General features: G+C 57.5%; 104 protein-coding genes. 52 read left to right on the top strand and 52 right to left on the bottom strand.

Translation table 11 applies throughout. From position 1 onward, the window contains the following. The 8 genes from CL546_RS03085 to CL546_RS03050 form a co-directional block, all read left to right on the top strand. The coding region (locus CL546_RS03085) for an MBL fold metallo-hydrolase (RefSeq protein WP_290492968.1) at nucleotides 1-980 on the top strand (980 nt) is incomplete at its 5' end. Beyond that, the gene (locus CL546_RS03080) at nucleotides 973-1,965 is read left to right on the top strand and encodes a lysophospholipid acyltransferase family protein (RefSeq protein WP_290492967.1); all 993 of its coding nucleotides are present in this window, start codon (nucleotides 973-975) and stop codon (nucleotides 1,963-1,965) included. The genes CL546_RS03085 and CL546_RS03080, both read left to right, overlap by 8 nt. A 179-nt stretch (nucleotides 1,966-2,144) precedes the next feature. Continuing rightward, nucleotides 2,145-3,665, top strand: a complete 1,521-nt coding sequence (locus CL546_RS03075) for a BCCT family transporter (RefSeq protein ID WP_290492966.1) — start codon at nucleotides 2,145-2,147, stop codon at nucleotides 3,663-3,665. Between the two features lie 87 nt (nucleotides 3,666-3,752). Beyond that, a complete protein-coding gene (locus CL546_RS03070; RefSeq protein ID WP_290492965.1) occupies nucleotides 3,753-4,241 on the top strand; it encodes an FKBP-type peptidyl-prolyl cis-trans isomerase in 489 nt (162 codons plus the stop codon). A gap of 337 nt (nucleotides 4,242-4,578) precedes the next feature. Beyond that, nucleotides 4,579-5,052, top strand: coding sequence for an NfeD family protein (locus CL546_RS03065; RefSeq protein ID WP_290492964.1), 474 nt, complete (start codon nucleotides 4,579-4,581; stop codon nucleotides 5,050-5,052). A 66-nt stretch (nucleotides 5,053-5,118) separates the two neighbouring features. After that, nucleotides 5,119-6,078, top strand: a complete 960-nt coding sequence (locus CL546_RS03060) for an SPFH domain-containing protein (RefSeq protein WP_290492963.1) — start codon at nucleotides 5,119-5,121, stop codon at nucleotides 6,076-6,078. A 298-nt stretch (nucleotides 6,079-6,376) separates the two neighbouring features. Then, a complete protein-coding gene (gene gloA, locus CL546_RS03055) occupies nucleotides 6,377-6,919 on the top strand; it encodes a lactoylglutathione lyase (RefSeq protein ID WP_290492962.1) in 543 nt (180 codons plus the stop codon). A gap of 114 nt (nucleotides 6,920-7,033) precedes the next feature. Then, complete coding sequence (locus CL546_RS03050; protein WP_290492961.1) at nucleotides 7,034-7,456, top strand: helix-turn-helix domain-containing protein; 423 nt, start codon at nucleotides 7,034-7,036, stop codon at nucleotides 7,454-7,456. Between the two features lie 61 nt (nucleotides 7,457-7,517). On the opposite strand, the gene CL546_RS03045 is transcribed toward CL546_RS03050, so the two are convergent. The 5 genes from CL546_RS03045 to CL546_RS03025 form a co-directional block, all read right to left on the bottom strand. Then, nucleotides 7,518-8,108: a DJ-1/PfpI family protein gene (locus CL546_RS03045; RefSeq protein WP_366603455.1), complete on the bottom strand. Its 591-nt coding sequence runs from the start codon at nucleotides 8,106-8,108 to the stop codon at nucleotides 7,518-7,520. A gap of 15 nt (nucleotides 8,109-8,123) precedes the next feature. Further along, nucleotides 8,124-8,459 carry a TfoX/Sxy family protein gene (locus CL546_RS03040; protein WP_290492960.1) on the bottom strand — a complete coding sequence of 112 codons (336 nt, stop codon included), beginning with the start codon at nucleotides 8,457-8,459 and terminating at the stop codon, nucleotides 8,124-8,126. A gap of 22 nt (nucleotides 8,460-8,481) precedes the next feature. Further along, complete coding sequence (locus CL546_RS03035) at nucleotides 8,482-9,333, bottom strand: DMT family transporter (protein WP_290492959.1); 852 nt, start codon at nucleotides 9,331-9,333, stop codon at nucleotides 8,482-8,484. Nucleotides 9,334-9,488: 155 nt separating this feature from the next. Continuing rightward, complete coding sequence (locus CL546_RS03030) at nucleotides 9,489-10,145, bottom strand: cold shock and DUF1294 domain-containing protein (protein ID WP_290492958.1); 657 nt, start codon at nucleotides 10,143-10,145, stop codon at nucleotides 9,489-9,491. Beyond that, on the bottom strand, nucleotides 10,145-10,864 hold the full coding sequence (locus tag CL546_RS03025; RefSeq protein WP_290492957.1) for a 16S rRNA (uracil(1498)-N(3))-methyltransferase: 720 nt from the start codon (nucleotides 10,862-10,864) through the stop codon (nucleotides 10,145-10,147). The genes CL546_RS03030 and CL546_RS03025 overlap by 1 nt, the downstream gene beginning before the upstream one ends. Before the next feature lie 105 nt (nucleotides 10,865-10,969). Here CL546_RS03025 and CL546_RS03020 point away from each other — a divergent pair, with 105 nt between their 5' ends. Continuing rightward, nucleotides 10,970-11,956 carry a YheT family hydrolase gene (locus CL546_RS03020; RefSeq protein WP_290492956.1) on the top strand — a complete coding sequence of 329 codons (987 nt, stop codon included), beginning with the start codon at nucleotides 10,970-10,972 and terminating at the stop codon, nucleotides 11,954-11,956. 134 nt (nucleotides 11,957-12,090) lie between these two features. Here the strand turns inward: CL546_RS03020 and CL546_RS03015 are convergent, their stop codons facing one another. The 5 genes from CL546_RS03015 to CL546_RS02995 all read right to left on the bottom strand — a co-directional run bounded on the left by CL546_RS03015 (nucleotide 12,091) and on the right by CL546_RS02995 (nucleotide 17,190). After that, entirely contained in the window at nucleotides 12,091-13,644 is a 1,554-nt protein-coding gene (locus tag CL546_RS03015; RefSeq protein WP_290492955.1) for an SIR2 family protein, read from the bottom strand. 214 nt (nucleotides 13,645-13,858) lie between these two features. After that, nucleotides 13,859-14,398, bottom strand: a complete 540-nt coding sequence (locus CL546_RS03010) for a hypothetical protein (protein WP_290492954.1) — start codon at nucleotides 14,396-14,398, stop codon at nucleotides 13,859-13,861. 112 nt (nucleotides 14,399-14,510) lie between these two features. Beyond that, the gene (locus CL546_RS03005; protein WP_290492953.1) at nucleotides 14,511-15,275 is read right to left on the bottom strand and encodes an abortive infection family protein; all 765 of its coding nucleotides are present in this window, start codon (nucleotides 15,273-15,275) and stop codon (nucleotides 14,511-14,513) included. Nucleotides 15,276-15,447: 172 nt separating this feature from the next. Next, complete coding sequence (locus CL546_RS03000; protein ID WP_290492952.1) at nucleotides 15,448-16,086, bottom strand: hypothetical protein; 639 nt, start codon at nucleotides 16,084-16,086, stop codon at nucleotides 15,448-15,450. Nucleotides 16,087-16,488: 402 nt separating this feature from the next. Next, nucleotides 16,489-17,190, bottom strand: a complete 702-nt coding sequence (locus CL546_RS02995; RefSeq protein WP_290492951.1) for a TetR/AcrR family transcriptional regulator — start codon at nucleotides 17,188-17,190, stop codon at nucleotides 16,489-16,491. 128 nt (nucleotides 17,191-17,318) lie between these two features. Here CL546_RS02995 and CL546_RS02990 point away from each other — a divergent pair, with 128 nt between their 5' ends. The 4 genes from CL546_RS02990 (at nucleotide 17,319) to CL546_RS02975 (ending at nucleotide 22,079) form a co-directional block, all read left to right on the top strand. Further along, nucleotides 17,319-18,761, top strand: coding sequence for a coniferyl aldehyde dehydrogenase (locus tag CL546_RS02990; RefSeq protein ID WP_290492950.1), 1,443 nt, complete (start codon nucleotides 17,319-17,321; stop codon nucleotides 18,759-18,761). Between the two features lie 74 nt (nucleotides 18,762-18,835). After that, nucleotides 18,836-19,369: a twin-arginine translocation signal domain-containing protein gene (locus tag CL546_RS02985; RefSeq protein WP_290492949.1), complete on the top strand. Its 534-nt coding sequence runs from the start codon at nucleotides 18,836-18,838 to the stop codon at nucleotides 19,367-19,369. Between the two features lie 75 nt (nucleotides 19,370-19,444). Next, complete coding sequence (locus CL546_RS02980; protein WP_290492948.1) at nucleotides 19,445-21,055, top strand: GMC family oxidoreductase; 1,611 nt, start codon at nucleotides 19,445-19,447, stop codon at nucleotides 21,053-21,055. 160 nt (nucleotides 21,056-21,215) lie between these two features. Next, nucleotides 21,216-22,079: a PA4780 family RIO1-like protein kinase gene (locus CL546_RS02975; protein WP_290492947.1), complete on the top strand. Its 864-nt coding sequence runs from the start codon at nucleotides 21,216-21,218 to the stop codon at nucleotides 22,077-22,079. A gap of 56 nt (nucleotides 22,080-22,135) precedes the next feature. On the opposite strand, the gene CL546_RS02970 is transcribed toward CL546_RS02975, so the two are convergent. The 3 genes from CL546_RS02970 to CL546_RS02960 form a co-directional block, all read right to left on the bottom strand. After that, entirely contained in the window at nucleotides 22,136-22,513 is a 378-nt protein-coding gene (locus tag CL546_RS02970) for a hypothetical protein (RefSeq protein WP_290492946.1), read from the bottom strand. A gap of 95 nt (nucleotides 22,514-22,608) precedes the next feature. Next, on the bottom strand, nucleotides 22,609-23,196 hold the full coding sequence (locus CL546_RS02965; RefSeq protein ID WP_290492945.1) for a DUF4334 domain-containing protein: 588 nt from the start codon (nucleotides 23,194-23,196) through the stop codon (nucleotides 22,609-22,611). 166 nt (nucleotides 23,197-23,362) lie between these two features. Continuing rightward, entirely contained in the window at nucleotides 23,363-23,746 is a 384-nt protein-coding gene (locus tag CL546_RS02960) for a MerR family transcriptional regulator (RefSeq protein WP_290492944.1), read from the bottom strand. Between the two features lie 103 nt (nucleotides 23,747-23,849). Here CL546_RS02960 and CL546_RS02955 point away from each other — a divergent pair, with 103 nt between their 5' ends. Beyond that, nucleotides 23,850-24,908 carry an SDR family oxidoreductase gene (locus tag CL546_RS02955; protein ID WP_290492943.1) on the top strand — a complete coding sequence of 353 codons (1,059 nt, stop codon included), beginning with the start codon at nucleotides 23,850-23,852 and terminating at the stop codon, nucleotides 24,906-24,908. A gap of 97 nt (nucleotides 24,909-25,005) precedes the next feature. Here CL546_RS02955 and CL546_RS02950 read toward each other — a convergent pair whose 3' ends face one another. From CL546_RS02950 to CL546_RS02935, 4 genes are read right to left on the bottom strand one after another with little or no spacing between them, the layout of a single operon-like run. Then, entirely contained in the window at nucleotides 25,006-25,365 is a 360-nt protein-coding gene (locus CL546_RS02950; protein ID WP_290492942.1) for a hypothetical protein, read from the bottom strand. 55 nt (nucleotides 25,366-25,420) lie between these two features. Continuing rightward, on the bottom strand, nucleotides 25,421-25,825 hold the full coding sequence (locus CL546_RS02945) for a roadblock/LC7 domain-containing protein (protein ID WP_290492941.1): 405 nt from the start codon (nucleotides 25,823-25,825) through the stop codon (nucleotides 25,421-25,423). Continuing rightward, a complete protein-coding gene (locus tag CL546_RS02940) occupies nucleotides 25,822-26,373 on the bottom strand; it encodes a GTP-binding protein (protein ID WP_290492940.1) in 552 nt (183 codons plus the stop codon). The genes CL546_RS02945 and CL546_RS02940 overlap by 4 nt, the downstream gene beginning before the upstream one ends. Nucleotides 26,374-26,375: 2 nt before the next feature. Then, entirely contained in the window at nucleotides 26,376-27,374 is a 999-nt protein-coding gene (locus CL546_RS02935; protein WP_290492939.1) for a hypothetical protein, read from the bottom strand. A gap of 431 nt (nucleotides 27,375-27,805) precedes the next feature. On the opposite strand from CL546_RS02935, the gene coaD reads away from it, so the two are divergent. The 6 genes from coaD to CL546_RS02905 all read left to right on the top strand — a co-directional run bounded on the left by coaD (nucleotide 27,806) and on the right by CL546_RS02905 (nucleotide 33,193). Further along, nucleotides 27,806-28,297, top strand: a complete 492-nt coding sequence (gene coaD / locus CL546_RS02930) for a pantetheine-phosphate adenylyltransferase (protein WP_007150106.1) — start codon at nucleotides 27,806-27,808, stop codon at nucleotides 28,295-28,297. 270 nt (nucleotides 28,298-28,567) lie between these two features. Beyond that, nucleotides 28,568-30,253: a gamma-glutamyltransferase gene (ggt, locus tag CL546_RS02925; RefSeq protein ID WP_290492938.1), complete on the top strand. Its 1,686-nt coding sequence runs from the start codon at nucleotides 28,568-28,570 to the stop codon at nucleotides 30,251-30,253. Between the two features lie 308 nt (nucleotides 30,254-30,561). Continuing rightward, on the top strand, nucleotides 30,562-30,975 hold the full coding sequence (locus tag CL546_RS02920) for a PaaI family thioesterase (protein WP_290492937.1): 414 nt from the start codon (nucleotides 30,562-30,564) through the stop codon (nucleotides 30,973-30,975). A 26-nt stretch (nucleotides 30,976-31,001) separates the two neighbouring features. Then, nucleotides 31,002-31,550, top strand: a complete 549-nt coding sequence (locus CL546_RS02915) for an AAA family ATPase (RefSeq protein ID WP_290492936.1) — start codon at nucleotides 31,002-31,004, stop codon at nucleotides 31,548-31,550. 30 nt (nucleotides 31,551-31,580) lie between these two features. Then, nucleotides 31,581-32,612 (top strand): NAD(P)H-dependent flavin oxidoreductase, encoded by a 1,032-nt coding sequence (locus CL546_RS02910; RefSeq protein WP_290492935.1) that lies wholly within the window; start codon nucleotides 31,581-31,583, stop codon nucleotides 32,610-32,612. Between the two features lie 161 nt (nucleotides 32,613-32,773). Next, nucleotides 32,774-33,193 carry an SRPBCC family protein gene (locus CL546_RS02905; RefSeq protein WP_290492934.1) on the top strand — a complete coding sequence of 140 codons (420 nt, stop codon included), beginning with the start codon at nucleotides 32,774-32,776 and terminating at the stop codon, nucleotides 33,191-33,193. A 233-nt stretch (nucleotides 33,194-33,426) separates the two neighbouring features. Here the strand turns inward: CL546_RS02905 and CL546_RS02900 are convergent, their stop codons facing one another. After that, nucleotides 33,427-35,568, bottom strand: a complete 2,142-nt coding sequence (locus CL546_RS02900) for a TonB-dependent siderophore receptor (RefSeq protein ID WP_290492933.1) — start codon at nucleotides 35,566-35,568, stop codon at nucleotides 33,427-33,429. A gap of 142 nt (nucleotides 35,569-35,710) precedes the next feature. Further along, nucleotides 35,711-37,477, bottom strand: coding sequence for a monovalent cation:proton antiporter-2 (CPA2) family protein (locus CL546_RS02895; protein ID WP_290492932.1), 1,767 nt, complete (start codon nucleotides 37,475-37,477; stop codon nucleotides 35,711-35,713). A gap of 187 nt (nucleotides 37,478-37,664) precedes the next feature. Between CL546_RS02895 and CL546_RS02890 the strand changes: the two genes are divergently transcribed. Both CL546_RS02890 and CL546_RS02885 read left to right on the top strand, forming a co-directional pair. Further along, on the top strand, nucleotides 37,665-38,267 hold the full coding sequence (locus CL546_RS02890) for an HPP family protein (RefSeq protein WP_290492931.1): 603 nt from the start codon (nucleotides 37,665-37,667) through the stop codon (nucleotides 38,265-38,267). Nucleotides 38,268-38,344: 77 nt separating this feature from the next. Continuing rightward, nucleotides 38,345-39,604, top strand: coding sequence for a PepSY-associated TM helix domain-containing protein (locus CL546_RS02885; RefSeq protein ID WP_290492930.1), 1,260 nt, complete (start codon nucleotides 38,345-38,347; stop codon nucleotides 39,602-39,604). A gap of 171 nt (nucleotides 39,605-39,775) precedes the next feature. Here the strand turns inward: CL546_RS02885 and CL546_RS02880 are convergent, their stop codons facing one another. The 6 genes from CL546_RS02880 to serA form a co-directional block, all read right to left on the bottom strand. Then, nucleotides 39,776-40,219, bottom strand: a complete 444-nt coding sequence (locus tag CL546_RS02880; protein ID WP_290492929.1) for an REP-associated tyrosine transposase — start codon at nucleotides 40,217-40,219, stop codon at nucleotides 39,776-39,778. Nucleotides 40,220-40,440: 221 nt separating this feature from the next. Then, on the bottom strand, nucleotides 40,441-41,733 hold the full coding sequence (locus CL546_RS02875; protein ID WP_290492928.1) for a CsgG/HfaB family protein: 1,293 nt from the start codon (nucleotides 41,731-41,733) through the stop codon (nucleotides 40,441-40,443). Between the two features lie 198 nt (nucleotides 41,734-41,931). After that, nucleotides 41,932-42,522: a penicillin-binding protein activator LpoB gene (gene lpoB / locus CL546_RS02870; RefSeq protein ID WP_007149918.1), complete on the bottom strand. Its 591-nt coding sequence runs from the start codon at nucleotides 42,520-42,522 to the stop codon at nucleotides 41,932-41,934. Between the two features lie 43 nt (nucleotides 42,523-42,565). Further along, nucleotides 42,566-42,964, bottom strand: coding sequence for a YcfL family putative periplasmic lipoprotein (locus tag CL546_RS02865; protein WP_039926612.1), 399 nt, complete (start codon nucleotides 42,962-42,964; stop codon nucleotides 42,566-42,568). Beyond that, entirely contained in the window at nucleotides 42,961-44,328 is a 1,368-nt protein-coding gene (locus CL546_RS02860; RefSeq protein WP_290492927.1) for a COG3014 family protein, read from the bottom strand. Before CL546_RS02860 ends, CL546_RS02865 begins: the two co-directional genes overlap by 4 nt. A gap of 122 nt (nucleotides 44,329-44,450) precedes the next feature. Further along, nucleotides 44,451-45,680, bottom strand: a complete 1,230-nt coding sequence (serA, locus tag CL546_RS02855; RefSeq protein WP_290492926.1) for a phosphoglycerate dehydrogenase — start codon at nucleotides 45,678-45,680, stop codon at nucleotides 44,451-44,453. A gap of 142 nt (nucleotides 45,681-45,822) precedes the next feature. On the opposite strand from serA, the gene CL546_RS02850 reads away from it, so the two are divergent. The 5 genes from CL546_RS02850 to CL546_RS02830 all read left to right on the top strand — a co-directional run bounded on the left by CL546_RS02850 (nucleotide 45,823) and on the right by CL546_RS02830 (nucleotide 49,678). Beyond that, complete coding sequence (locus CL546_RS02850) at nucleotides 45,823-47,217, top strand: FAD-binding oxidoreductase (protein ID WP_290492925.1); 1,395 nt, start codon at nucleotides 45,823-45,825, stop codon at nucleotides 47,215-47,217. After that, complete coding sequence (locus tag CL546_RS02845) at nucleotides 47,210-47,911, top strand: fumarylacetoacetate hydrolase family protein (protein WP_290492924.1); 702 nt, start codon at nucleotides 47,210-47,212, stop codon at nucleotides 47,909-47,911. Before CL546_RS02850 ends, CL546_RS02845 begins: the two co-directional genes overlap by 8 nt. 81 nt (nucleotides 47,912-47,992) lie before the next feature. After that, nucleotides 47,993-48,907 (top strand): cation diffusion facilitator family transporter, encoded by a 915-nt coding sequence (locus CL546_RS02840; RefSeq protein ID WP_290492923.1) that lies wholly within the window; start codon nucleotides 47,993-47,995, stop codon nucleotides 48,905-48,907. Between the two features lie 115 nt (nucleotides 48,908-49,022). Next, a complete protein-coding gene (locus CL546_RS02835) occupies nucleotides 49,023-49,304 on the top strand; it encodes a putative quinol monooxygenase (RefSeq protein ID WP_290492922.1) in 282 nt (93 codons plus the stop codon). 137 nt (nucleotides 49,305-49,441) lie between these two features. Beyond that, the gene (locus CL546_RS02830; RefSeq protein ID WP_290492921.1) at nucleotides 49,442-49,678 is read left to right on the top strand and encodes a DUF5062 family protein; all 237 of its coding nucleotides are present in this window, start codon (nucleotides 49,442-49,444) and stop codon (nucleotides 49,676-49,678) included. An 18-nt stretch (nucleotides 49,679-49,696) separates the two neighbouring features. Here CL546_RS02830 and CL546_RS02825 read toward each other — a convergent pair whose 3' ends face one another. Together CL546_RS02825 and CL546_RS02820 are read right to left on the bottom strand one after the other, a co-directional pair. Next, entirely contained in the window at nucleotides 49,697-51,082 is a 1,386-nt protein-coding gene (locus tag CL546_RS02825; protein WP_290492920.1) for a PepSY-associated TM helix domain-containing protein, read from the bottom strand. A 17-nt stretch (nucleotides 51,083-51,099) separates the two neighbouring features. Next, nucleotides 51,100-53,181: a TonB-dependent receptor family protein gene (locus tag CL546_RS02820; protein WP_290492919.1), complete on the bottom strand. Its 2,082-nt coding sequence runs from the start codon at nucleotides 53,179-53,181 to the stop codon at nucleotides 51,100-51,102. A 279-nt stretch (nucleotides 53,182-53,460) separates the two neighbouring features. On the opposite strand from CL546_RS02820, the gene CL546_RS02815 reads away from it, so the two are divergent. Then, a complete protein-coding gene (locus CL546_RS02815; protein ID WP_290492918.1) occupies nucleotides 53,461-55,647 on the top strand; it encodes an OsmC domain/YcaO domain-containing protein in 2,187 nt (728 codons plus the stop codon). A gap of 53 nt (nucleotides 55,648-55,700) precedes the next feature. Here the strand turns inward: CL546_RS02815 and CL546_RS02810 are convergent, their stop codons facing one another. Continuing rightward, complete coding sequence (locus CL546_RS02810) at nucleotides 55,701-56,657, bottom strand: NAD(P)-dependent alcohol dehydrogenase (protein WP_290492917.1); 957 nt, start codon at nucleotides 56,655-56,657, stop codon at nucleotides 55,701-55,703. Between the two features lie 249 nt (nucleotides 56,658-56,906). Between CL546_RS02810 and CL546_RS02805 the strand changes: the two genes are divergently transcribed. After that, entirely contained in the window at nucleotides 56,907-57,506 is a 600-nt protein-coding gene (locus CL546_RS02805) for a hypothetical protein (protein ID WP_290492916.1), read from the top strand. A gap of 70 nt (nucleotides 57,507-57,576) precedes the next feature. On the opposite strand, the gene CL546_RS02800 is transcribed toward CL546_RS02805, so the two are convergent. The 4 genes from CL546_RS02800 to arfB are packed head-to-tail and all read right to left on the bottom strand — an operon-like array spanning nucleotide 57,577 to nucleotide 60,583. After that, a complete protein-coding gene (locus CL546_RS02800) occupies nucleotides 57,577-58,947 on the bottom strand; it encodes a hypothetical protein (protein ID WP_290492915.1) in 1,371 nt (456 codons plus the stop codon). After that, nucleotides 58,883-59,500, bottom strand: coding sequence for an START domain-containing protein (locus tag CL546_RS02795; protein ID WP_290492914.1), 618 nt, complete (start codon nucleotides 59,498-59,500; stop codon nucleotides 58,883-58,885). The genes CL546_RS02800 and CL546_RS02795 overlap by 65 nt, the downstream gene beginning before the upstream one ends. Beyond that, on the bottom strand, nucleotides 59,484-60,167 hold the full coding sequence (locus CL546_RS02790; RefSeq protein WP_290492913.1) for a lysophospholipid acyltransferase family protein: 684 nt from the start codon (nucleotides 60,165-60,167) through the stop codon (nucleotides 59,484-59,486). Before CL546_RS02790 ends, CL546_RS02795 begins: the two co-directional genes overlap by 17 nt. Further along, nucleotides 60,167-60,583, bottom strand: coding sequence for an alternative ribosome rescue aminoacyl-tRNA hydrolase ArfB (gene arfB, locus CL546_RS02785; protein ID WP_290492912.1), 417 nt, complete (start codon nucleotides 60,581-60,583; stop codon nucleotides 60,167-60,169). The genes CL546_RS02790 and arfB overlap by 1 nt, the downstream gene beginning before the upstream one ends. Before the next feature lie 49 nt (nucleotides 60,584-60,632). Between arfB and CL546_RS02780 the strand changes: the two genes are divergently transcribed. Beyond that, nucleotides 60,633-62,321 carry a molecular chaperone HscC gene (locus CL546_RS02780; RefSeq protein WP_290492911.1) on the top strand — a complete coding sequence of 563 codons (1,689 nt, stop codon included), beginning with the start codon at nucleotides 60,633-60,635 and terminating at the stop codon, nucleotides 62,319-62,321. Then, nucleotides 62,321-63,601: an RDD family protein gene (locus CL546_RS02775; protein WP_290492910.1), complete on the top strand. Its 1,281-nt coding sequence runs from the start codon at nucleotides 62,321-62,323 to the stop codon at nucleotides 63,599-63,601. Before CL546_RS02780 ends, CL546_RS02775 begins: the two co-directional genes overlap by 1 nt. A gap of 70 nt (nucleotides 63,602-63,671) precedes the next feature. Here CL546_RS02775 and CL546_RS02770 read toward each other — a convergent pair whose 3' ends face one another. The 9 genes from CL546_RS02770 to CL546_RS02730 form a co-directional block, all read right to left on the bottom strand. Then, nucleotides 63,672-65,024 (bottom strand): SPFH domain-containing protein, encoded by a 1,353-nt coding sequence (locus CL546_RS02770; protein WP_290492909.1) that lies wholly within the window; start codon nucleotides 65,022-65,024, stop codon nucleotides 63,672-63,674. Between the two features lie 103 nt (nucleotides 65,025-65,127). After that, complete coding sequence (locus CL546_RS02765; RefSeq protein WP_290492908.1) at nucleotides 65,128-65,664, bottom strand: cytochrome b; 537 nt, start codon at nucleotides 65,662-65,664, stop codon at nucleotides 65,128-65,130. A 154-nt stretch (nucleotides 65,665-65,818) separates the two neighbouring features. Continuing rightward, nucleotides 65,819-67,075: a DUF445 domain-containing protein gene (locus tag CL546_RS02760; RefSeq protein WP_290492907.1), complete on the bottom strand. Its 1,257-nt coding sequence runs from the start codon at nucleotides 67,073-67,075 to the stop codon at nucleotides 65,819-65,821. A gap of 3 nt (nucleotides 67,076-67,078) precedes the next feature. Further along, on the bottom strand, nucleotides 67,079-67,738 hold the full coding sequence (locus CL546_RS02755) for an Abi-alpha family protein (RefSeq protein WP_290492906.1): 660 nt from the start codon (nucleotides 67,736-67,738) through the stop codon (nucleotides 67,079-67,081). Nucleotides 67,739-67,904: 166 nt separating this feature from the next. After that, the gene (locus tag CL546_RS02750) at nucleotides 67,905-69,791 is read right to left on the bottom strand and encodes an MFS transporter (RefSeq protein ID WP_290492905.1); all 1,887 of its coding nucleotides are present in this window, start codon (nucleotides 69,789-69,791) and stop codon (nucleotides 67,905-67,907) included. A gap of 165 nt (nucleotides 69,792-69,956) precedes the next feature. Continuing rightward, complete coding sequence (locus CL546_RS02745) at nucleotides 69,957-70,556, bottom strand: TetR/AcrR family transcriptional regulator (RefSeq protein WP_290492904.1); 600 nt, start codon at nucleotides 70,554-70,556, stop codon at nucleotides 69,957-69,959. 124 nt (nucleotides 70,557-70,680) lie between these two features. Continuing rightward, nucleotides 70,681-71,379: a PspA/IM30 family protein gene (locus CL546_RS02740; protein WP_290492903.1), complete on the bottom strand. Its 699-nt coding sequence runs from the start codon at nucleotides 71,377-71,379 to the stop codon at nucleotides 70,681-70,683. Nucleotides 71,380-71,451: 72 nt separating this feature from the next. Then, the gene (locus tag CL546_RS02735; RefSeq protein WP_290492902.1) at nucleotides 71,452-71,724 is read right to left on the bottom strand and encodes a YiaA/YiaB family inner membrane protein; all 273 of its coding nucleotides are present in this window, start codon (nucleotides 71,722-71,724) and stop codon (nucleotides 71,452-71,454) included. A 105-nt stretch (nucleotides 71,725-71,829) separates the two neighbouring features. After that, nucleotides 71,830-72,459: an acyltransferase gene (locus tag CL546_RS02730; protein ID WP_290492901.1), complete on the bottom strand. Its 630-nt coding sequence runs from the start codon at nucleotides 72,457-72,459 to the stop codon at nucleotides 71,830-71,832. Between the two features lie 231 nt (nucleotides 72,460-72,690). Here CL546_RS02730 and CL546_RS02725 point away from each other — a divergent pair, with 231 nt between their 5' ends. Continuing rightward, nucleotides 72,691-73,401, top strand: a complete 711-nt coding sequence (locus CL546_RS02725) for a DUF4197 domain-containing protein (protein ID WP_290492900.1) — start codon at nucleotides 72,691-72,693, stop codon at nucleotides 73,399-73,401. A gap of 371 nt (nucleotides 73,402-73,772) precedes the next feature. Here the strand turns inward: CL546_RS02725 and CL546_RS02720 are convergent, their stop codons facing one another. The 3 genes from CL546_RS02720 to CL546_RS02710 all read right to left on the bottom strand — a co-directional run bounded on the left by CL546_RS02720 (nucleotide 73,773) and on the right by CL546_RS02710 (nucleotide 75,878). Further along, nucleotides 73,773-74,504, bottom strand: coding sequence for a glutamine amidotransferase (locus CL546_RS02720; protein ID WP_290492899.1), 732 nt, complete (start codon nucleotides 74,502-74,504; stop codon nucleotides 73,773-73,775). A gap of 97 nt (nucleotides 74,505-74,601) precedes the next feature. Further along, nucleotides 74,602-75,165: a DNA-3-methyladenine glycosylase I gene (locus CL546_RS02715; RefSeq protein WP_290492898.1), complete on the bottom strand. Its 564-nt coding sequence runs from the start codon at nucleotides 75,163-75,165 to the stop codon at nucleotides 74,602-74,604. Beyond that, the gene (locus tag CL546_RS02710) at nucleotides 75,162-75,878 is read right to left on the bottom strand and encodes a helix-turn-helix transcriptional regulator (RefSeq protein WP_290492897.1); all 717 of its coding nucleotides are present in this window, start codon (nucleotides 75,876-75,878) and stop codon (nucleotides 75,162-75,164) included. Before CL546_RS02710 ends, CL546_RS02715 begins: the two co-directional genes overlap by 4 nt. A 225-nt stretch (nucleotides 75,879-76,103) precedes the next feature. Between CL546_RS02710 and glyQ the strand changes: the two genes are divergently transcribed. The 5 genes from glyQ (at nucleotide 76,104) to CL546_RS02685 (ending at nucleotide 81,124) form a co-directional block, all read left to right on the top strand. Beyond that, nucleotides 76,104-77,111: a glycine--tRNA ligase subunit alpha gene (gene glyQ, locus CL546_RS02705; protein WP_290492896.1), complete on the top strand. Its 1,008-nt coding sequence runs from the start codon at nucleotides 76,104-76,106 to the stop codon at nucleotides 77,109-77,111. Beyond that, the gene (gene glyS, locus CL546_RS02700; RefSeq protein WP_290492895.1) at nucleotides 77,111-79,183 is read left to right on the top strand and encodes a glycine--tRNA ligase subunit beta; all 2,073 of its coding nucleotides are present in this window, start codon (nucleotides 77,111-77,113) and stop codon (nucleotides 79,181-79,183) included. The genes glyQ and glyS overlap by 1 nt, the downstream gene beginning before the upstream one ends. Before the next feature lie 120 nt (nucleotides 79,184-79,303). Next, nucleotides 79,304-79,846, top strand: coding sequence for a D-glycero-beta-D-manno-heptose 1,7-bisphosphate 7-phosphatase (gene gmhB, locus CL546_RS02695; RefSeq protein WP_290492894.1), 543 nt, complete (start codon nucleotides 79,304-79,306; stop codon nucleotides 79,844-79,846). A gap of 2 nt (nucleotides 79,847-79,848) precedes the next feature. Then, the gene (locus CL546_RS02690) at nucleotides 79,849-80,577 is read left to right on the top strand and encodes a lysophospholipid acyltransferase family protein (protein ID WP_290492893.1); all 729 of its coding nucleotides are present in this window, start codon (nucleotides 79,849-79,851) and stop codon (nucleotides 80,575-80,577) included. A gap of 190 nt (nucleotides 80,578-80,767) precedes the next feature. Next, nucleotides 80,768-81,124, top strand: a complete 357-nt coding sequence (locus CL546_RS02685; RefSeq protein ID WP_007150019.1) for an H-NS histone family protein — start codon at nucleotides 80,768-80,770, stop codon at nucleotides 81,122-81,124. Nucleotides 81,125-81,223: 99 nt separating this feature from the next. Here the strand turns inward: CL546_RS02685 and gyrB are convergent, their stop codons facing one another. The 4 genes from gyrB to dnaA form a co-directional block, all read right to left on the bottom strand. After that, entirely contained in the window at nucleotides 81,224-83,641 is a 2,418-nt protein-coding gene (gene gyrB, locus CL546_RS02680) for a DNA topoisomerase (ATP-hydrolyzing) subunit B (RefSeq protein ID WP_290492892.1), read from the bottom strand. Between the two features lie 9 nt (nucleotides 83,642-83,650). Then, nucleotides 83,651-84,760, bottom strand: a complete 1,110-nt coding sequence (gene recF / locus CL546_RS02675; protein WP_290492891.1) for a DNA replication/repair protein RecF — start codon at nucleotides 84,758-84,760, stop codon at nucleotides 83,651-83,653. Between the two features lie 84 nt (nucleotides 84,761-84,844). Continuing rightward, on the bottom strand, nucleotides 84,845-85,945 hold the full coding sequence (gene dnaN / locus CL546_RS02670) for a DNA polymerase III subunit beta (RefSeq protein WP_155131214.1): 1,101 nt from the start codon (nucleotides 85,943-85,945) through the stop codon (nucleotides 84,845-84,847). 51 nt (nucleotides 85,946-85,996) lie between these two features. Further along, nucleotides 85,997-87,421, bottom strand: a complete 1,425-nt coding sequence (dnaA, locus tag CL546_RS02665; RefSeq protein ID WP_290492890.1) for a chromosomal replication initiator protein DnaA — start codon at nucleotides 87,419-87,421, stop codon at nucleotides 85,997-85,999. Nucleotides 87,422-87,932: 511 nt separating this feature from the next. Between dnaA and rpmH the strand changes: the two genes are divergently transcribed. The 8 genes from rpmH to CL546_RS02625 all read left to right on the top strand — a co-directional run bounded on the left by rpmH (nucleotide 87,933) and on the right by CL546_RS02625 (nucleotide 98,038). Beyond that, nucleotides 87,933-88,067, top strand: a complete 135-nt coding sequence (rpmH, locus tag CL546_RS02660; RefSeq protein ID WP_011590025.1) for a 50S ribosomal protein L34 — start codon at nucleotides 87,933-87,935, stop codon at nucleotides 88,065-88,067. 38 nt (nucleotides 88,068-88,105) lie between these two features. After that, complete coding sequence (rnpA, locus tag CL546_RS02655) at nucleotides 88,106-88,471, top strand: ribonuclease P protein component (RefSeq protein ID WP_290492889.1); 366 nt, start codon at nucleotides 88,106-88,108, stop codon at nucleotides 88,469-88,471. A 40-nt stretch (nucleotides 88,472-88,511) separates the two neighbouring features. Next, nucleotides 88,512-90,260 carry a membrane protein insertase YidC gene (gene yidC / locus CL546_RS02650; RefSeq protein WP_290492888.1) on the top strand — a complete coding sequence of 583 codons (1,749 nt, stop codon included), beginning with the start codon at nucleotides 88,512-88,514 and terminating at the stop codon, nucleotides 90,258-90,260. A 108-nt stretch (nucleotides 90,261-90,368) separates the two neighbouring features. Next, entirely contained in the window at nucleotides 90,369-91,739 is a 1,371-nt protein-coding gene (gene mnmE / locus CL546_RS02645) for a tRNA uridine-5-carboxymethylaminomethyl(34) synthesis GTPase MnmE (RefSeq protein WP_290492887.1), read from the top strand. A gap of 485 nt (nucleotides 91,740-92,224) precedes the next feature. Beyond that, nucleotides 92,225-93,871, top strand: a complete 1,647-nt coding sequence (locus tag CL546_RS02640) for a hypothetical protein (protein WP_290492886.1) — start codon at nucleotides 92,225-92,227, stop codon at nucleotides 93,869-93,871. Between the two features lie 8 nt (nucleotides 93,872-93,879). Beyond that, nucleotides 93,880-94,551 (top strand): hypothetical protein, encoded by a 672-nt coding sequence (locus tag CL546_RS02635; RefSeq protein WP_290492885.1) that lies wholly within the window; start codon nucleotides 93,880-93,882, stop codon nucleotides 94,549-94,551. A gap of 1 nt (nucleotide 94,552) precedes the next feature. Further along, nucleotides 94,553-95,875, top strand: coding sequence for a hypothetical protein (locus CL546_RS02630; protein ID WP_290492884.1), 1,323 nt, complete (start codon nucleotides 94,553-94,555; stop codon nucleotides 95,873-95,875). A gap of 9 nt (nucleotides 95,876-95,884) precedes the next feature. After that, nucleotides 95,885-98,038, top strand: a complete 2,154-nt coding sequence (locus CL546_RS02625; RefSeq protein ID WP_290492883.1) for a hypothetical protein — start codon at nucleotides 95,885-95,887, stop codon at nucleotides 98,036-98,038. Nucleotides 98,039-98,084: 46 nt separating this feature from the next. Here the strand turns inward: CL546_RS02625 and CL546_RS02620 are convergent, their stop codons facing one another. Then, on the bottom strand, nucleotides 98,085-98,651 hold the full coding sequence (locus CL546_RS02620; protein ID WP_290492882.1) for a carboxymuconolactone decarboxylase family protein: 567 nt from the start codon (nucleotides 98,649-98,651) through the stop codon (nucleotides 98,085-98,087). A gap of 164 nt (nucleotides 98,652-98,815) precedes the next feature. Between CL546_RS02620 and CL546_RS02615 the strand changes: the two genes are divergently transcribed. The 6 genes from CL546_RS02615 (at nucleotide 98,816) to CL546_RS02590 (ending at nucleotide 108,102) form a co-directional block, all read left to right on the top strand. Further along, a complete protein-coding gene (locus CL546_RS02615) occupies nucleotides 98,816-99,421 on the top strand; it encodes a TetR/AcrR family transcriptional regulator (protein WP_290492881.1) in 606 nt (201 codons plus the stop codon). An 83-nt stretch (nucleotides 99,422-99,504) separates the two neighbouring features. After that, nucleotides 99,505-100,884 carry a class II fumarate hydratase gene (locus CL546_RS02610; RefSeq protein ID WP_290492880.1) on the top strand — a complete coding sequence of 460 codons (1,380 nt, stop codon included), beginning with the start codon at nucleotides 99,505-99,507 and terminating at the stop codon, nucleotides 100,882-100,884. A gap of 255 nt (nucleotides 100,885-101,139) precedes the next feature. Beyond that, the gene (locus tag CL546_RS02605; protein ID WP_290492879.1) at nucleotides 101,140-102,786 is read left to right on the top strand and encodes a fatty acid--CoA ligase; all 1,647 of its coding nucleotides are present in this window, start codon (nucleotides 101,140-101,142) and stop codon (nucleotides 102,784-102,786) included. 262 nt (nucleotides 102,787-103,048) lie between these two features. Beyond that, nucleotides 103,049-104,209, top strand: coding sequence for an efflux RND transporter periplasmic adaptor subunit (locus CL546_RS02600; RefSeq protein ID WP_290492878.1), 1,161 nt, complete (start codon nucleotides 103,049-103,051; stop codon nucleotides 104,207-104,209). After that, nucleotides 104,206-107,310, top strand: coding sequence for an efflux RND transporter permease subunit (locus CL546_RS02595; protein WP_290492877.1), 3,105 nt, complete (start codon nucleotides 104,206-104,208; stop codon nucleotides 107,308-107,310). Before CL546_RS02600 ends, CL546_RS02595 begins: the two co-directional genes overlap by 4 nt. A gap of 126 nt (nucleotides 107,311-107,436) precedes the next feature. Then, a complete protein-coding gene (locus tag CL546_RS02590) occupies nucleotides 107,437-108,102 on the top strand; it encodes a M48 family metallopeptidase (protein ID WP_290492876.1) in 666 nt (221 codons plus the stop codon). Nucleotides 108,103-108,234: 132 nt separating this feature from the next. On the opposite strand, the gene cspE is transcribed toward CL546_RS02590, so the two are convergent. The 3 genes from cspE to CL546_RS02575 all read right to left on the bottom strand — a co-directional run bounded on the left by cspE (nucleotide 108,235) and on the right by CL546_RS02575 (nucleotide 110,958). Then, a complete protein-coding gene (cspE, locus tag CL546_RS02585; protein ID WP_011590014.1) occupies nucleotides 108,235-108,438 on the bottom strand; it encodes a transcription antiterminator/RNA stability regulator CspE in 204 nt (67 codons plus the stop codon). A 198-nt stretch (nucleotides 108,439-108,636) separates the two neighbouring features. After that, nucleotides 108,637-109,521, bottom strand: a complete 885-nt coding sequence (locus tag CL546_RS02580; protein WP_290492875.1) for a D-hexose-6-phosphate mutarotase — start codon at nucleotides 109,519-109,521, stop codon at nucleotides 108,637-108,639. A gap of 63 nt (nucleotides 109,522-109,584) precedes the next feature. After that, nucleotides 109,585-110,958: a WS/DGAT/MGAT family O-acyltransferase gene (locus CL546_RS02575; protein WP_290492874.1), complete on the bottom strand. Its 1,374-nt coding sequence runs from the start codon at nucleotides 110,956-110,958 to the stop codon at nucleotides 109,585-109,587. A 416-nt stretch (nucleotides 110,959-111,374) separates the two neighbouring features. On the opposite strand from CL546_RS02575, the gene CL546_RS02570 reads away from it, so the two are divergent. Beyond that, a complete protein-coding gene (locus CL546_RS02570) occupies nucleotides 111,375-112,973 on the top strand; it encodes an isocitrate lyase (RefSeq protein WP_290492873.1) in 1,599 nt (532 codons plus the stop codon). Nucleotides 112,974-112,987: the final 14 nt, after the last annotated feature.

Genomic DNA, 112,987 nt, shown 5'->3' with positions numbered 1-112,987 from the left:
TGGCTGCCGAAGAACCCGCCAGCCAGCGCCGCGGGCAGGTTTTTCGCAACCGGTTTGCCACCCCACACCACGGGCTCGGCGCCTTCCTGCGCTGGCAGTGGGAATCACGCGGACGCTTCCCCGACCACCAGTCCTTTCCGTTACACACCCCGGATCCGGAGCAACTGCGCCACCCCGGCAACCGCCCGCAAATCACCTGGATCGGCCACGCCACCTATCTGTTCCAGCACCGGGGCTGGAACCTGCTCACCGATCCGGTGTTTTCCGATCGTTGCTCCCCGTTCACCTTCGCCGGCCCGAAGCGGGCGGTGCCGCCAGCACTCACCATCGAGCAACTGCCCGACATCAATGCGGTGCTGATATCCCATAACCACTACGACCACCTGGACAAGGCCTCGGTAAAGCAATTACAGGCCCGCTTCGGGCGCGACATTCTCTGGTTCGTTCCCCAGGGTATTGCCGCCTGGCTGCGCAAGTTGGGGGTAGAACGGATCATCGAGCTGGGCTGGTGGCAGAGCGACTACCATGGCCAGGTGGAGGCTTTCTGCCTGCCCGCCCAGCATTTCAGCGGACGGGGTCCTAACGATCACAACCAGACCCTGTGGTGCAGCTGGCGCCTTAATTTCCCGGATTTCAGCCTCTATTTTGCCGGCGATACCGGGTATGCACCGCTGTTTAACGAAATTGGACAAGTATTCGGACCGGTAGATCTGGCATTATTGCCCATTGGGGCCTACGAGCCGCGCTGGTTCATGTCACCGGTGCACATCAACCCGGCAGAAGCGGTTAAAATCCACCAGGATATTCAGGCGCGCCAGTCCCTGGCCATGCACTGGGGCACTTTCGTGCTCACAGACGAACCCATGGATGCGCCGCCCAAGGCGCTGGCCCAGGCCCTGACAGAACAACACATTGAACACGCACATTTTCGGGTTCCGCAGCATGGCGAAACCCTGACCATTGAACTGACACATGAATAAACAATACCCCGGCCGCCGTCTGTGGATGGTGGTTCGCCTGCTTGCCTGGCTTCCCTTGCCGCTGGTCACCGGGTTCGGTGCCGCCGTTGCTACCCTCGTGACCCTGGTGCCGCTGCGCTACGCCAGCGCCTACCGGGTGGTGCTGATCAACCTGCTGGCCACTCACCCGCAGATGTCCTATGCACAAGCCAAAAAAATCGGCCGCCAGAGCCTGCGCGAGCTGGGCCGCACGCTCACCGAATTCAGCCACGTCTGGCACCGGCCCGTGGAGGAAACCCTGTCACGGGTGACCCATATCCATGGCGAACAGGCCTTTCTCGATGCCTGCGCCAGCGAACGGCCAGTATTGATGCTGTCACTGCACCAGGGCAGCTGGGAAATCAGCAACCTGTATGTGGGCGACAAGGGTAGCCGGGACAAAACCCTGATCATGTACCAGCCCCACCCGGCCACGCTGATGGATGCCATGGTCAAGGCGGCCCGCGAACGCACCGGCTCCGTGCTTATCCCGACCAACAGCCAGGGCGTCAAGCAGGCACTGGCGGCCATGAAAGCCGGCGGCACCCTGGGCATTCTTTCCGACCATAATCCGGGCAACCGCAGTAACCCCTCTGTGCCGTTCTTTGGCTATGACGTACCCACCCCGGCGCTGATCGACAAACTGGTCCAGCGTTACCGCCCCCATGTGTTTATCGTCTCCTGCATTCGCGGCGAAGGCGGCGTCAAAGATATCCACCTGCACTTCGAAGAGGCCCCGGCCATCGAGCAGGCCAACAACACCACCGATATTCTTACCGCCATGAACAGCGGCCTGCAGCGCTGTATCGACCGTAACCTGAGCCAGTACCAGTGGACCTACAAACGTTTCAAATGGAGCCCCCGCGGCCGCCGTAACTGGTACCGGCAATCCAGCCGCCTGCTGAGTGAGATTCGCAAGGGCACAGATCGCAAGGCGCTGGGCCTGCATCCCGACGCAAAGCAGTGAACCCGCTGCCGGCCAGCGCTCGGGTCGTGTAGAATAACGCCATTGTTTCATGCGTTTACGCAACGCACTCATTCACCTGTGACCCAAGGTCCTGGCCGCAGTTACCGGGTTTTCCGTTCTGGTCTCCTTGTTCGCCGCAGCACTGCCTGCGCCCCGGTCGCGTCTCACAGGAGACCGCAATGTCTTTCTTGTCTCGTACCTTTCAGGCCGTGGATGTGCCGGTCTTTATTCTCAGTGGCGGCCTGATCCTGCTGTTTGTGGGCCTGTCCCTCTGGGATCTTGAGCAAACCGCCGCCTGGGTACAAACCAGCTTTGCCTGGTCCACCAAGTTGTTTGGCGCCTATTGGCAGCTGCTGATGCTGGCCACCTTTTTCGTTTCCCTGTATCTGGCCATCAGCCGCACTGGCAACGTTCGCCTGGGGGGGATGGATAAACCGGAGCTATCCACCTTCAAGTGGGTGTCAATCATCATGTGTACCCTGCTCGCCGGCGGTGGCGTGTTCTGGGCGGCAGCGGAACCCATTGCCCATTTCATCTCGGCACCGCCGTTGTTTGGGGAAGGCAGCACGCCCATGGAGCAGGGCACAAATGCTCTGGCGCAGAGCTTCATGCACTGGGGCTTTCTGGCCTGGGCCATTCTCGGTTGCCTGACCAGCGTCACCCTGATGGTGTTGCACTACGAAAAAGGCTTGCCGTTGAAACCCCGGACACTGCTGTATCCGGTATTCGGTAACCGCATCATCCACGGCCCCGGCGGGGCAATCGTCGATGCCTGCTGTGTGCTGGCGGTGGTCGCCGGCACGGTTGGCCCCATCGGCTTTCTTGGCCTGCAAGTCAGCTTCGGTCTGAATGATTTATTTGGTATCGCCGATAACTTCAGCACTCAACTCGCCGTTATCCTCGGCCTGGTTTTGATCTACACCATCAGCGCCATTACCGGCGTAAACCGGGGCATCCAGATCCTCAGCCGCTTTAATGTGATCCTCGCCATCGTGCTAATGGTCTTTATCCTGATCGCCGGCCCGACCGCATTCATTATCGACGGTTTCGTGCAGGGCCTTGGCACTTACCTGGGCGAGTTTTTCCCTATGGCTACCTTCCGCGGTGACCCTGGCTGGCTGGACTGGTGGACGGTGTTCTTCTGGGGCTGGTTTATCGGCTATGGCCCCTTAATGGCACTGTTTGTGGCACGCATTTCCCGCGGCCGCACCCTGCGACAGCTGGTCGGCGTGGTGGCGCTGGTGGCCCCTCTCGTCACCTGCTTCTGGTTCACTATTGTCGGCGGCACCGGCATCTCCCTGGAAATTGCCCAGCCGGGCATTATTTCCAAACCGTTCGAAGGCTTTAATCTGCCCGCCGCCTTGCTGGCCACCACCCAGGCCCTGCCCTGGGGCACCTTGCTGTCCGGCCTGTTTCTGGTACTGACCACCATCTTCGTGGCCACCACCGGCGACTCCATGACCTATAGCGTATCCGTGGTGATGACCGGCACAGAAGAGCCGCCCTCGGCCATACGGGTATTCTGGGGCATCATGATGGGCGCCAGCGCCGCCATTCTGATCAGCATCGGTGATGGCGGCATTGACGCCTTGCAGAAATTCATTGTGGTCACGGCGGTACCGGTCTCACTGGTTCTGCTGCCCAGCCTGTGGACTGGCCCCGCACTGGCCGGCGAACTGTTGCGCAAGCAACAAGCCTAATTGCCTGCAGCCCAGGGCGGCGGCACAATGCTGCCACCCCGGGCTCGCATCCGGCTCCCCCTATTTTCAGCCCCTGGAGTGGCTCGCATGACTATCGAAAACGGCAAGGTGGTCACCTTGCAATACAGTCTGTTCAACGCCGATGACGGCAGTGAAATTGAAAGCTCCCGGGAAACCGGCGAGCCCATGGCCTACCTGCACGGCTACAACAACATCATCAAGGGCCTGGAAGTGGCGCTCGAAGGCAAGAACACTGGCGATGAAGTGGATGTCACCATCAGCCCGGAAGACGCCTACGGTGAATACAACAACGAGCTGTTCCAGCGTATTTCACGCAAATACCTGAAGCACGCAGGCAAACTGGAACCGGGCAAAGTGGTCACCGTTTCCACCGATGAAGGCCCGCGCATGCTCACCGTGTTGAAAGTGGGCCTGAAAACCGTGGACGTGGACGCCAACCATCCACTGGCCGGCAAGTCCCTGCGCTTCGTGGTGGAAATCACTGATATTCGTGACGCAACCGAAGACGAGAAAGCCCACAAACACGCCCATGGCGTCGGCGGGCATCAGCACTAACTCCGCTTCATGCATCGCGCGGCACGCACCAACGCGGGGAAAGGCCGGATAAACTCACAGGCCTTCTCCGCGACCTCACCGCAGGTGCTTGAACCCTTGGTTCGAGTAACGAGTTTCGAAAAGCGAAAACAGTGGGCCCGGTTTTGCCTTTCGAAACTCGTTACTCGTGACTCGTCACAGTTCCCCGAAGCGCGGCCCACCTTATCGCCCAACCCAATACCCCTCCCCGCGTTGCAGCTTGAAGCTTGCAACTGCGCATTTTCAGCCATTTCCTACCGACGGACCTGTCACCAACGTGCTATCTTTGTGCATCAGAATAATGCACAGGAACACAGGTATGGATATGCCGGAATACAGTTACTGGATTATCGCCGGGCTCGCTCTGATGATCGCCGAATTTGCCGTCTCTGGCCTGGTGGTGATCTTTTTCGGTATCGCCGCACTGCTGGTGGGCAGCCTGAAATTTCTCGGCCTGCTCGACGACACCACCTGGGAACTCACTATTTTCGCGGTTACCAGTGTGTTGCTGCTGGTGTTTGTTCGCCGGGTTCTCAATGACAAGCTGATGGGGCGCGAGCGGCAACGCCAGGGCGAGGAAGACAGCGCCGGCTTGATCGGCCACCGCGCCACCGTGGCTGAAGCCTTCGCCAAAGGCACCGGCACCGTCAGCTACCGCGGCGCCCGCTGGCAGGCCCAGTGCAGCCAACCCCTGAATCCAGGAGATATGGTGCGCATTACCCAACACGAAGGGCTCTGGCTCACCGTGGAACCCTGGACGCCGTCATCAGCGCAAAACGCATCAAACGACTGAATCATCCGTCGTTCATAAAGCACCTTCTCGCACATTTTTCTCACGTAACAACAAGGAACTGTATCCATGGCTGGTTTGATTATTTCCGGACTTCTCGCCCTCGGCGTTGTCGTTCTTCTCTTTATGGTGATTCGCATCGTGCCCCAGCGGCAGGTGTATGTGGTTGAACGGTTGGGCAAATACCAGACGTCTTTGGACGCAGGCCTGCATTTTTTGATGCCCTTTATCGACCGTGTCGCCTACAAACACTCCCAGAAAGAAATTGTTCGCGACGTACCGCGCCAAAGCTGTATCACCAAGGACAATATCGAAGTCTCCATCGATGGCGTCATGTACCTGCAAGTGGTCGATCCCAAAGCGGCCAGTTACGGCGTGGATGACTATGTCATGGCCGCCCAGCAACTGGCCCAGACCACACTGCGTTCGGTGATCGGTAAAATCGATCTGGACAAAACCTTCGAAGAGCGTGGCGAAATCAATATGGAAGTGGTTCGTGCCGTAGACGAAGCGGCCCAGCCCTGGGGCGTGAAGGTCCTGCGTTACGAAGTGGCCGACATCAATCTGCCCGTGTCCATCAAGGACGCCATGGAGAAACAGGTCCGCGCCGAGCGGGAACGTCGCGCGGTTGTGGCCGAATCCGAAGGTGAGCGCCAGGCCGCCATTAACCGTTCCGAGGGTGACCGCCAGGCGGCGATCAACCGCTCCGAAGGTGAAAAGCAGGAGATGATCAACATCTCTGAAGGTGAAAAAATGAAGCAGATCAACGAAGCGGAAGGGCGCGCGCAGCAAATCGAGCTGATCGCCACCGCCACCGGCGAAGGTCTGCGCCAGGTTGCTGCAGCCGTGAAAGAGGACGGCGGCCAGGAAGCGGTCAGCCTGCGCATCGCAGAGCAATACGTTACCGCCTTCGAAAAAGTGGCCAAGGAATCCACCACCATGCTGCTGCCCCAAGGCCTCAGCGATATCGGTGGCACCGTCGCCAGCCTGCAAAAAGTCCTCAAGACCGTGGAAAAAACCCCGGCCTGATCCCCACCTTAAGGAGCTTGCCCAGGCAAGCTCCGCCCTCTCTGTAGGAGCACCGCTTGAGGTGCGAACCGATCACAGCGAGGCGACAAAGGCAGAAAGCCCACCGAAAATTTCTATATCTGTCGAGCGCTGAAGCGCCTGATCGCCTTTCGTCGATTCCGCGTTGGCACGCGGTTCGCACCTCAAGCGATGCTCCTACAGCGGCTTTGTAGATATCTTCTTTCCGTCAAGGCTTGCATTCCCTCCCTACCATCCCGACATTCTTTAAATCCCTGTGCCACACTGATTAGGAGCCCCCATGTCTCGCCACTTTGAAAAAGCCGAAGGCCTGTTCGAACACCCCGATGAAGTTACCCACGAATACCTGTTCAACCAGACCATGCTGCGCATCAAAGACCCAAAATCCAGCCTGGACTTTTATACTCGCGTGCTCGGCATGCGGTTGGTTCGCAAGCTGGACTTTCCGGAGATGCAATTCAGTCTCTACTTCCTTGGCTACCTGAGTGAAGAAGACGCCGGCGATGTGCCTGCAGATGCCGCCAAGCGGCTGACTTACACCTTTGGCCGCGAAGCCATGCTTGAGCTGACCCACAACTGGGGCACTGAAGATGACGCAGACTTTTCCTACCACGATGGCAATGCCGAGCCCCAGGGCTTTGGTCATATCGGCATTACCGTTCCCGACGTTTACGCAGCGGCGGAGCGCTTCGAAAAACTCGGCGTGGACTTCATCAAACGCCCTGATGACGGAAAAATGAAAGGCCTCGCCTTTATCAAGGACCCGGATGGTTACTGGATCGAAATTCTGCAAGCCGACATGATGGAAAAGCAGCAGTCCTGATTGTTTTTTATTTCACTTTTTTGACAGAAAAAATTCCTTTTTGCATTCCCTCCCGACTCTCCCTTATGGTTTGGGTTTGGCATAACGCCGAACTCACCATACGGGGATGACTTGATGACCACCTTGCTTACCGCGACACAGAAAAAAGCCTGTCAATCTCACGAGCACAACCCCGCCCCCAACGGCCCGCGCGCCAAAGCGCTGCTGGCTATCAACAGCGGGGCAACACAGCAGCAAGCCGCTGCCGATTCCGGCCTCAGCATTGGCCAGGTACGTTACTGCCTGCGTCGCTTCCGGCTGGTAGGCCTGGATGTTTTCACAACACTGACAACGACAAAAAACAGCGCAACCAGCACCCAAAAAACCAAAGAAAAAGAGCCCAAGAAAAAATCCGGCAAAAAAGAAAAATCGGACAAGGGAAGCAAGAATACAGAAAAGAAAAAGAACAAAAAAACGGAAATGAAAGGAAAGAAAAAAGACAGCAAGAAAGTCAAAAAATCCAAATCGAAAAAAGACAAAAAAAAGAAGAAAAAGTAATACAGAATTAATTTTTCTTGCAAGAAACCCTGCTTATTTCACGTCGGTGATATAGTGAATGTCAGTGGCCAGAGGGCGATACCTGCCAGGCATAATCCATTTGCCGGGCGGTGCGCTCGGCCAGTTCGCGGCTGTGCAACCGTTCCACCAAATGCAGGCTCATATCGATACCCGCAGAAATACCAGCGGAAGTTAGTCGGTTGCCATCTTCAATCCAGCGCACTTCGCTCTGAACGTCCAAATCAGGAAAACACGCGCGCAGTTCAGCAATATCTTCCCAATGGGTTGTCACTTTTTCATCGGTCAGCAGCCCGGCTTTGGCCAGCAGAAATGCGCCCGTACAGACCGACGTCACCCAGCGAGCCTGTTCCCCCGCCCGACGAATAGCGCCGAGCAGGGCAGCACTGTTCATGGCTTCGCTATGTACCCCACCGCTGACCAACAGCACATCCAGGGACGGGTGGTCCTGCAGGGTGAAGTGACTTTGCACAGGGAAACCACCCCGAGCCATCACCGGCGTTTTCTCGCTGATTAACGAGACACGCCAGGGTGGGGCGTCACACAACCGGGCTGCGGTGGCAAACACCTCATAGGGACCAGCAAAGTCCAGCACCTCGGCCTCATCGTAGATTACAATTCCGATTTGCAGCATGACGGTACCTGTCCACTATTTGGCGGGAAGAAGACGCACGAATTCAAAGCACGCGCAAAGCCAGCGTTGCAGCACCTCATCGTCCGACAGCACGGCATCATCCACCATGATCATGCCCTTCATGGGCCGACCGGTGAAATCCATTTCGCTGGCCCCCGGCTCCATCAACAAAGCACCATAGGCCTGAGGCCCAACCCGGACCAACAACCGCTCGCCAAGAATGCCGCAACACATGTTTCCGGCGAGCATGAAGCACAAGCCGCCGAACATGCGTTTCTCATCTGGCAACGTGCCGGCCACCTGCAGCCATTGTTCCCGTACGCGCTGGGCCAGCTCACCATCGAATGCCATCAATCCCTCTCGACCATGCCGCTCAGCGGGACACGCCGCGCCGAATCACTAACGCAATGCCGCCCAGAATCGCCGCCGATGCCAGAAGCAAACGCAGGGTGAAGGCCTCGTCCAGCCATACTACCCCGGCCAGGGCCGCCAGCACCGGCACACTCAACTGCACCGTGGCCGCCGTGGAACTGGCCAGCCCGCGCAGCGCCAGGTACCAGATGGCATAACCGGCGCCCGACGCCAGAGCACCGGACAATACCGCATAAACCAGCCCGCTCCCCTGAGGCCATTGTGCCGGCCACGCAAATAGCCCCAGTGGCAGTAGCCAGATCAACGCCCGCAAGAAATTTCCGGCCGTTACCGCCGTGGCATCAGCCGCGCCCTTGCCGCGCAGGGAATACACTCCCCAGGCAGCCCCTGCCACCAACATCAAGGCGGCGGCTGCCAGCGGCGGTGCCGTGGCCCCGGGCAACATCAGCGCGACCAGACCCGTCAACGCCAACGTCAGCCCCAACCACTGCAGCGGCGCCAACCGCTCGCCACGATACAAACCGATACCAATCATGGTGGCCTGCACTGCGCCAAACAGCAGCAAGGCGCCGGTACCCGTGGCAAGCTCAACGTAGGCCAGCGAGAACCCGGCAGCGTAGACAAACAACGCCAACGCCGACCCCTGATTTCCCTGCGTAGCCATGGCTTTCACACTGCGATCGCGCAGCAACAGGATCAATCCCAGTGCCACTGCGCCGGACACCAGCCGCACCGCCGTAAAGCTGGCGGCATCTATTGCACCTTCGCGCAAGGCAAGACGGCACAGCACCGAATTGGCCGCAAAGGCCACCATGGCCAATGCTGTTAACCACAGGTTACGAGTCACAATCATTAACATTCCACAGAGAACGTATTAAAGGTAAGGACCAGCGGGGCAACAATCGGACTGGCTAACGGCATTGGCGCTCTTCCTGCTACGTCTGCTGCACTAACAATAGGCAAAAACAAGTCTTCCACTGTCACTAATACCGATGGCCATAAACGGCATCAACGAAGAGGGATAAATGGCTGCATAAGAATCCGCCACTGCATGGCTTCAATATCCAGCCATTCACGAAACGGAGCGGCTTGCTCCCCCATCAAGAAAAACAATACCGCTGCGGCATTGCAAATAACTGTGGCCCAAAATATGCCCGTGAACGGCTGTTTTCGCGTCTTGTGGCGAAACAATGGTCGGGCGATCAACGCCCCCGGCCAACCTCCCGCCAGCGCCAGTAGATGAAGGGTGTCCTCCCGCGTCCGCGGTTTCGATTTTACTGCTGCCCGTTTATCCCAGCCATAGAACAACAGCGTGATAATACTGAGCGCCACCAATGCCGCTACCAAAAAAGGCGAAAACACATAATCCCGACTCAACCATAGAACCCCGCCCAAGAACACAGCCGCCGCAACCATTGCAACCAACACCCCTACCGGGATTCTGTCTTGGCATTGCCGAGGACCAAGCACTTCTTCAGCTCGTAGCCCCTTATTTCTGTCTCTCCTGGTGCGGTATCGGACCTTGTCCCCTATTGAGGGCCTGGCTCGCCTAGCTACAAAAGCGCTGATATGAACAAATACCCTGTCACCACCATCACAAGGGGCAATAAAACCATAACCCTTGGCATCATCCCACTGAATCAGTTTTCCTTGCTGCAATGTCATTATCCCCACCACGCCCACAGCGCCGCCAGTAGCGCCACCGGCGCGGTTTCCGCCCGTAATACCCGGTTGCCCAGGGCGAAAGGGGTAAAGCCGGCCTCCGCCGCGCGCTGCAACTCGTCATCGGAAAACCCGCCTTCCGGACCCGTCAGCAATGCCAGTTCGGATTGCGTCTGCAAGGCAGCCGGAGAGAAGGGCTTTTCACCTGGGTGGGCAATCAACTTCAGGGCGGGAAGGTCCGACGCCAGCCAGTCACGCAGACTCAACACGCCACGCACGGCAGGCACCCGGTTCATCCCGCACTGCTCACACGCACTGATCGCCACCTGCTGCCAATGGGCCAGCTTCTTGTCCTGGCGCTCACCTTTGAGGCGCACTTCGCAGCGTTCGGTATCCAGAATGACCAACTCACCGGCACCCAGCTCGGTGGCTTTCTGGATCGCATAATCCATGCGCTCGCCCTTGATCATCGGCAGCGCCACGGTTACCGCCAGCGGGGCAGCGCGGTCTTCATCAGTAAACGCCTGCGGTTCGATGGTGACGGCTTTCTTGCTGATGGCAGAGATACTCGCCAACCATTCACCGCCACGACCGTTGAACACTACCAACTTATCGCCCACCGCCATGCGCAACACCTTGCCAATATGGTGGCTGGCGCTGGCACCCAGCTCTACGGCTTGCCCGGAAAGAAAATCCTGATCATCAAAAAAACGGCGCGGCATGGAATCTCCGTCATGAATAGCTGCCAGCGAGAAAAACAAAAGGCTACCATACGTGCGCCACGCGTCAGGCGTGATTTTTCCTTCCCACTGGATGAGACCCTGCCTATGGGCGAGATCGTACGGTCGGCATTTCGACCACCACTATGGTTACGCAACCCGCACCTGCAAACCCTGTGGGGGCCCATGGGCCGCAGCTTGCCGGAGGTGACACGGCGCAGCGAGCGGCTGAACCTGAAAGACGGTGACTATTTGCTGCTGGACTGGGCCGGGCCGGAAAGTCGCCCGGGGCAACTCACCGTGCTGTTACTGCATGGGCTGTCCGGCTGCAGCGATTCCCATTACATGCGCGGCATGCAGAAGGTGCTGGCCGAGGCGGGCATTCGTTCCGTGGCGATCAACAGTCGCGGCGCCAAAAAACCCAACGACACCGCCCTGTGCTACCACGCCGGGGAAGTGGACGATGTGGATGCGGTGATCAAACATGTCTTCCATGAAAACCCCACCGGCCATCGTATCGCCATTGGCGTTTCACTCGGCGGCAGCCGCCTGCTGAACTGGCTCGCCCACCGGGACAATGGCGACCTGAGTGCTGTGGCCACGGTCTGCTCCCCCTTGCGGCTGGATATCTGCGCCAACCGGCTGGATCAGGGGCTGTCGAAACTGTACCGCCAGCACCTGCTGAAAAATTTGCTGGCCAATTTCGCCGTTCAGAAAACCCACCTGGACAAGGTGAACCCCCCGGAAGCCAAACGCCTGCATCGCCTGAACATGAGCGGCATCCGCTCATTCTGGCGTTACGATGACCAGATCATCGCGCCGCTGTACGGTTTCCGTAGCGCCTACCACTATTACGCACAATGCTCCGCCGGCCCCAAGCTGCTACAGATCCGCACTCCGACCCTGATGTTGCAGAACCGCGACGATCCTTTCATGACACCGGCAACCCTGCCGCGCCAGGAAGAACTGGGGCCTGCCGTCACGCTGGAAGTGAGTGATTACGGTGGCCATGTGGGCTTTGTGGGAGACAAAAGCCAGCGCTATTGGCTGGAACAACGACTACTGGCGTTTGTGCAGGGGTTCGGGTTTCGCTGACAGGGATCGTTCTCGGCAGAGAGGGGGCAGGGAGGCGCTGAGGCCAATAACAACATGGGATCATGCCAGAATGCCATGGAGGTCAGTGAAATGTGAGGCCTGACCCCGTGCCCTGCTCCTTGACTTGTTAAGCGTCACCATCCCCACTTCAATCTATCATAAAGTGCAGCAAGCTTTCTAAAACTACTTGCATAGTTTGATACTCCATAATCAAACTTTTCTTCGTTATCAATTAAAAACTGACGAAGGGTTTCAGTATCAATTTTTTCTGCGCTTAGAAATGGAATGTAAGCAGCGGCATTTTCGGGAGTGCAAGCTTCAATAATTTGATCCATATTCATGTGGCGATAGTTTCTAAAATAAGGTTTTTTGTATGTATCCATCCTCAACTTTTTGACATCGCGAAATACAACCTTATCTATCTGATAACCGCTTTCCCTATACGCTTCCTCACTAGCAATACCCAACTTATTTAGGTACATAAACACCGGAATATTAGGTGTTGACTTACATGCTTTGGGAGCAACATGCTTTAAAATTTGCTCACAATCGTAGCCTTTATTTTCATGCAGCAAATCTTCAAACAATTCATTTTTACTAACGCTCGCATAGCCGATTGGTGACGGCCCTACAAAATCTTGTTGAGCAACCCCAACACCGACTAAAAACTCTACATCATCTTTTGTTTCAATTTCATCTATGTCAACAACGCAAATTTTCTTCTCTGGTTCTGAAGATTGCACCAGTTCGTATAGCTGCTCTTTGCAATAACGCAACACTCTGGCAGGAATTTTCCTTTTGGTGGAATGAATTGCTTTATAAACTGGAAGGAAGTCGTTAGTTTTAACTAACACTAATGGTATCTGTATTCCATCAATAGTTAAATAAGTGTCCGATATGTTTGGCTCTTCTCCTGCGGACAACCGCTGGACGAAAATCAGGTTTTTTCTCAGCTGCTCAATATTATCTTTCCCAATGCAGCCAGATATTGCCTTTAACAAACTGCTAATATTTTCATCCGAGATTGAATACCCAATAAATACAACGGGATGCTCAACAAACAAAGTTATTAATTTTGCTGCCAAGTAGGTGTTCTTTTGGTCAAAAGAATTATAATCAGAATCAGTAAGAACCAATGAATCTGAGTTAGTTGAACACCCGTGAATCTTGTATATCTCACCTATTTCCTGAGGATTTGAAAACAATAATTCTTCTTGTCCGATATACGTTTTATACTCCGGGAAAAGTTGCTCAATAAACATATCCCAATTGGTTGTAATAACGCCATCGACATTCAAGTTGGCTAGCAATTTAACCTCTTCAGAATAATCAGACTCTTTTGCTTTAGACTGATCTAGAGTAGCCAAGTAGTTACAAATCTCTATGCGAAGCGCAGATGTCTCATCTTTAATTTTTGATTTAAAGCGCTCCACACTTTTCTCATATTCTGGCGCAGCCCACCAATGTTCATTGAAGTCTTTTGCTAATAGAGCGGCTACTTTTGGATAATTCCCATTCGCGGAGGACAGATAATATTCGAATGGCTTCCCTGTCACGCAAAACTTGCTAAGCAGCCCCTTCCAGTCCTCCAGCCTCAAATATCTCCTAGAAAATCCAGACCCTAAAAAAAGAAAAGGCCCTGCTGATCGGCTTCGAAATATTTCAACTAAATTATTTTCTATATCCATATTTGTTCTCGTTCATAGCCTAATCATTCAAAGAACGTTTAACGCTTTTCTTCAGTTGCCAAAAGAACATTGAGGGTCAGGTCTTTCATCGTGCACTCGAATGCACGATGAAAGACCTGACCCCAAAGGTCGCTCTGACCCCAAAGGTCGCTACGAAACATAACGCCAAGCTTTTTGGCGAGCGGCGTAGCCGCGAGTCAAAAACAGCGCTTTGCTATACCTTTAATTGCATTATTTTCTGCGACTCGTTAACTATAGAGTCTCTGTATTTTCGGATTACGGGAATACTACTCTCAAGAAATCTGTCTATAGATTCAGGGTGCAAAGGATCTGGTATTTTATCAAAATACTCAGAAGCAAATTTCGATATTTGCTTCTGTATTTGATCAGGATAAAATATCAAATTGTTGTCAACTTCATCTTTAAATTTTTTGGATCCCATTACAGTGGCACCGTAAATAGCAGCCTGGAAACCCTGGTGAATTTCCGCAGGAACTTTTCCGTTCGAATTATGCCATAGCTGATCAAAAGGCAGTTTTAATGTATCCCGATATTTTATCGCAGATTCAGCACTCTTAAGAATTTCAGATACACTTCTTGTTAAAGAACTCAAAGCTGCGATCCGATCTTCGTAAAAAATTTTCGCTAGTTCCGTATTGCGTTGCTGCCTTATGTTATAGGCTTGAACCAATAAACTCGCTAGCGCAACGACTCCCGGGACCGCAATGGCAAGCGCTGATGTGCTATCTGACATTATTTATATCTCGTTTAGTTGTAGGCATAACGCCCGCAGCACGCGCGGCTTTGGAATGGAGGCGAAGCCGCAATGGAAAAGACGTAGCCGTGCCTGCGATTGTTAGCCCTTTTCACTGAAGTTTGCTGTCCAAGTAATGCAGAATCGTTCTACTTGCATTGCATACGAGCTCCGCATCTGCCTCCGAAAGCAGATTTTCATTTGCATGGGCCACACTCGCGTGGTTTCTCAGCTGATTCAGCGTATCTAAAACTGAAGAGAAGGACTTTAAGATTCGGTCAATTTCCGCTGACCAGTGACCGCCACTATTCAAACTTGGATGGGATTTCCGAAGAGCCTTATATAGCGAGGTAATCGTAGCATCCTTATCCACAGTGATTCCCGCCGCTTCACACTGGCTAAGGAAGTAGCCATGTAGCGCGGTATGCACCCTATCAACTCCGCTCGTGGCGCCTGATGTCGCTAGCAATGCCTCAGTATCTTTAAGCGCTCTCTCAACAACATCTCTGGCAGAGAGAGTTGGTGGCACAAACGTTGGAGCCAAGCCCTCTGGTTTTAGTCCAATTTCACGCATTAGTGCCGAGTGATTGCTCCAAAGCCAGTCCGCAGCTTTCTCGTTTTCGAGAAAACATTGCAAATTTTCGACATCATCGTTTAACAGAAACTCGATAGCCTGAAATACACAGGAGCCGTAATCGTCGTCACCCCAAGAAAGGCTGCGCAATAAACGAGAATGCCCTCGGATGTAATCGATTTGCCCAGCCTTATATCCGACCTCTTTCCAATCTGCGGCATCAAAAGTTTCAACAATAGCTTTTTGAAGGGCCAGAACCACCTTCCCCCGTAATTTACTATCTTGTTCTAGGCTCTCGAACATATGCTCTCTCACGGGGCTAACGCCTGCAGCAGGGGCGCGACGTCAGGAGCGTCCCTTGCCTGCATTGGTTGGGGCATTCATTGTCAATCACTGGCACGACTCCAAAATTGTCCCGCGATATCCTTGTGACCTGATATGTAATCCTCAACACAATACCAGCGGCCACTGACAATTAAGGGAATTTCGAAAATGATGGTTTTGGCTTCACCCATAATCTCAGTTGCATCGCCCCACTTGAGTCCAAAGTCAGCCGGATTATAGAAACGCCTCTCACCCTCAAGAGACGTAACCTGATAATGAGCGACCATTCTATCTCTCGCTTTCTGAACACGTTTAGCCAGACTACGCTCACATAACCGTGATAGCCTTCACGGACGGCTTTTAACCTTTGATCAAAATCTTCGGCAGCGCGCTCTCTATGTTCGGCATGAATGCTGGCCTCGATCAGTCTTTTGTCTTCTTCGTCCAAAACATCATTTAAATGATTGACTTCAAAAGGTTTGCAGTAGTTTTCTCTCAGCAACCCCACTAATCGCTCATCTTCAAGCATCTTACACACGTTATACAGACTTGCTGTCTTAGCGTAGTTATCGAACAAGAGGGGGTTCATGGCCGATAGCACACTCATATAGAGCGACATCCTCAATGCTTCTAGCCCGTGGGCAGCAAGACTATTATTCCAGTGCTGAATGATTGATTCATCAGACACAATAGGCTCCATCAGAGCCCTTTCTTGGTCAGCCATCAAGTATTTTCCGACAATGGCCTCTGCCAGGTGCTCAATCTTGTTCATCTGCTGACTGATAGTCATTGGGGATGCCCTAACAGGTATTAGGAAGCCGGCTCGAATATCCAATGAACGCGCCGGCTTCATATCACCAAATGCAAATTTGCATATCGAAAGATAAAAGCAGAAAAGTCAGTTAGTTACAAACCGGTCTGTTTACGCATGTTTCAATAACACTGACCTTAACGAAAAAATTATTGAGCATAGGACTCAGCCCATACACAAGGAGCGTGCAGGCCACCCCATAGGGACAAACAACCATCGTTTATCAACGCCTGCGTTGAGAGGGGTTAGTGGAATGCTTCCGGAAAAGACTGGTGGCCCTGCGTCTTCACCGCAGGGGCCCAGAGAGACAAAAGTTTTCTTCCGTGAGCTCTGTGCCCTCTGTGGTAAAACCGTTTTTTGCAGTGGCAGATGGAAGGGCAGCTATTCGCTGCCGGTTCTGTCCAGCCCGGGCACATGGCCCAGCAACAATTCGCTGGTGTTGTCCGCCGCCCGGTAGCGCGCCTTCATTTCCGTTAGATGCTCCCGGGCCTCCCCTTTCAGGAAAGGCTCCTCCAGGCAGATGATCTGATAGACGCCATGGCGCATCAGGCGCTCATCCAGGCCTTCATCTGCCGCCGCATCCGGGCGCAGGCCATGTATCAGGGCCGCCCACGACGACATCATCACCCAGGTGTTGACCATCAGCCCCTGCAGCTGCTCATCGTCCAGCGCCAGAATCCCGCTGCTACGCAACTCCTCGTAAATCACCGTCCCGCGCACCAGCACCGTTTCCACAAACTGCTGATAACGGGCCGCCAGTGCCGGGTCCGCGTGCAGAAAGTGAGACAGATCCCGGTGGAAAAACCGGTACTGCCACATGGACGCCAGCAACCCCTCGAAGTAATGCACCTTCACTTGCCAGCTTAACGGCCCCTGTGGCGCTTCCAGCAGAGCCAGAAGCTGGAGCTGATAGCGGTCGAACAGCGCGGCCACAATCGTGCCCTTGTTGCGGAAGTGGTAATACAGATTACCCGGGCTGATCCCCAAGGCATCAGCAATGTGATTGGTCGTCACATTACGCTCTCCCTGCCGATTGAAGAGGGCAAGGCTGGTTTCCAGAATACGGTCTTTGGTACTGGTCATAAGGGGCCAAATGTGGTCTTTCTGATACACGATGTTGACTCTTAGAGTAATTACTCTAAAAATCAGACTCAAGATGAATTTTTAACCATTCCATCATACCTAACTATTAAACTCGGGAGGCGAGGACCATGGTCGCCGAAGTAAAAGATCTGCACAGCAACAACCCAGACATCGCTCGCATGCAGAGCATCTTCGCTGCTCAGAAAGCGGCATACCGCCAACACCCTTACCCCAGCGCCGAACAGCGTATTGAGCTGATCAGCCGAATCAAACCGTTGTTGCTCGATCATATGGACGCCTGGACCGAGGCCCTGAACAACGACTTCACCACCCGTTCCGCCGACGAAACCAAACTCGCGGAAATCATGATTACCCTGGAAGGGCTGAAGTACACCACCAAGAAACTGCGCAAATGGATGAAGCCGTCCAAGCGCCACGTCAGCGCCATGAACTGGCCGGGCAAGACCTGGGTGGAATACCAGCCGCTGGGCGTGGTGGGCATTATCGTGCCGTGGAACTACCCGGTGCAGCTGGCCGTGGTGCCTCTGATTACTGCTCTCGCCGCCGGCAACCGGGTGATGATCAAGATGAGTGAAGCCACCCCGCGCACCGGTGCGCTACTGGAAAAGCTGATCGCCGATACCTTCCCGCAGGAGCAGGTGGCCGTGGTCAATGGTGAAGTGGATGTGGCCCAGGCTTTCTCCGAGCTGCCCTTCGACCACCTGCTGTTCACCGGCTCCACCACCGTGGGCAAGCACATCATGCGCGCGGCCTCCGCCAACCTGACGCCAGTGACCCTGGAGCTGGGCGGCAAGAGCCCCTGCATCATCGGCCAGGACTTCCCCATGAAGGACGCAGCCGAGCGCATCGCTTTCGGCAAGTGCCTGAACTCCGGCCAAACCTGTGTGGCACCGGACTACATCCTCTGCCCGGAAAGCCGCGTGGACGAGTTCATTGAAGCCTGGAAGGCGCAGGTCACCCAATCCTACCCGACCATGCTCAACAACCCGGACTTCACTGCCATCGTCAACGAGCGCCAGCACACCCGCCTCACCGGCTACGTTCAGGAAGCCCGCGAGAAAGGTGCCACGGTCATCGAGATCAACCCGGCCAATGAAGACTTCACCGGCAGCCAGAAGATCCCGCACACCATGGTGCTCAATGTCACCGACGATATGCGTATCGCCCAGGACGAAATCTTCGGCCCGCTGATGATTGTGGTGCCCTACAAAAACCTGGATGACGCCATCGAATACGTGAACGACCGACCCCGTCCGCTGGCGCTGTATTACTTCGACTGGAACCAGGACAACTGCAGCCACGTGCTCAAGAACACCCACTCCGGTGGCGTGTGCCTGAACGACACCATTTCCCATGTGGGCGTGGACGACATTCCCTTCGGCGGCATCGGCCCCTCCGGCATGGGCGCCTACCACGGCCCGGAAGGCTTCCAGACCTTCTCCCAGGCCAAAGGCATCTACAAGAAGGGCAAGATGAACGCCACCAAACACATCCTGCCTCCCTATGGGCGCGGCATGCACAAGTTCATCTACAAATATCTGTTGAAATAGAAGTCACCGTATCAACAGGAGCGCCGCCAGCGGCGCGCCTGTTGATAACGACTAACGAATAAGAAGAGTGCGCTATGGATCAGGGAATCAATCGCCGCGGCTTTCTCAAACTGAGCGCCGCCAGCAGTGCAGTACTGGCCACCGGTTCCGGGTTGGCCCTGCTCACCGGTTGCTCCAGCAATGACGGCCCGGCAACCGGCTATAAACACTTCCGACAGCAAGACGTGGACCTGCTGACCCCGCTGGTGGGCGCCGTGCTCGGCTCTGCCCTCAGCGATGCGGGCGCCACTGCCGAAGACGGCATGAAAGCCTTCGACGACCTGCTCGACGGCGGCATGCCCGGCACTCGGGGTGCGCTGTTTCAGGTACTGGATTTGATGCAACTGGGCGCCGCCCGCTGGTATGTCACCGGCAGCTGGGCCAGCTTTGCCGACCAGAGCGACGACGAGCTCCAGCAAACCCTGGCGAACTGGTCTGCCAGCGAACGGAGCCTGTCCCGCATGGCCTTCAAGGGCCTGACCCAGCCGATTTATATGGCCTGGTATGTCAAACCCACCGGCGCCCGTACTACCGGCTATCCCGGCCCGCCCCAAAAGATCGTTGCCTGACACGCGCCGCTCTCGGCCCACCCCACTTTCGGCCTTTATCGCGTGTACTGCTAGCCCAAGAAAAAGGATAACGCCATGCAGGATTTGACCACCCTCACCATCAATGTGAAAGATCCGTGGAAAGACCCGGCCAACGGCTGGGACGTGCTCGACGGCCGCACCATCACCGACAACCGTACCCTGGAAGCCGATGTGATCATCGTTGGCACCGGCGCCGGCGGCGGTGTCAGTGCGGAAATCCTCAGCCAGCGTGGCCTCAAGGTCATCCTGGTGGAAGCCGGCAAACTGAAAAGCTCCGACGATTTCAAACTGGATGAAGGCGCCGCCTACCGCGACCTGTACCAGGAAGGCGCCCTGCGTGCGACCAAAGACGCCGGCATGACCGTGCTGCAAGGTCGCACCGTGGGCGGCACCACTGTGGTCAACTGGACCAGTTGCTTCCGCACCCCCCACGAAACCCTGCAATACTGGCACGATGAATTCGGCGTGCAGGGGCTTAGTCGGGCGCAAATGGACCCCTGGTTCCAACAGATGGAAACCCGCCTCAAGGTAGAAAAGTGGGCCATGCCCCCCAACGCCAACAACGATGTAATGAAACGCGGCTGCGACAACAAGGGCTGGCACTCCGCCCTGATTCCCCGCAACGTGAGCGGCTGCTGGAACATTGGCTATTGCGGCATGGGCTGCCCCACCAACGCCAAACAATCCATGCTGGTCACCACCATTCCCGGCGCCCTGGATCATGGTTCAACGTTGATCCACAGCGCCCAGGCCGACACCCTGATCATCGAAGGCGATAGCGTCACCGGCGTGCGGGTGCGCCCGCTGAATGACGACAAGGTCCCCACCGGCGCCACCGTAACCCTCAAGGCAAAAACCGTGATCGCAGCGGGCGGCGGCATCCAGAGCCCCGCCTTGCTAATGCGCTCTGAGGCACCCGACCCCAACGGCCTGGTCGGCAAACGCACCTTCCTGCACCCCACCAGCTTTGCCTTCGGTATCTACGACAAGGAAATCGCCCCGTACTACGGCGCGCCGCAGTCCATGTATTCCGATGAATTCACCTTCAAGCACGGCGTCGATGGCCCCGCGGGCTACAAGATGGAAATGATGCCCATGCACCCGGGCCTGTCTGGCGCCTTGATGGGCGGGTTCGGCGAACGGGCCCGGGATGAAATCGAACGCCTGCCCAACCTGGCCGCCTCCATCGCCATGATTCGCGACGGCTTCCACGATGATAACCAGGGCGGCACCGTGGAATTGCGCGACAACGGCGAACCACTGCTGGATTACCCGGTTAACGAGTACCTGCTGGATGGCACCAAACGGGCCCACCTGACCATGCTGGAAATGCAGTTCGCCGCCGGCGCCAAAGAGGTTCGCCCCAGCCACGCTGATGCCGGCTACTACAAAAGCTGGAAGGCGGCCCGCGACGGTGTTGCACAGCTGGACTATGCCCCGGCCATCACCGGCCTGGGCAGCGCCCACGTCATGGGCGGCCTGACCATGGGCGCCGATGAGAGTCGCTGTACCGTTAACAGCGACAGTAGCTACAAACACCTGAACGGCCTCTACATCATCGACGGCTCCGTGTTCCCCACCAGCATCGGCGCCAACCCGCAGCTGTCCATCTACGGGCTCAGTGCACGCAATGCCTCGGCTCTGGCCGACAAACTGAAAGCCTGAGCCCCCCTGACTACCTGCTGCGCCACCTTCGCGCAGCAGGGCTTTTCATCATCCCCCTTACCGTCACACCCGACTTTCTCTGCCCATCCTCGCCGCTGCTTCCACACAAAAACAGCAGGAAGCAGGCGAAGCCGTGCGCCAAATAAGGTATAAGTGCGGCATGAAAACCCCGCAACGTTTACAGCCCCTGGTCGATGACGGTCTCGTCGATGAGGTCATCAGCCGTCTGATGAGTGGCAAGGAAGCCGATATCTTCGTGGTCCGCTGTGGCCAGGAGATCCGCTGCGCGAAAGTCTACAAGGAAGCCGCCAAGCGCAACTTCAAGAAAGCTGCCCAGTATCGGGAAGGGCGCAAGGTGCGTAACAGCCGCCGCAGCCGGGCCATGGAAAAGGGTTCCAAATTTGGCCGCGAACAGCAGGAGCAAATCTGGCAGAGCGCCGAAGTGGATGCCCTGCGCCTGCTTGCCAGCGCCGGGGTGCGCGTGCCCAAGCCCTACGACATGCTCGAAGGCGTGCTGTTGATGGAACTGGTCACCGACGACGAAGGCGATGTGGCTCCCCGGCTAAGCGAGGTGGTCATGTCCGCCGAGCAAGCCGAGGAAGACCACGCCCTGATGATGCAGTACGTGGTTCGCATGCTCTGCGCCGGCGTGGTTCACGGCGATCTGTCGGAATTCAATGTGCTGGTAGACGACTACGGCCCGGTGATCATCGATCTGCCCCAGGCCGTGGATGCCGCCGCCAACAATAACGCTGAAGCCATGCTCTACAGGGATGTGAACAACATGACCCGCTACTACGGCCAGTACGCACCGTCACTGCGCGGCAGCCGCTACGGCCAGGAAATCTGGGCCTTGTATGAAAGCGGGGAGCTGACACCGGATACCGAACTCACCGGCCACGTGGACGACGACGAGCACATTGCCGATGTGGATGATGTGCTGGCAGAGATCAAGGCCGCCTTCGAAGAAGAACAGGAACGGCGCGAACGCCTCAGCGGCGACGCAGAGGACAGTGGTTACTGAACGGCCCTGAACACACCGGGCTGGCGCAAACGCTCAGCCGCCGTGAGCTCTGGCAATCAACACTGGACGGGAATGTATTGCATCACTGCCGGCACACTGTCGGAACAGCCACGCACACATTCCATCGTCACCACTCGGGTTGCCTTTTCCGGCTCACCCACCTGCTGATACAGCGAACCACTCAGGCCACTGCCGGGCGACCCGGAACACACCAGCATCATGGTATCGCCCTTCATGAAGACACAAGGCTCACCCGTGAATGGGTGAATCGCGTCGAAGCCACTATCAGCACCTTGCGGCAACCGGACAACACCCGAACTCTCCATATCAAGACGAAACCTGTGCCCGTCGTCGCTCAGGCCTTCAAGGCGTCCCACCGACTCCGCGGACACCAGCGGCGATATCAGCAGTAGCACAATCACCCACGTTCGCATGACAACCTCCTTGTCATTGAAGCGAACCTTCACTAAAGCAAATGTGTGCGCATTTTGAAATAGCGGCTGCAAGGCGGAACCCGGAACCGCAGAGCTCAGCTTCCATCGCGACGCAGCACAAAGAAGAACGGTTGCTTCATGCCTTTCAGGTCCATAATGCCCAGCAGGGTGTTGGCGTCCACTTTACGAAAGACATCGTTGATCGGCAGGTTGTCGTACATCATGGTCGCCGTGGCCCCCCCCCGGTAAGTGGTGGTGCGCAGTCGCGCCGCCGATTTACGCCCGGACAACAACGGCAACATCCACTGAAACACCTTGCCCACAAACGCCGAATTCAGGAACGGCATCTGATCCAGCAACCCCAACCCGGGCATGGCCAGTAGCGGCTTCACCGAGGTGAGCTTGCCGGAGACCTTGCGGAACACCAGCGGGTGCACATGCTCTTCGCTCTCGAAGCGCTTGCCATGCCAGTGGCAACGCTCCAGCACCCCGTCCAGCGGGTGACCGGTTTCAAACCCTTCGCCTTTCCAGGCACCGATCATGAAATCCGGGGCCACCGGCTCCAGCGCATCAAAAATGGCCAGCGCCTCATCCCGGGTCACTTGTCCCTGTGCCTTTGCTGCCGTAAACGACAGGCCCGGCACAGCCTGAACAGAGGGATTAGCTTGCGTTGCGCGACTCATGGGCTTTCCTGCAGGTAACGAATAAGAGGAAAATCACGCTAATGACCGCGCCTTCCGCACGCCAGTAAAAATCGACACTTGTCCGACCAGGGCGCTAACCAAAACCACCAGAATTGACGAAAAGTGCCGCCAGCAGGCAAAAGGTAAATCTTTCTGGAAATTGCGTTTACCCTGCGCAGGACTGGCTGCGCCGCTGCGCCTCAGCACTGGCGAGCAAACGTTTTTGCTCCTCACCCAACAGCCGGCTGACCGCCTTCAGCTCCGTGATCTTGCGATCCACCGCGGCTTTCTTCTCGGCCATCAATGCCGCCCCCTGGTCACAATCGATGCTGTCACTGCGCAGGGCGTCCAGCACCTCGCGGATCTCCTTGAGCGAAAACCCCAGCGCCTTGAGCTGGCGCACCATGCCCACCCGCTGCACCGCTTTTTCCGAATAATCCCGGTAGTTATTACCCCGCCTGCCGACCTCCAGCAGCAACCCCTCTTTCTCGTAATACCGCAAGGTATGGCGGCTTACACCGGTTCGTTGCTCCAGCTCTGCAATGCGCATAGGAAGCTCACTTATTCCCTGTTGACCTTAGAGCATACTCTACACCTTAGCGTAGTCGTGAGCTTTCTCCGCACCTCCGTGAAAACAGGAAAAGGACATCACCATGATCTTCTTTATCACCGGGGCCACCGGTTTTATCGGTCGCCACGTCTGCGCCAGCCTGACCCGCCAGAACCACACCGTCGTCACCATGCTGCGGCGCCCAGAGGCTCAACTGGATACCCTCCGCCAACAGGTAAACGCCCTTGGCGGGCAAGGGGACTTGCTACAGCCGGTCAGCGGCGATCTGGATCAGCCTCATCTGGGCCTGACCGCCCCCCTTCCCGAACTCGACGCCGTCATTCACCTCGGCGCCCGTTTCGCCTGGCGGCTGGACACCAGGACCGCCCGCCACACCAATGTCGCAGGCAGCCTGGCCGTGGCCGAACTGGCCCGCCAACACCAATGCCGTCTGGTATTTATCAGTGGTTTTATGCTGGAAAACCGGGCGCACCTGACTCGGCTTGGCATTGATACCGCCGCACCCGCAGGCACCGACTGGCCAAAGGTCTACCGGCGGGCCGGCGGTTATGAAGCCAGCAAACTGGAAGCCGCCTTTCGGGCACGGGCTTTCGCCAAACAGCACGCGCTCGATTTTGTGGAAGTCCAGCCCGCTACCGTGGCCGGCAACAGCCAGACCGGCGAGCTGGATAACAGCCAACCGCTATACAGCCTGCTCGACAATCTCGCTCGCGGTCGCCTGGCGCTGGTGCCCGGCACGCCGGCACACTGGCTGCCTCTGGTGGCCGTGGACCACCTCGCAGACATCATTCGCCTGGCCGCCACCGCCGAGGCTGTACCGGAAAAACTGCTGGCCCTGGATAGGCAGACACCGAATCTTCAACCGATGCTCGCGCAAGCGGCCGCTCACATGAACAAACATGCCCCGCGTCGCTATATCCCCATTCCCGTTCTGGCTGCACTGTTACGCCTGCCCGGCCTGGCAGCATTGATGAATACTTACCCGGAAGCACTCCACTTTATTCAACCTACACGCTTTGATACCGCCATTACGGAAGCTTTTCTCCAGCAGCATCATGCCATCGCCCCAAACATAAAGGAGGTGATAGAAAAGAGCACCCGGCGATACCACCAGCAGCAGGCCCACACTGAGGCACAGTAAATTCCCAGGAAGCAATAAAGAAAACGGAAAGGGGAAAAGAAAAAGAGGAATGAGAAAAAGCCCCGCCAACCAGAAGGCATGGCGGGGTGAAAGCAGATTACAGCGACAGCGTGGATTCCACTTCCTGACAGTTACGGCGAGCCAGGGCCAGATTCGATTTGCTTTTGTCCAGCACCAGATAGATAAACAGGCCTTCTTTCGAAGCCACCGGACGAATAATGTGATACTGGGTCCCGAGGGTAATCAGGATGTCTTCAATCTTGTCATTGAGCCCCAGCGACTTCATGGTTTTCAACTTTGCGCGGACCACTTCCGTGTTGCCCGCCGCTGCCAGCTCCAGGTCCAGCCCGGTGCCGGATTGACCCAGCACCATGCCACTGTTGGCATCAACAATGGCGGTACACATGGCACCGTCAGACTGCAGCAATACATCCATACTTTCTTTGACATTAGCCATGGTAAATCTCCTTCAACACTTATGTTATCCCGATATTTTCATTGGGTTATAAAATTTACTTTTTTAGTTTTTCCTCCAGAGCGGCACAACAATTCTTGGCCCCCCAGAGAAGCTGCCCCAACAAAGAGGCATCGTTCGCCACCACTGCAAGTGCCAGTGGTGGCTTTAGATTCGGAACCTTCATGACCGCAACAACGCCTTCGTCCGATTCAACAATCAATCTGCTGCATTCGGAAATGCCCGCTTCCTTGGCAATGGCAGAACTGATCGCCGCCAATGAACTGCCCATGGCTGCAAGCCGGCTTGCGCTATCCTTGTTCACCTGTAACGAGGCCACTTCAAACCCATCGGCACTCAGCAGTACTGCCGAGGTAACGCCTTTGGTATTTTCCTGAAAACTTTCCAGTTCTTTCTGGGCAACCGCTGTTTCGGTTTTTCCCAGCGGAGAGACGACTTTCATGCTTGCATCATTCCCATTTCGTTAACTTCAATTTGGCAAAGCAATGCCTCGACCAGTAACAGAACATCGTCTTTTTCCCTGACATCCACAGAAAAAATGGGCGGTGAAATATGGCGTTCCAGCAAGGCATCAGTGATTCGTTCGATAATTTCAAAATCCTCGCTGGCCAGGCGACCTACGCCGATGACCATTGGCATGGCACCCTGCTCCCAGAATGCATCCACAAACACTGACAAGTGGCTATCCAGATCCGGGTGCTCGCCATTCAACAGCACAATCACACCAGCAGCATTATTGGCAAGAATCGGCCACATAAACCGGAACCGCTCCTGCCCTGGTGTGCCATAAAGGCGCACACCACCCCCGCCAGGAATATCAATGAAGCCATAGTCCAGCGCTGCCGTGGTCATTTCCTTGTCGCACTGGTCGATATCGGTATTCACCACATCCGTGGACACACATTCCTGGTCACTTAACGCAGTAATTGCCGTGGTTTTCCCTGCCCCCATGGGACCGGTAAAAAGAATTTTGAATTCGTCATTTGTCATTGCTAAGCACTCAACCCCAATCGACTGCGCAAGCCTTTGATCAAACCACCAAAGCGTCCTTTTCCTTCCTCGGCAGCGGCCTCCGGCAACGCCACCTGAACGGCTTCCTCGAACACCATCAGGTCACTCATTTCACACGCATTGATGAACCGGTCCAGCTCTTCCTCGCTGCAGTGTGACACTTGCTGAAGTTGCTCACGGGTCAGGGGGCGCTTGGTCATCAAGGCGCACAGAGACAAATGCGTGCGGCTCTTTTCCAGGGTGCCGAAACTGGGCCAGCGTTTAAGGTGAAACGCTCCTTCAGGATTCATCCAGGGTGCCAGATGCGTGGCGCCGTAACGTGACACCATCCAGCACAATGAAAACAGCGGACAAGCCACCGTCTCTTCCGGTACGACCTCTGTGGTAGGTTTCAGGGGGCCTAACTCTACGGAACCTGCAGCCAACTGGCGGAACAGCGCCTTGCTTGCATAGAAACGTTGGGACGCCGGCTTGAAATACAGCGCGCCATGGGACGATGACGACACCAACAGTCCTGCCGGGTCAGGCACGTTTCCATTAACCGCCTCATGCAGGGATAACCAGAAAGGAGAGACATTATTGGATACAGCCGTAGAGGGCGCAGTCACTTGGGCAGGGGAATGGGACGGTGATGCCGCCCCGGACGACAAGGTGTCCGCAACTTCGTCGAGCACGGATAACAACTGCATGACCCGAAAAGGGTGCTGCAGAATAAACGGCGACGCCGGTTTTTGCTGATTACCGTGGTATACGACAATGCGTGGCTTGTCGCTACGCTCCCAGCGTTGCGTTTCATCCGTTTGATCGCAGGAAATCATCAGCACATCTGCGCTGTCGGGATCACTATGGCTCCAGTCCACTTCAGACCGGCCATCCATGATCTTCAACATGGACAAGCAGGCGCTTGCCGTATCATCCCCCAATCCTACAAAGCCCAGCCGTTGCTTTCTCATCGTTTCCACAATCCATGAAATCGGCATCTATCCCTGAACATCCCAGACAAGGAGACCTTCCCTGGGACCGGCGGCTTCCGGTGCTACACCCGGTTAATACTTTATGTGACTTGAGTCCCAAACTAGTCCTGAGGCTTTTCAACCGGCAAACGGATGGCGACAAGCGGGCGATTAAAGCGGATGAATATATAAAATTAATTGCTGAAAGCTGATTTCCACGAAAATCAAGCACCAAACATTGCGCATTTTCCCTTACTTTATGTAAGCAAATGCTTACATTTGGGTGACCCACTTCATCAATCCCAGCCCCATTAGCGGGCTCCAACGTCCTTCTAACCGGTTTCAAACCCAGCTCCGTCATACCTGCAACTCTGCCAACGCATCGGGTATGCTTGCGGCACAGTGGGTATCCGGGGTGCTCCCGGATACGGTTTCTACCGCGACAGAGCGAGCCAAGCATGACCAACCGCGTAATTTATCCCGGCACCTTCGATCCCATTACCAACGGCCACCTGGATCTGGTGGAACGGGCCGCCAAAATGTTTGATGAGGTCGTGGTAGGCATCGCCGCCAGCGAGAAGAAGGGCCCCCTGTTTACGCTGGAAGAGCGCGTGGATCTGACCCGGCGGGTGCTATCGCACCTGCCGAATGTGAAGGTCACCGGCTTTTCCAAGCTGCTGGCCCATTTTTGCCGGGAAGAGGGCGGCAACATCTTGTTGCGGGGCCTGCGCGCGGTCAGTGACTTTGAGTACGAATTCCAGCTGGCCAACATGAACCGCCAGCTGGCGCCAGAGCTGGAGACGGTATTCCTGACCCCTGCGGAACACCTGTCCTTTATTTCCAGCTCCCTGATCCGCGAAATCGCGCTACTGGACGGGGATGTAAATAACTTTGTGCCACCACTGGTCGCCGAAGCCCTGGAAGAGAAACGCAAGGCGCGGCAGAAGTAACCGTGACGAGGTGCGAGTAACGAGTTGCGAAAGGCCAGGCCGACCACCAGCTTTGCCTTCCGTAATCTATCGGCTGATACCCGCGAATAGAACCATAAAGCCGGATGTTCATCGCCAGAACCAACGTGATCGCGAGTTATCCGCTTACGAGAGCAGGGCAGGCAGGTCTGCCCGGTTTTGCATTTCGACACTCGCTCCTCGTCACTCGTTACTTTAGCCTCGCCATCAGAACCGTTCCCTGTTGATAACGGCCTTAATAGGAGAAACCCCATGCGCCACCTGCTTTCACTCCTGCTGCTGATCACCGTCACCGCTCAGGCGGCCGGGCCGGGCAAGAACGCGGTGGCCAGCGCCCATCCTCTGGCCACGGAAGCCGGGCTCAACATTCTCGAGCAGGGCGGTAATGCCTTCGATGCGGCCGTGGCCGTGGCGGCGGCCCTGGCGGTGGTCGAACCCTATTCTGCCGGTATGGGCGGGGGCGGCTTCTGGCTGCTGCACCGGGAACAGGACGGTTTGCAGACCTTTGTAGACGCCCGTGAAACTGCTCCCGGCGCCGCCACCGCCACCATGTACCAGGACAAGGATGGCAACGTCATGCGCGACTGGGCGGTAAACGGCCCCAGCGCCGCCGGCATTCCCGGCCAGGCCGCCGCCTTCGCCCACCTTGCGGACAACTACGGCAAACTACCCCTCACTGCCACCCTGGCCCCGGCCATTGCACTGGCCGAGAAAGGCTTCCGCGTAGAGGAGCATTACCGCAAGCTCGCCGGTTACCGCGAAGACGTGCTCAACCGTTTCCCGGAAGCCGCCGCCATTTTCCTGCACAACGGCAAGGTGCCTCCCAATAACCACCTGATCCAGCAACCGGATCTGGCCCGGGTACTCACCGCCATCGCTGAACAGGGCAACGCAGGGTTCTATCAGGGCGCCGTAGCCAAACAACTGGTGGACGGCGTGCAACAGGCCGGCGGCATCTGGACGCTAGACGATCTGGCTAACTACACCGTGGTGGAACGCACACCCACCGTCAGCCCGTTCCGCGAGGGACGAGTCATCTCCGCACCGCCGCCGTCCTCCGGCGGCATCGTCATGGGCGAAGCACTGAACATCCTCAGCCAGTTCAACGCCGGTGACACCGGCGACATGACCCCGCACCTGGTCATCGAAGCCATGCGCCGCGCCTACCAGGACCGGGCCCGCTATCTGGGTGACCCGGATTTTGTGGATATGCCTGTGGATAAGCTGTTGAGTACCGACTACGCCAAACAGCGCGCCAGCAGCATCACCCTGGACAAGGCCACCCCCAGCAGCAGCCTGGGCGAGCCCATCGGCGTGGAAGAGGGCTTTCACACCACCCATTTCTCGGTACTGGATAAAGACGGCAACCGGGTCGCCGCCACCCTGAGCATTAACCTGCCGTTCGGTAGCGGCTTTGTGGCCCCCGGCACCGGAGTGCTGCTCAACAACGAAATGGACGATTTCTCCGCCAAACCCGGCAGCCCCAATGCCTACGGCCTGGTCGGCAGCCAGGCCAACGCCATCGCCCCCGGCAAGCGCCCGCTGTCTTCCATGACCCCCACCTTCGTGGAGTTCGACGACCGGGTCGCCATTCTCGGCACCCCCGGCGGCAGCCGCATCATCTCCATGGTGATGCTGGGCGTCATTGCAGCCGCCAACGATAAACCGGTGGAAGACTGGGTGAGCCGTGTGCGATTCCACCATCAGTTTCTGCCTGACGAAGTCCAGGCAGAGCCGGAATTCGTCGGCAGCCAGGCCGCCAAGGAATTGATGCTGATGGGACACAAAGTGGTTTCCACCGGCCGCAACTACGGCAATATGCAGGCCATCCTGTGGCGCAAGGGCAATGGCAAGAACAGCGGCGAAGTCACCGCTGCCAGCGACCCCCGTGGTATTGGCAGTGCCGAGGTACGCTCGCCGCAAGCGCACACCGATTAACCACTAGGGAACCTCTGAATAACTCCTTGCATGCTCAGTCTTTCAGGCTGGTTCGCAATCTAGGCGCGCTTTTGAAGGTGTATGTCCATCCATCAAGAAAGCGCAACAACGAGTGCGGGCCAGCCTGAAAGACCCGAAGGGCGCGGCCTGGAGCGCCCATCTACTGCGCCTTGTCTCTCGGAAAGGGAACCACCCTGTCCGTCCAGACAAGACACAGCAGCTGCACGCTCCAGACCACGCTGAGTACGCAAGGAGTTATTCAGAGGTTCCCTAGCGTTCATTCGCCTGATGAAAACCGGAGCCCTGTCATGAGTGAGCTTTTCCAGTTCGGCAAACAGGTTCTTGCCAGCCAGCCATTCAGCGCGCTGCTGGGTACCGAACTCGAAGCCTTCGAACCTGGCAAGGCCGTGCTGACGCTGGCCGTGCGCGATGAACTGAAACAACAACACGGCTTTGTCCACGGCGGTGTTGTCAGCTATCTCGCCGACAATGCGCTCACCTATGCCGGCGGCTCGGTACTGGGGGACTCGGTCACCTCCGAATACAAGATCAACTATCTGCGCCCGGCGCTGGGGGAGCGGCTAACGGCCCGCGCCACGGTGCTTTCCAGTGGCCAAAAACAGGCGGTTTGCCAGTGTGAAGTGATCGCCCTGAATAACGGCGAAGAACGGCTCGTCGCTGTTGCCCAGGGCACCATCAGCAAGGTGGATACAAGAAACTAATTCCTCCAGGCCCGAACCCGACAGTCATGCGCAAACAAATGACAACACCCATCGTGCTGACCGGTGGGCCCGGCGCCGGCAAGACAGCGGTTATCGAGCATATTGCCCACCTTGGTTTTCGCTGTTGCCAAGAAGTCGGCCGTCAGGTGATTCAATCCCAGGTTGAGCAAGGCGGAAAGGCCGTTCCCTGGCAGGACAAAGCCGCCTTTCGTGACCGAATGCTGTTTGCCGAGCAAGCCAACCTTGCCCGCGTTGCGGACCACGAGGGTACGGTCTTTTTTGATCGGGGCCTGGTCGATGTCTATGGTTACTCGCGCCTTGAAGGTCTGACGGTTCCCCCCTCACTGGTTAGCGCCTGCGAAGCGCACCGCTACCATGACCCCGTCTTCCTCTTCCCTCCCTGGAAGGCTATCTTTACCAACGACAAAGAACGCAAACAATCGTTTGCTGAAGCCGTCGCCACCTTCGAGATCATGCAAACAGCCTATCGGCATTTTGGCTATACGCTGATGGAAGTGCCCCGAGCCCCGGTCCACATCCGGGCCGAATTCATCCTGGATCGCGTGATCCGCTGACGCTCTTTCCAGCCTGACGAGGAACCGCCTATGCGACCGCTGTTCAAGACTGCCTTGCCTCTGATCCAGGCTCCCATGGCCGGCGTGCAGGACTGGCGCCTGGCGGCCGCCGTTTCTGAAGCCGGCGGGCTGGGCTCATTGCCCGCAGGCATGCTCAACGCCAGGCAACTGGAAGAGCAACTCGCCCAGCTTGGCCAAGCGACCCGCCAACCTTACAACGTGAATTTTTTCTGCCACACGTCCCCAGCACCCAACCCGGAAGGCGAACAGCGCTGGGTAGAAACCCTGCGCCCTTACTATGATGCGTTCAGCGCCGATGCGTCGGCCATTCCCGAAGGCCCGTCGCGCAAGCCGTTTGATGCCGATTGCGCGGCGGTGCTGGCACAGTTCCAGCCCGCGGTGGTGAGCTTCCATTACGGTTTACCGGAAGACGCTTTGCTGGATCGGGTCAAGGCCACAGGCGCCAAAGTGCTGTCCAGCGCCACCACAGTTGAAGAGGCTCTCTGGCTGGAAGCACAGGGGGCCGATGCGGTGATTGCCCAGGGCCTGGAAGCGGGCGGGCATCGTGGCCATTTTCTCAGTGATGACCTGAGCCGCCAGCAAGGCACCTTCAGCTTACTGCCACAGATCGTTGACGCAGTATCGTTGCCAGTGATTGCCGCCGGCGGCATTGCCAGCCCTGCTGGCGTCCGAGCCGCCATGACGTTGGGTGCAACCGCAGTACAAATCGGCACCGCCTACCTGCTGTGCCCGGAAGCAACCACCAAACCCCTGCACCGGCAGTGGCTGAACAGTGACAAGGCCCAACACACCGCGTTGACCACGGTCTTTTCCGGTCGCCCGGCCCGGGGCATGGTCAATCAGCTCATGCAGGAACTGGATTACTTCCCGGACGCGGCACCGGCATTCCCGCTGGCAGGTAACGCCATCGGGCCATTGCGCGCCGCTGCAGAAGCACAGGGCAGTGGCGACTGTTCGCCATTGTGGGCCGGGCAGAACGCCAGCGGCTGCCGCGAGGACAGCGCCGCCACGATCACCACCTGGCTGGCAGAAGGGTTCTGATACCCCGCCCAGGCAACCACGGCTGCCATCGGCAGCGCTATGGCCCAAATTAACCTTGCGGGTAGACAGCCAACAGGCAGAATCAACAACCTGTTTACTATCACGTTTGGTAGTATGAAACGTTTCCGGCGGCCTGCCGGGCAGAAGTGGGAGCAACCGCCATGCAACGCATCAGCATTTCCAAGACCTTTCCGTTCTCCGTGGACAAGCTGTTCGATTTTCTCAGCGTGCACGAAAACCTGGAACTGATTTTTGCCCCAGCCAAAATCAAGCGTATCAAGGATGGCCAGGACAGCCCCAACGGCGTGGGTTCCACCCGGAAAATGCAGATCCTGATCGCACCTCCGTTCGAGGAAACCGTCACCAAGGTGATTCCCAACGAACGCATTGAATACGCCATCACCAAGGGCAGCCCGCTGAAACACCACAAAGGCGTCATGCGCTTTTCCGAAGCGGCCAATGGCGGCAGCCAGCTGGACTACACCATCGAATTTGAAGGCAAGCTGCCACTGATCGGCCCGATCATCAAAGCCGGCCTGGGCCAGGCCATCGACCGCGGGCTAAACAAGCTGAAGCTGTAAGCCGCACTCTGTAGGTCAGATTAGCCGCAGGCGTAATCCGACATTAGGCGATGAACTCGGCAGCAGGCTGTCGGGTTACGCCGCTTCGCGGCTAAGCCGACCTACAAACGTTTCTCTAAAACCCTCATAAAAAAAACGCCGACGCCCTTGCTTGTGCAGACGTCAGCGTTAAACCGATTACCTTTTTACTGCTTCAATGCGGGTTAGCCGTAAGCGTCACCCGCTGAGCGTTCTCAAAATGTATAGTCGAACCGCACATTGGCCCCACGCGGCGCACCGTAGAACGCCTGCCCAACGTATAGCGAGTTGTAGTATTTTTCGTCGGTCACATTGTTCACGTTCAGTGTGGTGGTCAGGTGTTTGGTCCAGTCGTAACTGGCCATCAGGTTCACCAGCGCGTAACTGTCCTGGGTGGTTTTCGGTATACCACCGGTGCCGCCACGATAGATGCTGTCCTGCCAGCTAACCTGCACACCGGTTTTCAGTTTCTGAATGGCTGCCGGCCGGTAAGTGGTCGATAGACGGAAGATTTCCCGCGGGGTATAGGTGCGAATTTCGTCACCGTCTTCATCTTCAATTTCCAGCCAGGTGTAACCACCGGCCATTTGCCAGCCGGGCAAAATTTCACCGCTGATTTCCCCTTCATAGCCAAAGCTTTCCACGTCCACACCACCGTAATAGGTGTCCGGGCCGATCATGCCAGCAGCTTCTGCCAGATTTTCCTGATCAGTACGGAAGGCAATCAAGGCGGTATAAATTCGGCCATCCTGCCATTCGGATTTCAGACCCAGCTCCTGGGTTTCGCCGGTGACCGGCTCCAGCCGCTGGCCGGTGATATCTTCTTCCGTCTGCGGGTTAAAGATTTTGGTGTAGCTGCCGTAAACGGAGTGCACATCGTTCAGGTCATAGATCAGGCCCACGTAGGGTACGGTTTCGCTGGCGCTGGCATCCTTGCTGGCGCCGTAGCCTTCACCGTCACTGGTCACGTCCACATAGCGCGCGCCGCCAATCAGGGTCAACGGATCGGCCAGGCGCAGACGGGTAGCCAGGTAGGCGCTGCGGTAGCGGTCGTCCCACTTGCTACCGCTGGTGGAGGCATCAAAAAGCGGCCTGGGGTAACTGCCGCCAAACGCCTGGTCAGGGGTAAGCGGAGTCCCAATACCGCGTCCATAATTGGACGTCTCTTCGATCCGGCCTTTGGCATAATTCGCCCCGACTACCATTTCGTGAACACGGCCGCCCACTTCAAACGGGCCACGGGCGTACAGGTCAAACACCTGCTCGCTGACTTTGTCTTCGTAGTAACTGGGGTAGGCGAACAGGCCGGTTTCATCTCTGTTCGGCGTGCCATAGACGTAGAACAGTTCGGATTCACCTTCCATCTTGCGATAGGTATAAACCGCTTTCGCTTCCCAGCCGTTATCGAAACGCTGCTGCAGCTCGGCGAACACGGATTCAGTGTTGCTGTCCCAGTAGGCCCAGTCGGCGGCGGTACTGGTTTCCACGTCGTAGTCTGTGGCGGTGCCGTCGGAATAGAACAGCGGCAGCGAGCCCCACATGGGGCTGTCGGCGTTGCTGTTCTGGTAGCTATAACCCAGTGTGAACAGGGTTGAGTCGGTCAGGTCCGCTTCCACCACACCATAGAACACACCGCGTTCATTCTCGTAACGATCCAGGTAAGAGTTGCGATCCTGATAGGCGCCAACCATACGGCCACGGACCCGGCCGTTTTCAGTCAGGCTACCGGAGGTATCCACTTCCATGCGGCGGTTATCCCAGGAACCATAAGAGGCTGAAAGCGTGGTGTGGTTATCCAGGGTAGGGCGTTTGCGCACGTAGTTAACGGTGGCGGACGGGTTGCCCAGCCCCGTCATCAGGCCATTGGAACCGCGCACGATTTCTACCCGCTCGAACAGGCTAGTGTCCATATCACCGTTAACGATTTCGTAGGGCAACGGCATGCCCAAACCATCGTACTGGTAGTTGGTGATTTCAAACCCACGGGCGTTGTAATACACCCGGTCGGTTTCGACCTGGTCCACGACAACACCCGGGGCGGCAGCCAGCGCTTCACTGACAGACACAATCTGGAAATCATCCATCAGCGTCCGGGTCACCACCGACACCGCCTGCGGCGTTTCCCGACGGGTCAATGCCAGGCCTGTGGGCGCGCTGACCGGGGTTTTCGGTTCGTAGCTCTCCGAGGTGTCGGCGAGTGTGCCCTGATTGCCCTCGGCGTTAACGCTGACTTCGGGAATTTCGTGAACGTTACTGCCGGTGGTTTCCGTCTCGGTTTCAGCCGCCAATGTGGTCAACGGCAATAGCAATAAGGTGGCCGTCAGTGAACGGCTCAGCAAACGCGCGGGTATGGTCATGGGAGTGCCTGTGGTTGTCTCTGCGATCCCCCGGCCTGAGCCTTACCGCCAATAACGTCCCTTTCGTCAGCGCGGCAAACCGGAATCCAGGCCGGGATGATAATGCAGATGCAAACCATTCTCAATACTGATATATCGATTGTTACGACGCATCGCCCTCCGACAGTAATGACTGCAGCTCCGCGCGGCCTTTGGCATCGGTTTCCACCAGCATGTCCACGTCACTGCGATGGGCGATCTGCTCCTGTAACAGGCGATCATCCAGATCACGGAAACTGCGCACCAGATCAATGGCGGTGGACTCGGGCACGCCAAGTTGCATCAGTGTCAGCCGCGCACTGAGCAGGGCAGACTCGAAGGTTTCCCGGATCACTTGATGCACACCCAGCGCATGCAGCTGATAGGCGTGGTAGCGGTCTCGGGCGCGGGCAACAATGGTAATGGCGGGAAAATGGTGGCGCACCAGCTCCACGGTTTTCAACGATGCGTCCACATCGTCCACCGCCAACACCAGTACCTTGGCATGTTCCAGCCCGGCGTTATAAAGCAGGTCCAGCCGGGTTACATCGCCGAAATACACTTCGTTGCCGTAGCGCCGCAGCATATCAATTTCGTCCGGGTCGGAATCCAGGGCTGTGAAGGGAATCTGTCGGCCCACCAGAATTCGCGCGGTGATCTGCCCGAAGCGACCCAGCCCGGCAATGACCACCTGGGGATGGTGATCGGGCATGCTTTCTTCTTCCAGATCCGTGCGCTGTGTCTGGCTGCTCGTTTTCGGCCACAGCAACGCCATCAGCTTCAGCAATAACGGCGTGCAGGCCATGGACAGCGCCACCACCAGATTCAGCTGCCCGGCGATAGCACTATCGAGCAGATTCAGTGTTTGCGCCTGAGTCAGCAACACAAAGGCGAACTCGCCCCCCTGGCTGAGCAAAATGCCGAACATGAAGGTACTGCGCCACTCGCCACCACGCAGGCGACTGATCACTATCAGCACCAATGCCTTCAGGCCCAGCAGCATCGCCAGGAAAAGGGCGATGCTGCCCGGGTGATCGAGCAGCAAACGCAGGTCCATGGTCATACCGATCGCCAGGAAGAACAGCCCCAGCAGCAAGCCCTTGAAAGGCTGAATGTCAGTTTCCAATTGTTCCCGGTAGGGCGAGTTGGCCAGCAGCACACCCGCAACAAATGCACCCAGCCCCATGGACAACCCCAGGTGCTCCATCAGCGCGGCAGAGCCCAGCACCAGCATCAGTGCACTGGCGGTCATCAACTCCCGGTTACGCAGCTTGGCCAGCCAGCCCAGCCAGGGGTTCAGCGCATACTTGCCCGCCAACACCATGGCCACCAGCGCCGCCAGGCCCGCCAGCAATTGCGGGCTGTCCTCCCCGGCCTGGGCACCGGCCAGCACCGGCAACAGCAGCAGGATGGGGATCACCGCCAGATCCTGAAACAACAAAATGGAAAACGCGGAACGGCCCTGCGGGGTACCCAGCTGATTGTTTTCCACCAGCATCTGCACCACAAACGCCGTGGACGACAGCGCCAGCGTCGCGCCGATGGCCAGGCTCTGGTTGGTGCTGAAGCCCACCAGCCAAAACCCGCCTGCCAGCAACAACGCGCTGAAGACCATCTGGCTGGCACCCAGCCCCACCAGTCGACGACGCTGCGCCCACAACTGCTGTGGGGCCAGTTCCAGCCCCACCAGAAACAGCATCAGCACCACACCTAACTCGGCAAAGTGCAGCACATCGTTCCCGCCACTGACCAGGCCAAAACCCAGCGGTCCTACTGCGATACCAGCTGCCAGGTAGCCCAGGATGCTGCCCAGCCCCAACCGCTGAAACAACGGCAACAGCACCAGTGTCGCCCCCAGCAACACCAGCGCCTGCGAGAAAAATCCGTCCACACCGATCTCCTTTTTTATCTTGGCTCATGCTAGCGGATTTGCCTGGCTCGCGTTGTTAAAAAGCGGCCACAGGCTGCCGGACGACCATCCTCAGCCCCGCAGAGAATGCGGAACGCACCATAATTGCCCAAAGGGCCTCAAGGCCTTAGTATGCCCGCTCTTTTTCTGCCCCGGATTAGTGCACACCATGAGTAAGGAAAGTGATCAGCTCCGCCAGCAACTGGTCGGTGGCCTGTTGCGGCAGCTGCATCTGGAAACCATGAGTGAGCGCTTTAATCCCCGCGTCGTGCTGGCGCTGTTCAATCTGGTCAACGGCGGCCTCAGCATTGCACTGATTGCCAGTGTGGCGCTGGTGACCCAGCAGGCGTTTATCTTCCCCTCACTGGGTGCAACGGCCTTCCTGCTGTTCCACCTGCCCCTGGCGGAAGCGGCTTCCCCACGCAATGTACTCAGCGGCCATCTGATTGGCGCCCTGTGTGGGTGGGTATCACTGTGGTTATGTGGCCTGCACGATGCCCCGGCCGCCTTTATCTCCGGCGTTGAATGGTCGCGGGTAGTCGCTGCCGGCCTGTCGCTGGGGCTCACCAGCGCACTGATGATTCTGTTCCGGGTTGCCCACCCGCCTGCTGGCGCCACCGCGCTGATCGTATCGCTGGGGCTGATGCCGGAACTGCAGCAGCTGCCGGTGTTGCTCAGTGCGGTGGCCTTGCTGGTCGGCCAGGCCTTCGTGATCAATCGCCTGGCCGGCATTCCCTATCCGGTGTGGAAATCTCGCCAACCGAGCGTCTGATCCTCTCACTTCAGTAATGAGAATGATTCCCCTTTGTGCTAGGCTGCGCCGCATTGTCAGCCCCGGTTGGATTCCCCATGCGCGCATTTCTGGTTTTGCTTCATCGCTGGTTCGGCCTTTTCATTGCCGTCTTCCTGATTATTGCCGGCCTGACCGGGGCACTGATTTCCTGGGACCACGAACTGGACGAATGGCTCAACCCACACCTGTTTAAAAGCCAGAGCCAGGGCGAACCACTTCCCATGCTGGAGCTGGTCCGCCATGTGGAAGACGCCGACCCCAGGGTGCGCGCCAGCTTCTTTGGCCTGGAAGCCGAGCCAGGCCATAACGCGGAAATCTGGGTGGATGCCCGGGAAAACCCGGAGACCGGGCAACGTTATGAACTGGGTTACGATCACGCCTTCGTGGACCCGGTCACCGGCGAAATTGTCGGCAAGCGCGAGTGGGGGAAGATCTCTCTGCACCCGGAACACCTGATGTCCTTCCTCTACAAACTGCACTTCACCCTGCATCTACCGGAATGGAAGGGCATCGACCGCTGGGGCGTCTGGTTGATGGGTGCCGCCGCCATGGTCTGGCTGTTCGATACCTTTATCGCCATGGCACTGACCCTGCCACGCAAGCGCCGCGTACAAAAGCCCGCTGGCAAAGGCTGGCTGCAGCGCTGGAAACCCGCCTGGATGATTCGCCGGGGCGCAGGCGCCTACAAACTGAATTTCGATTTGCACCGGGCCGTGGGCCTGTGGGTATTCGGGCTGCTGTTGATGCTGGCCTTTACCTCCTTCTCCCTGAACCTGTACCGGGAAATTTTCTACCCGGTCATGTCCATGGTGTCCGAAACCACCCCCGGGCCGTTTGAAACGCGCACGCCCACCGCCCTGCATGACCCGGTAGAACCCCAGGTAAGCTGGCCAGAGCTATTCTCAAAGGCCCGCACCGAAGCGGACAACCGCGGCTGGGAAGAACCTATCGGCGATACCTTCTACAGCGACAATTTTGCTGTCTTCGGCGTACGTTTCTACTACCCGGGTGAAGACCACGACAGCGGCGGCATGAAAGTGAAAAGCCTTTACTACGATGGCAAGACCGCAGAGCTGATCGGTGACGAAGTCCCCTGGGAAGGCACCGCCGCCGATGTGTTCAACCAGCTGCAATTTCCATTGCACTCCGGCCGCATCGCCGGCCTGCCAGGACGCATTATCGTATCAATCATGGGGATTGCCGTGGCCATGCTCTCCATCACCGGCCTGGTGATCTGGTGGAAGAAGCGCAAAGCGCGGGTGGCGAGCAGAAAGCGTAAACAGGAAATGGCCTTGAACTCCGCCACCTACCAATAAGCACCTGTAGGAGCACCTCTTGAGGTGCGAACCGAGCGAAGCGAGACGACAACGCTTACGTTGCTCGCCTATCTTTTCTGAAACCTGTCCAGCGCTGTTATTCCTGATCGTCCTGAGGACGATTTCCGCGCAAAGCGCGGTTCGCACCTCGAGAGGTGCTCCTACCGGAGGCTATAGCCAGACGGCGTTCCAGTACGGGTAATCTTTTAGCGAACGCACAAGGCCAGCCCGCAAAGGATTTGCGACGATATACCGCGCAATATCCCGAATATTTTCTTCTTTGCGAACCGCATGATCATGGTAACCCCGCTGCCAGAGCGATGCTCCACAAAGCCGTCCACTTCGGCCTTTCACCCGCAACATCACCTTAGACAGTGTTTCGTCATCCCCCAGCTGAAACAGCCAATGCAGGTGGTCCGGCATCAGCACATAGCAGAGCGTTGTTGTCACGCCAGACAGATCGCTCCAGAGCAGCGTCCGGCATACCAGACTGGCCAGGTGACTGTCGGAAAAATAGGGGTAACGACTCTTGGTCACCGTGGTGACATGGTAAATCCGGCCCTGCTCGGAGAATCGCCCCTGTCGCAGACGCGACCCGTGATAGATGACGGTCATGACAGGCAGCGTTACCCATCACGGCATATCACAATATAGGCGATGTCTGATGTTCCCGTAGGAGCACCTCTCGAGGTGCGAACCCCGGCATATAAATTATGCACAAACCTGTGGGTGTTGCGGAAAGGCTTCTGTTCGCACCTCGAGAGGTGCTCCTACAAAAAACGACAGGGAATCCTGCTCCCATCAACAAAAACCCCCGCGTTGCGGGGGTTTGGGGTTTACCACTTGAGGGGCGCTTCCGAGGAGCCCGGGGTGGCGGCCTGGCCGGCGGGTTGCGCCGACGCGTTTTGGGCCTGCTTGTCCGGGCGGACCCGGTCACCCACCTGCAGGGCACTGGCTTCGCCTTCCACACGGGCAATGCCATAGTCGGTGCGTACGTCGCTGATCTTGAGGGTCGCCAGCGCTTCGCCTTCCAGCTTGATGGTCATGCCGGTATCCGGGTCTTTCATTTCCCCGGCAGGGCGATACACCTTCATGATGCCGTCTTTTTCCAAACGACCCTGGCCCTGGCTAAGGAACACGGTCTCGCCGTCAACCTTGATCACCTGCACCGGATAGAGCACGTCGGTGGCATCGCCGGCGATGGCGCGGGCAATCTCGGGATAGAGAATGTCAGCCAGACGCTCCGGATGGTTGCGGTCATCAATTTTCTGCTCGCGGGCCATGGCACGGATTGTGGCTTCCGGCTTGTCCCACTCGTAGAGATCGCTCCACAGGATTTCCGTGGTGGTGGTGTCGATCAGGCGATAACGCACACGGACATAAGGGTCATAGCCGCCCATCTTGGCACCGTAGAATTCGCGATCACTGTCCCCAATCTGGAAGTCTTCGATGGTCCCCACCAGCAACAGGTCCGCGCCTTTACGCTGACCGAGACGGGCCATTTCTTCCGGCGCGATACTACCTTGGGAAACGGTCTGCAGCTCTTTTTCAATGTCGGCCAGATAAGAACGATCCAGCACCCGGAAACGCCCGGACTGGGTGAAGGCCATGGACAGATTTTCGCTCAGATCACGCTGTACTTGAGCAGCCGGCACCTTGATGTCTCCAAGGTCATAGCTTGAGGCGCGGACATCGAAAGTCGCAATGGCGATGCCGGGCAGATGCGAGCGATCCGGACCGATGGATTTGGGGCGCAGGATTTCCGCCTGCACGTCCGCCTGCCACATGCCGTCATCCACCTGTTTCACAGACTGGACTTGGTAGGTCTTGATGTTGCCCAACGTGGGCAGCTGCGGCTCCGGCACGGACGTTTCCTTACCCATCCAGGTAGAGACATCGCCCTGGGACTGGATCACCCACTCATACACATTGGTGCGGAAATTAGGGTCCACCGCCAGGGTCACACCGCCGCCCTGGCGCACGGCGGCGACCAGGGCATTGGTCATGGCCTGCTCCGGGTTATCGCCGTAACCCCGTGCGGACACGGAAACGGTTTCCGTCATCGCATGGCTGAAGGACGACCACAATAGCAGGACAAGAAAAAAGGGAGAGAAAAGACGTTTGATCATGATGACCTCCTTGCCAGTAGCGACAATCGTGTCACCACTTATATCACGAATAAGGCCGGCGTGAGCCGGAAACGGGCGGCATCGACGATACCGCCCCGGCGAACCACAAGCGGCCGGGGCAGGGTGGCCCTGCCTCCAGCCACCCCGCGGATCCGTACACGGTGGCTGTTGCCTCTTGCCGTCGCGAATGCGGCCGGTTTACAGGCCGAACAGGCTCTTGGATTTGGTCTTGCGAATTTCTTTCTCGTTGGCCCACTCGATAATCCCGGTCTGGATATTGAGCAGTTTCAGGGTGAACTTGTAGTACACGTCCTTGGTGCTGCCATCGCGCTTCACGATGGACGAGAAGTTACCGTACATCATGAACTCGGCACCAATTTGACGACCCATGGCCGCAGCGGTGCTCTGATCCACCAGGCCGGACTCGCTCTGGTAATCCAGCTGTTCGCGTACGCGCTCTACGACCGTCATGTCCGCAAAGCGGAACTTGCCGGAGTTGATCAGCTTGGACTGAATGGTGTCGGTGATGGACTCGGTGTCCACGTGCTCGGTGGTCTTGTTCTTGATGCGATCCACAAACACCACCGGGCGGCGGCTCTGGGTCATCTGTACAATGGGCGGAAACACCAGCATGTCATCGACCATCTTGCTGGCAATCATCTGCAGGTCAGTGGAACCGAAATCGGTGTTGACGGTTTCACGGCCCTGAGCATCGCCATAATCCACGGTGGAACAGCCAGACAGCACCAGGGCCGCCCCGAGCATCATCATTGAAAATACACGTACCATTCTTGTTTCTCCTTGTTCCTTGTTACGTCAGCTGGGCTGACAGTTATTCCTGCACCCAGATTTCGAAGCGCACGGCGGACGGGTTGGGGGAGACCCCCTGCACACTGTTCTGACTGCGGCCGGCCATCACCACCTGCCGCCAGGGCTGGGCTTCCGGTTCCAGTTCAAAACCGTCGGCATCAAACCATTTGAACTTGTATTGGAAGTCGAGCTGGAATTTCCAGTCATTCTCCAGCACCGCCTGAACCTGAAGCAGGTCGCCGGCGCGTTTCTGGCGAAGGTCTTCCACGGAAATGCGGCTGGAAAGCAGGCTGTTGTTGGAATACACCTTGGTAACGACTTCGCCGTCTTCGGTGACTTCCATCTGGCCTTTATTGCTGGCAGAACAAGCCGCCAGCATCAACGCTACCAGTATCGCCAACATTGGGCGTAAGAATGTCATAAGGGTCCCTCCTGAACGGGTAACACGCGAGTAATCAACTGGCCGGGAACGGCCACTGCATGAATCACGGTGAGGCCCCGGCGTACCACCGGAACCGTCAGCGTTCTATTACCTGCCGGCGTGCTGAGCACCAATGCATGCTCGCCCTGGGGCAGCTGAAACCGGGTAGCCTGGGCGTAGGCTGGCAACGTCAGCCAGCTGCGCCGGTCGGCCTGCTCACTGACCAGATTATAAATCTGTGTACTCAATGAGCCTAACAGACCGAAGTTATCATTGGCCTGTTTTTGCATATTGTATTTGGCGGTGGCTCGCAGGGTCTGGCGCACCAACATGCCGGGCATACGCTCTTTCAGATCTTTCGCGGCCAGACCACCCACGTCCGCCAGCACCACGGTTTCCCCCAGCGGCTGGCTGGCGCTATCGAGCACCCTGAGGCTGTCCGGACGCGGCTTGCTGCCAATGGCGTAGGTGGGAAAGGCCACGGAAAACACCCCGTGGATGGTCGGAATCGGCAGGGAAAACTCTTCCCGGGGCTGCACAAAACCCTGTTCGTACAATACCGCGACCATCCCTTCGTCGCTGCCTCGCAGGGCACGGGGGTTGGAGACCCGCTCCACGTCTTCCTTGATCATATCCACGCCGGGATTGATCTCCAGCGCTTTCTTGTAATCGACCAGGGCATCGTTGTATTCGCCGTGGGCTTCCCAGAAGAGAGCCGAGAGGTAAAAGGTCCAGGCGTTCTGGAAGCTGGCTTTGACGCCACCGGCTACCGCGTCAATGCCGTCGAAGTAGCCGTCGAACTGGTTCAGGTCGATCTTGTTTTCTTCGGCCTCTTCTTCCGCCTTGGCAATTTCCTTTTCCCGCTTGTTGGCGGAAACCCGCTGCTCCAGGGCCGCCGCCCGCAATTCCACCGCGGTACCGGTGACATCATTCTCGGCCCAGTAATTCATGGCCTGATAGGCACGGGTGAAGATGCGCTCGTAATCCGGCGCCACATAAGGGCGGGCGTTATCGTTGGTAATCAGCGAGGTGCCGCTGGCAGCCAGGGAAGACACCTGGATTTTCGCGCTGGCGTCTTCCGCATCGTACTTGGACACCACATCGGCAAAGGCATTGCGGCTGGCTTCACCTTCCCCATTGAGCTGTGTGACGCGCCCCAGTTCCTGAAGATAGAGTACCCCATCGCCCCCGGCGGTGGCCTTCTCCAGCTTCAATGTGGTCCCTGAACTGGCGGCCTCATTCCCCAATGTGGCCTTCCATTTCTCTGCCTGGCTAGGGTAGGACACGAACAGGGAGTTCGTGGCACAGCCGCTCAGCATCGCCAATAACGCGACAGACAGGCATCCCTTCCTGAAGAAATTCATGATCTTAGTGTACGCCCCAAGAAAAAAGCCGAAGCAGGCAAGTTAGCCTGACTCCGGCTTTTTGTCGAGCAGTTCACATCCTGCTGGCACATTATGCCAACATTTGTATCCCGCTATTTCGACTAGAACAGCACCCGGGTGCGGATGGTGCCGTCAATGGTGCGCAGCTTCTCCAGCGCCAGCTGGCTGTAGCCCTTATCCACATCGATCACCACGTAACCAATCTCTTCGTTGGTTTGCAGGTACTGGCCACAGATGTTGATGCCGTTCTCGGAGAAAACGGTGTTGATCTGGGTCAGCACGCCGGGCACGTTCTTGTGGGTGTGCAGCAGGCGGTGCATGTCCGGGTGCGGCGGCAGGGCCACTTCCGGGAAGTTCACCGCGCCCAGGGTGGCGCCGTTATCGGAATAACGGATCAGCTTCTCGGACACCTCGGTGCCGATGTTCACCTGCGCTTCCTTGGTGGAGCCACCGATGTGCGGGGTGAGGATCACATTATCGAATTCACGCAGCGGGCTGATGAACTCATCATCATTGCCTTTGGGTTCTTCCGGGAACACATCAATGGCGGCGCCCAGCAGGTGGCCGTCTTTCAGGGCCGCCGCCAGCGCGTCGATATCGACGACTTTGCCGCGGGCGTAGTTGATCAGGTAGCCCTTGGGCTTGATCGCACGGATCTGCTCTTCCTGGATCATCCAGCGAGTGTCGGCGGTGTCCGGCACGTGCAGGCTGACCACATCAGACTGGGCCAGCAGGTCGGTGAGCGTGCCCACCTGTTCCGCGTTGCCCAGTGGCAGCTTGGGCACCACGTCGAAGAATTTCACCTTCATGCCCATGGATTCGGCCAGCACGCTCACTTGCGCACCAATGTTGCCGTAACCCACGATCCCCAGGGTCTTGCCACGGATTTCGTAGCTGTCCTTGGCAGACTTCAACCAGCCGCCACGGTGGGCAGAGGCGTTCTTCTCGGGAATCCCGCGCATCATGTTGATGGTGTGGGCAATCACCAGCTCCGCCACGGAACGGGTATTGGAGTAGGGCGCGTTGAAGACCGGGATACCACGCTTGAGAGCGGACTTCAGGTCCACCTGGTTGGTACCGATACAGAAACAGCCGACGCCAATCAGTTTTTCCGCCGCCTCGAACACCTCGTCGGTGAGCTGGGTGCGCGAACGAATGCCGACAAAGTGGGCATCCTTGATTTTGGCAATCAGGTCATCCCCGGTAAGCGCAGTGGGCAGCAGCTCCACATTGGAGTAACCGTTCGCTTTCAGGTTCTCCACGGCGTTTTCGTGGATGCCCTCGAGCAGGAGAACGCGGATCTTATCCTTCTCAAGAGAAGTATCGGCCATGATTCTGTCTCGGTAGCCTGTGAAATGGGCGCGTATGTTAACATAGCGCGCTCAAATTGAGAGCAACCCATGCTGTACTTCTGCTCAAGTCAGCGTGAAGCCGTTTCAAGCCCCCGGTTAGACCCGTTCAGGAGACCTGTTGATGACTGCCCTTGCCCACGCTGCACTGGAGCAACTGACTGATTTGCTTGGCAATCGCTGCCTCACCGACCAGGAAAGCGCCGAACGCTTCGGGGTCGACTGGACCAAGGTGTGGGCGCCGGCCCCCTGCGCCGTAGCACTGCCCGAGACTGCGGAAGAGGTGCAACAGATCGTCGAAATCGCCAACGAGCATGGCTTGCACCTGGTGCCGTCCGGGGGCCGCACCGGCCTGTCCGCCGGCGCGGTCGCCGCTAATGGCGAACTGGTAGTGGCCTTCGATCGCATGAACAAGGTGCTGGATTTCAACGAATTCGACCGCGCCGTCACCGTTCAGCCCGGCGTCATCACCCAGCAGCTGCAGGAATTCGCCGAAGAAAAGGGGTTGTTCTACCCGGTGGATTTCGCCTCCGCCGGCTCCAGCCAGATTGGCGGCAACATCGGCACCAATGCCGGTGGCATCAAGGTGATCCGCTACGGCATGACCCGTGACTGGATCACCGGCCTGAAAGTGGTCACCGGCAAGGGCGAGCTGCTGGACCTGAACAAGGGCCTGATCAAGAACGCCACCGGCTACGACTTCCGCCACCTGTTTATCGGCTCCGAAGGCACTCTGGGCTTCGTGGTAGAAGCCACCGTCAAACTGACTCGCCAGCCCAAGGACCTGACCTGCCTGGTGCTGGGTGCCCCGGGCTTCCGCGAAGTGATGAAGATCCTGCATGCCTTTCAGCAGGACATCGACCTGACCGCCTTCGAATTCTTCTCCGACAAGGCCATGGCCCACGTACTGGCCCACGGCGTGCCCAAGCCCTTCGACACCGAGTGCCCGTTCTACTGCCTGTTGGAATTCGAACAGCTATCCGAACAAATCGGAGAGCAGGCCATGGCCATCTTCGAAAAATGTGTCGAGGAAGGCTGGGTGCTGGACGGCGTCATGAGCCAATCCCTGCAGCAGCTGGACCAGCTGTGGCAGCTGCGTGAGCGCATCTCCGAATCCATCGCCCCACACACCCCGTACAAGAACGACATCTCGGTGAGCATCGCCAAGGTGCCGGACTTCGTGGAAGACGTGGACACCGTGGTGCAGGACGCCTACCCGGATTTCGAAATCGTCTGGTTCGGCCACATCGGCGACGGCAACATGCACCTCAACATCCTCAAGCCGGCGGATCTGCCCAAGGAAGACTTCTTTGCCAAGTGCAATAACGTCTCCAAATGGGTGTTCGAAATCGTCGAAAAATACAACGGCTCTATCTCTGCCGAACACGGCGTGGGCATGACCAAGAAGCCCTACCTGGAATATTCGCGTAGCCCGGAAGAAATCGCCTGCATGAAAGCCGTGAAGCAGGTGTTCGACCCCAATAACGTGATGAACCCCGGGAAGTTGTTCGATGTTTGATGAGATCAACGAAGTCCAAATCGACCCGAACGGTTACCAACATCGCTGGATCGACGGCTCCGCCATGAACATGCCGGTGGGCAAGGTCGTCTGCGTGGGCCGCAACTACGCCGACCACGCCAAAGAGCTGGGCAATGACGTGCCGGATTCCCCCCTCCTGTTCATGAAACCCGCCACCGCCCTGGCCAGCCTGCACGAACCGCTGGTGCTGCCCGAAGGGCTGGGGCCGGTACACCACGAAGTGGAAATGGTGGTACTGATCGGCAAGCGCATCCGCAAGGAAACCCGCCTGGATCACATCCGCTTCAGCGTCGCCGCCTACGGCATCGGCCTGGACCTGACCCTGCGCGAACTGCAAAACCAGCTAAAAGAAAAAGGCCACCCCTGGGAGCGCGCCAAAGCCTTCGACGGCGCCGCCCCGGTGTCCGGCTTTATTGATGCCCGCGGCATCTCGGTACGCCAGGATCTCGGCGTCACCCTGGAAATCAACGACGAAGTAAAACAACACGGCCACACCGGCCTGATGCTGTTCCCCACCTTCGAACTGCTCGCCGAAATCAGCCAGAGTTTCACTCTGGAACCCGGCGATGTGGTCTTCACCGGCACACCCGCCGGCGTCGGCCCCCTCACCAGCGGCGACAAGTTCACCGCGCGGCTGGGGAATATTATTCAGGTGTTTGGTTCGGTGGCCTGACAGAAACCACCGCAAGGCCAGCCACAAAGCAACCTTTGCTTCTTTCCAGGGTCTATTCCGTTAACGCAACGGGAGAGGGTTATGGAATCAAAAGGGTTGTGGTTATCCGTATTGGGTACCGTGTTGATGGCGGTGCTGGGCTTCGGGTTTGCCCACCTGGCCGAATCCGACGCGATTTTTCTGGACGGGGTGTTTTCTCTCGTCAGCTTCATCATGTCCCTGCTGATGGTTTATGTGTCGCGGCTGCTGCAACGTAATGCAGACCACCGCTTTCAGCTGGGCTACGCCAGCTTTGAGCCCGCCTTCAACGTGCTGCAAAGTCTGGTGATTCTGGGCGTGCTGACCATGGCACTGGCCTCTGCGCTGGCAGCCCTGAGCGGGAACGGGCGCCTATTGCAACCGGGGGTGGCAACGATCTACGCCGTGTTGGCCACGGCGGGCTGTCTGGCCGTATATCTGCGCCTGCGCACGATTGCACGCGACACCGGTTCCGAGCTGGTACGGGTGGATGCTTTTGTGTGGCTGATGGATTGCATACTCAGTTCGGTGGTGCTGGCGACCTTCCTGGCCGTGTGGCTGCTTGGCGAACACCTGGGTGACTGGCTGCCCTATGTGGATTCGTTGATGGTAATCGTGATGGTGCTGATCATGCTGCCGGTGCCGCTGCGAACGCTCTATCGCAACCTGATGGAAGTGCTGCTGGCCGCCCCCTCGCAACAACAACAGGAGCAGGTGCACGCCGATTTTCGCCGAGCCATGGTGGCACTCCCCGCGACGCGCTGGTCCCTGCGGATGAGCAAGACCGGGCGCATGCTGTATCTGCAGGCCAGGGTTCTGTTGGAAGAGGGCGAGCAGCACAACGATGCCTTACAAGCCGACCTCTGGCGTCGCCACTTGCAGGACGTTCTGGCGCCGCAATACCCCGATCTTGAGCTGGATGTGATGTTCACTGCGGATCCCAACAACTTGCAGCCTGGAACTGGGCAGCCCGCATGACGCACACCGGTCTTTCTGGCCGCAACAGCGACGTGAAACACCATGGTTGCCTCCCCGGTGCTGTGTGAGGATCCCTTATCCACCCATAACCACAGCCAGATAACGGGAGAGAACCATGATTGGTATTACCGCTGTCATGTCCGCCACGCCGGGTAACGGCGACGCCCTGGTCGCAGAAATGAAAAAGATCGCCGCCGAAGTGGTGAAGGAAGCCGGCAACCACTGCTACCTGGTGCACCAGTCCGTGGACGATGCGGATACGGTGCTGATCTACGAACAGTACACCGACCAGGACGCGATTGCGGCCCACCAGGAAAACATGAAAGCCCTGGGTGGCGGCCTCAAGGGGCTGCTCGCCGGGCGCCCGGATGTGAAACTGTTTACGCTGGAAGGCTAAATACACACCCGCCAGGGGCCGGTTGTCACCCAAAGGCCCCATTCCTCCGTGCGCACTTCCCTCAATCTCTCCTGCACTTATCCCTCTGGCTGCTTTGTGCCAAGCTGCAACTCGAACTTGCGGAGGCGGAGAGCCCCATGAAGAAACTGAAAAACGAGAAAGAACTGGTCAAGAAAGCCATACAGCTGGGCGTTGCCTACGCGGAGAAACGCGGCGTGGTGGAATTTGAAGCGACGGATTCGGCCTCTGAAAAAACCCTCTATATTTATCGCCTGCTGGTCCATGACAAGATCATCCAGCCACTGCCGGAAGACCAGGTCTCGCAGCCGGCCATTCAGCACAAGCTGGCAATCTGGGCATCCAAACAACAGTAATTGAACTATAAAACCGTGCTAGGGCAGACGGGCCTTACGCACGGTAAGCACCGCGTCCAGCAGGATAATACCCAGCAGGGCAGCAGCAGATAGCGGGAAGGCAAGGGCCACCAACAGCATGATCAAACCCACAGCCCGAGCCGGGGCGATTTCTGCCTTGGGTGGGGCGCGGCGGGTCTGGCGTTTCCACCACAACAGGGCGCCGGTAATAATCAGCGCCATGATCAGGCACACCAGCAGCACATTCAGTAGCCAGTTCCACAACCCCAAATCCCCCTGGTGCAAGGGAATGGACGCGGCCATGGCCTTGCCCATAACGGGGTAATCGGCGAAATGGATATCCTGCAATACCTGACCACTGTGCGGGTCCAGATGCACAATCCGTTCGCCGGCGGGGTTGTCGATATCACCGGCGATGGTGGTGGCTGATACCGTCCATACGCCACTGTCGCCTTGTGGAAAGTGCACCCGATAATGCCCCAACCCCTGGTGACCCGCCAACGCCACCACCTCATCCAGCAGTAAGGTGTTATCCCCCGGTACCGACTCAGGCATAGGGGTCTGTTCCACCGCCCAGGGCACTCGATGCAGACCTGCCTCGTTCATGGAGGCATGATCGGTCACCGGCGGCCGTGCTGTTTTCTGTTCCGCCTGTACTGCCTGCGGGCCTTTATAAGTCGTGCCGGGCAGCGAGCCCCAGGGCTGTACGATCTTTCCACCCCAGATATTGGTCCAGGCCAGGCCGGAAATAAGGAAGAACAGCAGCGGCACCGCAATCAGCCAACCCAGGCTCAGGTGCCAGCGACGCCAGCCTTCCCGCTGGCCTGTTTTCTTTGCCGACGCCGGAGGTCGCCCATCGCTCTTGGGCCAGGCCAGATACAAACCAGAGACGATCATCAATACCGCCAGGCCAACGGCAATCTCTATCAACGCATCACCCAGCGAGCCCATAAAAAGCGAGCCATGGAATGTTTTGATTCGAGCATACAGACTTGCCGCCGGGTCCTTGTCACCCAGTATCTCGCCGGTGTATGGATTCAGGTACACCAAGGTCGAAGGCGCATGGTGGCCACCATGGCCTGCATGAGAGTGGGGCTGCAGGGAAAAACGGGCGGATTGATTTTCCGCCTCCGGCGGCAAATACAATTTCACCGACGCATGTGGATAGTGCTGCTCGACGGTCTCCAGCAGCACGGTCGCGGGCAGAAGCTGATCGCCCACTTTCACCGTCAACAGCGATTCATTCAGAACACTATCCAGTGGTTTGCTCAACAGCATGAGCAAACCACTGAACGCCAGCAGGAACAGGAAAGGAATGACCAGCACGCCAATCATAAAGTGCCAGCGCCATACGGCCGCATAAAAGCGGCGTGACACAGACGAAGCGGGTAATGTGCGGGTCATGTCAGACACTCTTTACTTCAAAAGTCGAAACGGACGCCAGCATAAACAGAGCGGGGCTCGCCTGCCTGAATGCCGACCGGATTAATGGTCTCGTCGTTACTGACGCTCACATTGGTGACATAGACTTCGTCGGTAAGGTTGCGGCCTTCCAGATAGACTTCCCAGCTATCCCGGGTGACGCCGGTGCGCAAGCCCAGCAGCTCATAACCTTCCACATCCTTGTTGTTGGCGAAGTCACCGTAGCGATCGTCGACAATGTCGAAGGTGGGGCCAGCGAAGAAGCCATTGCCATGGCGATACATGATTTCGCCCTTGATGAAAAAGGTTGGCGCCACTGGCAGTCGGTTATCGCCATACTTCGGGTCGTTGTCGAAGGTGAAGTCGTTATAGGTCATGCTCAGCAGCGGCTCAATACGCTGGCCGTCATTACCCAACGCAAAACTGGCGCCGACCAGGGCTTCCACGCCGGCGTGAATGGTATCTTCCACATTCAGGGCCAGGCTGGTGCCAGTTGCTGCCGGGTTATCCACAGAGAGGATTTCATCTTCGAGCTGGGCATAGTAAACCGAGACTTCCCAGTTCCATTCGCTGGCTTGCCCCAAGGGGGCCGCACCCCGGGTTCCGATTTCCCCTACCACGCCTTGCATGGCATCCAGGGTTTCGTCGCTGGCATCCGCATCGTCTTCCAGTTCGTACAAGGTCGGCGCTTCATAAAGCTTGCTGACATTGGCGAATAACTCACTGCGATCCGCAACCTGATAGATCACCCCCACACGCGGGTTGATGGATTCATAGTCATCTTTGGGATTGCGTTCGGTTCCCGCCGCAACGTCCACGTTGCGGACCTCGCGGGTGCCGGTAACGGCTTGAGCGCCGTAGACCAACGTCCAGCGGTCGGCAAAATGCCAACGATCCATGGCGAAGACTTCCAGGTTATCGGCCTTGTTATCCACCCGCACATCAAGGGCGCCACGAATGCCGCCAGTATGAGAGTAGTTACCGCCTTTCACCCGGGTCTCGCCATAGTTAAGGCCGAACAATAAATCGTGATTACCCAGCTGCTTGTCATAACGAATGTTGGTGCCAAAGGTGGTCTGGTCATTATCGATAAGCAGGCTGAAGCCTGGAGAGGCGCCCCCGACAATAGGGTGGTAGAGGTGTTGGTCCTCGAAGGAAAAACCCACCACCAGATTGCTGGTGTCGCTCAACTGCCACTGAGTACGGTTGGCGACACGCCAGCTTTCCACGTTCTTGAGGAAGTTACCTGGGATGTTATTCGGGTTGGCCTGATAGGGATCGTCGTCGAACTGGGCCTGTGTCAGCGAGCCGGGAAGCTCCTGATCATTGTCCACATAAGTAAAGTAAAAGCGGTTCTCCACTGCGTCGTTTATCTGCCAGCCGGTGTTGGCATACACGCTACCGCGCTGTTGCTCCTGATGGCCGCGAAAACCGTCATAGCTACGCTGCTCCACGGTCACCAGGCCATCCAGATCACCCTCAACACCGCCCGCCGTGATGCGGCTTTGTACTGTGCCGTGACTACCGCCACTCAGGTAAATTTGATTGTCGGTGTTGCGCGCCGTGGGGCTGATGAAATTAATCGCACCACCCAGGGTGCTGGCCCCATACGTGAGCGCATTGGCGCCACGGGCGATTACCGCATAACGGGCCGCCAGCGGGTCAATAAAACTGTTGTGGTTGTTGCCATCAGCAGCGGTCACCGGCAACCCGTCGACCATCAGCTTGACGCCGTTGCCATCGTAGGCGACCGCATCCAGATTGGAGCCGCGACTGGAAAGAAAGGTGTCGTCACCGGTAGAGCCCGTGGCCGTCCAGATACCCGGCACATAACGCAGCATGTCACCGATGCTGACCACGTTACGCTCGGTCAGGTCTTCCGCTTCCACCAGCGTCACCCCGCCCGGCGTCAGGGCCTGCTCCCGCTGAAGCTGGGTTTTTGTGGCTGTTGCGCTATGCGCCTCCTGCTCGGAAACCGTAATCGGTGCCAATTCATTGGCCTCGGGTTCCACCGCAAGCACACTGACTGGTGAGAAAAAGGTCAGACAGCCAAGCAGTGATGTTCGAGTAGACAAACGCATGATGGTATTTCCCCCAAGGCAACCGGTTGCGGCCACAGCGGTTATGGCAGCAAGACGGCGAGGGATTCTACGGCAGGGGATGCGGTGCCAACATGCGGCATATCGCCGCACAGGCCGGATCACTCTCCGTCTCAGCGGCATGTCCGTTGTGAGAAAGCACCGGCAGTGGACCTCTCCTGGGCGGCTCTTCAGAGCGCCAGACCCCACCCGCCAAGACGGCAGGCCCCAAAAGCTGGATAATGACCGCCTTAGCCATTCCCCCGACCCGGTAGCCCCGCCATGGAAATCAACGTCAACTTCCTCGACAACCTTCGCCTGGAAGCCAAGTTCGACGACTTTACCGTCATCACCGACCAGCCCATCCGCTACAAGGGCGATGGCTCGGCGCCCAGTCCGTTTGACTATTTCCTGGCATCGTCCGCCATGTGCGCGGCCTATTTCGTGAAGGTGTACTGCAAGGCGCGGGATATCCCCACCGACAATATCCGCCTGTCGCAGAACAATATCGTGGATCCGGAAGACCGCTATAACCAGATTTTCAAGATTCAGGTGGAATTGCCGGAAGACATTTCCGACAAGGATCGACAGGGGATCCTGCGCTCCATCGACCGCTGCACAGTGAAAAAGGTGATCCAGACCGGGCCGGACTTCCAGATCGAACAGGTGGACAGCCTCACCGAAGACGCCCAGGCACTGTTGATGGTGGAGCCTGATGAAGCCCACCGCACCTTTATCGAAGGCAAGGACCTGCCACTGGAGCAGACCATCGCCAACATGACTGCGATCCTCGCAGAGCTGGGCATGAAGATCGAAATTGCCTCCTGGCGCAATATCGTCCCCAACGTGTGGTCACTGCATATCCGCGATGCGGCGTCGCCCATGTGCTTTACCAACGGCAAGGGCGCCACCAAGGAATCTGCCCTGTGCTCCGCACTGGGCGAATTTATCGAACGCCTCAACTGTAACTTCTTCTACAACGACCAGTTCTTCGGGGAAGACATCGCCAACAGCGACTTCGTCCATTACCCCAACGAAAAGTGGTTCAAACCCGGGCCCAACGACGCGTTACCCGAGGGCATTCTGGATGATTACTGCCTGGGCATTTACAACCCGGAAGGCGAGCTGGGCGGCTCCAACCTGATTGATACCAACTCCGGCCGGGCCGACCGGGGGATTTGCGCATTACCCTTCGTCCGCCAGTCCGACGGCGAAACGGTGTACTTCCCGTCCAATCTGATTGAGAACCTGTACCTGAGCAACGGTATGAGTGCCGGCAACACCCTGGCCGAAGCCAAGGTCCAGTGCCTGTCAGAAATTTTTGAGCGCGCGGTGAAGAAGCACATTATTGAAGAAGAGATTGCCCTGCCGGATGTGCCCCAGGACGTGCTGGCCAAGTACCCCGGCATTGTCGAAGGTATCGCCGCACTGGAGGAACAGGGCTTCCCGGTACTGGTGAAAGATGCATCCCTGGGCGGGCAATTCCCGGTCATGTGTGTAACGTTGATGAACCCGCGCACCGGCGGCGTGTTTGCTTCCTTTGGCGCCCACCCCCGCTTTGAAGTGGCGCTGGAACGCAGCCTTACCGAGCTGCTGCAGGGGCGTAGTTTCGAAGGTCTCAACGATCTGCCGCCGCCCACGTTCAATAGTCAGGAAGTCTGTGAGCCCAACAACTTCGTGGAGCACTTCATTGATTCCAGTGGGGTAGTGAGCTGGCGTTTCTTTAGCGCCAGCGCCGACGAAGCGTTTTGCGAATGGGACTTTGCCGGCACCACCGAAGAAGAAAGCGCGCGGCTATTCGGTATCCTGGAAACCCTTGAGAAAGAAGCCTACGTGGCCGTGTACGAAGAACTCGGCGCACCGGTCTGCCGTATTCTGGTGCCAGACTTTTCCGAGGTATACCCGGTGGAAGATCTGGTCTGGGACAACACCAACATGGCGCTGGATTACCGTGAGGATATCCTCAACCTGCATCGCCTCAGCGATGAGCAGCTGGGGCAGTTGGTAGAACGGCTGGAAGAAAGCCAGATTGATAACTACACCGACATCATCACCCTGATCGGCATCGAGTTCGACGAAAACACCGTGTGGGGACAGCTCACTATCCTGGAATTGAAGCTGCTCATTTACCTGGCCCTGCAGCGCCATGCTGACGCCCTTGAACTGGTGGAAATGTTTATTCAGTTCAACGACAACACCGTGGAGCGCGGCCTGTTCTACCGGGCGGTAAATGCGGTATTGGAAATCACCCTGGATGACGAACTGTCACTGGACGACTACCAGAAAAATCTGGGGCGCCTGTATGGCGAGGACACCCTGAAAACCGTAATTGGCGCCGTTGATGGCAGTGTCCGCTTCCCGGGCCTGACGCCCACCAACATGCAATTGGATGGGCTGGAAAAACATCAGCGTCTGATCGAAAGTTATAAAAAACTGCATGCGGCGCGGGCGGCGAAAGCCGCACGGTAACGGGTTACCAAGAACCACTCTCGCCGCTCAGTAATCCGAATGACTGGCGGCGACTAGTCATTGGCCACATCAATAACCACTTTACCGCGACAACGTCCGGAGCGGCTGCGGTTATAGGCGGCTTCGCTTTCTGCCAGCGAAAAAGTACTGTCGATAATCGGCGTCAAAGACCCTGCCTCTACCATGGCCTTCAGGGTTTCCAGGTCACGCCGGTAGGATTCCACCACTACCGTGCCGGCTTTTTTACCCAGCAACCGATAGAGCGGGGTGCCCAACATGGATTTGCCATCGCCACCGGTGGAAATGAAGTAGCCGTTCTTGCCCAACAACGCCGCACAGGTCAGCGGGGTTTCATAGGACGTCACATCGAAGACCAAATCAAACCTCCCCGCCGACTGGCGGTAGTCCCCCTGGGTGTAATCAATCACCGCATCGGCACCCAGCTCACGAACAAAATCCGTGTTTCGCCCGCTACACACGCCGGTGACATGCAAACCCAAATTTTTGGCCACTTGCACCGCGAAAGTCCCCACCCCACCTGAGGCACCGATAATCAGCACGGTTTTACCCGTCTCGGCCTTGCCTTTGCGCAGCCCTTGCAGGGCGGTGAGCGCGGCCAGCGGCATGGCGGCGGCTTGCGTAAATGACAGGTTCTCCGGTTTTTTGGCAATGCGGCGCTGGCTAATGCGCGCCAGTTCGGCCAGGGATGCGGTGCGCAGGCGCATGTCCATGCCGTAGACCGCATCTCCGATCTCGAAATCACGCACATTGCGCCCCTTGTCCACCACGACACCGGCCAGGTCATCACCAAAAAGCGGCGGCAGGTGTTTGACCATGACCGGGCTGGCAGCCACCGCCAAATTGTAATTCAGCTTCCAGTCCTTGGGATTCACCGACGCCGCATGGACCGCCACCAGCACGTCATCCGGTTTCAGGCCACCGGGTTCGTCTGTTTCAATCAGGGACAGGACGGGCTTGAGGCCCCAGCCGGTGGTGGCAATAGCTTTCATGGTTTGCTCCGTAAGGGTGGAGGGTGGATGCGGCCCCAAGCTTAACAAGTGGTGGGGGAATGGCAGCAATCCGATAGCGCCAAAGCGACGGGAAGTTTATGTCAGTGGCGCGGCCTTCCTATACGCGCGCCCTTAAAATCAGCCATTTCCTACAGAGCCCCGAGGTCTTATTCGACATAATGTCCCGGGTTTTTATGATCATGCACGCCTCAAATAGAAAACACTTCATAACAGGGAAGGGATAATTCAATGTATTTTCGATTAGCATCACTGATGATTCTGGCTCTGCTGACCGGCTGCGCTGCCAATCCCATGGCGCTCTCCAGCCAGCAAACCATCCAGCCGCCCGCCACACAAGAAGCGCAAGTGGTGTTCATGCGCTCCAGCTTCGTTGGTAGCGCCATTGGGGCGTCCCTGTACGAGGTAACCGATGACACGATTACGTTTATTGGCGTCATCAAGAATGGCACCAAGGTGTCTTACACCACCACGCCGGGGCACCACGTCTTTATGGTGGTTTCCGAAGCGGCGGACTTCATGGAAGCCAATCTACTCGCTGGGAAGAACTACTACAGTATTACCACCCCTCGCATGGGCGCCTGGAAAGCCCGCTTTTCCCTCTGGCCGATCAAGAATGATCCCGACACCAAATTCAGTCTGCAAAAGTCCAGCTTCGAAGGCTGGGTGTCCGGCACAAAACGGGTAGAGAACTCGGAGAAATCGCTCAGCTGGTACCAGAAAAACAAGGACAGCGTGCAGAAGAAATACGAGAAATACTGGCCTGTCTGGCTGGAAAAAAGTGAGGCCGATCTCGCCAAGCGTACCCTTTCCCCGGAGGACGGCATCTAGACGGCTTTGTCCTTCTGCCTCTGACCATTTTGCGTAGAGAGGCAGAAGGCTCGTTCATCATCCCCGCTTGCTATTCAAATAACGTCTCAGCCAATGTCGGCTCATCAAAATGACGCCGCCCCTTGAAAGCTACTGCATGTTCACCGGGTTGGCGCATGGCGCCAGCGGACGGCACCCCCATGGGCCAGAGAAAGAATCGTTCGCCCCGTTTCGAGATCGGTACCAGACCACCGGCATTGAACAGGCTGCCCACACTGCCATCCGGAAGTGGCAAGGCGCGCAGCGTGTCGGCATCAGCCAGCGAGTAAGGCGAGGTCGGTAATCCATCGTCTACCCGGGTAACGCGCACCAGATAGTGGGTATTGGGCTCCAGCAGCAATGCCAGGCGCTGGTCGCGGGCATCAGCCACTCTTTCCGAATAAAGCACCGGTTTATCGCCCTTGATCTGCGCCAGCGTCAACGTCGGGTCCACCGGGTAAATTTTGTGGTAACAACCGCAGGGGTGAATGCTGTCGTAGAACAGCACCTGGCCATCGGGCTTGAGCGTCACCCGCCAGATCAACCCGTCCAGGGTGCCCGCATAGCTATCCAGCCACCCGTTTTTCGGGCGCTGGCTGAACCAGAACTGGTAGTTGAGTTGCAACAGGTGCTGACCACGGAAATGGGTCCAGCTCTGCCAGGTGTACGTGACCGGTTCCGCAGTATTGATCACCGGCGCGTGTGCATCATCCAGCTCGACGCGCCCGGGCAAATTCCAGGCTTGGGTATCGGCCACCGCCAATACCGGCGCATAGTGTTGCATCAGCGCCTGCAGTTGCTGGTTATCCGGCAAGGGGATGTGCAGAGGGTTGCGCGCCACCGCGTTCGGAGCGACCGGTGCAGAGGCACCCACAGGGGGCGCAAACTGCTGGCGCGGTTGTGGCGCCGGCTCACGGAAACGGGCGGTCATCTCCTGGTGATAATCGTTGATGGACCCGGTAGCCAGCCAGGCTGTCAGCGGGTAGAGCCCGGCGACGCGCAGCCAGGTGGCATAGCTGTCCGGAATCTGCGCCTGGGGCAGCGTCGAAAAATCGGTTCGCGCTGCCAGAACCGGCAGGCAGGCTTTCAACAGCAAGTGCGCTGCTTGCGGGGTAAAGGTCGCGTTATCCTCTGGCAGCCGCAGGGCCAGTAGCGTCTGATCCCGCCAGGCTTTGGCCGTCGCCAGGCGAATCCACTGTTGCTGTTGAGGCACGGTAACCGCCTGCTGTTGCAGGAAGGCCAACCAGCGGTTTACGCCCAGATGGGGATAACCGGGCAACGTCTTCGCCTGAGCATCGTGGATACCCGCACGCTTCAGGGCCTGCTGCAGGGCAAAGAAACCGGTCTCACAATCGGTGTCAGCCAGCCCCGTGAGCGGCAGGCTCAGCAGCAGGGCAATCAGTCCGTTGCGGATCGCGTACATAATTCTCCAGCGCGGCCAGCGCCGCTTCCATTTGTCCCGGGGCAAGCCGGTCGGCCAGCCACTGTGGAATGCCCCCGCCCGGATTCACCCGTTGCCGGTACACCACGCGGGTACGGCCCATTTCAGGTTGCGCCTGCAAGGACCAGCTGCCTTCCGTGAACGGTACCCGCACGTGGTCCGGTTGCTCGGGCCAGGCATCGGGCTTGCCTTTCATGGTCAACACCACCGGGTCGCCGGAGTGGCGCTCAAACAGTGTAACCGCATCACGACCACTGAGGGGCCAGGGGGCGCTGCGCGCCATGTAGACCAGCGTTCGGGTGGAAGATGGGCGTTCGAGAATGGTGAGGGTGTCCACCCCCGGCATCCATTGCCGTACATGACATGGCTGCTCCAGCAAAGGCAATAACTCCGCGAGAGCCACCGGCAATTCCGCCCGCAGTTCAAACTGGTCCGGGCCCGGCATGGCCGTGCGCGTGACCGGGTGCGCCGCCTGTGCCCAGGCGCCGAAGCTTGCCAGCAAACTGACCAGTAGAACCCTACCGCGCCAGCGCATCGGCAAAGACCTTGCGTAGTTGATCCGGCGTCAGCGTGGCGGGCTGAGCCGGCAGCACCGTTATGCGCACGGTACCTGCACGCATGAGCAACCCTTTGGCCGGCAGAATATCGCCACTGTTGTGTAACACCACCGGGATTAACGGCGCGCCAGACTGCTGGGCCAGCCACAGGGCGCCGGGCTTGAACGGTTGCAGGGTACCATCGCGGCTGCGTCGGCCTTCCGGCGAGAGCGCCACCGCATAACCGTCAGCCAGGGCCGGCAGCAAGGGGGCCAGCACCTGGGGGCCGATGCCCTGTTCCCGTTTCACAAAGACAGTGCCCAGCATGCGCATCAGCGGGCCGAGCAAAGGGTGATAACGCAGCTCATGTTTGGCAATGGCAACCATGTTCCGTTGCAACAGGGATGCCACAATAATCGGGTCAGTACCGCTCTGGTGGTTGATCACGAATACTGCCGGACGTTGTTTCAACAAAGCCCCGTCGCCTTCGATCGACAAGCGAATACCCGCCAGGCCCAGCCCCAGACGAGTAACCACGGCAATACCCAGATTGGCAGCGCGGCGACGTCCGAACGGTGCGCACAACAGAAACAACACCATGCCCACAACAGGTGGAACAACAAACGCCAGCGTACTGCGGATCACCCGCACGATGAGGGTGGTCACTAGTGGGGGTCCACCTTGCCACGCAGGGATTTGGTTTTGCCGCGTTTGGTCTTGCTGTCCAGGCGACGGCGTTTGCTGCCCAGGGTCGGGCGCGTAGCCTTGCGGGGCTTTTGCTCCACGGTCACGCTTTTGATCAATTGGGCCAGCCGCGCCAGGGCATTTTCCTTGTTCATTTCCTGGGTGCGAAACTGTTGGGCCTTGATAACAACAACGCCGTCGGTGGTAATGCGCTGGTCACTCAACGCCAGCAGCTTGTCCTTGTAACGGTCGGGCAGGGACGAGGCACGAATGTCGAACCGCAAATGAATCGCCGAAGCGACCTTGTTCACATTCTGGCCACCACTGCCCTGAGCACGGATCGCCTGCAGGTCGATCTCGCTGTCGGGAATCTGTAAATTACGGCTGACTTGAAGCATAACCACGGCTGCTACAACGGGATTGTCAGCCTAACAACAAGGAACGCGCATGACCATTATCGGTATCGACCTGGGGACCACCAACAGTGCCTGCGGCATCTGGACGGACGAGGGGGTCACACTGATACCGAACCGGCTGGGTGAAGTCCTGACCCCCTCGGTGGTGGGGCTGGACACTCAGGGCGAACTGATCGTCGGCCGAACTGCCCGACAACGCTTGATCAACCACAGCGACAGGACAGTGGCCGCTTTCAAACGGCTGATGGGCACCGATCACAAGATCAAACTGGGGCGACAGGCTTTCTCCGCCACGGAACTGTCGTCGCTGGTGCTGCGCTCGCTCAAGGATGACGCCGAGGCCTACCTGGGCGAGCCAGTGACCGAGGCGGTGATCAGCGTGCCCGCCTACTTCAACGACAACCAGCGCCACGCGACCAAGCAGGCCGCCGAGCTGGCAGGATTGAAAGTGGAGCGGTTAATCAACGAGCCCACCGCCGCCGCCATTGCCTACGGTCTGCACGAAAAACAGGAAGGCCTGTTCCTGATTCTGGATCTGGGCGGCGGCACCTTTGATGTATCACTGCTGGAATTTTTCGACGGCATCATGGAAGTCCACGCCAGCGCCGGGGACAACTTCCTTGGTGGCGAGGATTTTGTCGATGCCATGGTGGACGACGTGCTGCGCGAGCATGCCCTGCGTCGCGATGACCTGAAGCCTCAACAACTGCAACAACTGTACCTGCAGATGGAAGGCGCCAAACGCAAGCTGGGGCCGGCGGATCAGACCCTGTCGCTGGACCTGGGCAGCAAGACCGTGGAGCACGTGGTCACCAGCGACTGGTTCACCCAGGTCAGCACGCCGCTGCTACTTCGTGCCAAGCACCCTATCGAGCGGGCGCTGCGCGATTCCAGTACCCACCCGAGCAAGATCGACGATGTGGTGCTGGTGGGGGGCTCCACCCGGCTGGCCATTTTCCGCTCCACTGTGGGCAAGATGTTCGGCCGCCTGCCGTCCTGTCATCTGGACCCGGATACCGTGGTGGCCATGGGCGCGGCCATTCAGGCCGGCCTGATGATGCGCAACGAAGCCCTGGACGATGTTGTGCTGACCGATGTGTGCCCGTACACCCTGGGCACCGGGGTGATCAATCGCGACAACAGCAAGCTGGGCGATTATTTCATGCCCATCATCGAGCGTAATTGCGTGGTTCCCGTGAGCATTGCCCGGCAGGTATGCACTGCCTACGACGACCAGACCGAACTGACCATCAAGGTCTACCAGGGCGAAAACCGCTACGTGGAAAAGAATGTCTTTCTTGGCGAACTGAATGTGCGGGTGCCCAAAGGCCAGCGAGGCGAGCAAGCGGTGGATGTTCGCTACAGTTACGACATGAACGGTTTACTGGAAGTGGACGTGACCGTGGAATCCACCGGCCAGGTCCACAGCCACCTGATCGAACACGCTCCAGGGGCCCTGAGTGACGAGCAAAAACAGGCCGCCCGGGAAAAACTCGCCGCGCTAAAATTTCATCCCCGTGATGGCGAAGACAACCGCGCATTGATCGCCCGGGCCGAGCGCCTGTATGAGTCCAGCCTGGGCGATCGCCGTGAGTACATCGCCGACGTCATGAAGCGGTTTGAAAAAGTCCTCGACGATCAGAACCCAGCGGACATTGCGCGTATCCAGAAACAGGTCAAAGAAGCGCTGGATAGTCTGGAGAGCGAGGACTGGTTCTGATGCCGCCCTGGGACATTCTGCAGATTGAACCCACCGTCGACGCGCGGGCGATCAAACGTGCCTACGCGAAACAACTCAAACAGACCCGCCCGGACGAAAATCCCCAGGGTTTCCAGCAACTGCACCAAGCTTACAAGCAGGCACTGGCCTGGGCCGAACAGCAATCATCGCAAGACGCCCCGGCGGCGGCGCCGCAAGGCTGGCACAGCGAACCGCTCTCGCTCGCACCCCAGGAACCGATGGAAACCAGGCCGGAAGCGGAGCCCGAACCGGAACTGGTGCCGGGCCCAGCCCATACCCCGCCGCCCAGCCACGACACCTTTGTCACTGACCCGGAACCGGACGAAACGCTGAAGCAGGCCAGCTGGTCAGTGCAGCTCACTCCCACGCCACCGCCTCCTGTTGATGGTGAACCCGACCCGCTGGATACCCTTGACAGACCTGTCGTCAGTACCGATGAGCAGGATCAAACGCTGGCAGCACTGCTGGCTCAAGCCCGCGAGCTTCTGCAGCAACCGGAGGGGGCGCAACAAGCTGATCGCTGGCATTTTCTTACCCGCACATCACTGATACTGGACGACGCCTTTAACCACCGGCTTGGCCACGCCCTGTTTGCCGTGCTGACTGAACGGCAGCAATCCGGTCAGTCGCCGCTGTCGTACCCGGTGGTCCGTTACCTGAATGGGCTGTTCAACTGGGAAGGGCAGCGGCGCTGGCTGAATGAGGATTTTGGTGAAGACACCTGTGATTCACTCTTTCGCATCCTCGACGATATCCCGCTGAACCAGGACGCCATCAAGGCCGTTCGCGGTGGCCAGGGAGTGTTCGCACAGAAAAAGAAACCCCCGCAAGTGGCGCCGGAGGAAGGGATCATGGGCGGCTATTTGCTGCGTATGCTGGCCTTTGCCATGGACATGTTTCTGGTGGTGGTCGGCGCTATTTTTGTGGCCGAGGCGCTGCACCGTTTCGGCGGCAGCAGTGACGAAAGCGGCGCACCACTCGCCATAATACTGGCCGTACCACTCTATTTGCTGATGGCGCTGCTCATGGAATCCAGCCCGATGCAATCCACACCGGGGAAACGATTGCTGGGCATGCGCGTTACCAATCGACGGCTACAGCGACTGCACCCATTACACAATGTCGGGCGCATTATTGCATTTTGCCTGACCGGTATTTTGTGGAAGGTGATTTTTATTGTGAATGCCTTTATGAAAGGGCATCTGCTGCACGACCGCATCAGCCGCAGCTATGTGATTCTGTACCGCAAATCGGAATAGGGCAGGGAAAGGCTCCCCGCCCTGCCAGGAAGAAACACCGGGCTAGTAGATAGCTAACCCGGCGCAGAGCTTACTTATTCAGGTCCCGTTCATAACTCAAGCGCTTGGCCGCATCCAGCGTCAGCATCTGCATAAACGCCTTGGTTTCCGTATCCGCGCCGGTGGGCGTGCCGTTACTGCCACCACCAAACACATACTGCGGCACCTTGCGCTGCGCAAAAGCTTCCGCCCAGATTTTCTGAATCTGGATTTCGGCATCCAGCTTCTGGGCCAGGGCGTTATCCGCGCGCAGGATTTCCCGCTTCTGGTAAGCTTCTGCATCGGCCAGGGTGCGACGTGTTTCCGCTTCTACCCGCGCTTTTTCCAAATTGATTTCTGCGGTCTGTTTTTCAATTTCCGCTTGTTCCTTCAGCTTCTGTGCCTTGGTAATCGCCAGCTGCTTTTCCGTTTCCGCTTCCGTGGTGCGCTGGATCTGGTCTACCTTGGCTTCCGCCTGGCGCTCAGCCACTTCCCGCTCACCACGGGCAATAGCCAGCAACCGTTGTTCTTCTTCCTGAACCCGTTGCTCGCGGGCGATGGCCCGGTCTGCAGAGGCTTTCTGCTTGAGCTGCATGCGTTCCACGAAGCGCTGGTTCGGGTCCATCTGTGTCACCCGGGCTTCCACCACGGTGACACCATAATCAATAAACCGCTGGGACTTGCGGCGGGGCACGCCGGTATCGTCGAGCATCTTGCGTACCACGAAGATCACCTTGGCATCGTCGCCGTAGTCCTGCTGTTCAGTGCCCATGGCCACGTTGGCACTGCCTTTGATTTCACCCACGCGTTTCTGGCTTATTTCTTCACGACGGACAATGTAGATACCATTAATCATCTGGTTTTCGAACTCGGTATTGAATTCCGTACGCCCACCGGAGTAATACTCTTCAGCGCTCATCAATGACGCATTGGCTTGCAGGGTTTCCTTGAACGCAGGAATCAGTGCCGTGCGCAGTAGATTCGCTGGCGTACGATACTCATGGGCCAGATGTAGAAAGCTTTCCTGATCAGTGGGAATGGTAAAGCGCACGGTAGCCTGGGCATTGGCATCCACCTGATCCAGGAACATGATGTTCTGTGGTGGCAGGGCCGCCGACGTTTCCGAGTTCTCCACTTCCACGTAATCCAGGGTTTCACTGCCGCCGCGCACCGCCTGCACGGTCAGGGCGCGTTTCCAGGAATTCCAGCGGCCGAAAAGAAAGAACTGATAGCCCACATCCGACACCACCTTTTCCTGCCCGGTGATGGTACGCACGTGATACACGTAACCCGGTTCCGCATAAAAAATAGATTTATTGGCAACAATCAGCAGCGCCAGAATACCGATAACCCCAACCGCAACGCGCCCTAACGGCATTGCTCCCTTCAATTTTTCCGTAATCATGATTCCCCCATTTTTGTTTTAAAAAGGGAGTATTTTACGGAGCAATTTTGATAACGGTAATGGCTAATGTCTTACATTTCGCAAGTCGTTACACCGTTGCGAATCAGTCCTTTCCCCACATGCGTGGCAGCACATTAATCTGCCCGGGTTGCTTGCGATGCAGCAGGGCCATACCGATATGGCCGACGATCATGGCCAGCAGCACCCAACCCAACACACCGTGCAGCAGGTTGCCCGGTTCCACCATCCAGGCAATTTTGTCGCCATCGAAACCCGACATCAGGGGTAACCCAAACGGGTTAAACGCCCGGCCGGAACCATATTGCCGTAGCAACGCTAGGGAGGGGATCAGCAGCAGTAAACCGTATAAGCCTAGGTGTCCGAGCTTGGCCGCAAGGTTAATAGAGGGCGGACGCCGACTCAGGTTCATGACCGCCCAGCCCAACCGGATCACTGTCAACACAATCAAAACCAAGCCAAGGGGTTTGTGCGTGGGCCAGAAAAACGATTCAAACGCCGTGTCTTCGAATCCGTAATGTGCCAACGCAGAGAGAAACTGCCAGATCAGCAGCAGTGCCATACTCCAGTGCAGGAATCGGCTGATGCTACCGTAACGTGTCGGGGTATCGTCCTTCGCCATGGTGTTCTCCTGATAGGTCGCGCGTGGCTGCCTGGCATTATTTGTTGATGATCATTTGGCAAGGATGACAAGAAAATGTGCAGATAATATGCAAAGGAACTGTGGCCCTATGGATCGAAACGCAGACCGGCGTTGCCGGTCTGCGATATGCGCGTCAGGCAACGGGAATGGCAAAGTGGATCATCACATGCACCTGGAGCTCGCCGACCAGGAACCCCAGCAGCGCGCCCACGGTAATCAGAATCCATTCATCCTGTTGGAATGCCGGGCGCAGTAACCCTTCAAACTCTTCCTCGGTGAGTTCCTGCATTTTTTCCACCATCAGGTTTTTCAGGTCCATGGCTTCTTCCGCATACGCCTCCATGTGACTGAGGGTTTCCGGCAAATGCTGCATGACCTTTTCCGACACCGAGCGTTTCATTTCCTGGTATTTGGTGCTGCCAACAGCAAAGACGACCAGCGGCTTGGCCAACCCTGACTGCTCATCCAGGGTCCGCTGCACCTGCTTTTGCACCAGACCGAACAGGCGGTCCGACATGGGGCCTTTGAGAATGGCTTCGATCACCGCTGCCGGGGTGACGATTTCACTGGCGACCAGCTCACCGTAACGGGCAGCAACCTGCTTGCGCCGCTTGAGGAACAAGCCCTGCCATTCGAACAGGCCCAGATAGCGCACCGGCTGTTTGGGATTGAAGATCATTTTCAGCGCCAGCCAGTCGGTGAACCAGCCGGTGAACAACCCGAACAGGGGAATCACCCAGATATTATGGGTAAAGGCCCATACCACCGCCTGGATAATGCCGATGGCAAAACCGAAATAGATGCCGGAATTACGGATGAACTTGAATTCCACATGGCCGGCTTCCAGAAACACCCGGTTGAGCAATTCCTTGTCACGCACCAACGCATTGATCACCAGATCCTTGAGGTCAAACACCCGGGTAATATTGCTTTTGATGTCTTCCATGATCTGTTCGACCATGTGGGGTGCTTCATTCTGGATCCGCTGGATGATCAGCCGTTTCACGGATTCCGGTGCCGCTTCCCACAGGCCCGGCTGATATTCCGCCGCCACTTCCCGGGTGATGTCTTCCACCGAGCGGATTAACGGATCACGAATTTCCTCTGCCACCCGGTGAGGGTCCAGCTTGTTGAACACGTCCTCCGGTTTCAGCAACCGTTCCATCATCAAGTCGCAGGCAATGCTTGCCATGGTGGCCGCTTTGCTAGGCACGATGCCCTGCCAGCCCAAAAAAGGACGCCAGCCGACAAACTTCAATGGCTTGAACATCATCTTGATGGCCACCACCTTGGTGCCATAGCCAATGGCCGCCGCCACAAACGGCATGGACAGGTACAGTATCCAGTTGGCCTGCAAGTCGGCCAGAATCAAATCCAGATCGGTAATCACGGGCTACTCCTCAACGTCCGCAGGGATGGTCATCAACGTCCACAACTGACGACCCAATGGACTGATTCGCAGGGTTTCCCGGCGAGTGGACAGTTTGGGCAGGTGGCTTTTCAGTTCGGCTTCCGCTGAGCGGAAACCGCTATCGCCTTCGCACAGCTCGTAATCCGTGCGCAGGGATTCGGTAAACGCACTGGCAATCACCAGGCCCTGGGCAAACAGCCGGCTGAGGTACAGGGCAATAAAGTCATTACACTGAATCCCGGCGGCCCGGCCCACGTTGGAATAACGATGCAGCACCTCGCCGCGGGAGAAACGCCCACCGCTTTGTACCGTCAGCAAGGGAAAGGCACTACCGTCAGAAAGCGCAGCCAGCAACCGTGCCTCATCCGCGGTGAGCTGCTCCAGCTGGCGCTGCAACAACATGGCCTGGGCCTGGGAAACACTTTGCTCCATGGACACATCCAGCAATTCATGCAGGCTGTGTGGCGGGCCTTCCAGCTCGCCGGGCTCATTGAGCGATTCCAGGCGCTGCTTCAAGCCGTGAAGCAGCTCCTGCTCCACCTCGTGGTAACGGGCGTCTGCCCGTTGTACCGGAGGCAGCTGTAACAACAACTGCTGGATTCGCGTCCGCAGCGAAGCGGGCGAGAGGGGGGAGTCAGACACATTCGTTCCCTGTTGTTATTGTCGTTGTGGGCGCCACTTGGCTTACGTTCCATCAATACCCGCAAAGGATACAGCGCGCCCTTTATTATTGAGTGTCCGGTCTTTTTAACCGACTGCAAGTTACTGTGCGTATATTTTACGCAACCGACCTGCCCGTCAGGCTGAATCAGGGGCGCTCGCGCAGGGCCAGCACCCGTTCACGCAGATCACTGGCCTGCACGTCCTGGGGAGGCACTCCGGTGCCAACGGCCAGTTTGATACGCGACCAGAAACGGCGGGGCAGGCGGGTCAGGGCCTTGCCGCCCTTGTGGCTGAAAAAGCTCCCCCACAGCCCCGACAGGGCCATGGGAATCACCGGCACCGGACTGTCACTGACAATTTTCTCAATGCCGGCGCGGAATTCATCGATCTCACCGTCTTCGGTCAACCGGCCTTCCGGGAAGATACACACCACTTCTCCAGCAGCCAATTCTTCACGGATACGCTCAAACGCCTGCTGGTAAATCTCCGGGTTGCGGGTTTTCGAGTCAATCGGGATGGTCTTGCCGGTGCGGAAAATATAATTGAGCAGAGGCATGTCATAGATTGGTTTAAACATGACAAACCGGACCGGGCGACGAATCGCACCTCCTAACAACAGAGCATCCACATAACTGACGTGATTGCAGACCAGCATGCAGGGACCTTCATCGGGAATATTGTCCATGCCCGTGTGTTTTACCCGGTACATGGTGTGGGTGAGCATCCACACCAGCAAACGGATCAGGAATTCCGGTACCACGGTGTAAATGTAGGAGGCCACCAGAATATTGGTCAGCGCCAGGGCCAGGAAAAACTGTGGCACAGTCAGTTCCAGCAACCCGATCAGCACAATCCCCGCCACCGCTGACAACACCATCAGCAGGGCATTGAGAATATTGTTGGCGGCAATGATCCGTGACAGGTGTTTGGGGTTGGCCCGGTGCTGGATAAAGGCAAACAGCGGCACGATGTAGAAACCGCCGAACACCCCGATACCCAACAGATCCATCAACACCCGGTAACCGCCGGCCTGCTGCAGGAAACTGGCAATGCCGATGGTGTTATCCGTTACTTGCCCCACGCCCGCCAACCCGGCATAGGAGAAGAACAAATCGATACCGAACACACTCAGGCCAATGGACCCCAACGGTACCAGTCCCAGCTCTACCCGTTTGCCGGAGAGTTTTTCACACAGGAATGAACCCAAACCAATCCCCACGGAAAAGGTGCCCAGAAGCAGGGCGTACAAACCATCGGTGCCGAACAGGTAATCGTCCACATAGACTTTGAGCTGGGTGGTATAGGCCGCGCCCATGAACCAGAACCAGGAAATCGCCAGCACACACATCCATACGGATTTCACTTCCCGTGCATAGCCGACGATGTGCCAGGTTTCTTTCCACAAATTCCAGTTGATCCTGATTGACGCATCCGCAGCCGGGGCGGCAGGGATGCCTCTGGCGGCCAAATACCCCAGCAACGCCAATCCCACCACTGTCATGGCAACAACGCCATCGCCCACGCCATCCATCTTCAGCAGCACGCCGGAAATGGAGCCCAGCAGGATCGCCAGGAAGGTGCCCATTTCCACCAGCGCGTTACCGGAAACCAGCTCCTTGTCTGTTAGGTGTTGGGGGATAATCGAATACTTGATCGGTCCGAAAAAGGTGGATTGCAGGCCCATGCAAAACAGCACGGCCAGCAAAAAATAGACGCCATCAAAAAAGAAACCCACTGCGGCAGCAGACATGATGAACACTTCCACCATCTTGATCTTGCGCACCAGGGTGGCCTTGTCGTACTTGTCTGCCACTTGCCCAGCCAGTGCGGAAAACAGAAAGAACGGCACAATAAACAGTGCCAGTGCGACATTATTCAGGGTGTTAACACTGACGGTGCTAACCACCCCGGAAGCAATGAGCAGAATCAGCGCCTGACGAAACACGTTGTCGTTGAAGGCCCCCAAAAACTGGGTAAAGAAAAACGGCCCAAAACGCCGTGAAGCCAATAGTGAAAACAACCCTTTTTTCATTTTTTCGCCTTTGGTTTTTGTTCGGGTTTGAGTTCAAAGTTTAAAGTTTAAAAGCGCGATCCTGATTGTCAGATTCTGGAAAGCTCTGCCCGCGCCAATGCCCATGAACGCGGGCACCACATTTGCAGTGATGTAGAACATCGTTCGCGTTTCAACTTTGAACTTTCAACTCTCCCCTGCCCAGCTGTTCAGATAGTTTTCCAGCAACGAATCCAGCATGGCCTGTTCATCCACATCGCCGGCCACTTCCAGTTTGTTTTCTGCCGCCAGTACCGCGATACCATGAACACTGCTCCACAGGGTTCGGGCTGCCAGATGGATCGCCTCGGTGGACTGCTGGTCTGCCATGCGGGCCATTTGCTGTTCTACCCGTTCAAACAATTGCGCCGTGCGCTGCTGATACCAGGGCGGCACCGGCGCCGCATGTTGCATCCGGTGCATAAAGACCATCTGCCACAGAGCCGTTTGCGTGCGCGCCAGGGACAGGTAGGCACTAGCCATCTGGTGCAATGCCCGGGAGGGGGGCAAAGCCGCCGATGCCTCCATGTCCGCCAGCAAGGTGTCGAGGGTGGCCGCATTGGCGTGCAGGATCAGGTCATCCAGATTGGCGAAGACGTGATAGAGCATGCCCGGGGTATAACGTATTTTTTCCGCCACCTTGCGAACACTGAGTTTGGCCAGTCCATGCTCCGCGACCAGCTCACGCACGGCATCAATTGCCAGGGTCTGTAATTCTTCGCGGCTATGTTGGTTTCGGCGTGCCATGTTAATGCTCAATAATCATTGTTGTTTCAGTGGCTGCCCAGACAAGAAACGGCAATACGATAACCCAGTAAAGGCATGTCGTAACGCCGCTCTTGCCCAAGCGCTTTTACGCCGGGCTCTGGCGTTATTCCCGGCTCAGGCGCTGCAGAATCTCCCTGGCCCGCTGACTGCGGCTATCACCAATGCCGGCTTCTGCCATGCGCTGGTCCAGGCTGTCACCCGGGAATGAGCCGGGCTGATCACGACAATGGATCTCACTTTGCCACAACCACCGGCATTCTTCCTGCCGTTGTTGAATCTGTAGCAGTGTTTGTTGGCTGTCGGTCAGGCGTTGCGCCAAACCCCGCCCCTGTTGCTGGCGCGCCTCAGCCTGACCGAACAAGGCTTCCTGGGTGCGGGCCATGGACTGCTCATGGCGCAAGCTTCTCAGCTGCTCTGCGGCCTGTTGAATAAAACGCTGGAATTCATTTTCCTGTTGGCCCAGTGACACCCCTTGCTGTTCCAGGCGAGCCTGCTGTGCTTCCAATTCTGCCAATCGCTGACCAATGTCCAGTGCCAGGCCCTCTTCCTCATGGAGCATTGCCTGACGGGCACCCGCTTCATAGTGATCTTGCTGGCGCGTTAACTGTTCGCTTCGCTCACGGTTTCGTTTCTGTTCCGCTTTCAGGCGCGCCAGCTGGCGGCGCGCATCACGTAGCGCATGTTCGGTTTCGTATAATTGCTGATCCAGCAACAGCATGTCGTTAGCGTCGACAAGCTGTTCCATGCTGACGCGGGCCTGGCCACGCATCACCGTTTTCAGTTTGTTCCATACCGTAGCCATTGTCGTTCTCACTTTGTGCATTGGGCCTGTGGGTTTGCCTTGTCTGCCATCCGGCATCAGGCGCCCAGCGTTCTATTCCGTATATTCCTTGAGCAACCGTTCGGTCTTGGCTTCGCTGATCCGGTTAACCAGCCGGCGTGCCTCGTGGTCATCACGAAGGGTTTTTGCCAGGGTGATGGTGGAACCCACCACAAACATGCTGCCCATCACCAGGTACCCCTTGATCCACAGGTCCGTGGGCAACCACACAATGCCCAGAATCATCAGGCCCAAGCTGATGCCAAAAGCCGCTTTGACATAAAACAGCCAGCCACTGGAATGTCGCTGAATCGCGCTCTCGTCCATGGGTTTTCCTCTCAGTCGTTATTGTTTGTTTAACGGCGTTCAATTAACCACAACAGCTAAACATCGTTCAATAAAACGACTGTTACCGGGTATGACACAAGGTGTTCAAGAAGAGGGCAGGGGCGGGGCGCCCGGACGACGGCCAATCGGGCGGGCGGGGTTGCCGGCAACGATGGTCCAGGCCGGCACATCACGGGTGACCACCGCACCCATGCCCACCACGGCATGGTCCCCCAGGGTAACGCCATCAACGATACCCGCACGGGCACCAATCCAGACGTCACAGCCAATGCGAATCCCCCGGGAGCTCACTGGCTGTTCGCGCACCCGCCGGTCCGCATCCATGCCATGATTGAAAGCAAAGAGGGTGCAATACGCGGCGATGCGGGTGTCATCACCAATGTCGATACCCGCCGCGCCCCCTTCCAGACTCACATGGTGGTTGAGGCTGACACCCTGACCCAGCCGAACAGGGCCGTGAATGACGCAATCAGCAGCGATTTGGCAGCCATCTCCCACGATAATATCGCGGCCCGGCTCGGCGAACAGAGCGGCCTGGGGCGCCACAAAGCAGTTTTCACCAAGGTGCACTGTCTCCAACGCCATCAACCGTTGCTGGATCCCCTGTTGCCAGGGTTCCGCCCAGGCCCGGTGCTTCGGCTTCAATCGCCCATACAGCCAGGGCATGTAGGCAAGGCGTTGTTTGTGCTGTTCGCGATAATCGTCGTCGGTCATAAAAGCAGGAGCGAGTTGAAAGTTTAAAGTTGAAAAGCGCGAGTCAGGTCATTGGGCCCTGAAAGCCCGTGCCCGCGCAACCGCTGATACCCTAATCGCGATGAGAATCGTTTTATCGACGATAAGGCCTTGTCCGCGTTTAAACTTTGAACTTTAAACTTTCCACTCAATGAAGTGTTTAGCCGCCCCCGCCCATGCAGTAGCATGCCCGCCAACAACAAGGAGAACACCGTGAAGAAACTACTTCCTCTTGCTCTTGGCCTGGCGCTGGCAGGCTGTCAGAACATGGAATCGGCCATGCCCTGGATCAACATGGGTAATCAGATGGCCAAGAATGCCGGTTACAACACCGATGAAAAGCTGGCCGCCGGTATTAAGGAAGCCCTGATCAAGGGAACGGATGTGGCCGCCAACCAGCTGTCACAGGAAGGAGCCATGAACCTGAAGCTCCCCAAGGCTGCGGACCCGGTGACTGATACGTTGCGTAAATTTGGCCTTGGCAGTTACGTGGATCAGTTGGAAACGGCCATGAACCGCGGGGCAGAAAAGGCGGTGGCCTCCGGCGCACCGGTCTTCAAGAACGCCATCAATGCCATGAGTGTGGATGATGCCCTAGGGATCATTCAGGGGGGCGATACAGCAGCGACCCAGTATTTCCGCGGGGAGACCGAGAACAGCCTGCGCCAGCGCTTCCAGCCGATTGTGGAAGACAACCTGCGCAAGACCGGTTTCTACGACCAGTATCAGACATTGCTTGGCGCCTACAATAAGTTACCGCTTACTAACAAGCCCAATCTGGACCTGGAAAGTTACGTCATCGACAACAGCATGGACGCGCTTTATACGCGCATCGGCCAGCAGGAAACCCTGATTCGCCAGAACCCCATGCAGCAGGGTAGTGCGCTGATCGGTGCGGTGTTCGGTTCAGGCCAGGGCGGGTAAAACAAGGTTTTCGGCAGGAGCGTAGCGCAGCGGAGCAACGACCGAAGGTCGGCCCATAGGGTGAGCGTAGCGAATAACGTCGCTGGCGGCGCGATCACGGCAGTATCGAGTTGCGAGCAGCGAGTTTCGAAAGTCAAAACCCGAAAGCCGGGACAGCCAGGTTTTCGCTTCTCGTGACTCGTACCTTAGGGAACCTCTGAAAAACTCCTTGCGTGCTCAGTCTTTCAGGCTGGTTCGCAATCTAGGCGCGCTTTTGAAGGTGTATGTCCATCCATCGAAAAAGCGCAACAACGAGTGCGGGCCAGTCTGGAAGACCCGAAGGGCGTGGCCTGAAGCGTGCAAGGAGTTTTTCAGAGGTTCCTTAGTTATCGCTACGCCACCTCCGCCAGGGTGAGCTGGGCGAAACGGGCAAGGATGGCGCTGGCATCGTGGCATTCACGCACCTCCTGCAGATGCGTATCCACTTGCTGCTGGCTCAGGCTTTCGCCACTCAGGGCCTGCAGGTAGGCGCGCATCACATCGGCACTGAATTCCGGGTGGAACTGCACCCCCCACGCCCGCTCGCCATAGCGGAAGGCCTGACAGGCATCATGCACGTTACTGGCAAGCACGGTGCAGCCCGGCGGCGAAGTAAGCACTGACTGTTTATGCACCACTTGCGCCCACGGATGACCCACCATGGCGCCCAGCAAGGGATCCTGATGCCCCGCCGGGGTGAGCCGTAACGGCACCGTGCCCACTTCCATGCCCAGTGGATTATCCGCAACCTCACCGCCCAGAGCCTGGGCCAGCAACTGGTGGCCAAAACACACGCCCAGCACCGGTAACTGCGGGGTGCTGTGTAGCGCGGCAAACAGCCAGTGCGCCAGCTGCCGCATCCACGGCTGTGCCTCGGTCACCATGGCATGGGAGCCAGTAATCACCACCCCCGCCAGCGATGCCGGAGCAGGCAGCGGACGCTCATCGGTGGCATCCACCTTGATGACCGGCGATGACAGGCCCAGTCCCTGGGCAATCCAGTCATCGAAATCACCGTAATGCTCGCGAATTTGCGGGTAGGTGTGTCCGGTTTGAATAATGGCTATCGGCTTATGATTGTTCATAACACTCTCCTTGTGAGAACAACCTCAGCAAGGGGTGTACCAACTTTTTACCCTGGGCCGCAGGAGCGTCGCTGGCGGCGCTCCTGCGGTGGCGATGTCAGGCCAACTGCCGGTGCCGCGGGCAGCTGATCAGGTGGTCGTTGACCATGCCGGTGGCCTGCATGAAGGCATACACAATGGTGGGGCCGACAAATTTGAAGCCGCGTTTTTTTAGGGCCTTGCTCATGGCCTCGGCCACCGGGGTGGTGGCCGGCACCTCCTTGAGGCTGCGGAAGTGGTTGATCTGCGGGCTGCCGTCGACAAAATCCCAGAGGAAATCACTCAAGGTCAGACCCTCATCACGCAGGGTCAGGTACGCATGGGCGTTACCGATGGTCGCCGCCACTTTCAGGCGGTTGCGGATAATCCCCGGGTCGGCCAGTAACGCGGCCACCTTGGCCTCGTCATAACGCGCCACCTTCTCGGCATCGAAGCCATCGAACACCTGCCGGTAATGCTCCCGTTTACGCAGCACGGTAATCCAGCTCAATCCGGCCTGGGCCCCCTCCAGATTCAGGCACTCGAACAGGCTGCGGTCGTCATGGTCGGGTACACCCCACTCGTGGTCGTGGTAGTGCTGATAGAGCGGATCATCCCCGCACCAGGGGCAACGGTCGTTCATGATGGTGTTTTCTCCTCGACGGTGGACTGTGGGTCGGTACACCGCGCGTCCATGGCGGCTTCATAATCGGCCAGGGTGTGGCCGGGCAGATGCGGATAACGGTCGCTCAGGGTCTGCAGAATCACGATACGGTCCACCCGGAAATGGCGAAACGCTTTGCGCAATTCACACCAGCCCACCAGCGTCCAGCAGTGGCCCCAGAAATACAGCCCCAGCGGCCAGATGACCCGCTTGCTGAACTGCTCCTGAACGTCACGATAATGCACTCGCACCTTGCTGCGTTCGCGAATGGCCCGCTGTAGCGGATCCAGCAACGCCCCGAGCATGCGCCGTTCCGGCAAGGCCGGGGCCGACACCGGCGAGGCCAGCGCACGCAGGTGGCTGGGCACAGCCATGGCCAGCTTTTCCTGCACCGCACGCAGCGCCTCGGCCTGGCGCTGACCGGCCCAGCCCTGGGCCATGGACAGGCCGGTCAGCAAGGCCTGCCATTCTTCCACGCTGAACATCAACGGCGGCAGCTGATAGCCTTCCAGCAGGGCGTAACCTTTACCCGCCTGGGAATACAACGGCACGCCACTGGCCGACAAATGGTCCACATCCCGGTATATGGTCCGTTCGGACACCTGCAGCCGTTCGGCCAGCGCCTGGGCAGTGGTCCACTGGCTGGCCCCAATAACCTGCACGATCTGAAACAGGCGCTCTGCTCGACGCATTATTCTTCCCTGTAGTGAACCTGACTGGGCGTTTATCTTCCGCCGTTCCCGATCCGCATTCTAGCGCCAGTCTACTGACACCGTGTTGTCAGTATCCTGCCGGGGCCGCCACCGGTATCACCGACCGGGCCGGGCCGGTATACTTGGCGCCTTTCGCGGCAATCCCTCGCGATAAATTGTCACCATCGGGTACCGGAATACTTTTACCGAATAACAGGATTCACCATGGCGGAACAACCGCAAACGGATATTTTGACTTTTCAGGGCCTGATTCTGGCTCTGCAACAATACTGGGCGGAGCAGGGCTGTGTCGTTGTGCAGCCGCTGGATATGGAAGTGGGCGCGGGCACTTTTCACCCCTCCACCTTCCTGCGCGCCATCGGCCCGGAAAACTGGAACAGTGCCTATGTGCAGCCGTCCCGTCGACCCACCGACGGCCGCTACGGGGAAAACCCCAACCGGCTGCAGCACTATTACCAGTTCCAGGTGGTATTGAAGCCATCGCCGGACAATATCCAGGAGCTGTATCTGGGGTCGCTGCGTATGCTCGGCTTTGATCCGCTGGTCCACGATATCCGTTTCGTGGAAGACAACTGGGAATCGCCCACGCTGGGCGCCTGGGGTCTGGGCTGGGAAGTGTGGCTCAACGGCATGGAAGTTACCCAGTTTACCTACTTCCAGCAGGTGGGCGGCATCGACTGCTATCCAGTCACCGGGGAAATCACCTACGGCCTGGAGCGCCTGGCCATGTACATCCAGGGCGTGGATTCGGTGTACGACCTGGTGTGGTCCGACGGCCCCTTCGGTAAAGTCACCTACGGTGACGTGTTCCTGCAAAACGAAGTGGAAATGTCCACCTTCAACTTTGAACACGCCAACGTGGACGAGCTGTTCAAGCAGTTCGATTTGTTCGAGGGCGAGTCCACCAAACTGATCGACGCCGGCCTCCCGCTGCCGGCCTATGAATATGTCCTGAAGGCCTCCCACACCTTCAACCTGCTGGATGCGCGCAAGGCCATTTCGGTCACCGAACGCCAACGCTTTATTTTGCGTGTGCGCACCCTGGCCCGGGCCGTGGCCCAGGCCTATTTCGACAAGCGCCGTTCGCTGGGCTTCCCCATGGCGGATGACACCATTCGCGACGAAGTGATGGCAGAGCTGCAAAAGCAGGATGACAAGGCCGCTAAAAAAGGCGCCGCCGAGAAAGGCGATAGAAAGAAGGGGAAGCAATAATGTCCCGGGATTTGCTGATTGAACTGGGCACCGAAGAGCTGCCCCCGAAAGCGCTGGCATCACTGAGTGCCGCGCTCACCGACGAATTTGTTCGCCAACTGGATGAGGCCGGCCTCAACCACGGTAACGTGGAACGCTTTGCCGCCCCTCGCCGTCTGGCCTTGCTGGTGCGTGATCTGGACGAGAAACAGGCCGATCGCGATATCGAGCGCCAGGGCCCCGCCGTGCAGGCCGCCTTCGACAGCGACGGCAACCCCACCAAGGCCGCCCAGGGTTTTGCCGCTTCACTGGGCCTGACCGTGGACCAGCTGGGTCGTCAGGACACCGGCAAGGGCGAACGCCTGGTGGCACAGATCACCGAGAAGGGCAAAAACGCCGCCGAACTGATCCCCGCCTTTTTCACCCAGGCTATCCAGAAACTGCCCATTCCCAAGCGTATGCGCTGGGGCAAGCGCAAGGTCCAGTTTGTGCGTCCCGCCCACTGGCTGGTGGCACTGTTCGGGGACGAGGTGATTCCCTTCGAATTGCTGGATCTGCAATCCGGCCGCACCAGCTATGGCCACCGCTTCCATGCACCGGGCGCTATCGACCTGGCGACCGCTGGCGAGTATGCCCAGCGCATAGAACAAGACGGCCACGTCCTCGCTGACTTTGATCGCCGTAAAGCCATGATCGAAGAACAGACCCTGGCGGCTGGTAAAAAGGCAGGCGGTGTGGCCCAGATCGATCCGGACCTGCTCAACGAAGTCACCGCTCTGGTGGAATGGCCCGAAGCGCTAATGGGCAGCTTCGATGACGACTTCCTGCGCGTTCCCCAGGAAGCCCTGATCAGCGCCATGGAAGAACACCAGAAATACTTCTCGGTGCTGGATGCTGACGGCAAGCTGATGCCCCGCTTTATTACCATCAGTAATATCCAGTCCAAAGACCCCCAACAGGTGATCCACGGCAACGAAAAAGTGATTCGCCCGCGCCTGGCCGATGCCGCTTTCTTCTACGACAACGATTGCAAGCGCACCCTGGCCCAGCACGCCGAAGGGCTGGCCAATGTGGTATTCCAGCAACAGCTGGGTACCGTGGCCGACAAGTGCCAGCGCATCGGCAGTCTGGCCGCCGTGATTGCCGGGCAAATCGGTGGTAACGCAGACAACGCCAAGCTGGCCGGCGAACTGAGCAAGGCCGACCTGAACAGCGAAATGGTCGGCGAGTTCGACACCATGCAGGGCATCATGGGTTTCTACCTTGCCCAGCGCGAAGGCCAGCCAGACGAGGTCGCCAAGGCCCTGTATGAGCAATACCTGCCACGCTTTGCCGGCGATACCTTGCCGCAGAGCAAAACCGGCATGGCGGTGTCCCTGGCCGACAAGATCGACACCCTGGTGGGCATTTTCGGTATCGGCCAGAAACCCAGTGGCACCAAAGACCCGTACGCGCTGCGTCGCGCAACCCTCGGCGTGCTGCGCATCATTATTGAAAATGAACTGGCCCTGGATCTGCGTGAACTGCTGGACCAGGCCGCCGCACAACTGGGCGAACGCATTGATGCCGGCCAGGTGGAAGACGCCTTCGACTTTATCAAGGGTCGCTACCGCGCCATCTATCAGGAGCAGGGCATTGCCACCCCGGTGATCCTGTCGGTGCTGGCCATCGACGATGCCTGCAGAAAGCCTCTGGATTTTGATCGCCGGGTGAAAGCCGTGGCGGCTTTCCAGCAGCGCGAGGAAGCCCAGGCACTGGCCGCCGCCAACAAGCGAGTGTCCAACATCCTGGCCAAGCTGGACAGCGCACCGCCAGAGGAAATCGATGGCGCCTTGCTGGAAGATGAGGCCGAAAAGACCCTAACCAATATGGTGGTTGGCGCCTTTGAGCAGTCCTACGAACTACTGGAAGCCGGCGACTACGCCAGCGTCCTGGAAATGCTCGCAGATCTGCGCGAACCGGTGGATGCCTTCTTCGAGACGGTAATGGTAATGGCCGACGATGAAGCGGTGCGCAACAACCGGCTGGCGCTGCTGGCGTTCCTGCGTGACCTGTTCCTGAACGTGGCGGACATCAGTCTGTTGCAGGAATAAGAGACGCAGTACGCCCGGCGCATCATGCAACACGCTAAATCAAAGGCCGCTAAATCAGCGGCCTTTGTGTATATCGCGGTAGGAGCGGCGCTCCGGCGGTAAAGAGAGAAGACAAGCCCCATGAACAAACTCATCATTCTGGATCGCGACGGGGTCATCAACGAGGACTCCGATGCCTACATCAAGACCGTGGACGAATGGATTCCCATCCCCGGCAGCATCGAGGCCATCGCCCGTTTGAGCCAGGCGGGTTATACCGTCACTGTGGCCACCAACCAGTCCGGTATTGGCCGTGGCTATTATGATGTGGCCACCCTGGATGCCATGCACGCGCGCCTGCGTGAGTTGGTGGCGGAGCAGGGCGGTGCGCTGGGCAAGATCGTCTATTGCCCCCACGGACCCGATGACGGCTGTGATTGTCGCAAGCCGCTGCCAGGCCTGATCGACCAGATTGTTACCGAGTATGGCGATGTCACCGGTGCGCCCCTGATTGGTGATAGCCTTAGGGATCTTGAAGCGGGAGTCGCTCGCCATTGCGCACCGGTACTGGTGCGAACCGGCAAAGGGAACAAGACTCTGGAAAAAGGTCTGCCTGAATCCCTGGGCCCGGTTGCCATTTACGACTCACTGGCTGACTTTGCAGATCACATCTTGAAGGAATAGGCATGACACAGCACGCGCCACCGTCGCTGTCGATCAAGGTCCGCAGCGCGTTGTTTTTTGTGCTGTATAACCTTGCCGGTATTTTCCACAGTTTCCTCTGTGTCCTGGTTGGCCCCTTCCTGCCGCTGCGCGCCCGCCACCGGTTTATTAACCTGTGGACCCGTTTTGCCATGTGGCTGGACCACCGCCTCAACCGCATCACCGTGAACGTGGAAGGAAGGGAATACCTGACGGATGCCCCCTATGTCATTCTTGCCAACCACCAAAGCAGCTGGGAAACCTTTTACCTGCAGGTGCTGATCAGCCCGCAAGCCACGGTGCTGAAACGGGAACTGCTGTGGATCCCTTTCTTTGGCTGGGGGTTGGCACTGCTTAATCCCATTCGTATTAACCGCAGCGATGGCAAGGCCGCGTTAAAATCGGTGCTGTCCCAGGGTAAGCAGCGCCTCAAGCGTGGACTGCGGGTGGTAATTTTCCCGGAAGGCTCCCGACAAGCCCCAGGTACCCATGGCAAGTTCAACCACGGTGGCAGCATGCTGGCCACGCAGGCCGGGGTGCCTGTCATCGCCTTGACCCATAACAGTGGTGATTGCTGGCCCCGCAAAACCTGGGTGCGTTACCCCGGCACCATCACACTGCGTATCAGCCCTCCCATCGACACGCACAATAAAAAAGCCAAACAAGTCAGCGCTGAAGCCCAACAGTGGATTATGGAGCATTACCCCGGTTAACAGCCGGTGCGTGTTATTCACAAAAATGGCAGGAAGGCGGTGATTTTATAATCACCGCGGTGGAAATATTATTCCGAACCTCCGTATTTTTTTATTTTCCGCTCGGCGTTCAAGTCTCTATATTGCCAATGCCCATTAAAATAATTACAGTCTTTGCCGTTATTCAATGACCTAAAACAAGGGCACCTTAATGAGCATCAATCTTGACGAACTGTCTGTCGACGAGCTGGAAAAACTGATCAAACAGGCAGAGTCTGCGCTCGACAAAAAGCGTAAGGCCGAATTGAAAAATGCCCAGGCAGTACTGGAAAAAATGGCCAAGGATCTGGGTGTTGATCCCCAGGACCTGCTTAAAAATGCTGCCGACAAGAAGAAAACCACACGCAAAAAAGCCGCCAAGAAAAAAACCGGCGTTCGCCGTCCGGCCAAAGTAAAGTTCCGCGACCCGAACAACAGCAGCAACACCTGGACCGGCCGCGGAAAACGCCCGCTGTGGTTGCAGGATGCCCTGAGCAAAGGCGCCAATCTGGACGATTTTTTGGTGTAATCAAGAGACGCTACACGCTACAGGCACCACGAAAAAGCGAACCCGAAGGTTCGCTTTTTTTATGCGTGTTGCTTGCCGCATGAAGCATGCAGCGTCTCTTTAAACATCCAGGTTGGATACCTGAAGTGCATTGGACTCGATGAACTGGCGGCGTGGATCCACGTCGTCGCCCATCAGGCAGGTAAAGATCTGGTCTGCCGCGATGGCATCCTCGATGGTTACCTGCAGCATACGGCGGCTTTCCGGGTCCATGGTGGTTTCCCACAGCTGATCCGCGTTCATCTCACCCAGCCCCTTATAACGCTGGAAACTGGTGCCACGACGCGCCTGCACCATCAGCCAGTCCAGTGCTTCGGCAAAGTGGCGAATAGGCCGCTGCGACTCACCACGCTGGATATAGGCATCCTCTGCCAGCAGGCCTTCCAGGGTTTCCCCCAAAGCCTTGATCTTCTGGTAGTCCGGGGACTGCAGAAAATCCAGAGTTACACGGTATTCGCGGGGTACACCGTGAGCGAGCACTTGCACACGTGGCAGATACAGGCCCCGCTCTTCATCACGCTGAGCGGTAATGGTAAACGCCTGAGTCGCATCGGTGATGGCATCCACACGCTTGCCCAAGGTCTCGCACCACTGCGCCATTACCGTTTCATCTTTCAGAGAGGCTTCACTGAGTGACGGCATGTAGATCATCTGCTCCAGCACTTCTTCCGGGAATACCCGGGACTGACGATCAACAATTTTCATCACACTACGGTACTCGGTAATCAGGTTAGCCAACGGTTCACCACTGATCGGCGGCGCACCATCCCCCGGGTACAGGCCAGTTTTATCCAACGCCAGCGTAGTGAGGTATTCCTCCATGGCCGGGTCGTCTTTCAAGTAGGTTTCCTGCTTGCCTTTTTTCACCTTGTAGAGAGGCGGCTGAGCGATGTAGATATAGCCCCGCTCAATCAGCTCAGGAAGCTGACGGAAGAAGAAGGTGAGCAGCAGGGTGCGGATGTGCGAACCATCCACGTCCGCATCCGTCATGATAATGATGCGGTGATAGCGCAATTTGTCGATATTGTATTCGTCACGACCAATGCCGCAGCCCAGCGCGGTGATCAGGGTGCCCACTTCCTGGGAGGAAAGCATCTTGTCGAAGCGCGCCTTCTCCACATTCAGGATCTTACCCTTGAGTGGCAGAATCGCCTGATTCTTGCGGTCACGGCCCTGCTTCGCAGAGCCCCCCGCAGAGTCACCCTCCACAATATAGAGTTCGGAGAGTGCCGGGTCTTTTTGCTGGCAATCCGCCAGCTTGCCGGGCAGACCAGCGATATCCAGCGCCCCTTTGCGGCGAGTCATTTCGCGGGCTTTACGGGCGGCATCACGGGCACGGGCCGCATCGATAATTTTTTGCACAATGCTGCGGGCTTCGGTGGGGTTTTCCAGCAAGTAATCCTGGAACAAGTCACCCATGGTCTGTTCCACCGCGCTCTTCACCTCGGAGGAGACCAGCTTGTCCTTGGTCTGGCTGGAAAACTTGGGATCAGGCACTTTCACGGAGATGACCGCCGTCAGGCCTTCCCGGGCATCATCCCCGGACGGGTTGGCTTTTTCCTTCTTGAGGAAGCCTTCCTTATCCATATAGCTGTTCAGGGTACGGGTCAGTGCGGCGCGGAAGCCCGCCAGGTGCGTACCGCCATCGCGCTGGGGAATATTGTTGGTAAAGCAGAAAATGCTTTCCTGATAGGAATCATTCCACTGCATGGCCACTTCCACCGCAATGCCATCCTCTTCGCGCTCGTAGTTGAAGTGGAAGACCTGGTTGAGGGCGGTTTTGTTGGTATTCAGGTAGCTGACAAAGGCACTCAAACCGCCCTCATACTCGAACACATCCTCATCGCCGCTGCGCTCATCCATCAGGTGGATACGCACCCCGGAGTTCAGAAAGCTCAGCTCACGCAGCCGCTTGGCGAGGATATCGTAGTGGAATTTGATATTGCTGAAGGTTTCCGGGGAAGGGCGGAAATGCACAGCGGTACCACTGGAATCCGTCGTCCCCACGACCTCCAGGGGGTTCGCCGGCACACCGTGGTGATAAATCTGCTCGTGAACCTGACCATTACGGCGAATCGTCAGCTTCAATTCTTCCGACAGGGCGTTAACCACAGACACGCCCACACCGTGCAGGCCGCCGGACACCTTGTAGGTGTTATCGTCGAACTTACCGCCGGCGTGCAGCACCGTCATGATCACTTCGGCAGCGCTTACACCTTCCTCTTCGTGCAGCTCGGTAGGAATACCACGGCCATTATCCTGGATGGACATGGACTCGTCCGGGTGGATAACCACCTTGATTTCGGAGCAGAACCCGGCAAGTGCTTCATCGATGGAGTTATCCACGACCTCAAACACCATATGGTGCAGGCCCGTGCCATCATCTGTATCACCGATATACATGCCGGGACGTTTACGTACGGCATCCAATCCTTTCAGCACCTTGATGCTGGATGAATCGTAATTTTTCTCCGCCATGGTATTTCCTTATTTGCTCTCGGTGAGGGGTCGCAGCTTGCCATGTTCCACGTGGAACATTTTGCTCTCAACCGCCTGTAATGCGTTATTGTCATTCACGATGGCAGCCCACTGGGGCATGTCCAACGCTGTAATCAATGTCTGGTGGCCTGTTGTGGCCAGATAACCCAGCAACTGATTGCGGTGCTCTTCATCCAGCTCTGCCGCCAGATCATCCACCAGCAGGGTACAGACCTTTCCGGCTTGGCTAATTAACGGTAGCTGGGCCAGCACCATGCCATAGGCCACCAATTTGGCCTGACCACGAGATAAACGATCGCGGGCCACAACGCCGTGACTCTCAATACGAATATCACTGCGATGGAATCCAGCCTGGCTAAAACCTCGCCTGAGATCATCTTGCTGCAGTCGATCCAGCGCCTGACCATAGGACTCATCTTTCTGCAGCCCTGTATTCAGCCTGAGCCGTATTTTCAGCTCAGGAGCCAGTACCGCCAGGACCTCGTCCAAACCACGCTGTAGCGCAGCCAGATAGCCTCTGCGTAACCCTTCGATTCTATCAGAAGTCTGCGCCAGTTGCTGATCCCAAAAGCCCAGTTCCCGGGGGGACGGACGACCGGTGCGCAGCAGGGCATTACGCTGCTTCAAAGCGGCCGACCCCGCGCGCCACACAGGCATGAATTGATGTTCCACGTGGAACATTCCCCAATCCATAAAGCGACGCCGCAGTTGCGAGGAGCCGAACACCAGCTCCACAGACGTAGGGTGTAGCGCCAACACCGGCAGCAGCGAAGCCACCTCACTCAACGCTTTAGGGGTCTGACCATCCAGCTTGATGGCATCGATACCACCCGGGGTTCGACGCACCCCAAGCCGGTGCAATTCTTCAGCGGCAGAAACCTCAGCGTACAGCGTGGCTGCTTCCGCACCATCGCGCACCAGGCGCGACAAACGACCGCCCCGAAACGAACGGCCACCGCTGCCAATAAAGTAAATTGCTTCAAGAAGACTGGTCTTGCCGCTGCCATTATCCCCCAGGATCACATTCAGCGACGGGGACAACTCCACCTCTGCGGTGCCGTAATTACGGAAATCGCTCAATTGAAGGCGGCTAAGCATCAGGAGGACAACAACAAAGAAACAGGGGAGGGGAGAACAACGACGGGGCGGCCGTGGCGGCCACCCCGGTAAGACACATCATGCTCAGAGGCGCATCGGCATAACCACATACACGGCTGCCTTACTCTCAGGGTCAAACACCAGGGCACTGCTATTGCTGTCACCCATTTCCAGCTCTGCCTGAGTGCCACCCATGGTGTTCAGCACATCCAGCAGGTAGCTCACGTTAAAGCCGATTTCCAGCGGTGAGCCATTGAAATCCACGGACACCTCTTCCTCCGCTTCTTCCTGCTCCGGGTTGTTTGCCACAATCCGCAAGCTGCCTTCAGACAGCTGCACCCGCACGCCGCGGTACTTTTCGTTGGAAAGAATCGCCACCCTGGCCAGCGCCTGGCGCAAGGTTTCGCGGTCTGCGACCACTTTGCGCGAGCCTTCCTTGGGGATCACCCGGTCGTACTCCGGGAACTTGCCATCCACCAGCTTGGACGTGAAGGTGATGGCCCCCACCACGATGCGGACGTGATTACGGCCAATGGTCAGGCGAGCTGCCTCACCGCTGTCACCCAGAATACGCGACAGTTCCATCACCCCTTTACGCGGCAAGATCACGGAGGCTTCTTCCACCGGCGCGTCCAGCTCGGCATCACACAGCGCCAGGCGGTGACCATCGGTGGCCACGGCGCGCAGACGACCCGGCTTGAGCTCAAACAGCATACCGTTCAGGTAATAACGCACATCCTGCTGTGCCATGGAAAAGGCGGTGCGATCGATCAAGCCCCGTAGCACATCCGGCTTCATTTCCAGGCTACTGCCTGCGGCATCTTCTTCCAGGTTGGGGAATTCCGAGGCCGGCAGAGTGGACAGGGTAAAACGGCTGCGGCCGGAGCGGACCAGCATGCGCTCGCCATCCACTTCGAAACGGATATCGGCCTCTGCCGGCAGACTCTTGGCAATATCCACCAGCTTGCGGGCAGGCACAGTGGTTTCGCCCGGCTCCTGCTCACCTTCCAGCGGCAAACGCGCCACCAGTTCCAGCTCCAGGTCTGTCCCGGTCATGGAAAGCTGGCCGTCGCCCACCTCCAGCAAGACGTTGGACAGCACCGGCAGTGTCTGTCGCTTTTCCACCACGGCGGCGACCTGCTGTAGCGGCTTGAGCAGTTGTTCTCTATTGATTGAGAATTTCATTGCGCTTTCCCGTTCTGGTTATTGGGTTTGCTCGCCACAGAGCCACCCCGATTAGGACGTCAATGTCCGTAACAGATTCTGATAATCTTCTTCGATTTCCGGATTGGATTCCCGCAGCTCCAGCACCTTGCGACAGGCGTGCAACACGGTGGTGTGATCCCGGCCACCAAAATTCTCACCGATCTCCGGCAGGCTGTGGCTCGTCAGCTCTTTCGACAGAGCCATGGCAACCTGGCGGGGCCGCGCCACCGAGCGTGTCCGCCGGGGCGACAGCAAGTCGTTGATCTTGATTTTGTAGTACTCGGCCACGATGCGCTGGATATTATCGATGCTGATTTGTCGCGCCTGCAGTGCGATCAGATCTTTGAGCGCTTCCTTGATCAGGCCGATATCAATCTGTGCCCCGGTAAAGCGCACATGGGCGATCACCCGGCGCAACGCGCCTTCCAGCTCCCGTACATTAGAACGGATTCGCTGGGCAATAAAGAAGGCCGCGTCGTTGGGCAGATCCACCTTGGCCTCTTCCGCCTTCTTTTTCAGGATTGCCACCCGGGTTTCCAGCTCCGGCGGCTCCATGGGCTGGGACAACCCCCAACCAAACCGGCTCTTCAGGCGCTCTTCCAGCCCATCCACCTCTTTGGGAAACTTGTCACAGGTGAGGATGATCTGCTGACCATTTTCCAGCAACGCGTTAAAGGTATGGAAGAACTCTTCCTGGGACTGCTCCTTACCTGCAAAGAATTGAATATCATCAATCAGCAACGCATCCACCGAACGATAGAATCGCTTGAACTCGTTGATGGTCTTGTTGCGTAGCGCGGAAATCATATCCGCCACAAAACGCTCACTGTGCAGGTAGACCACCTTGGCATTGGGGTTGCGCCGCAACAACTCATTGCCCACCGCATGCATAAGGTGAGTCTTACCCAGGCCAACCCCCCCGTATAAAAGCAACGGGTTATAACCGTGGCTGGCCGGGTTTTCCGCAACCTGCTGGGCAGCAGCAGCCGCCATACGGTTGGACTTGCCCTCGACAAAGGTGGAAAAGGTAAAGCCGGTATTGAGATTGCTGCGATGCTTGCGGGCGCCGCCCAGCGCCGTGGGCTGCGGCCGGCTATCCGATTCAGGCTGACGGGGCGCAGGAGCCACCGCAGGCGTGGTTATCGGGCCACTGCTGACCGCTGGGGTAGAGCCATTGAAAGACGCCGCTACGGGCGTGCTGGCACGGGTAGAGCCCACCTCCAGGCGCAACTGCGGCAGTGGGCCTGATTGCATCTCGCCCAACACCTCGCCGATTCGGTCCAGGTATTTGTCACGGACCCAATCCACCACAAAACGGTTGGGGGCAAACAGGGTCAGCTCCGCACCATCCGCAGATGCAGCCACCTGAAGCGGCCGGATCCACATGTTGAACTGCTGCGACGGCAACTCATCCTCGAGTCGCGTCAGACAGCGTTGCCAGAGCTCTTCAGACACACACCCGCCTTTATTTCCTTGATGAATTGCTCGTGGTGATCGCGGTGAAACCGTTCATGCACAACCGCCGTCGAGCCAGCCATTCTACCCCTACAGAAGCCCACCTATCCACAGGCGACTGGGCTTTTTTTAATGGCAACTTTCTGTGGATAACTAGGCCTATAACCCTGTTGACCGGCACCAGTACAACCCGGTGGATAACCTGAGGCACAACTTATACCCACATTTAATGACAGCTCATCCCCACACAACCCCCAGCACTTACACACAGTGATACGCAAGTTATCATTACGCCAACCGATTGAAATAAATACAGTTTTCAGGCTTACCCACAAAAATCGCCTCCCCTTATAACTACTACTACAATCAATAAATACTTAAATATATAAAATCTATTAACAGTCTTTTCTTTTCTTCTTTCGAGCAGGCTGAAAAGCGCGTTGACACAACCCCTCCGGTTCCCTAGACTTGCCGCCCTTCTAATCGCTGTCTAATCCATGGGGAAGACGCCATGAAACGTACATTCCAGCCAAGCGTGCTCAAGCGCAAACGTGCTCACGGTTTCCGTGCTCGTATGGCCACGAAAAATGGCCGCAAGATTTTGGCCGCTCGTCGTGCCAAGGGCCGTAAGCGGTTGGCTGCATAAGCCAACCGTTTTACCTTGCCTTCCTGGCTGAGGTAACAGTGCCCATCTCACAGGCCTTTACCCGCCAACACCGCCTCCTTACCGGTTCCCAGTATCAGACCGTCTTTGATCAACCTGAATGGAAGGTTGGCTTGGGCAGTTACTTACTTCTGGTAACACGCAATACCCAACCGCAACCCCGACTGGGCCTGGTGATTGGCCGTAAACGCGCCAAACGCGCCGTAGACCGTGCCAGAATCAAGCGGCGGGTACGCGAACAGTTCCGCTGCCGACAGCAAGAACTGGCGGGTCTGGACATGATTCTGCTGGTCAGGGGGCGAATCGAGAACCCGGATCCGGATCAGGTTACCCGCGATATCACCCGGCTATTTGACAAGCTGCTTGCTAAGTGCCGGCAAGCTTGAGAAACTGCGGCCCGTTTTTCACGCCACAGATAAGCCTCCTATGGAAATCCAGCGCGCCCTAGTTATTACCGGTATTGCCGTTGTCTCTTACCTGATGATTCAGGCTTGGCAGCGGGATCACGCAGACTCGGCAACCCCTGTCCCTGTTGAACAGGTGGCAGAGCAAGGGAGCCCTTCATCCGCAGACAGTGCGGATTTGCCTGCGCCGCAACCGGAAACCGAGAACAGCATCCCAGCCGCCCAGGCTGACGGTGATCAGCCTGTCGCTCCCCTAATCGAGACTCCGGATACCGCAACTTCCTCCCAACGTATTGAGGTCAGCACCGATGTGCTGAGGGTGGAAATCAACCCGGTCGGTGGTGATATCGTTCGATTGGCATTGCCCGATTACCCCAAGCATATCGATACCCCTGACCAGCCCTTTGTGTTCATGGACCAGAACAACAGTGGCACCTACGTGGCCCAGAGTGGCCTGGTGGGCAAGAACGGCACCGATTCCAGCAAAGGTCGCCCGCACTGGAGCAGTGCCCAGCAGAGTTACCAGCTTGCGGAGGGCAGCAACGAGCTGAATGTGGATCTGACCCTGACCCAGGACAATGGCGCCGAAATCATCAAGCGCTATACCTTCGAGAAAGGCAGCTACCTGGTTCGTGTCAGCCATATCGTCCGCAATAACGGCAGCAGCCCCTGGACCGGTGCCCTGTATGGCCAGATCAAGCGCGATGGTAGCGATGACCCCGGGTTATCCACCACCGGCTTCGCGCCCATGCCCACCTATCTTGGGGCTGCGTACTGGAACCCGGAGAAGCCTTACAACAAGCTCACGTTTGATGACATGAGCGAAGACGGGGTGAAGCTGGACCAGACGGTGGAAGGCGGCTGGCTTGCCATGGTCCAGCATTACTTTGTATCTGCCTGGATTCCCGACGCCAAACAGAAAAACCATTACTCCAGCGTGTACCTGCAATCACGCGACCAGTATCTGCTCCGGTTCGTTTCCCCGAATACCACAGTGCAGCCGGGTGAAGAATCGGTGTTGTATGCCGAGTTCTATGCCGGTCCCAAGCAGCAGGACAACCTGGAAGCCATCAGCCCGGGCCTGAACATGACCGTGGACTACGGCTGGTTGTGGTTTATCTCCCAGCCCATCTTTGCCTTGCTGGTGTTCCTGCAGAGCGGGGAAGTGTCTGTCTTCGGTATGGATATCGACATCGGTGGCGGTGTGGGCAACTGGGGTGTAGCAATCATCCTGCTGACCTTCATCATTAAGGCGATCTTCTTCAAGCTCAGCGCCACCAGCTACCGTTCCATGGCCAAGATGCGCAAGGTTGCGCCGGAAATGCAGCGCATCAAGGAGCAGAACAAGAACGACAAGCAGAAGCAGCAGATGGAAACCATGAATCTGTTCAAGCGGGAAAAGATCAACCCGCTGGGCGGCTGCTTGCCCATGCTGGTACAGATGCCGGTGTTTATCGCCCTGTACTATGTGTTGCTGGAGTCCGTTGAGCTGCGCCAGGCGCCGTTCTTCCTGTGGATCAACGACCTGTCCGTGATGGACCCGTACTTTGTGCTGCCAATCCTGATGGGCGCGTCCATGTTCCTGCAGACCCGCCTGAACCCGACACCGGCAGACCCGACCCAGGCGCAGGTGATGAAGTGGATGCCGATGATCTTTGCGGTGTTCATGCTGTGGTTCCCGGCCGGCCTGGTACTGTACTGGCTGACCAACAACATCCTGTCCATTGCCCAGCAGTGGATTATTACCCGCAAGATCGAGAATGAGGCCTGACGCACCACGCTGGCCGCCAGACAGAAATGAAGCCGATCGATAGATCGGCTTTTTTCTTTTCTGCCCGGCGTATGGCGTGAGGCGCAAGGCGCTCTCTATAATCTTCTTATGCAGACCTCTTCCCCGGATACCATTGTCGCCATTGCCACCGCTCCCGGCCGGGGGGGCGTCGGTGTGGTGCGCCTTTCAGGTCCGCAGGCCCTGAGCATTGGGTCTCTCATTGTTGGTGAGCAATCACTATCACCCAGGGTGTCGCACTTTCGGCGTTTTCGTGATCAGGCTGGGGAGATTCTCGACGAAGGCCTGGTCATCACGTTTCCGGCCCCGCATTCCTTTACCGGAGAAGATGTGGTGGAACTCCAGGGTCACGGCGGCCCGGTGATTCTGGACATGCTGGTAGCCGCCTGCATCGCCGCCGGTGCGCGTCAGGCCCGCGCCGGAGAATTCTCCCAGCGGGCCTTCCTCAACGACAAGATGGATCTGACCCAGGCGGAAGCCATCGCCGATTTGATTGATGCCGGCACCAGCGCATCCGCCCGTGCGGCCCTGCATTCCCTGCAGGGGGTGTTTTCCGATGAAGTGAATCAGCTGGTCGAAGCGCTGATTGGGCTGCGGATCTATGTGGAAGCGGCCATCGACTTTCCGGAAGAGGAAATTGATTTCCTGTCCGACGGCAAGGTGGCCAGCGACCTGACGGCGGTACGACGTCAGTGCCTGCGCGTGCTGGATGAAGCCAACCAGGGCCGATTGGTGCGCGAAGGTATGACCCTGGTGATCGCCGGCAAACCCAATGCCGGCAAGTCATCCCTGATGAATGCCCTGGCTGGCTTTGATGCGGCTATCGTTACCGATATTGCTGGCACCACCCGGGACGTGCTGCGCGAATCCATTCAGCTGGACGGCATGCCCCTGAATCTGATCGACACCGCCGGTCTGCGTGACAGTGCTGACGTGGTGGAACAGGAAGGGATTCGGCGTGCCTACGCTGAAATGCGCAAGGCCGATCGTTTGCTGGTGATGGTGGATTCCCGCGATAGCGAGGGGGATATCAATGATATCCACAGCCTGCTCCCGCAAAGCCAGCAGCAGCTGGAAAACCTGGAACTGCCCGTCACGGTGGTGCTGAATAAGGCAGACCTGTCCGGGCTGCCGGCCGGTCAGCGTGAAGACGGCGCCTTTGTGATTTCAGCGGCCAGCGGTGATGGGCTGGAGGCGTTGCGCCGTCATCTGAAAGACGCCGCCGGCTACCAGGGCGAAGGGCAGAGTCGCTTTTCCGCTCGCCGTCGTCATATTACTGCGCTGGAGCAGGCGTTGGCGGCCCTGGACAGCGGTGAGCGACAGTTGCATGGCCATGCGGCTGGCGAGCTGCTGGCCGAAGACCTGCGCGCCGCCCAGAAAGCCCTGGAAGAAATCACCGGCGCCTTTACGGCTGATGATCTTTTGGGGCGAATCTTCTCCTCGTTCTGCATTGGCAAATAAGTGGTCCAATCCTCCCTGTAGCGTCGCTTGCGGTGCGATGTCAGTGCTCCCCAACTCCTGACCTGCGCCGCGTTATTCCCGAAGGGCATGCGCCCGTCACCCCAATCCTCCCCTCCAAAAACGGCAACCCGGCGTAGCACCAGCCAGGCTGAAATCTGCCGTTTGCATTCAGCTAACACATTACGTTTTCAGTTATTGTTCGGTGATTTTTAAGATATTGATATAAAAGGGGTTTGTTGGTTTTTTACTTCGCTGATTGGCCGGAATATTTGATTTATGACTTTTTCGCCCATTTGCCATCGACAGGAAAAAGCCATTTAAAACAGTGGTCTGAAAGTTTGTATACAAAAAATTGCTATGTGGTCATTGTTTGATCAATACGCTCGCGCCACTTTGTGTAAAACCATAGCAACCATCTGTGAATACGTTTTGGCAGATAGGAAATAAGAATAACGAAAAAGTATACGGGAGAGCGCGTGATGCGAATGGCACATCATCGCAAGCGTATTGTATGCAACGCAGTGCATTCAGTTCTGTTCGGGTGGCTGGCCTGCCTGCCCTTGCCGGGTATGGCGGCGCTTGAACAGATGGATGAGGCGGCCATGTCCAATGTCAGTGGCGCCGGGCTTGCCTTTGTCTGGGAGGACTTTCGCTGGCTCACCAAGCCAACCAGCTATTTCGAGCAGGTGGGTTCCGGTACAGACCCGGAGAGCACCTTCCAGCGTGGCGACCTGCGCTGGTACGGCATTAATGTGTCGGCCAAAGGCGCTGGTACCACCTGGACTGAAACCGGAAGCAGCATGGATGCTTGCGCAAACCAGGGGTATGGCGGCCTGGGATGTCCGCGTGGTGGCACCATTTCGCATTTTGCGGCCCACGATAATCCCTATGTCCTGCGGGTCATGGATTATTCAGGAAACGGCAGTGGCGCCAATCAAATAGGCAATGGCGTTGTTACCTGGGGCGGAGACACATCGACCAGCAAGACCGTCCTGGAATTGTTGGCTCCCACCTCTCAGGAGGACTACCGCTTTTCTTTCTGGGGAGAGATTGAGGCAGGCAAAGGTGGCCCGGCTGCTGATTACGGTCTTTTGAAAACCCAAACGATTATTCAAGGCAGTGCGGCGGGCAGTGTCCTGCAATTTTTCCAGTCTACGGAAGCGGGCAATCCGAATTTTGCTTTTCTCTATAAAAGCCATCTGCAAGGTGACTTTCGGTTCAGTGCCAATCAGGTAAACGGCAAGGATTCAGACACACTGGGAACACCGGTTCAGTTCGATGCTTTTGAGGGGATGCATTTTCGGAACGTGGATGCCTTTTTGCCGCTGGGTCACCTTTTTTATCAGGCATTCACGATTGATGTTCCAAAAGATGCAAGTGGTAACGATATTACCAACGGTAATTTCGTTCTGGCCCTCAACGAAATACCCGATAACCCCGCTGTTTATCGCCGTCATTACAGCCTGGCCGTGGCTGATTCGATTCATGCCGGTTATCAGACAGCTCGTGCTGCGTTACTCGCCAATACCTATGGTGCAACGCCTTCGGTCACAGTGCCCGATAATTATTTCCAGACCCATGGCTATTCACGCTGGGGTGACTGGTTCCCGTGTCAGGGAGTGGGATGTCCTGCGGTACCGACCAGCATGACAGTCACGGATGGGACAGGGGCGATCATTGCTCAACGAAATACCTTTAACGACACCAGTGACGGCATTTTTTTCAGCAAGTGCAGTGGATGTACTGACTTCGATGCCTTTGCTTACACCATGACGGCTGTGGATGTCAGAGCCGGGCAAAGCCAATACAACTGCCCCGGGGGAACGGAGTGCTCCGGTGATGGTTACAACCCGCGTGGAACAGGAAGCCGCTTTTACAAGCAAAATGACAGCTGCACACCATCCGGTGGCACAGGGCTGAATTGTGGATATGGCGGTGGATACAGCATCTCCGCAGGCAGCGCGTACACCAACACCAGCAAAGTCAATCCACAGGCCTTTTTCGATGCAGCCTCTGTAGGCACACAAACATTACCGGTAATACGAACGGGGGTAGCCAACCTGGGAGATTCGAGAGCAGAAGGCTTGCTGATAAACAGTTTCAAATTCACCAGCCTCGGTGCCCAGTACTAGGAGGGGCCATGAAAAAAACTCTACTTTTCCTCCTGGTCCTGAATGTCCCCGCCACTGCTTTTAGCGCGGAGCAAATGGCATTGCTCAATGATGAAGAGTTATCCGGTGTATCGGCCAGGCAGGGGATCGCTCTGAATTTTGAAATGCTTATCAATGCGACGCTGAATGCATCGGGAGAGGTGGTACCGGATAACTGCCCAACCTCAGCCTTGGTGGCTGCCGGCACACCGGATTGTCGATTCGCGCTCCAGTTCAATGGCATCGACGATGCCTGGCTGGTGGTAAAGGAATACTACGGGGTTTTTAAACTCAAAGAGGTCCACGTTGATGGTGTGCGAACTCAGGACAGCGTGTCCGGGTACTGCGATGCAGCATGCCAGGAGCGATTTGGGATGGGGTTTGACCCTGATGATCGCCCGGCAATCCAGTTGAGCTATGACCACTCCGATCTGGGCAGTAACACTGCCTTCTATAACGATGCAGAAATATTCCTGAATGCCGGCAAAGTGGCCGCAGAGTTCAATCAGAGCGACCCCGGTGGAAATATCATCGTGCCAGGTTACCTGAGAAATGAAACACCGGGTTCAGCGATCGGTTTGAGAATGGCGGATGGCGTTAATGGATCCGGTGGGCCTGCGCAACTGCGTTTTGACGGCAACATGATGATGTACGGGTACTAGGATGAATAAAAATAAAGTCGGTACCTGTCTTTTTATTGGGGGATTTTTTCTTTCTTGTTGGCAAACCGCAATAGCGAATGTAAGTGAAATGATCCCCCTGGAAGATAATGATCTCAGGCAAGTGGCGGGCCAGGGGTTGATACTGAATGACAAAATATCGGGCAGTGAGCTGGTTGGTGCGAATGCCTATTCTGAGCCTTTTGATTTTTACCGTATGGGCTTGAATGGTGAACTGGAAATGAACATGAATATTTCCAAACTGCAGCTTGGTTGTGGAGGGATTAATGATCATCTTTCCGGTTTTGCAGGCTGCGATATTGATATCGACTATGCGTCCCTGATGGGTAGAAATGGAACAGAACCCGGTGCATCCGGTAGTCCATTCAAATTGACACGGCCCTATGTGGAAATAGCGATAAAGAATGATGATACCGCCACGCTGAGAGAAGTGGCAGGGATAAAGATAGGGGGGGAGTCTGCCGACGGGGCCATGGTTGCCGGTCGAAGGTACACCCAGAATGGCGCGATCAATCAGGAAAATACTGCGTTTGCTGGAAGCTGTAATACTGGCGTTTCAACAGGAGCAGGCGTTGCGGGATGCCATTCCGGTATTAATACCGTTAGTGGTTTCCTGGGGACGGAGCTTTCCATCACCATGCGCGTACGTGCGAATATTTGCGGTGGTGCAGTGATTGGTGGTTTCTGTCTGGGGATTCCTATTCCTCTTGATGCCTGGGGATGTGCAGGTAGGACGCAGACGGAACTTGATTCATGCGGCACAGGAAAAAATGATGCGCTTTTCGTTGATGTGGCTGGTACCAGAATGCAGACGCTGGGGTTGCGCTCGGCACAGCTGAATCTTCAGGGGAATGGTCTTTCAGGCATTTTGACTCAAATCCTTGATTCTGCCTATGCGCAACTGAATACAGATCTTCGCCTGGCGCATAAATTGACTTTCGAAAATACCGGCGATTTTTTTCTTTCTTTCCAGCGAGAACCTATCGCTTACCCAAGATATAGCAAGATTACTCCAATACAGGAGTTTCAGAATGCGGGAACGTATAACACCGCAGTTGATGCCTGTACAACGAGTTACGCGACAGAAAGATGTAACAGCGCTTACTCTGTTCCAGCCAATACAGGGTGGTGGCTAAATGCACCGAGCGTGAAACTGATGGATATTGTGAATGAGAATGCTCAGCTGGGAACCTTGTCTATCGGTGATGCGTTGGATCTTTTAGGGGCGCCGGGCTATCTCATTGAACACCCTGAGTTTGAGATGACCCCACAACAGAACTGTCACGGCTCTACCAAGTTTTGTTAGGGGAACGCGATGATTAATAGAATAAGTCAGAAAATGGCTGCCGCTAAAATTTTTATTCTGACGATTATTCCTGTGTTGGCCTTTGCACTGGAGCCGATGACGGAAGGGGAGCTTTCCACTGTTCAAGGGAGGGATGGGGTAACGGTCAGTCTGAATGCTACTGGCATATCCGCTCAGCAATTATCCTTGCAGATTGATACTCCCACAGCCAGCCAGTCTGAGGGCCTGTATCTGAATAATTTACAGCTGACAAAAACGGGAACGGAAGACAGCTGGTTCACCACCGACATTGATGTGGGTTCCGATGTGAATGGCCCTTTGCTCAGCATCAATAGCCATGCGGATACCAGCCGTTTCTCCTTCAGTTCCATGACATTGAATGATTCGACTCGATCATTCGGAGAATGGGCGCTGGTGGGGGGAATGGATTTCCGTCTGATCAATCGCGGAATTTTCTTTACGGACGATATCAACAAGCCCGCTTCCCTGTATTTCGCGCTAACCGATGCCAAATGGTTCTATCGGCAAAACTGGTATTACCACGCCAACCTCACGCTCGATAACCTGGATTTTGTCTGGGATATGCCTGAAGCCTCTGTCGGAGTCACCAATGATGGATTGCGATTGTATGGCGATGTTAATTACCTTCTGAATTTTGATCTTCTCTACAAATTTCATCCTGATCAGGACATGACCACAGTGACCGCCAACGATAAGCGGATACTGAATTTTGGCTGGGAAGGCACGCTGTATGACACTGAACTGCAGGTTCGTGGTGGGGGGATCTGGGATGGCAGCGAAGTGGCCGGTGCCTATGATACTTCCGCACGAACGCAGGGCCTGAATTTTGGTGTCAGCTGGAATTACAAGAAAAACCAGGGGGATGGGGTTAAATCCACAGACCTGCGCTGGCAGATTGGTCAGGGCGGTGGTGAACAGGTTTTGCTGGAGTTTGGCGATTGGAGAAATCTTCAGGACAGCAGTGGTAATCGGGCTCCTCTGGGTTTTGATTTCCGCAATATCACGCTGGATGTGGTGACTGCCGGAAATGGCCCCGGTGGGTTGTGTTGGGGAGGCGCAACCCATGGTTCGGGGTGCGGAGGAAACATGCTGGGCTTCGATACCGGGTTGATCAACAGCTATAGCAACCAGGTTAATCGCACGGATGGTGGGGCGCTAATGGCGGCTATCCGTGACGGCAACCTGTTGGCGTATTCAAATCAGGTAACGGTCAGCTCAAATAACATGGCCCCGGAAACCTATGATTGGGGGTTGATTTATACCCTGGCCAACATCGATGCCAATATTGCCATGTATCCCGGTGGGAGCCCGTCGCATGTTACCGCAGACAGTGAGAATCAGGGTTTTATTATCGATTTTCTGCTGATGTCGCAGACATTGGATAACGCTGGCAATCAGGGCAGCAACTGGTCGCGGGGCACCCATTTCATGATTGCGGACACCGGCCCGTCGGTGAATATGGGCATCGGCATGTTGAATGCCAACTTCCTTCTGGCTGCCGATGATATGCGCTTGTGGATAAAAAATTCCGGAACCGTAGGCGGTGCTGCTTACGGTGGAGGTATCGACCTGCTTTCCCCTCGAGTCAGAATGCAGCTTTCGGCTGAGCTGGCCGGGGTTTCCCTGCCACGCGGGGATGACAAGGTAGCGATAGCCGATGTGGATCTCAATCTTGAGGGGCTGGTGAATTTCCGGTTATCTCCACCACCGGATGGGGAGAATTTTCTGGCCTACAGTGCTGCCATCAGACTCTATTCCATGAGCGATACCACGGACAGTACCTTGGTGAGTGGTCAGGGTTCGTTCTGGTCGATTGCTGAACCGGGGCGGCCGGAGGTTGAGTTGAGGCTGGCGAACATAGAGGGGGACGTGGCTATTGTGGACAGCAAACTGGAATTGCACGAACGAAACCACAGCGGTAACGGAGAAAGCCCTCAACTGGAAATTTCCAACAAGATTGTGTTCGGCGGTAGTGCTGTGCAGCGGTTACAGGATGGTACAGAAGGGCTTGCCTCGGTACCTGGCGGCGCCTTGGGGCAGGAAGTGAAATCGGATATTTATTTTGGCTCAGACCGTCTGGGGCAGTTGGTTATTCCCAATGGCAGCATCCGCACCACGATCGGTTTACTTCCTCAGGAATAAACCCTGCTTCACACCCGTTGGTGGAAGCAGGGCGAGCAGCCCGGTTTCAGGATGTGGGGGCGCCATCTGCATGCCATTCAAACTTTTTGAACGGCTTGTCGACGGGGGTGTTGGCCAGGTGATTGGTGTAATTGCTCATCACCTTCTGGGACAGGCCCAGAATCACTTCCAGGATATGCCGTTTTTCAAAGCCTGCGGCGAGGAAAGCCTGCACAGCTTCATCGTTCACTTCGCCACGATCGCGGACCACGGATAAGGTGAAGTCCCGCAGGGCTTCCAGTTTGTCTGTGGGCAAGGGGGTCTTGTCGCGCAGTGCGTTGGTGATGCGGTCGTCCACTTCCATGGATTTGGCAATGCCGGTATGGGCGGGGACGCAATAGTGGCAGGCATGTTCCACGTTGATGGTTTGCCAGACTACGGTCACTTCCTCGTCGGTAAAGCTGGTTTCCAGGAATAACGCGTGCAGTTTCTGGTAGCCCTCCAGCAGGCCGGGGGCTTCGGCCATGACGGCATGCAGATTGGGAATCATGCCAAAGCTTTTCTGCGATTCTTTCAGCAGCGCCAGGCTGGCTTCGGGGGCGGTCTCTTCTGTGTGCAGGGTGAAATCGGTCATGGTGTCCTCCTTTGGATCAGCCGGGATAAGCGATGTCTTTATTTGAGTGATCGCTCAACAACAGCGTCACCCTAACACGTGCAGAAACGTCTGCAATACCTTTTTTGAGCGAATACTCAAAAATTGTTAAACTGCGCTTATTGTTTGCATGGTGGAGATAACAGATGCCCAGAATGGCGGCGTACGATCGGCAAGATTGCCTCGAGAAGGCCGTGACCCTGTTCTGGGAGAAAGGTTTTCATGCCACCTCTCTCAAAGACATCGAGCACGCGCTGGATATGCGCCCCGGCAGCATCTATGCCGCGTTTGGCAACAAGGAGTCGCTCTATAGTCAGGCCCTGGACCTGTATGCCGGCACCATGGGCAAGGATTTCCTGGATAATCTCCGTGGCAAGCAAACCCCCATCGAAGGGCTGGCAGACTATCTGCGCGAACTGGGCAAGCTGCGCGACACCAACCCGCCTTCCCGGGCCTGCATGCTGGTCAAGGGGCTGCTGGAAGCGGGAGCAGAAACCCCGGCGTTACAGCAGAAAATCGAAACTCGCCTGGCCGATATGGAGGCGATTTTCCGCCAGGCCTTTGCCGAGGCGAAAGCGGCGGGGCAGATACGCGACCCCGACGACCCAGCCCATCAGCCGGACCGATTGGCGCGCCGTCTGCAGTGCGAAGTCATGGGATTGCGGGCGTTCGCCCAACGTTCCGGCGACAGGCAGGAATTGCAGCAGCTGGCGGGGGACCTGGCAGATACCGTGCTATCCCTTCAGGCCTGAGGCAGTCCGACTTGTAATGAATCCCCGTTGTCGCCATGCCATGATGAAACAACACAGGTTTTATTGTTGGCAGGAGGCTGATCATGTCCACGCACCATTGCGATACGCGCACAGAAACTGATTCCCTGGGTGACATAGCGGTTCCGGCCAGCGCACGTTGGGGCGCCCAGACCCAGCGCGCGGTGGACAATTTCCCTATCAGCGGCCGTCAGTTGCCAACCCGCTTTATCCAGGCCGTGGTCCGCATCAAACGCTGTGCGGCGGAAACCAACCGGCAGCTTGAAACGTTGTCAGCCGACAAGGCCGTGGCCATTGTCGGTGCCTGCAACGATCTGCTGGCGGGCCATCACCTGGACCAGTTTCCGGTGGATATCTTCCAGACAGGCTCCGGCACCAGCACCAACATGAACGTCAATGAGGTGATTGCACATCTGTGTGAGGAAGCCGGTGCTCCCATTCACCCCAATGACGATGTGAACCTGGGCCAGAGCAGTAACGACACCATTCCCACGGCCATTCATGTGTCTGCCGCACTGGCCGTCACGGAAAACCTGATCCCGGCGCTTGAGCAACTGATTGCCGAGCTGGGCTTGCGCGCCCGGGAGCAGCGGGAGACCGTGAAAACCGGGCGCACCCACTTGATGGATGCCATGCCGGTGACTGTGGAACAGGAGCTACAGACCTGGGCCATGCAGTTGCAGGATGCCTGTGGGCGTGTGGCGCGGGCCCGTGATGACCTGTTGGCGGTGCCTCAGGGCGGCACGGCCGTGGGCAGCGGTATTAATGCCCACCGGAATTTCGCTGACACCTTTGCCCGCCACTTGGCAGAAGAAACGAATCTGGCCTTTCGCGCCATGCCCCATCCCTTTGTGGCGCAGAGTGCGCTGGACAGTCCGCTGGCGTTATCGGCGGCGCTGCGCGGTGTTGCGGTGGTGTTGATGAAGATCAGCAATGACCTGCGCTGGATGAATTCCGGGCCGATCCACGGGCTGGGCGAGGTGCAGCTGCCGGCCACGCAGCCGGGTTCGTCGATCATGCCGGGCAAGGTGAATCCGGTGATTTGCGAGTCCGCCACCATGGTGGCGACCCAGGTAATGGGGCTGGATCAGGCCAATACCATCGCTGCCCAGAGCGGCAACTTCCAGCTCAATGTCATGCTGCCGCTGGTAGCCAGCAATCTGCTGGATATGACCGAATGGTTGGCGAACAGCTGCAGCAATCTGGCGGAGCGGGCGATCAAGGGGATGACGTTCAATGAAGCGCGCCTGGCCGAAGGCGTAGGGAAGAACCCCATTCTGGTCACCGCCCTGAACCCGGTGATCGGCTACGAAAAAGCGGCGAAGATTGCCAAAGAAGCGTTTGCCAGTGGCAGGGCGGTGCTGGATGTGGCGGAGGAACAGTCCGGCCTGTCCCGGCAGGAGCTGGAAAAACTGCTGGATCCGAAAGATCTCACCCATCCTTGATCCACTAACAGGATGGCAGCCCGACCTAAATGGGGGCTTCACGATGGGCCGCCAGGGCAGCAAACAAGCGCTGAAAGGCTGTGCTAGACAGGGTGTCTACAACGGGTAGTATTTTGTAACCTATTGGGCCTGCTGACAGATGACCTGTATGGAGGTCTGTGTCAGTCTTGAACGCCCACATACTGATGGGTAGGTAAGAGCGTGCCGCTTTTTCCTGCCCGTGAACGGCAGAATAACAAGGTAACGGAGCAAGTTATGAGTAGTCATCTGAACATCCCCCGCAGCGCCTCAGCGGTGGAGTCGTCACTGGTCATCAACCATATTCTGGAAGCCGGTGTGCGCAAGGCACCGGACCAGACGATTACCTATGGCGATCGCACGTTCACCTACCGCGACCTTGACGAGCGCGTGCGCCGCCTGGCCGGGGCGCTGGCGGCGCAGGGCGTGAAGCCTGGTGATACCGTGGCCGTGATGGACTGGGACACCAACCGTTACCTGGAAGCCTTTTTTGCCATCCCGATGATGGGTGCAGTGCTGCACACCGTGAACGTGCGCCTGAGCCCGGAACAGATTCTCTACACCATCAACCATGCGGAAGATGATGCGATTCTGGTCAACAGCGAATTCCTGCCGATCCTGGAAGAGCTGCAAGACCGCATCGAGACGGTAAAGACCTACATCCTGCTGGACGACACGTCTTCTCAGGAAGAGGGTGTGAAAAGCAGTGATAGCCTGCCGCTGGCGGGTGAATATGAAGAGCTGCTGGCCAAGGCGCCGGCCCAGTACGATTTCCCGGAGCTGGACGAAAACACCCGCGCGACCACCTTCTATACCACCGGCACCACCGGCCTGCCCAAGGGCGTGTATTTCTCTCACCGACAGCTGGTGCTGCACACCTTTGCCGGCCGTAACACCATGGCCGGTGTGGGGCAGGGGCGTTTCAACGAAGACGACGTCTACATGCCGATCACGCCCATGTTCCATGTACACGCCTGGGGCATCCCGTTCATGGCTACCATGATGGGGGTGAAACAGGTGTACCCGGGCCGTTACGAGCCGGCCACCCTGTTGAAACTACTGGTGACCCACAAAGTTACTTTTTCACACTGTGTTCCCACCATCATCCAAATGTTGCTGCAGGCGGAAGCGGCCAAGAGCATCGATCTGAGTGGCTGGAAAGTCATCATCGGCGGCTCGGCCCTGCCCAAGGCGCTGGCCATGGGGGCGCTGGAACGTGGCATCGATATCTATACCGGTTACGGCATGAGCGAAACCTGCCCGCTGCTGACCCTGGCCCAGCTGACCCCGGAACTGGAAAACGCGGACCTGGAAACCCAGGCGGATTACCGCACCCGCACCGGCCGCCCGGTGGCCATGGTGCAGATTCGCATCGTCGACGGTGAAATGAATGACGTGCCCCATGACAACAAGAGCCAGGGGGAAGTGGTGGTGCGCGCGCCCTGGCTGACCCAGGGTTACCTGAACGACCCGGATAAATCCGAAGAGTTGTGGCATGGCGGCTGGCTGCACACCGGGGATGTGGCGGTAATGTCCGAGGATGGTTGGCTGAAAATCGTTGACCGCATCAAGGATGTGATCAAGACCGGTGGCGAGTGGGTGTCTTCCATTGATCTGGAAGGCCTGGTGCTGCAGCACCCGGGCGTGGGCGAGTGCGCCGTGGTGGGGGTGCCCGATGAAAAATGGGGTGAACGCCCGGTGGCGCTGGTGGTGAAAAGCGGTGAAGCAGATGAAGAGAGCATCAAGGCGCTGGTTGGCGATTATGCCGACAAGGGCGTGATCAGCCGCTACGGTATCCCTGATCGGGTGGTCTTTGTGGACGAGCTGCCGCGCACCTCCGTGGGCAAGCTGGACAAGAAGAAGATGCGCGCGGAAATGGTTTAGAGAGACGCAACACGGTAAAAGAGACGCAACACGCTTCACGCAACACGCGGCACGAAAGAAAAAGCCCACCATGCAGGTGGGCTTTTTCTTTTCAGGGGCCACCACTGGGGCCGTGTTTTGTGCCGCTGACGATCTTTACATGAACCCTCTTCAATTTATTTGTTCCCACTAACGCAGCGGTTACGCATTCCTTGCATAATTGCACGTTAGACTTTCCTGTCGTGAATCAGACTTGGCTTGCATCGGAATAACGGAGAATGGCATGGCGCGGATTATCGCGGGGCTGGTGTTGGTGGCACTGGTGGGAATGGGGGCTTGGTGGCTGTGGCCGGCTGAGCAGGCGCCCATGGGAACCCGCCCGCCAACCGTAGTGAACCTGGCACCGAGCATTGAGCGCCCCCTGTACGACCGGGTGGAAGCCGTGGGTACCGCCCGGGCGGCCCAGGCTGTGGTGTTGTTGGCGGAAGTGCCGGGCCGGGTGGCGGAGATCCATTTTCAGCAAGGCCAGCAGGTCACCCGGGGCCAGCTGCTGGTGACGCTGGATGACCGTAATGCCCGTGCCGAACTGGCCCGTGCCGAGGCGGAATATCAGCGCGCCAGGGATGATTACCGCCGGGGTCAGCAGCTGGTGGAGCGTCGCGCCATTTCCCAATCCGAGGTGGATACCTTCCGCACCACCCTGGAAGCCGCCGAGGCCAGCCGCAATGTGGCCCGCGCCAATTTTAACGACCATACCATTCGCGCGCCGTTTGCCGGGGTGCTGGGGTTGAGACAGGTGGATCCCGGTGCCTATCTGCAGACGGGCAACCCGATTACGACCCTGGATAATCTTGGACATCTGGAAGTGGATTTCCAGATACCCGAACGCTACTTGGGCAAGTTGGCGGTGGGGTTGCCGGTGCAGGCGCAGAATTCCGCATTTGAAGATCAAATTTTTGAAGGCGCGATCACCCACCTGGATTCCCGGGTGAGCAGCAGCAGCCGTAGCCTGACGGTGCGTGCCCGGCTGAATAACCCCCAGGGGCAATTATTGCCCGGCCAGTTTCTACGGGTGTCCGTGCAGTTAGCGGAACGGGAAGCGCTGTTGGTGCCGGAGCAGGCGGTGATCACCCAGGGGGCGCAGAGTTATGTGTTCACGGTAAGCCCGGACAATAAGGCTCAGCGCCACCCGATAACGCTGGGCGGTCGCCGGGATGGCTGGGTAGAAGTGACCAGTGGCCTGACCAACAAACCGGATGTGATCGTCAACGGCCACTCCCGCCTGGGCAGCAGCCAGCCGGTGAAGGTGATCGAGGACCCGGAAGCGTTGATGCCCGGGCAGCGAGTATTGCTGAACCCGGCGCCACCAGCGGAGTCCCCCTCCGCTGAGCCCCCGGCGGCGGACCCGGATGGTCAACCGGTAACGGGCGAGGCCGCCGCATGATTTTGTCCGATGTCTCTATCAAGCGGCCGGTTTTCGCCACGGTGATCAGCCTGCTGATCGTGGTGTTTGGCGTTAGCGCGCTAATGAAGCTGCCGATTCGTGAGTATCCGGATATCGATCCGCCGGAAGTGTCCATCAGTGTGGATTATGCCGGCGCCGCGCCGGAGGTCATTGATACCCAGATCATTCAGGTCATCGAAGGGGCGATTTCCGGGGTGGAAGGGGTGCGCAAGATCGAGTCGCGCAGCCGCCTGGGCTCAGCCCGTACCACGGTGGAATTCACCCTGGAAAGGGATGTGGATATCGCCGCCAATGACGTGCGCGATGCAGTGTCCCGGGTGCTCAACCGGTTACCGGAAGAAGCGGAAACCCCGGTGATTGCCAAAGCCGATGCCGATGCCCGGCCCATTATCTGGGTGACCCTGACCAGTAGCACGCTAGCCCCTCAGGAGCTGACAGATTTTGCCGAACGGTCACTGGTGGACCGTTTTGCTGTGCTCGACGGGGTGTCGGAAGTGATCATCGGCGGTGAGCGTCGGTATGCCATGCGGGTGTGGCTGGACCGCCAGAGCATGGCGGCCAACCAGGTCACCGTGACAGATATTGAACAGGCCCTGCGCAGCAACAACGTGGAATTGCCGGCGGGCAAGCTGGAATCGGAATCCCGTGGTTTCACCATTCGGGCGGATAACCGCCTGGCCACGGTGCAGGCATTTGAGGACCTGGTGGTCCGCCGCCAGGGCGATTACCTGCTGCGCTTGGGCGATGTAGCGCGCGTTGCGCTGGGCGTGGAGAACGATGATTCGGTGCTGCGTGCCAACGGCGAAGCCGCCATTGGCTTGGGCGTTGTGCGCCAATCCAAGGCCAATACCGTGGCGGTGTCGGATCGGGTGCGCGAAGAAATCGAGGCGGTGCGCGATAGCCTGCCAGCGGATATTCATCTGGATGTCAACTCGGATGAATCCCTGTTTATCCGGGCGTCTATTCGCGAGGTGCTGATCACCCTGGGGATTTCCGTGGTGCTGGTGATCGCGGTGATCTTTGCCTTTCTTGGCAACTTGCGCGCGACTCTGATCCCGGCGGTGACTATTCCGGTGTCGGTGATCGGTGCCTTTATTGGTTTCGGGGTGATGGATTTTTCCATCAATGTGCTGACCCTGCTGGCGCTGATCCTGGCCATCGGCCTGGTGGTGGATGACGCCATCGTCATGCTGGAAAACATCCAGCGCCGTATCGATGAAGGCGAGTCGCGGTTGGTGGCTGCGTATCTTGGTGCCCGGCAAGTGGCCTTTGCCGTGGTCGCCACCACGCTGACACTGGTGGCGGTGTTCGTGCCCATTTCCTTTATGGGCGGCGACGTGGGGCGGCTGTTCAGTGAATTCGGTTTTACCCTGGCGTCGGCGGTAATCATCTCCAGTATCGTCGCCCTGAGCCTGGCGCCCATGCTGTGTTCCCGTTGGCTGCATCGCCATAGCCGCAAGGAACAACAAGGGCAGAACAATTTTCTGCAGCGGGGCCTGACACGCCTGAATCAGGCCTATGCCAACGGCCTGCAACGGACCCTGACAAGCCCCTGGCCGTTGGCGGTAGGTTGCGTGTTGTTGTGCCTGGCGGCGGCGTTGCTGTTTCGGCAATTGCCCCAGGAGCTGGCGCCCACGGAAGACCGTGGCGTCTTCATTATTCCTGCCACCTCGCCCCAGGGCTCTACGGTGGAATACGGCGCCCACCACACCCAGGCGGTGGAAAAAATGCTTATGCCCCTGGTGGAAAATGGTGAAGCCGAGCGGGTGTTGGCCATCGTCGGTTTCCGTGGCGTGCCGGAGCGGGCGTTTACCATCGTGAGGTTGAAAGATTGGGAAGAGCGCGACCGTACCCAGCAGGAGATTGTTGGCGAGTTGCGTGGGCAGTTGTCCCAGGTCACCGGCTTGCGGGCCTTTGCGGTGAATCCGCCGGGGCTGGGCCAGAGTGCCTTCGACCAGGCGCTGGAAGTGGTGGTGGCGGGGCCAGACTATGAGCAAGTGCTGGCCTGGAGTGAAACCCTGATGGCGGCCCTGCGCGAAAACCCGAACCTGACCAGTATCGACACCGACTTTGAGCAGACCCAGCCACAACTGGATGTGAATCTGGACCGTGAGCGGGCGGCGGATCTGGGCATCACCGCCACCGATGTGGGGGAAACCCTGCAGGCCATGTTTGCCACCCTGACCGTGTCCACCTATGTGGATCGGGGGCGCGAGTACGACGTGTTGCTGGAGGCGGAAAAGAGTGCCAGTGAAGTGCCTGACGATGTGCTGCCGATCTACCTGCGCAGTGACAGTGGTGGCTTGGTGCCGTTTTCCAGTGTGGTGGAATTAACCACCACCGGTGATGCACCTGAGCTGCGCCGGGTGGATCGTCTGCCGGCGATTACCCTGTCCGCCAACCTGGCCGACGGCTATGACCTGGCCACGGCCATGCGCTATGTGGAGGAGCAGGCCCGCGAGCGGCTGCCACTGGAAGCGCGCATTGGTTACAAGGGCATGGCCGAGGAACTGCAAGAGTCGGCGTCGGCGATTCTGGTGACCTTTGCGCTGGCGCTGGTGATTGTATTCCTGGTACTGGCTGCCCAGTTTGAAAGCTGGATTCACCCGCTGATCATCATGCTCACGGTGCCGCTGGCGTTGGCTGGCGCGGTGATTGCTATCAGTGTTACCGGCGACAGCCTGAATATCTACAGCCAGATTGGCATGATCATGTTGCTGGGGCTGATGGCGAAAAACGGTATTTTGATCGTAGAGTTTGCCAATCAGCTTCGTGATGAGGGGCGCAGCGTGAAAGAGGCGATCTATGAAGGCGCCATCGTGCGTTTCCGTCCGGTTCTGATGACCGGGGTTTCCACTATCTTCGGTGCGGTGCCGCTGGTGCTGGCCACCGGCGCTGGCGCGGAAAGTCGCTTCACCATCGGTGTGGTGATTCTTGGTGGCTTGTTGTTTGCCACGGTGCTGACCTTGTTTATCATCCCGGTGCTGTACCAGTGGTTGGCACCTTATGCGTCACCGGCAGATGCGGTCAGCCAGCAGCTGGACAAGGAGATGGCCGTTAACGAAAGCCAAGATGGATAATCCGTAGGAGCAGCGCTTGAGCCGCGAACCGAGCGGCAGCGAAGGAGTGTTTTCCCAAGTACGCTTTGCGGCTCATACTCGCAGAGCACAGAGAGCGCCGCTCCTACTAATCGCCAGACAGGATTCATGACCGACTACGAACTGATCCGCAGCAAACGCCGTACTCTGGAACTGCGTGTTCTGGAAGACGGTCGTGTACAGGTGCGCGCGCCGCAGCGAGCGCCCTTGCGCATGGTGCAGACCTTTGTGGACAGCCGCCGCCAGTGGATCCGGGATCAGCAACAACGTCAGGCCAGCCGCCCCCGACAGCGCTGGCAGGATGGCAGCACCCTGGTGTTTCGCGGGCAACCGCTAACCCTGGATGTGTCACCGGGCCGGTGGTCGGTGAGTGTGTCGGGCGGCTATCTGCAGGTGCGGGTTGCCGAGCCCGATAGCGAGACGGCCGTGCAGCAGGCGGTGGAGCGCTGGTTGCGCGAAGAGGCTCGCCCGTTGTTTGCCGACAGTATCGAGCGGCAGTTTGGCTGGTTTGCCAGGCAAGGCTATGCCCGCCCGGTATTGCGGGTCAAAAAGATGCGCACCCGCTGGGGCTCGCTGTCGGCAAAAGGGTATATCAACCTGAACATGGCCTTGTTGCATTACCCGCCAGCGGCACTGGATTACGTGGTCATGCACGAACTGTGTCATCTTCAACACATGGATCACGGCCCCGGGTTCCACGCGCTCATGGACACCCGCATGCCCGACTGGCGCCAGCGCAAGCACCTCCTCGACCAACCCTTATATCAACCCTGAGCGTGTTCGCTTTACCAAGCGCCGCTCCTACGGAAAAAGGGCGCGTGGTGCATCAGGGCGATGCGTGGAGCGTCTCTTTCAGCTGGGCATAAAAAAACCCGCCGAAGCGGGTTTTTTTACTAGCGAGGTTGCTTATTCAGCAACGACGTTAGCAGCCTGCGGACCTTTGGGGCCCTGCTGGATCTCGAAGGAAACCTTCTGACCCTCGGCCAGGGTTTTGAAGCCTGAACCGGTAATTGCACTGAAATGAACGAACACGTCCGCACCACCATCGTCCTGGGAAATGAAACCAAAACCCTTGGACTCGTTAAACCACTTCACAGTACCTGTAGCCATGTGAATCTATACCTCAAAACTATTACTTAGGGTGTTGCTTGCAAACCATGTTGGGCGGTGTTCGGAGACAACTTCAGCTTCACGCAGGGAAGACAACTACCAAAACAATCCACGGCCATAATTCGCAGCCACTTCCGACTTTACTCCCCTTTTTCTGATTGCACCACCCCTTTTTCCGGGCGGTTTTGGGGGTCGAGATCACGTGTTTGTCATAATCTCGACAGCCATTTCATGGTACTCGCCGGGGTCCAGAGTCAGCACATTATCCAGCACCCGTGCGGTTTCGATGCACAACATGCGCTGCCAGGCGTCGGGGGCGAACTGACTGAGCTGCAGGCTTTTATCCACCCAGGGATTCCAGACGACGGCGGAGTGGCTGCCCCGGCAGGTCAGTTGGATCTGTCGCTGCCAGAGCGGATCTTCCACCTGCAGTTGCGAGGGCAGTTGCAGATAAAGCCGGTCGGTTTCCTGGTCGAATTGCAGAGCATCGCTATCCTGGCGGGTCTGCCAGTCGGCCAGGGCATCCACGTAGGGCGTATGGGCGAGTCCTTGCACGGTGATTTGCCGACTGTCTGCCACGGCCAGATAGGTGTGCAGCGCCTGGCTGACGGTAACAGGCCGGTCACCGTGATTATGGTTGCCCAGACTGAGCGACAGGGCGTCGCTCAGGGTGATCGTCAGGGTGGGGGTGACGGGGGGTAGGTGCTGGCGGTCAGCCTGGTCGGCCAGCCGGAAAACCAGTTGCGCCTGCTTTGCGTGAAGATGCTGTTCGCTGAGCTGCCAGGGTTGCTGGCGGACCAGGCCATGGGCCGGGGGAGTATGGAGAGAGTATTGCTGGGTTACGCTGTCCGGGTTGCGTTCCAGCGCGCCGAACCAGGGCCAGCACACCGGCACGCCGCCACGCACGCCGTGGCCAATACGGTATGCTGCCTGCTCACTGAGCCAGAGAATCGGGGGGGCGCCATCGCGTCCGTATTCGAGCACCTGGGCGCCCTGCTCCGCGATTACCAGCGTCTGGCCGCGATGGCGCAGCTGCCAGCAGATGAGCTCGCCCCGGGTGATGCGTTTCAGATCGGTTGCCATGTTCGCTCGTTCGGTGCCAGACGTTGGACGCCCAGCCCGTCAGGCACCAGGCGTCTGGCGTTGTTATTTAATACCCGCGCCGATTTCCAGTTCGCGTATGGACTGCTCAAGGTAATCGAGCAGCCGCTGCATGGAGGGGAGGGTACGGCGGCAGGCAATCAGGCCGAATTCCAGCTGATCCACGTAGCTGGTGAGGGTGATGTTCAGGGCGATACGATCCAGGGCAATGGAGACAGGGTACATGCCTTGCAGTTTAGCGCCGTTCCAGTACAGCGGCTCTTTCGGGCCGGGGACGTTGGAAATCACCACGTTGAATGCCCGCCATTTGGGCGCCAGGCCGGTGAGCAGATTGAGGCCGGTGGGGGCCATGGTCAGGGCAGTGAAGTTGAGGATCTCTTCCGGACTCATTTGTGAGAACCGGGATTTGGCTTCCTGCACGGAGTCGTTGACCACGCGCAGGCGATTGGCCGGATCACAGATGTGGGTGCCCAGGTTAGCCAGAATCATGCCGATCTGGTTGCCACCGGCGCTGTCGTCCTGACGCAGGCTCATGGGCACCATGGCGATCAGCGGTTCATCGGGCAGGGCGTGTTGACTGATCAGATACTCGCGCAGGGCGTGGCCACACATGGACAGCACCACGGTGTTGATGGTGCAGCCGTAGGCCTTGGCAATGTTTTTCAGGCGCGGTAACGAAAAACTCTGGGCGGCAAAGCGGCGAGAGCCTGTGATGGTATTGTTCAAAATCGTGTCCGGCGCCTGGAAGATGGACACGTAGTTTTCGTCACTTTTCGCCTTCTGGGTGACCTTGTAGATCTCCCGCGCCAGGCCGGGCACGGTGGCGGCTTGTTTGCTGATGCCGGCGGTCAGGCGTGCCATGCTGGAGGCCACGTCTACCGGATTGCTGGGCAACGAGCGGGTGCGTTTACGGGTATTGAAAGCCCAGCCTGGTGCCATTTCCCGTTCGCTGGGGTCTGTGGACAGGGTCTTGGAGGCAATGCGCATGGCGGAAATGCCGTCCATCACCGAATGGTGAATCTTGTAATAGAGAGCAAACTGGCGACCGCGAATGCCTTCAATCAAATGGGCTTCCCACATGGGCCGTTCCCGGTCCAGCAGGTTGGAGTGTTCGGCGGAAATCAGAGAGAGCAGTTCGCGGATGCGACCGGGTTTGGGGAGCGCTTCGTGGCGGAAGTGGTGGTCGATATCGAATTGCTTGTCCTCAGTCCAGTAGTACTGGCCGAGCCGACGGGTCAGGCGCTGGTTGAATGGGGCTACCGGATGGCAGTAGTCCCGCATTTGCTGGGCCAGTTCACTGACATATTTCGGACCGGCATCCTCGGGAAAGGAAAACAGCTGTAAACCGCCCACATGCATGGGCTGCTGCCGTTTTTCCAGCCACAGGAAAAGTTGATCCACCGGACTAAGCGCTTTCATATATTCCCCTTGGTAATAATTTTCTCCCTGGACACAAGCTGTCTACCCTTAACAGGTAATGCACTCTCCATGCCAGCTGTGCAGGAAAGATCATAGTCGTAAAGGGGAGGGTCGGTCACTGTGTGCGGGCCGCAAAACGTGGGCGTTTCGGTAAATCAAGGCGCTGTCTCATTGAGCAATGGCACTGGGGGTCTTCATCTAATGCCTTAGTCTGAGGTGACTGCTCAGGCACGTTTTCAATCCGTTGGGTTATATCGTGGCATTCATGCTGTGAATACCGAATATAGATCATATTGATTATGTTTATGTGTCGCGGGGCACTAGAATGCGCGGCATCGGTAGACCGGCATGAAATGCATGAGCAGGGTTGCCCCTCTCCGGCGTCGATAAACCAATTTCATATTCAGAGGTTCACCATGTCATACACCAAAGACATCGAAGCACTCGGCTCCGTGGTTGGTGCGCAAAGCACCTGGAACGATATCAACCCGGAATCTGCGGTTCGCATGCGTCTGCAAAACCGTTTCAACACGCATCTGGACATCGCCAAGTACAACGCCAAGATCATGCGTGAAGACATGGCGGCCTATGACGCTGACACGTCCAAGTACACCCAGTCTCTGGGTTGCTGGCACGGTTTTGTTGGTCAGCAGAAAATGATCTCCATCAAGAAGCACTTCGGTAGCACCAAAGGTCGTTACCTGTACCTGTCTGGCTGGATGGTTGCTGCGCTGCGTTCCGAGTTCGGTCCGCTGCCTGACCAGTCCATGCACGAGAAGACCGTTGTCGCTGACCTGATCCGTGAGCTGTACACCTTCCTGAAGCAGGCTGATGCCTGGGAACTGAACCACCTGTTCCGTGCTCTGGACGATGCCAAAGAAGCTGGCGACGAAGCCAAGCAGAAAGAAATCATCGGTCAGATCGACAACTTCGAAACTCACGTTGTTCCGATCATTGCTGACATCGATGCTGGTTTCGGTAACCCGGAAGCCACCTACCTGATGGCCAAGCAGCTGATCGAAGCCGGTGCTTGCTGTATCCAGATCGAAAACCAGGTATCTGACGAGAAGCAGTGTGGTCACCAGGACGGTAAAGTAACCGTTCCTCACGCCGACTTCCTGGCCAAGATCAACGCGGTACGTTACGCGTTCCTGGAGCTGGGTGTTGACGACGGTGTCATCGTTGCCCGTACCGACTCCCTGGGTGCTGGCCTGACCAAGCAGATCGCTGTAACCAACGAGCCGGGCGACCTGGGTGACCAGTACAACGCGTTCCTGGACGGTGACGTGATCGAGTCTGCTGCCGACATCAACAACGGTGACGTTGTGATCAAGTCCAACGGCAAGCTGCTCAAGCCGAAGCGTCTGGCTTCTGGCCTGTTCCAGTTCAAAGCCGGTTCCGGTATCGACCGTGTTGTTCTGGACTGTATCACCAGCCTGCAGAACGGCGCTGACCTGCTGTGGATCGAAACCGAGAAGCCCCACGTTGGCCAGATCGCAGAAATGGTTAACCGTATCCGCGAAGTGGTGCCGGACGCCAAGCTGGTTTACAACAACAGCCCGTCCTTCAACTGGACCCTGAACTTCCGTCAGCAGGTATTTGATGCTTGGGAGAAAGAAGGCAAAGACGTTTCCGCTTACGATCGCGACCGTCTGATGAGCGCTGACTACGACAGCACCGAGCTGGCTGAGCTGGCTGACGAGTGGACCAAGAACTTCCAGCGTGATGCGGCCCGTGAAGCAGGTATCTTCCACCACCTGATCACTCTGCCGACTTACCACACTGTTGCTCTGTCCACTGACAACCTGGCTAAAGGCTACTTCGGTGACGAAGGCATGCTGGCCTACGTTGCAGGCGTTCAGCGTAAAGAAATCCGTCAGGGCATCGCTACTGTGAAGCACCAGGACATGGCCGGTTCCAACATCGGTGATGACCACAAAGAGTACTTCTCCGGCGAAGCAGCACTGAAAGCTGGCGGTAAAGACAACACCATGGGTCAGTTCGAGAACACCTAAGTCTCGATAGATTC

It is taken from the genome of Alcanivorax sp. (assembly GCF_002726155.1).
GTDB lineage: Bacteria > Pseudomonadota > Gammaproteobacteria > Pseudomonadales > Alcanivoracaceae > Alcanivorax.
Note: the sequence above shows the minus strand (reverse complement) of the source record. Positions and strands in the feature narration are given on the sequence as shown.

Coding starts and splice junctions, on each gene's coding strand:
- CL546_RS03080 (WP_290492967.1), top strand. CDS start 973: ATGAATAAACAATACCCCGGCCGCCGTCTGTGGATGGTGGTTCGCCTG.
- CL546_RS03075 (WP_290492966.1), top strand. CDS start 2,145: ATGTCTTTCTTGTCTCGTACCTTTCAGGCCGTGGATGTGCCGGTCTTT.
- CL546_RS03070 (WP_290492965.1), top strand. CDS start 3,753: ATGACTATCGAAAACGGCAAGGTGGTCACCTTGCAATACAGTCTGTTC.
- CL546_RS03065 (WP_290492964.1), top strand. CDS start 4,579: ATGGATATGCCGGAATACAGTTACTGGATTATCGCCGGGCTCGCTCTG.
- CL546_RS03060 (WP_290492963.1), top strand. CDS start 5,119: ATGGCTGGTTTGATTATTTCCGGACTTCTCGCCCTCGGCGTTGTCGTT.
- gloA (WP_290492962.1), top strand. CDS start 6,377: ATGTCTCGCCACTTTGAAAAAGCCGAAGGCCTGTTCGAACACCCCGAT.
- CL546_RS03050 (WP_290492961.1), top strand. CDS start 7,034: ATGACCACCTTGCTTACCGCGACACAGAAAAAAGCCTGTCAATCTCAC.
- CL546_RS03045 (WP_366603455.1), bottom strand. CDS start 8,108: ATGCTGCAAATCGGAATTGTAATCTACGATGAGGCCGAGGTGCTGGAC.
- CL546_RS03040 (WP_290492960.1), bottom strand. CDS start 8,459: ATGGCATTCGATGGTGAGCTGGCCCAGCGCGTACGGGAACAATGGCTG.
- CL546_RS03035 (WP_290492959.1), bottom strand. CDS start 9,333: ATGATTGTGACTCGTAACCTGTGGTTAACAGCATTGGCCATGGTGGCC.
- CL546_RS03030 (WP_290492958.1), bottom strand. CDS start 10,145: ATGACATTGCAGCAAGGAAAACTGATTCAGTGGGATGATGCCAAGGGT.
- CL546_RS03025 (WP_290492957.1), bottom strand. CDS start 10,864: ATGCCGCGCCGTTTTTTTGATGATCAGGATTTTCTTTCCGGGCAAGCC.
- CL546_RS03020 (WP_290492956.1), top strand. CDS start 10,970: ATGGGCGAGATCGTACGGTCGGCATTTCGACCACCACTATGGTTACGC.
- CL546_RS03015 (WP_290492955.1), bottom strand. CDS start 13,644: ATGGATATAGAAAATAATTTAGTTGAAATATTTCGAAGCCGATCAGCA.
- CL546_RS03010 (WP_290492954.1), bottom strand. CDS start 14,398: ATGTCAGATAGCACATCAGCGCTTGCCATTGCGGTCCCGGGAGTCGTT.
- CL546_RS03005 (WP_290492953.1), bottom strand. CDS start 15,275: ATGTTCGAGAGCCTAGAACAAGATAGTAAATTACGGGGGAAGGTGGTT.
- CL546_RS03000 (WP_290492952.1), bottom strand. CDS start 16,086: ATGACTATCAGTCAGCAGATGAACAAGATTGAGCACCTGGCAGAGGCC.
- CL546_RS02995 (WP_290492951.1), bottom strand. CDS start 17,190: ATGACCAGTACCAAAGACCGTATTCTGGAAACCAGCCTTGCCCTCTTC.
- CL546_RS02990 (WP_290492950.1), top strand. CDS start 17,319: ATGGTCGCCGAAGTAAAAGATCTGCACAGCAACAACCCAGACATCGCT.
- CL546_RS02985 (WP_290492949.1), top strand. CDS start 18,836: ATGGATCAGGGAATCAATCGCCGCGGCTTTCTCAAACTGAGCGCCGCC.
- CL546_RS02980 (WP_290492948.1), top strand. CDS start 19,445: ATGCAGGATTTGACCACCCTCACCATCAATGTGAAAGATCCGTGGAAA.
- CL546_RS02975 (WP_290492947.1), top strand. CDS start 21,216: ATGAAAACCCCGCAACGTTTACAGCCCCTGGTCGATGACGGTCTCGTC.
- CL546_RS02970 (WP_290492946.1), bottom strand. CDS start 22,513: ATGCGAACGTGGGTGATTGTGCTACTGCTGATATCGCCGCTGGTGTCC.
- CL546_RS02965 (WP_290492945.1), bottom strand. CDS start 23,196: ATGAGTCGCGCAACGCAAGCTAATCCCTCTGTTCAGGCTGTGCCGGGC.
- CL546_RS02960 (WP_290492944.1), bottom strand. CDS start 23,746: ATGCGCATTGCAGAGCTGGAGCAACGAACCGGTGTAAGCCGCCATACC.
- CL546_RS02955 (WP_290492943.1), top strand. CDS start 23,850: ATGATCTTCTTTATCACCGGGGCCACCGGTTTTATCGGTCGCCACGTC.
- CL546_RS02950 (WP_290492942.1), bottom strand. CDS start 25,365: ATGGCTAATGTCAAAGAAAGTATGGATGTATTGCTGCAGTCTGACGGT.
- CL546_RS02945 (WP_290492941.1), bottom strand. CDS start 25,825: ATGAAAGTCGTCTCTCCGCTGGGAAAAACCGAAACAGCGGTTGCCCAG.
- CL546_RS02940 (WP_290492940.1), bottom strand. CDS start 26,373: ATGACAAATGACGAATTCAAAATTCTTTTTACCGGTCCCATGGGGGCA.
- CL546_RS02935 (WP_290492939.1), bottom strand. CDS start 27,374: ATGCCGATTTCATGGATTGTGGAAACGATGAGAAAGCAACGGCTGGGC.
- coaD (WP_007150106.1), top strand. CDS start 27,806: ATGACCAACCGCGTAATTTATCCCGGCACCTTCGATCCCATTACCAAC.
- ggt (WP_290492938.1), top strand. CDS start 28,568: ATGCGCCACCTGCTTTCACTCCTGCTGCTGATCACCGTCACCGCTCAG.
- CL546_RS02920 (WP_290492937.1), top strand. CDS start 30,562: ATGAGTGAGCTTTTCCAGTTCGGCAAACAGGTTCTTGCCAGCCAGCCA.
- CL546_RS02915 (WP_290492936.1), top strand. CDS start 31,002: ATGCGCAAACAAATGACAACACCCATCGTGCTGACCGGTGGGCCCGGC.
- CL546_RS02910 (WP_290492935.1), top strand. CDS start 31,581: ATGCGACCGCTGTTCAAGACTGCCTTGCCTCTGATCCAGGCTCCCATG.
- CL546_RS02905 (WP_290492934.1), top strand. CDS start 32,774: ATGCAACGCATCAGCATTTCCAAGACCTTTCCGTTCTCCGTGGACAAG.
- CL546_RS02900 (WP_290492933.1), bottom strand. CDS start 35,568: ATGACCATACCCGCGCGTTTGCTGAGCCGTTCACTGACGGCCACCTTA.
- CL546_RS02890 (WP_290492931.1), top strand. CDS start 37,665: ATGAGTAAGGAAAGTGATCAGCTCCGCCAGCAACTGGTCGGTGGCCTG.
- CL546_RS02885 (WP_290492930.1), top strand. CDS start 38,345: ATGCGCGCATTTCTGGTTTTGCTTCATCGCTGGTTCGGCCTTTTCATT.
- CL546_RS02880 (WP_290492929.1), bottom strand. CDS start 40,219: ATGACCGTCATCTATCACGGGTCGCGTCTGCGACAGGGGCGATTCTCC.
- CL546_RS02875 (WP_290492928.1), bottom strand. CDS start 41,733: ATGATCAAACGTCTTTTCTCTCCCTTTTTTCTTGTCCTGCTATTGTGG.
- lpoB (WP_007149918.1), bottom strand. CDS start 42,522: ATGGTACGTGTATTTTCAATGATGATGCTCGGGGCGGCCCTGGTGCTG.
- CL546_RS02865 (WP_039926612.1), bottom strand. CDS start 42,964: ATGACATTCTTACGCCCAATGTTGGCGATACTGGTAGCGTTGATGCTG.
- CL546_RS02860 (WP_290492927.1), bottom strand. CDS start 44,328: ATGAATTTCTTCAGGAAGGGATGCCTGTCTGTCGCGTTATTGGCGATG.
- serA (WP_290492926.1), bottom strand. CDS start 45,680: ATGGCCGATACTTCTCTTGAGAAGGATAAGATCCGCGTTCTCCTGCTC.
- CL546_RS02850 (WP_290492925.1), top strand. CDS start 45,823: ATGACTGCCCTTGCCCACGCTGCACTGGAGCAACTGACTGATTTGCTT.
- CL546_RS02845 (WP_290492924.1), top strand. CDS start 47,210: ATGTTTGATGAGATCAACGAAGTCCAAATCGACCCGAACGGTTACCAA.
- CL546_RS02840 (WP_290492923.1), top strand. CDS start 47,993: ATGGAATCAAAAGGGTTGTGGTTATCCGTATTGGGTACCGTGTTGATG.
- CL546_RS02835 (WP_290492922.1), top strand. CDS start 49,023: ATGATTGGTATTACCGCTGTCATGTCCGCCACGCCGGGTAACGGCGAC.
- CL546_RS02830 (WP_290492921.1), top strand. CDS start 49,442: ATGAAGAAACTGAAAAACGAGAAAGAACTGGTCAAGAAAGCCATACAG.
- CL546_RS02825 (WP_290492920.1), bottom strand. CDS start 51,082: ATGACCCGCACATTACCCGCTTCGTCTGTGTCACGCCGCTTTTATGCG.
- CL546_RS02820 (WP_290492919.1), bottom strand. CDS start 53,181: ATGCGTTTGTCTACTCGAACATCACTGCTTGGCTGTCTGACCTTTTTC.
- CL546_RS02815 (WP_290492918.1), top strand. CDS start 53,461: ATGGAAATCAACGTCAACTTCCTCGACAACCTTCGCCTGGAAGCCAAG.
- CL546_RS02810 (WP_290492917.1), bottom strand. CDS start 56,657: ATGAAAGCTATTGCCACCACCGGCTGGGGCCTCAAGCCCGTCCTGTCC.
- CL546_RS02805 (WP_290492916.1), top strand. CDS start 56,907: ATGTATTTTCGATTAGCATCACTGATGATTCTGGCTCTGCTGACCGGC.
- CL546_RS02800 (WP_290492915.1), bottom strand. CDS start 58,947: ATGTACGCGATCCGCAACGGACTGATTGCCCTGCTGCTGAGCCTGCCG.
- CL546_RS02795 (WP_290492914.1), bottom strand. CDS start 59,500: ATGCGCTGGCGCGGTAGGGTTCTACTGGTCAGTTTGCTGGCAAGCTTC.
- arfB (WP_290492912.1), bottom strand. CDS start 60,583: ATGCTTCAAGTCAGCCGTAATTTACAGATTCCCGACAGCGAGATCGAC.
- CL546_RS02780 (WP_290492911.1), top strand. CDS start 60,633: ATGACCATTATCGGTATCGACCTGGGGACCACCAACAGTGCCTGCGGC.
- CL546_RS02775 (WP_290492910.1), top strand. CDS start 62,321: ATGCCGCCCTGGGACATTCTGCAGATTGAACCCACCGTCGACGCGCGG.
- CL546_RS02770 (WP_290492909.1), bottom strand. CDS start 65,024: ATGATTACGGAAAAATTGAAGGGAGCAATGCCGTTAGGGCGCGTTGCG.
- CL546_RS02765 (WP_290492908.1), bottom strand. CDS start 65,664: ATGGCGAAGGACGATACCCCGACACGTTACGGTAGCATCAGCCGATTC.
- CL546_RS02750 (WP_290492905.1), bottom strand. CDS start 69,791: ATGAAAAAAGGGTTGTTTTCACTATTGGCTTCACGGCGTTTTGGGCCG.
- CL546_RS02745 (WP_290492904.1), bottom strand. CDS start 70,556: ATGGCACGCCGAAACCAACATAGCCGCGAAGAATTACAGACCCTGGCA.
- CL546_RS02740 (WP_290492903.1), bottom strand. CDS start 71,379: ATGGCTACGGTATGGAACAAACTGAAAACGGTGATGCGTGGCCAGGCC.
- CL546_RS02735 (WP_290492902.1), bottom strand. CDS start 71,724: ATGGACGAGAGCGCGATTCAGCGACATTCCAGTGGCTGGCTGTTTTAT.
- CL546_RS02730 (WP_290492901.1), bottom strand. CDS start 72,459: ATGACCGACGACGATTATCGCGAACAGCACAAACAACGCCTTGCCTAC.
- CL546_RS02720 (WP_290492899.1), bottom strand. CDS start 74,504: ATGAACAATCATAAGCCGATAGCCATTATTCAAACCGGACACACCTAC.
- CL546_RS02715 (WP_290492898.1), bottom strand. CDS start 75,165: ATGAACGACCGTTGCCCCTGGTGCGGGGATGATCCGCTCTATCAGCAC.
- CL546_RS02710 (WP_290492897.1), bottom strand. CDS start 75,878: ATGCGTCGAGCAGAGCGCCTGTTTCAGATCGTGCAGGTTATTGGGGCC.
- glyQ (WP_290492896.1), top strand. CDS start 76,104: ATGGCGGAACAACCGCAAACGGATATTTTGACTTTTCAGGGCCTGATT.
- glyS (WP_290492895.1), top strand. CDS start 77,111: ATGTCCCGGGATTTGCTGATTGAACTGGGCACCGAAGAGCTGCCCCCG.
- gmhB (WP_290492894.1), top strand. CDS start 79,304: ATGAACAAACTCATCATTCTGGATCGCGACGGGGTCATCAACGAGGAC.
- CL546_RS02690 (WP_290492893.1), top strand. CDS start 79,849: ATGACACAGCACGCGCCACCGTCGCTGTCGATCAAGGTCCGCAGCGCG.
- CL546_RS02685 (WP_007150019.1), top strand. CDS start 80,768: ATGAGCATCAATCTTGACGAACTGTCTGTCGACGAGCTGGAAAAACTG.
- gyrB (WP_290492892.1), bottom strand. CDS start 83,641: ATGGCGGAGAAAAATTACGATTCATCCAGCATCAAGGTGCTGAAAGGA.
- recF (WP_290492891.1), bottom strand. CDS start 84,760: ATGCTTAGCCGCCTTCAATTGAGCGATTTCCGTAATTACGGCACCGCA.
- dnaN (WP_155131214.1), bottom strand. CDS start 85,945: ATGAAATTCTCAATCAATAGAGAACAACTGCTCAAGCCGCTACAGCAG.
- rpmH (WP_011590025.1), top strand. CDS start 87,933: ATGAAACGTACATTCCAGCCAAGCGTGCTCAAGCGCAAACGTGCTCAC.
- yidC (WP_290492888.1), top strand. CDS start 88,512: ATGGAAATCCAGCGCGCCCTAGTTATTACCGGTATTGCCGTTGTCTCT.
- mnmE (WP_290492887.1), top strand. CDS start 90,369: ATGCAGACCTCTTCCCCGGATACCATTGTCGCCATTGCCACCGCTCCC.
- CL546_RS02640 (WP_290492886.1), top strand. CDS start 92,225: ATGGCACATCATCGCAAGCGTATTGTATGCAACGCAGTGCATTCAGTT.
- CL546_RS02635 (WP_290492885.1), top strand. CDS start 93,880: ATGAAAAAAACTCTACTTTTCCTCCTGGTCCTGAATGTCCCCGCCACT.
- CL546_RS02630 (WP_290492884.1), top strand. CDS start 94,553: ATGAATAAAAATAAAGTCGGTACCTGTCTTTTTATTGGGGGATTTTTT.
- CL546_RS02625 (WP_290492883.1), top strand. CDS start 95,885: ATGATTAATAGAATAAGTCAGAAAATGGCTGCCGCTAAAATTTTTATT.
- CL546_RS02620 (WP_290492882.1), bottom strand. CDS start 98,651: ATGACCGATTTCACCCTGCACACAGAAGAGACCGCCCCCGAAGCCAGC.
- CL546_RS02615 (WP_290492881.1), top strand. CDS start 98,816: ATGCCCAGAATGGCGGCGTACGATCGGCAAGATTGCCTCGAGAAGGCC.
- CL546_RS02610 (WP_290492880.1), top strand. CDS start 99,505: ATGTCCACGCACCATTGCGATACGCGCACAGAAACTGATTCCCTGGGT.
- CL546_RS02605 (WP_290492879.1), top strand. CDS start 101,140: ATGAGTAGTCATCTGAACATCCCCCGCAGCGCCTCAGCGGTGGAGTCG.
- CL546_RS02600 (WP_290492878.1), top strand. CDS start 103,049: ATGGCGCGGATTATCGCGGGGCTGGTGTTGGTGGCACTGGTGGGAATG.
- CL546_RS02595 (WP_290492877.1), top strand. CDS start 104,206: ATGATTTTGTCCGATGTCTCTATCAAGCGGCCGGTTTTCGCCACGGTG.
- CL546_RS02590 (WP_290492876.1), top strand. CDS start 107,437: ATGACCGACTACGAACTGATCCGCAGCAAACGCCGTACTCTGGAACTG.
- cspE (WP_011590014.1), bottom strand. CDS start 108,438: ATGGCTACAGGTACTGTGAAGTGGTTTAACGAGTCCAAGGGTTTTGGT.
- CL546_RS02580 (WP_290492875.1), bottom strand. CDS start 109,521: ATGGCAACCGATCTGAAACGCATCACCCGGGGCGAGCTCATCTGCTGG.
- CL546_RS02575 (WP_290492874.1), bottom strand. CDS start 110,958: ATGAAAGCGCTTAGTCCGGTGGATCAACTTTTCCTGTGGCTGGAAAAA.
- CL546_RS02570 (WP_290492873.1), top strand. CDS start 111,375: ATGTCATACACCAAAGACATCGAAGCACTCGGCTCCGTGGTTGGTGCG.